Origin of the sequence: Streptomyces sp. NPDC087845, from assembly GCF_044742755.1 — a bacterium.
Taxonomy (GTDB): domain Bacteria; phylum Actinomycetota; class Actinomycetes; order Streptomycetales; family Streptomycetaceae; genus Streptomyces.
In genome coordinates, this window is record NZ_JBIUVC010000003.1 from 1 (window position 1) to 115,343 (window position 115,343).

Below are 115,343 nucleotides of genomic sequence, written 5' to 3' on the forward strand. Positions count from 1 at the left end.
GCTGAAGTTCTCGTTTTTGTCGATCATGTGGATGGTGCCGTCCGCAAGCCCACGCTGGAGTTGTTGACGCTGGCGCGTCGGATCGGTGAGCCGGTCGCGGTCGCGTTGGGTGCGGGTGCTGCCGCGACCGCGGCGGTGCTGGCGGAGCATGGTGCGGTGAGGGTTCTGGCGGCGGATGCGCCGGAGTTCGCGGATTACCTCGTCGTGCCGAAGGTGGATGCGTTGCAGGCTGCTGTCGGTGTGGTGTCGCCGGTGGCGGTGCTGGTGCCGTCGTCCGCGGAGGGCAAGGAGGTCGCGGCCCGGCTGGCGGTGCGGATCGGGTCGGGGATCATCACCGATGCGGTGGATCTGGAGGCCGGTGAGGAGGGTCCGGTGGCCACGCAGTCGGTGTTCGCGGCGTCGTTCACGACCAGGTCCCGGGTCTCGAAGGGGGTTGCGGTGATCACGGTCAAGCCGAACTCGGCGCCGGTGGAGGCTGTTTCAGCCGCGGGTGCGGTCGAGGTGCTGGAGGTGTCGTTCTCCGGGCAGGCCACGGGGACGAAGGTGCTGTCGCGGACGCCGCGTGAGTCGACGGGGCGTCCGGAGCTGACGGAGGCGGCGATCGTGGTCTCCGGTGGCCGGGGGGTGAACGGTGCGGAGAACTTCCGGGTGATCGAGGCCCTCGCGGACTCCCTGGGCGCGGCGGTCGGTGCGTCGCGTGCCGCGGTGGACGCGGGCTGGTATCCGCACTCCAGCCAGGTCGGCCAGACCGGCAAGTCGGTCTCGCCGCAGCTGTACATCGCCTCCGGTATCTCGGGCGCGATCCAGCACCGGGCGGGCATGCAGACGTCCAAGACGATCGTCGCGATCAACAAGGACGCCGAGGCCCCGATCTTCGACCTCGTCGACTACGGCGTCGTCGGCGACCTCTTCCAGGTCGTGCCCCAGCTCACCGAAGAGGTCACATCCCGCAAGGGCTGACCCACCCCTCCTTCCGGCACAGCCCCGACGGTCCGGGGCCGTGTGGTGCGTACCCACCACACGGCCCCGGACCGTCCTGTCGATGCCGACGTCCGCATGATGCGCGGTGTTCCCGGGAACTCCCGTCCCCTGCTCTGCGACTACCTCAGCGGAGTCGCGAACAGCGATTCGGTCAGCGGAGTCGCGAACAGCGATTCGGTCCGCACAGGTCGTCGAGGGTGGGGTTTCGTTGAGTGGTCGTCGGACAATTGGTGGTCTCCTCGCCGTGGGCCTGCTCGCCACCGGCTGCGGCGGGACCGGCTCGGCGGCGGGTTCCGGCAGCCGTCCGCCCGGCTCCGCAACCGGTTTCCCCCTGGCCGTCGAGGACTGCGCGGGAATCAGAACCACCTTCGAATCGCCTCCGCGGAAGATCGTGACCAGCAACGCCTCCGGCTTGGAGATCCTGCTTCGGCTCGGCGCGGCGGACCGGATCATCGGAACGGGATTCCCTCCGGCGAAGGGCGCGCTGCCGGACGGACTGGCCGCGCGGGCCGCAAAGGTACCGGTGCTCGGCAGAACGGTGATCCCCAAGGAGAAACTGCTGGGTTCGGGTGCGGACGCCTATCTGGAGACGTTCGGCTCGATGGACGCCATGGGCGGCGACGGTCTGGCCCCCGAGCGCGAGGAGTACAGGGCGGCCGGCATCAAGGTGGTGCAACTGCGGTCGACCGCCTGTGCCGCACTGCGCAAGGGCCCGCGCAACGACCTCTCCGACGTGACGGACGACATCCGGCGGCTCGGAGCGCTCACGGGCACTTCGGAGCGGGCCGGCGTACTCGTCGACGGTATGGAGGCCAGGATCTCCGCGGTCCGGCAGGCCCTGGGTGATCTGCCCGAGTCGCGGCGGCCGACGTACTTCGTCTTCGACTTCGACAGCGGTACCGGGCAGCCGATGGCGGTGTGCGGGAAGCAGGTGGCCAATGCGGTGATCACGCTGGCCGGTGCGCGCAACGTCTTCGGTGACTGCGACAGCGACTACAGGCAGGTCGGCTGGGAGGACGTCGTCGGGAAGAACCCCGACTGGATCCAACTGGCCGTACGCAGCCGGGGCAGCGCCGCGTCCGACGCCGAGGCGTTCCGCGAGGCGGAGAGGTTCCTCACGTCGTTCCCGGCGACGCGAGGGCTCGCCGCGGTGAAGGAGGGCAGGTTCGTGCGTCTGCGCTCCGAGCCGGTCACCATCGCCGGCGTCGGCAACGCGGACGCGGTCGAGCAGATCGCTCGTACGGTCCATGCCGACCGGTTCGAAGGCGGCCGGTAGATGGCGGTCGGACGGGCGAACGACGGGACGGGCGGGCGTCCCGGCCCCGCCGGGCACGGGGCGTTGGGCGCGAAGGAGCCCGGAGCGCGCGGGCGGCGGCCTCTTCCGGCCCCGTTGGTGGCCGCCGCGCTCATGGTGGTACTGCTGCTGGGGCTCACGGCGGCGGTCTCCTGGGGTTCCTCGCATGTGGCGGTGTCCGAGGTGTGGTCGACCGTGGGGCGCCGGCTGTCGGGGCGGGCCGCACGGCCGGGCACCCAGGATCTGATCGTGTGGCAACTGCGGGTCCCCCGGGCCCTGCTCGCGGCGCTCGTGGGTGCCGGGCTCGGCGTGGTCGGCACCGCCGTACAGGCTCTGGTGCGCAATCCGCTCGCCGATCCCTATCTGCTCGGCATCTCCAACGGCGCCTCCCTCGGCGCCGTCGCGGCGATCGTTCTCGGCGCGGGCACCGGGGGCCTGTTCGGGCTGGGAGTCTCCGGAGCGGCGTTCGCCGGTGCTCTGGTGTCGTTCGGTCTGGTCTGGACGATCGCCCGGCGCGGCGGCGGCTTCTCGCCCCTGCGCCTGGTGCTGGCGGGGGTGGCGATCGGACAGTTCCTGTCGGGGTTCACCAGCTTTCTGGTGCTGCAGGCCGGTGACGAGCAGCAGACCCGGGGAGTGCTGTTCTGGCTGATGGGCAGCCTCGGTGGGGCGCAGTGGCGCTCGCTCGCCGTACCCGCGGCGGTCGTTGTACTGGGGCTTGCCGTGCTTCAAGGACGGGCCAGGGCGCTGAACGCCTTGCTGATGGGTGATGAGACGGCGGCCGCGCTCGGAGTGGACGTGGTGCGGTTGCGGCGCGAGATGTTCGTGGTCACCAGTGTGCTGACCGGTGTGCTCGTGTCCGTCTCCGGGGCCATCGGATTCGTCGGGCTGCTGGTGCCGCACCTGTGCCGTCTCGTGGTCGGCGGGGACCATCGCAGGCTGCTGCCCGTGTCCGCGCTGACCGGTGCGGTGCTCCTGGTCGTCGTGGACACCGTATGCCGCACCGCGCTGCCGGACCAGGAGCTTCCCATCGGTGTGGTCACGGCACTGCTGGGTGCCCCCGCGCTGCTGTTCCTGCTGAACCGACGTCTGGAGAGCAGCGGATGAGAATCGACGTGCACGACCTCCGGGTCGCCTACGACGGCCGTACGGTGGTCTCGGGGCTGGATCTGATCGCGTCCTCGGGCGAGATCACCGGACTGGTCGGTCCCAACGGCAGCGGCAAGTCGACCGTGCTGCGTACCGTCTACCGGCATCTGCGCCCGGCCGCCGGCCGTGTGCTGCTCGACGGTACGGACATCGGGACGCTGCCGCCCGCCGAGGCGGCCCGGCACATCGCCGCGCTGCCGCAAGAGCGCGGCAGTGAATTCGAGTTGACCGTGCGCGAGATCGTGGCGATGGGCCGCACCCCGTACAAGCGGGCCTTCGCCGGTGAGAACGGAGCGGACCGCGACATCGCCGAGCGGGCCCTGCAACAGGTCGGTCTGGCGGGACACGGGGGCCGCCGGTTCTCCGCGCTGTCGGGCGGGGAACGCCAACGCGCGCTGCTGGCCAGGGCTTTCGCACAGGACACGGACGTCCTGGTGCTGGATGAACCGACCAATCACCTCGATGTGCGCCACCAGGTGGAGCTGCTGTCCCTGCTGCGGGCCCAGGGGCGCACGACGCTGATCTCGTTGCACGACCTGAACGCGGCGGCTTCGGTGTGCGATCGCCTGCATGTGCTGCACGACGGCGCGGTGGTCGCGTCCGGCACCCCGTCGGAGGTCCTCAAACCCGCGCTGCTGGCGGAGGTGTTCGGTGTGCGGGCGGCGGTGGTCGAGCACCCGCTGACCGGTGATCCGCTGATCGCCTTCGATCACCGGTCGGCGGCCTCGGCGGCGCCCGCTCCCCGGTGAGGCGCACGGCGCGCCCCGCACGGTGCACTCCCGCGACGGCCCGGAGCCGCCTCCGGGGTGCCGCTCGCCGCCGCCCGGTCGCCCGGCCCTCCGGCCGTACTGCCAGGATGAGTTCGCCATGACGAGCGATCCGGGGATGCGCGCGGTGCGGGCCGTGATGTTCGCGGTCGTCTGCGTGCTGCTCGCGGCCCTCGGTCACATCGTGATGTCGGGCTCGCCCGTGCCCTGGTGGGCCCTTTCCGCCGCGCTCGCGGTCGTCGCCGCGGCCGCGTGGACGGCCGCGTCCCGGGAGCGCGGGCTGCCGGCGGTCACCGGTGCCGCTGTCGTGGTCCAGGCAGGGCTGCATCTGCTCTTCGCCTTCTCCCAGAGCCGGTCCGGCCCCTCACCGTCGAAGACCACCTCGACCACCTCGTTCGCCCGGCTGTGGGCGGAGCATCTGACGTGCGGGACGATCCGGCCCCGGGGCATGTCGGTGGCGGAGGCGGAACGCCTGGTCACCGCGGCGGGGCTGGGCGGCCGGCTGCACAGTCCGCCCCCGGGCACACCGCTCGACGGGATGGAGGAGGCGGTCGGCCGGGCCGGGCAGATGATCTCCGGGGGCGGTGACGGGGCTGCCGCATCGCATCACCTCGGCGGCATGTCCCCCGCCGGAATGCTCCTGGCGCACCTGCTCGCGGCCGTGCTGTGCGGTCTGTGGCTGGCCTACGGAGAACGGTCCGCCTTCCGGATTCTCCGGGCCCTCGCCGGCCGGCTGCTGGCCCCGCTGCGCATGCTGCCGCGTCCCGCGATGTGCTGCGAGGGTCCGCGGGTCCGGCGGCGTGCTCTCGGTACGACCGGCCCGCTGCGCCGCCTGCTGCTCGCCCACTCGATCACCTCACGAGGGCCGCCCGCCGTCGCCGCTGTCGTCTGACAGCCGGAGCACCGGGCCGCCCGCAGTAGAGCCGCGCCCGGTCACCCCGGTCCCGCCGTGCGGCGGGACTGCCCGACGCACCGGCATGCCCCAAGGGCATGCCGGATTTCCGGATTCTCCGAGAGGGACACCAGGCAATGTCTCCTGCCCTGCACCCATCCTCCGGGCCCGACAGCGGTGCCCGTACCCGCGTTCCCCGAGCCGGGACGTCGCCCGGCGACACCGCGCGCCGTGATGCGACGGTCACCGGCTGGGCCCTCGCCGCCCGCGGTGGTGACCCTCTGGCCACCGAACGGTTCGTCCGTGCGCTGCACGTCGATGTCCGGCGCTTCGTCGCCCACCTGTCCTCCGATCCGCAGGCGGCCGACGACCTGACCCAGGACACCTTCCTGCGCGCCCTGGGCAGCCTGCACACCTTCCAGGGCCGTTCGTCCGCCCGCACCTGGCTGCTGACCATCGCCCGCAGAACGGTGATCGACAGCCTCAGACGCACCGCGGCCCGCCCGCGCCTCGCCGATGGCGAGGACTGGCAGACGGCGGTCGAACACGCCCAGCCCCGCCATCTGCCCGGCTTCGAGGAAGGCGTGGCGCTGACGGAGCTGCTGTCCTCGCTCGCACCCGAGCGCCGGGAGGCCTTCGTCCTCACTCAGGTCCTCGGCCTGGAGTATGCGGAAGCGGCCTCGCTCTGCCGTTGTCCGGTGGGCACGGTCCGTTCCCGGGTGGCGCGCGCCCGGATCGCACTGGCGGAACTGCTCCTCGCCGCCGAGCACGGGTCCGACGGCGAAGCCGGCTCAGCCGCCGTCGCCGGCGCGGGCCGTCCAGCGTTCCTCGACCTTCGCGATCCTCCAGTACGCCAACGCCACCGCCCACACCAGCACGAAGAGTCCGACGATCAGGTAGCCGACGTTGCCCAGGTCGAGGCCGGAGATCCAGCTCGTGACCGAGTCCCGGAGATCGAGCTTGTCGTGCAACACGGTGACCAGCTCGATCGTGCCGATGAGAAAGGCGACCGCGATCGACAGGCCCGTGATGGCGAGGTTGTAGAAGACCTTGCGCACGGGGTTGGAGAAGGCCCACTGGTAGGCGAAGTTCATGAACGTCCCGTCGAGCGTGTCGAACAGGCTCATCCCGGCGGCGAACAGCAGCGGCAGGCACAGGATCGCGTACCAGGGCAGACCGGCTGCGGCGCCGCTGCCCGCCATGACCATCAGGGTGACCTCCGTGGCGGTGTCGAAGCCGAGACCGAAGAGGAAGCCGAGCGGATACATCTGGCCGGGCCGGGTGACGGACCGGGTGAACCGGCCGAGGATCCGGTTCATGAACCCTCGCGAGTCCAGGTGCTGCTCCAGCTCGGCCTCGTCGAAGCGGCCGGCGCGCATCGCCCTGAACACGCGCAGAATGCCGGCGAGCGCGACCAGGTTCAATGCGGCGATCAGGTAGAGGAAGGACCCGGAGACGGTCGTGCCGACCACACCCAGCACCTGGTGCGCGCCCGAATCCTCGTTGATCAGTACCCCCGCGAGGCGCGCTCCCCCGGCGACCAGTGCCGCCATGGCGATGACCACGCTGGAGTGTCCGAGGGCGAACCAGAAACCGACCGACACGGGCCGCTTGCCGTCGGCCATCAGTTTGCGGGTCGTGTTGTCGATGGCGGCGATGTGGTCGGCGTCGAAGGCGTGCCGCATGCCGAGCGTGTAGGCGGTGATCCCCAGCCCGATGCCGAACGCCTTGGAACCGACCTGGTAGTGCTCCGGCACGACCAGCAGGAACAGCACTCCGAACGCCACCACGTGCAGAGCCGCAATCACCGCCAGCAGCCCCGCGGTACGGATGGTGTCCTCGCGCCGCCATGTGAACACGGCGGAGTCGGGCAGGGTCATGCGGTCACGCTCCAGCACCTCGTGGATGACTTCGTGAGATGCCGTGGCCGGTCTCCTGGCTGACGGGTTCGCTCGCGCTCGTGCCCGCCCCTGCCTTCCCGGCCGCGCTCTGCGGCCAGTGGCGTCAGTGGGACGGATACTCCCCGATCACAGTGGCGAGGGCCGCTCCGGCCTGAGACTCCTGGAGTCTTTCACCGGTCTTCCCGAACACCACGGCGCGCCCACTCTAGGTTCCCGCGAACGGCGCCTACAAGTCCCGCCTACAAGTCCGGTGGCGTGCGCGGCGGTTCCCCCCCGAGACGTGACCGCGGCCTCCGGGGAGGGAATGGCCCGGGGAACGCCCTCCATTCCCTCGGCGCGGAGGGCGCGGAGGGCGTGGAGGGCGCGGAGGGTCAAGTCCCCTTCCCGGCATACCGGAGCTCGTGACGCAGGACGCCGCCCTGGCGCACGGCCCCGTCGTGGCAGCGGATTAAATCGCACGCCACGGGCGTTGTTCCTGTTCAGCGCCGATTCGTAGAAGAGTGGAAGAATCGGGCAGATCTGGAGGCATGGCTGTGCACGGTGAGTACAAGGTCCCGGGCGGGAAGCTCGTCGTCGTCGATCTGGACGTCGAGGGCGGGGCGTTGCGCAACGTACGGGTGGCCGGGGACTTCTTCCTGGAACCGGACGAGGCGATTCTCGCGATCGACGCGGCGCTCGAAGGTGCCCCGGCCCACACCGACACCGCCGGGCTCGCCGCCCGGATCGACGCGGCCCTGCCCCCCTCGACCGTGATGCTGGGCCTCAGCTCCGAGGGCGTCGCCGTCGCCGTACGCCGGGCCCTCGCGCACGCCACCGAGTGGAGCGACTACGACTGGCAGCTCATCCACGAGGCGCCGCAGCCCCCCGCGCTCCACATGGCCCTCGACGAGGTCATCACCGCGGAGGTCGCCGCCGGCCGGCGCCCGCCGACGCTCCGGGTCTGGGAATGGGACTCCCCCGCCGTCATCATCGGAAGCTTCCAGTCCCTGCGCAACGAGGTCGACCCCGCCGGTACGGACCGCCACGGGGTCACCGTCGTCCGCCGCATCTCGGGAGGCGGAGCCATGTTCGCGGAGCCGAGCAGCACCATCACGTACTCCCTCGCCGTGCCCCAGTCCCTCGTCTCGGGCCTTTCCTTCGCCGACAGCTACGCCTACCTCGACGACTGGGTCCTCGAAGCTCTCGGCGACATGGGTATCAAGGCCTGGTACCAGCCGCTCAACGACATCGCGACCGAGATCGGGAAGATCGCCGGAGCCGCCCAGAAGCGCGTCGTGGGTCCCGACGGCGGGCCCGGCGCCGTGCTGCACCACGTGACGATGTCCTACGACATCGACGCCGACAAGATGCTCGACGTCCTGCGCATCGGCAAGGAGAAGATGTCCGACAAGGGCACCAAGAGCGCCAAGAAGCGTGTCGACCCGCTCCGCCGGCAGACGGGTCTGCCGCGCGCAACCGTCATCGACAACATGATCGACTCCTTCCGGAAGCGCCACGGCCTCACCCGCGGCCGGGTCACCCCCGAGGAGATGGCCCGGGCCGAGGAACTCGTACGCACCAAATTCGGTACGGCCGAGTGGACGGCGCGAGTGCCGTAGCCCCTGGGGCCGCGGCGCGGACAACCGCTCTCGGGGCGGTGGGCCCGGGACGCCCGCCATGCCGCGGCCACCCGGCGTTCATGTCGTCCGGAGACGATGCGCCGGATCGATCGGGCTCCACGGGACGGAGCGAAGAACGCATGAAACGCCTCGCCTCCACCGCCGCCCTGGCCCTCGTGGTCTCCGCGGTCCTGGGCGTCTCCCAGCCTGCTCAGGCCGGTCCCCGGCCGTCGGGTCCGCCGGGGCCGGGCTTCTATTCCACGAAGACCCCGTACGAACCACGGCAGGACGCCCGGACATACCGGTCGGCGCCCAAGGGCTTCGTTCCGGTGTTCACCGAGAGCGTCTCGCGCCACGGCTCGCGCACGTCGACCAGCAGCGAGGACGGGGACCTGATCCTCCAGCTGTGGGACAAGGCCGCGAGCGAGGGGGAACTCACCGGGCGCGGCAAGCACTTCGGCCCCGAGGTGCGGTCGCTCCTCGACGCGATGGAGAAGGCCGGGTACGGGAACCTCAGCGGCCGGGGCAAGCGGGAGATCCAGGCCACGGCGGTGCGGATGCATCAGCGCCTTCCCGGGCTGTTCCGGCAGATCGCCAAGGACTCGGAACCCATCGACGTGGTCAGCTCCGGCAAGGACCGCGCCGTCGACAGCGGCAGTCTCTTCGCCGCCGCGCTCGCCGGCGCCGACCCGGCCCTGAAGCCGCTCATCGGCCCGGCCAGGACCGACAAGGACCTGCTCTACTTCCACAAGGCCGACGGCGGTGCCGCGTACCGCGACTACCTCGCGAACGACCAGCGCCTCGCGGCCACCCTCAAGAAGATCACCGATCAGCCCGCCACCCACCGTGCGGCCCGCAACGTACTGGAGAGGATCTTCACCCCCGCCTTCGTGCAGCGGATCTCCGCCGGGGAGTTCTCCTCGATCGGCACCGGCATCGATGCGGCCGAAGCGGTCTACAACCTCTACAGCATCGCCCCGACCATGAGCGACGAGGGCACCTGGCGGATGCGGCGCTACATCGCCCCGCGCGACGCCGCCTGGTTCGCCTACCTCGACGACGCCGAGGACTTCTACGAGAAGGGGCCCGGCTTCGCGGACAGCGACATCACCTACCGGATGGCGGACGTTCTGCTCGACGACTTCTTCGAGCAGGCCGAGGCCACGCGGGCGGGGACCGGCGACGTGGGCGCGGAGCTGCGCTTCACCCACGCCGAGGAGATCATTCCGCTCGCCGCGCTGATGGGGCTGCCCGGCTCCACGGAACCGGCCGCCGCACGCCCCTACACCTACGCCGACAACCCGTGGCGGGGTGCTTCGGTGGCTCCGATGGCCGCGAACATCCAGTGGGACGTGTTCCGGAAGGACGACACCTACCTGGTCCGGATGCTCTACAACGAGAAGGAGACCGCGTTCAAGCGGGGCTGCGAGCCGGTTGCGAAGGGCAGCCCCTTCTACGACCTCGACGAGCTCAGGCGCTGCTTCGGTCGCACGGCCTCCTGACGAACGGGGCGCGTCGTACGTCCGGTCGGCGGGTGGCCGGGAACCCCTGACGGCGTGGCACGCCCCGTCCGTGCCCTGGGTCCGTGCCCCGTGTCCGTACCCCGTGTTCGTGCCCCGTGTCCGTACCCCGCGACCCCGGCAAGGGGCGTACCGAGGCTTCAGGCCCCCGTCGCCGGGAGTTCCTGTTCGGTCCAGATGATCTTGCCTTCGGGTGTGTAGCGGGTACCCCAGCGGCGGGTGAGCTGGGCGACGAGGAAGAGACCGCGCCCGCCCTCGTCGGTCGTCCTGGCGTGCCGCAGCCGGGGGGAGGTGCTGCTGCCGTCGGAGACCTCGCAGATCAGGACGGACTGGCGCAGCAGCCGCAGCCGGATCGGTCCGGTGGCGTAGCGCACCGCGTTGGTGACCAGTTCGCTGACGATCAGTTCGGTCGTCATCTCCATCTCCTCCAGGCCCCAGGCCCTCAGCAGGCGCGCGGTGCGGGCCCGGACGCCGGCGACGGCGGCCGGATCGGGGGGCACGTCCCAGGAGACGACGTGGTCGGCGCTCAGCTCGTGGGTGCGGGCGAGCAGCAGGGCGACGTCGTCGGGCTGCGGTACGGGGAGCAGTTGCTCGACGACCGTCGCGCACAGTGCGTCGAGGGGGAGGCCGCGCTGGGACAGGGCGGCGCCGAGGCGGGACATGCCGAGATCGATGTCCCGGTCCCTGCCTTCGATGAGGCCGTTGGTGTAGAGGCCGATGAGACTGCCTTCCGGCAGCACGATCTCCGCGGTCTCGAAGGGCATACCGCCCAGGCCGAGCGGGGGGCCTGCGGGCAGTTCGGGGAAGCTGACGCACCCGTCCGGCGCGACGACGACGGGGGGCGGGTGGCCGGCGCGTGCCATCGTGCAGAGCTGGGTGACCGGGTCGTAGACCGCGTACAGACAGGTGGCGCCGAGGACGGTCGTGCCGCTCTCCCCGCCGTCGGGTTCCTCGTCGCTCAGGCGGATCACGAGATCGTCGAGGTGGGCCAGCAGTTCGTCGGGGGGAAGGTCCATGTCGGCGAGGGTGTGCACCGCGGTGCGGAGCCTGCCCATGCTCGCGGCGGCGCTGATGCCGTGGCCGACGACATCGCCGACGACCAGGGCGACCCGGGCGCCGGAGAGCGGGATCACATCGAACCAGTCGCCCCCGACACCGTCCTTGGCGTCCGCCGGGAGGTACGAGGAGGCCACGTCCAGGGCCATCCCGCCGGGCAGTGTGTGCGGGAGCAGGCTGCGCTGGAGGGTCAGCGCCGCCGCGTGCTCGCGGGTGTAGCGGCGGGCGTTGTCCACGCACACCGCCGCCCGCGCCACCATTTCACGGGCCGGCAGCACGTCGTCGGGTTCGAAAGGGACCAGGTTCACCGTGCGCACGAAGGTGGTCAGGCCGAGCACCGTGTCCCGGGCCCGCATGGGTACGGCGATGAGGGAGTGGAGGCCGAAGTCGCGGATGGACGCCGCCCTGGCGGGCTGTTCGACCGCCCACAGCCGCCTGACGGACTCGAGGACCGGGATCAGAACGGGTTCGCCGTCCCTGAGGAACCGGACGCCGTGGGGCGGGGGTACGGAGTCCACGAGCTCCCCGACCCGGTAGACCGCCTCCGGACAGCCCTCTCGCACCGAGCTCATCCCCACGCGGCGCAGCTTCGGCCGGCCCGACGTGCTGTCGGTACCGGGGCGGGCGGCTCCCGTACCCGAGGGGCCCGAGGCGGCGAAGCCCGGACCCGCAAGGGCGGAAGCGGGAAGGCCCGTAGCGGAAGGACCCGTGCCGAGGGGCCACGGGCCGGGCTCCTCCGGGCTGGCGACCGGCTCCAGCAGGTCGACGACGACGAAGTCGGCGAACCGCGGCACCGCGAAGTCGGCCAGCTCCTGAGCCGTGCGCATCACGTCCAGGGTGGAGCCGATGCTGGCCCCGGCGTCGTTGACCAGGGCCAGGCGCTGCTGGGCCTTCCACCGGTCGGTGACGTCCAGGACCATGTAGCAGATGCCGGTGACGGTGTCGCCGCCGTTGGTCAGCGGAAAGAACGAGGTGGAATAGGCGCGCTCACGGTGCGGATCGGCCCAGCTCCAGCCTCGGTACTCGTAGTCGATGACGGGGACGCCGGTGTCCAGCACTCCGCGCATCAGGGTCTCTATGGCGTCGGCCTGCAGTCCCGGGAGCACTTCGGTCATCCGGCGGCCCACACGCTGTTCGCGCGGGATGCCGCCGATGCGCTCCAGGGTGTCGTTCACCCAGACGTAGCGCAGCTGCGGGTTCATCACCGCCATTCCGATCGGTGAGCTGGTCAGGAAGGCGTCGAGCACGGACTGCCCGACCGCCCACTCCGGTCTGCGTTCGCGCCCGGAGACCAGGAAGCACTCCCGGCCGTCCAGGTGGAACGCGGCCGAGACCCGCAGATCCACGGTGACCCGCTGCCCGTCGCGCCGCCGCACGTCGGCGACGCCGCTCCAGCCCACGCCCGCGCGGCACCGCTCGGCGATCCCCGCCACCCGCAGCGGGTCCTCGGGCATGGCGAGAAGGAAGCCGGCGGGCCGCCCGACCACCTCCGAGGCGTGGTACCCGAGCAGATCCTGTGCGCTGTGCGTCCAGCCGATGACCGTTCCGGTCCCGGCGACCACCGCGGTCGCGTCGTTCGCCGTGTCGAAGGAGTGCTGATCCGTACCGGGCTGCGACGGTTCGGCTCCGGGCTCCGGCTGCGGGCCTGCGGACGCCATACTGGTCACCACCCCTCCACTCCGTTCCGCTCCATGATCCCGCCTTCGGCGCCGCCGCGCGAATGTCGGCGACCGCGGATCGGGCGGGCCGGGGCCGCCGCGGTGCGGCGTCGGGAGCGGGGGTCCCGGGGTACGCCGAGGCCCGGCTCGTACGCGAACCCGTACGCGAAGACGACGAGCTGCGCCCGTCTCGCGGGCAGCCGGTTCGGTCAGGGCGCGGCTGATGCGGGTCTTCGCGGTGAACGGGCTGATCACCCGGTGCGCGGCGATCTCCTCGTCGGTGAGACCGCGGGCCGCCGGTGCGCCGGCGTCGCGTTCCCGGCGGGTGAGGTTCTCAAAACCGGGCGCGGTGGTCCGGTCGGGTGGTCCCGTGACGAATCCGCCGATCAGAGGGCGGGCGAGAGCAGTGCGTACGGAGCAGCCGCCGGCCGGGGCGCGGCTCAAAGGGTGCCGCCGAGCGTGCTGACGCGCTCGCGCATGCCGGTGGGGAAATGGGCCTTCGCGGCGACGCCCCGGGCGCGGTGTCCGCTGCGGGCGGCGTGCACGGCGGCCGGCGCGGGGAAGACCGCCCGGCTTCCCGGGTGCGCGTGAACCGCGTATCCGGACGGTGTGGCTGACGCGGGCGGGGGTACGGGCGGTCAGCTAGGGGGTGGGGGCGGGGGGCCGGTGCTCGTACCAGCGGCGGTCGGCCTCCAGCTGGGCGGCGAGGGAGATCAGCCGTTCCTCGCTGCGGGAGGGGCCGAGCAGCTGGGCGCCGACGGGCAGCCCGTCGGCGGTGAATCCGGCCGGTACGTTGATGCCGGGCCAGCCCAGTACGTTCCAGGGCCAGGCGTACGGGCACGCCTCGGCCATCGTCACATCGGTGCGCCAGGCGCTCAGCCCGTCGAACCTGCCGATCGGGGGCGGCGGCAGGGCAGTCGTCGGGGTGAGCAGTACGTCGTAGCCGGCGCCGTCCCGGGACGTGCGGAAGAACGCGCCGATCCTGCGGTGCTGGCGCACCTCGCGCCCCCTGGCCGCGCGCACCACCCGGCCGCCGAGCCGGGTGCCGGTGCGCAGGGCGCTGCGGGTGCGCGGGTCGAGGAGGGCGGGATCGGGGTGGCGGGCGGCGAGTTCGGCGATCCCGGCGGTGGCGCGGGGGACGAAGCCGAGGCCGATCAGCCCGTAGCGGGGTCTGGCCTCCTCGACGTCGTGGCCGAGGCGGGCGAGGGCCTCGGCCAGTGCGGTGACGGCCCGCCGCACGTCGGGGTGGGGAGCGGAGCCGGTGAGGGTGAGCGGGGGGCGCCAGGCGAGGGCGATGCGCAGTCTGCCCGGATCGCGGCGGGCGGCTGCCGACGCCTCGACGGGCGGCGGGCGGTGCGGGTCGTCGGGATGGGGTCCGGCGACCGCGTCGAGCAGCAGGGCGGCGTCGGCGACGGTCCTGGCCAGCGGGCCGTTGACGGTCAGGCCCTGGAAGGCGTCGCTCTGCGGGTGGACGGAGATCCGGCCGCGCTGCGGTTTGATGCCGACGAGATGGGTCCAGGCCGCGGGGATACGGACGGACCCGGCGCCGTCCGAACCGAGCGCGGCGGGTACGAGCCCGGCCGCGACGGCGGCTGCGGATCCGCCGGACGAGCCGCCGGGGGTGTGCCCGGTGTTCCACGGGTTGCGGGTGGCGCCGAAGGCGGGGCCCTCGGTGAACGGCCACTGGCCCAGCTCGCAGGAGTTGGTCTTCCCGACGATCACGGCCCCGGCGGCCCGCAGCCTGCGTACGGCCTCGCTGTCGGCGGTGGCGGCGGGCAGATCGCCGTCGCAGCCGAAGTAGGTCGGCATCCCCAGGACGTCGGTGTCGTCCTTGACCGCGACCGGCACCCCGAGCAGGGGCAGCCGCTCCCCCGCGGCGAGCCTGCGGTCGGCCTCGGCGGCCTCGGCCAGCGCGGCCTCGGCGCGCAGATGCCGGAAGGCGTTGAGGGTGCCCTGGCTCCCTTCGATTCGGGTCAGGGCAGCGGAGACCAGCTCGGTCGAGGTGGTACGGCCCTCGGCCAGCTCCCGTGCGCTGTCCGCCAGTCCGGCCGGGCCGACCGGTTCGGTGATTTCGACGGCTTCCGTTGAGGACATGGGCTGCCCGCCTTCCTCGCATCGGCAGGTGCGCGCGCCCGCACCTGTACGCCCGAACGAACTTACCGGAGGGTAACGAGTCGTGGGCGGTCCGCTCAACCGTTCGGAGGAGAGCGGCCGGAGGGTGCCGGTGCCCCGTGCCGGGTCCACCGGCGGAGGTGGAGGGCAAACGCACTGGTGGGGGCGCGTGGAAACGGATTTCGAGGGAGATTTCGAGACGTGTCCGGCGGTGCGGCTCGTTCCCCCGCCCCGGTACGGGCCCGCGGCAGGGGGACGGGGTTCCCGGCATGCCCGGAAGTATGTGCCTGGAGCGCTGCGCGAACCGCAACGGCCCGGTTCGCGCCCCGACGGTGCCGCCCGCCTACGGCTGGACGCCGATCTCGCCGATCCCGGTCCCGAGGCCGGCGCGGTGCGCGGTGGACTGGCCGGACTGCCCCGGGTCGAGGGTGACGTGCTCACCGTCCACGTCCGTCGGCGGCGAACCCGGTGCGTCGGCAACCGTCCCCGGCCGCCCATGACACAAAACGCGGCAGGACATCACCCTGTGTACGCGCTACGGCGGTGGTCCGCCGTAGCGCGACCCGCCGCTGCCCGGCGTACGCTCGAAAAGATCGGATCGCACACCTGAACAGGCCCGACGGGCTCTTCGAGGGAGGCACCGTGACCGGTCGACTCATCGGCACACGCCAGGCCGCCTGGGCGGCGGTCGTCGTGCTGGGACTCACGAGCGGGGGCGTCGTCGGCACCGGTGCGGCGCGGGCGGACAACGGCATCGACAAGCTCTCCGCCCAGCAGATCGCCGACCGCTCACGGGACGCGCTCCTGAGCGCCCATTCCCTGCGTCTCAGTACGCACGGCTACCTCGGCAGGGGCGGCAACCCGTCGACAGCCCTGGATCTCACCCTGGACCGGGACGGCAACTGCACCGGTTCGGTGGACCTGGGCAGGAGCCAGGGGTCGGTCCGGATCGTGAAGCGCGGCAACGACGTCTGGGTCAAGCCGGACGCGGACTTCTGGAAGAGCCAGGTGCCGGACGGCGGCCCGGCCTTCGCCGCGATCCTCAACGGGCGTTACATGAAGGGCTCGGCCGCCGACCCGAGGCTGCGCGACGTGGTGAACGGATGCGATCTGGACACCTTCCGCAAGCTGGTCGGTGACCACGCGGACAACGACCGCGGAACCTTGAACAAGGGCCGGAAGACCACGCTCGACGGGGCTCCGGTGGTGCCGGTGACCCGGCTCAGGGACGGCAGGACGGTGACGACGTACGTCGCGGCCACGGGCAAGCCGTATCCGCTGAGGATCACGGTGCGGGGCGGCGGGGCGAACGCGGTCGTGGGCTTCTCGGCCTTCGACAGGCCGGTGCCCAAGGCCACGCCACCGCCGGATCAGACGTACGACATCAACGCACTGCTGGCCCGTCAGTCCTCGCCGTTGTGACGGCGGCACGGGAGCGCCAGCTGAGCACGGTGTACAGCACCAGCGACGAGGCCAGCCCGACGGCCCAGCCGTAGTCCGCGAGCGGCTTGAGGAACGGGATCAGGCCGTCGGCCGGGAACGGGCCGGTGCCGGGGGCCGAGTGGGAGCCGCCGATCGCCAGGACGCCGCCGACGGCGAACGCGACGACCGCCCGCCAGTTCCAGCCGTGCGCGTACCAGTAGCGGCCGCCGGGACGGTAGAGGTCCGCCAGGTCGAGCACGGTCCGGCGGACGATCCAGTAGTCGGCGATCAGGATGCCCGCGACCGTACCGAGCATTCCGCCGACCAGCCCGAGCCAGGTGAAGATGTACAGCTCGGGGGTCTCGGTGAGCTTCCACGGCATGATGAGAACGCCGACGACACCGGTGATCAGGGCGCCCGTACGGAAGTTGATGAGCTTGGGGGCGAGGTTCGCCAGGTCGTACGCGGGTGACACGACGTTCGCCGCGATGTTCACGGAGACCGTCGCGACCAGCACGGTCACCAGGGCGTACAGCAGCCCGAAGACGTTGTCGGTCCTGGCGACGAGCTGGACCGGGTCCCAGATCGCCTCCCCGTACACGGCCTGGGACCCCGAGGTGACCAGGACCGAGAGCATCGCGAAGAGCGTCATCGTGGTCGGCAGGCCGAACGACTGGCCCCGGATCTGGGCGCGTTGGCCGGCCCCGAAGCGGGTGAAGTCGGGGATGTTCAGGGAGAGTGTGGCCCAGAAGGCGATCATGCCCATCAGGGAGGGGAAGAAGACCGGCCAGAACTCCCGGCCCCAGCCGAGCTTCGAGGGCTGGTCGAGCAGCGGGCCGAAGCCGCCCGCCTTGACGGCGACCCAGGCCAGCAGGACCACCGCGCCGACGATGACGAACGGCGCCGCCCAGTTCTCGAACCGGCGCAGGGCGTCCATCCCCCGGTGGATGATGGCGAGTTCGAGCGCCCAGAAGAGGATGAAGCAGAGCCAGAGCGTCCACGGCTGCCCACCGGTCTCGGACGCCTTCGCCCAGCCGCCGAAGATCTTCCCGAGCAGGGTGAAGACGCCGACACCGCCGATCCAGGTCTGGATGCCGAACCAGGCACAGGCCACCGCGGCCCGGATCAGCGCGGGCAGATTGGCGCCGCGCAGCCCGAAGGAGGCGCGGGCCAGAACGGGGAAGGGAATGCCGTACTTGGGTCCGGCGTGCCCGGTGAGCAGCATCGGGCCGAGCACGATCAGGTTGGCGAGCGCGATGGTGAGGACGGCCTGCTTCCAGTCCATGCCGAGGGCCACCAGACCGGAGGCGAGCAGCCAGGACGGGATGTTGTGGGCCATGCCGACCCAGAGAGCGGCGAAGTTGTACGTCGTCCAGCGGCGCCGTTCCAGCGGTACGGGCAGCAGGTCCTCGTTGACGAAGCGGTTGTCGGTGGGCACGGCGCCGGGGGCGAGTTCGACGCGGCCCGACGGATCGGGTATCCGGTCCTGTGACGGGACGGGTGGAAGGGGCGGTGTGGGTGGGACGGTCGATGTCAAGGCGGCTGGACCCTTCGCTCGGGAGCGGTGCCGTGCGGGACGGGGCAGGGCGCGGGGGTACGGACGACCGTGGGGCGGACCGACCGGGTGGCCGGCGGTCGAGTGGTCAGGGGGCCAGGGGATCAGGTGGTCAGGGCGTCAGGTGGTCAGGGCGGGGATGATCTGCGAACCGTAGGCGTCGATCGTCGCCTCGCGCGCGTCGTGCATGTTGTAGACGGCGAACTGGTCGACGCCCAGGTCGCGCAGGGTCCGGAGCTTCTCGATGTGTGCCTCGGCGGGTCCCAGCAGGCAGAACCGGTCGACGATGCCGTCCGGCACGAAGGTCGTGTCGGGGTTTCCGGCGCGGCCGTGGTGGCTGTAGTCGTAGCCGGACCGCCCGGCGATGTACGCGGTCAGGGCCTCGGGGACGAGTCCGGAGTGCTCGCCGTACCGGGAGACCAGGTCCGCCACGTGGTTGCCGACCATGCCACCGAACCAGCGGCACTGCTCGCGGGCGTGGTCGAGGTCGTCGCTCACATACGCGGGGGCGGCGACGCAGATGGTCACGGAATCCGGGTCGCGGCCCGCCTGCGCCGCCGCGTCCCGTACGGCCTTGACCATCCACTCGGTGAGGAACGGGTCGGCGAGCTGGAGGATGAAGCCGTCGGCCTTCTGTCCGGCGAGGGCGAGCGCCTTCGGGCCGTACGCACCCATCCAGACCGGCAGTCTGCCGTCCTTCACCCAGGGGATCCGGACCGGCTGCCCGTCGACGGTCGCCTCCCGTCCCTCGGCGAGGTCGCGGATGGCGTCGATGGCCTCGCCGAGGCGGGCGAGGGTGTTGGGTCTGCGTCCGGCGACCCGCATCGCCGAGTCGCCGCGCCCGATACCGCAGACGGTGCGGTTGCCGAACATGTCGTTGAGGGTGGCGAAGGTGGAGGCGGTCACCTCCCAGGTGCGGGTGGACGGGTTGGTGACCATGGGGCCGACGACGAGGTGCTCGGTGTGTTCGAGGATCTGGCTGTAGATGACGAAAGGTTCCTGCCAGAGCACCGTCGAGTCGAAGGTCCAGCCGTAGCGGAAGCCGTTGCGTTCGGCGCGGCGCATCAGGCCGACGACGGTCGAGGCGGGCGGATCGGTCTGGAGGACGAGTCCGAAGTCCATGACGGGTGCTCCTAGTCCAGGTACTGGCAGGTGGCTCGCGGGGTGTACATGCCGTGACCGGCCCGGCCGGTGAACTTCCGCCCGTCGATGACGACTTCACCGCGCGAGAGAACGGTTTCGACCCGGCCGGTGATCCGCTTTCCTTCGTAGGCCGAGTAGTCGACATCCATGTGGCGGGTCTCGGCGGAAAGGGTCTGTCCGGCCGCCGGGTCGTAGATGACGACATCGGCGTCGGCGCCCGGGGCGATGGTGCCCTTCTTCGGGTGGAGACCGAACATCCGGGCCGGCGAGGCGCAGGCGATCTCGATCCAGCGGCGGCGCGAGAGGTGGCCGTCCACGACCGCCTGGTGGAGCAGGTCCATCCGGTTCTCCACGCCGGGGATGCCGTTGGGGATCTTCGAGGAGTCGCCCCGGCCCATCTCCTTCTGGCCGGAGAAGCAGTGGGAGGCCCGTTGCATGGCGCGCAGGATCTGGCCGTCGTCGCTGCAGAAGACACCGGGGTAGGCCATGAACAGCTTGAAACGTGTTGTGGCGCGCCCTCCTGTGCAGAGGCGTCCACATCTGCAGCACGACGTTTGGCAGGCGCGCTCAGGCGTGGGTCGAAGGTGCCGGTGATGTGGAGATCGGGCAGTTCGTACAGGGGTGGAACCGAAGTGCCGTCGTAGTCGCCCAGTGCGCATACCGCCCTCTCCCAAACACCGTTCTTCAGGTACTCAAGCGCACGCTGGTAGAGGCTCTGGGGGCGGTGCCCTTGAGTGACGTGCTCCGGCAGATCCTTCCACATGAGGCCGCACCGAACCTTGTACAACGCCGCCTCGAACGCGAGTCGTGGAGGGATGATTCTGGACTGCTTTTTAGGCTTTGGGAAGAGGTTCTCTACAAGCGCCCACTGATCTTCGGTGAGCATTGGCGGCACCATGCGCTCCCGACTGGTAAACCAGGCTTCAAAACCGCAACCAGCACTGCGGAGCGCCCTGGGCACCATGTTGGTCACGACTACTTGGACGTCGAGGAGATCCAGGAGGTCACGTTTCTTCTCCACGGGCAGATTGCCCAGGATCGGTCGAGCCTGGAGTGCCAAATCGAGGATTTCCCTGGCCCGATCCTCATACCGTTGAGACTCCAATAGCCACTCCATAGTATCGTCACGCATCACCTGGAGCTGGTTTTCTTTATCTTTAAGACCCCCTTTCACCTCATCGATTATTGCGTCAATTTCCTCGTCCTCACTTTCACCATCTTCGTCAGCAGCCATAGCCGCCGCTACCGCAATCAGTTTATTCTTGCGCATTTTTCGATTGCGCTCTGTCTACTCATCGAGGACAGCTATTCGATCACGATACGATCGAGAGCGGTCAGGTATTTCACCGATCCATTCCTCAGCCAGGCGCTGGAGCCTGCCTTGATCACCCAGGATGTCATCCATTTCCTTCCGTACAATCTCTTCGATTGGCGTGGCGAGGATTTCCTGACAGTCGCACAGCTTTTAGAACCCCATAGCCCGCCCGAAGAAGATTCGGTACCAGCGGAGATCGACCTGCCTGAGCGCGACTTGGTGACCGCCGACGACCTCAGGATGCCTCTGGCCTTCAGCCGATACAGCACCCGCGGCGGACTTCGCTCCGAGCCTGTTGAGCATGCGGTGCATAGCGTGGATATCGAGTCCGAACATGGCGAGTTCAGGTCCGCCGTGAGTGTGCGCGAGGCCGATCGTGTAGGCGAATCCAGGACCGATCTCGTCCTCGGGAACCATCGGGACGTGCCATCCGTGCTGCTGCACATTCTCGATGATCGTCAGATCCGCGCGGTCCGCCTCGTCTCGGTCACCGTAGTCATGGCAGAGGACACAGCGGCACTGGAACGACTCATCAGTCATGTGCGGAGGCCACGAAGTGAGCGGCTGAATCGGGCAGCCGGGGTTCGTGATCACCCTTTCAATCGAACAACATCGTCACCCTCCGCGACCGCTCCCCAAGATCTGTGCCAGCACCCAGTAGCCGCCACGAGGGCGCGGCGCTGATCCGGCCGCTGCGGCGGTTTCCTCAAGGGGACCTCCTGTAGCTCGTCGTCTCGCTGCGGTCGGCTCATGACCAATGGCGGTGCAGTCGTGGATGAGGCGATGCGTGCAGCGTGGGACTCGTACCGGGCCTACCGACCGGGGTGGTTTCCGGCCGCGGGCCCGGCCAGCCGGGGCGGGTGAGCCCGGCCCGGCTCAGTTTTCCCCCGGGGGGGGGTGGTCCGGCCGGGACCTGCTGGGGGTCACGCGCTGTAGAGGGTGGCGATGTTGTCGTGCAGCTTCTTCGCCAGGGGCGGGGATTCGTACTCGCCGGTGACGATCTCGATGTAGACCCCGCTGTCGGCGTTCTGGGCCTGCTTGAGGGCCTCGTCGAGTTCGGCGAGGGTGGTGGCGCGGGCGGTGTACCAGTTGTCGCAGCCCAGCGCCCTGGGCAGGTCGGCGTAGCGCCATTGGGCGAGGTCGTTGTACTCGATGTCCGGGTCCTTGCACAGCAGGCGTTCGATGAGGAAGCCGTTGTTGTTGAGGAGGAAGACCACGGGCTTGAGGCCGTTGCGGCCCATCTGGCTGATCTCCTGCGCGGTGAGCTGGTGCGAGCCGTCCCCGGTGATCAGCACGACCCGCTTCCGCCCGCCGTTCGCCGCAGCGGCCAGTGCCGCGCCGAACGCGGCCGGAGTGGCCCAGCCGATGGATCCCCACAGCGTCTGGTTGTGGAACGTCGCCCCCTTGGGGAGCTTGGCGAAGGCCATGCCCATGGATGCGGTCCCGGTCTCCGCCACGACGATGTCGTCCGGTTTCAGGAACTCCTCCCACCGCGGGTAGAGATTCTCCGCAGTGATCTTGTCGTCCGTGTTCCCGTTCACGGCGGCGATGCGGGTGACCGGTCCGGACGGCTTGGGCCAGGACCGCTTCGGCAGCTCGCTTGCGAGCCGGTCCAGCAGGTCCTTCATCTCCACGCTCTGATAGGTGACCGGCCCGACGCGTACGTGGTGGTGGCGGATATCGATGACCCGGGCGGGGTCGAGGCGGGCGGTGAACGCGCCGGTGTTGAAGTCGTTCATCAGCGCGCCGACCAGCAGGACCCGGTCCGCACCCTCGACGAACCTGCGGACTTTCTCGTCCATCAGCTTGCCGTCGTACATACCGACGTACCCGTCCTGGTCCTCGTCCAGAACAGCCTTGTCCGCCATCATCGTGGCGAACGGCAGCCCAGAGGCGTCCAGCACCTTCTGGAGATCGGATTCAAGCCCGGCACGGGCCGTCAGCACCCCCGGGACGACGACCGCGCTGTCCGCGCCGCCGAGAGCCTCGCTGATTGCCTGCACAGCGGCTTCGAGCCGCTCCTTGTCGCTGACCGGCGTGGGGATCGGGGACGCCTTGCTGACCGCAGGCAGATTGGCGAGGTCGGAGGGGAAGGCCATGTAGACGGGACGGCGGTGGTAGAGCGCGGCGGCGATCAGCCGCTCCGTCTCGGCGGCCACATTCTGCGGCGTCATGATCGCACCGGCGCACACCACCGCCTCCGACAGCTTCTGGAAGAGGTCGAACTCCCCGTTGCCCAGCGTGTGGTGGACAACCGAGTGATGCGCCTGGACCGGCATGGTCGGCATCCCGACCAGATGGAACACGGGCAGGTGCTCGGTGTAGGCGCCGGCCACCCCGTTGATCGCGCTCAGCTCGCCGACCCCGTACGTCGTGGACAGGGCCCCCACACCGTGGACCCGGGCATAGCCGTCCGCCGCGTACGCCGCGTTCAGCTCATTGCAACAGCCAACCCACTTGATGTCCGGGTGGTGGCAGACGGCGTCGTTGACAGGGAACGCGTAGTCGCCGGGGACACCGAAGACGTGCCCGACACCGATCTCCTTGAGCCGGTTCAGCACATGCTGAATTACGGTCGTGGACATGGAACGGACTCCTGTTCCGGGCGGCAGCAGCGGCGTCGGCCGGAACGGCAGGCGCAGGTCCGCCCCAAAGCTGAGCCTCAGCGGCCAGGCACCCGGCCGCAACCCGGATACGGCCGGCCAGCCGTTCCTCGGCTGCCGGGGAACCCGCCTTCGCCCCCATCCGCTACGAACGCCGAGCCGGTCTCCACAAGGACCTGCTCGACCTCGCCTGCAGCATCATCGGGCTCCGCTGACTCCGAAAGGCATTGCGGGATCGTGGACACGGACTTGGCGAGCATCAGTTTCACGGCGGCGTCACCGGCAGGTCCATGGCCCGATTGCTGCCCACGCACCTTCCCCCGTCCCCCGATATGCGGCACATGTGCGACCGGCCTACGGTGGCCGCCACGCGAGCAGCGGTTGAATTGGGCGCCGCCGGACGGTCTGTACGGCTGTCCAACCCGGGCACGGTGTACTTCTCCGGGAAGGGATGCACCAAGAGGGATGTGGCCGAGTGCTTTCTTGCTGTGGGGCCTGGCATCATCCGCGCCCTGTGCGACCGGCTGTCCACGCTCCAGCGCTTCGACGGTGTCAAGCGGGGCTTCTTCCACCAGAGGCGCGCGTCGAAGTACTTCCCCGGCTGGATTCCGGCGGCCAGGATCGCCTTCTCCGGCGGGCGTCCTGCCGATGAGATCAGCTCCATCGGACTCGCCGTCGTGATCTGGGCGGCCCGTCTCGGCGCCCTCGCCTTCCATCCCTGGCCGGTACGGAGCGCCGGCACCGATCACTCCGGCGAACTGCGCATCGACCTCGGCCCGCAGCCCGGCACGGACTACGCCGCCGCCGTCACCGATGCCCATGAACTGTGCTCTGTCCTCGACAGCCATGGGTTGCGGGGCTGGCTCAAGGCCTCCGGGGGGCGCGGCATCTACGTGCTCCTTCCCATCGCACCGAATGGGGCCTTCACCGAGGTACGGCGAGCGGCCATCGTCACCGGAGGCGGACTGGAACGGCACATGCCGGCGCGCGTGGCGACAGCCTGGTGGAAGGAGCGGGACGGGAAGGAGCGGGAGCCCGGCGACATGCGGTACCCGCCGGAGTACCCGAAGATGCCCGGCGAGCCTCAACGTGTGCAGCCCGGCCGTGCCCGGTGCGTGGACGGCGAGGGCGGTGGTCGGAGCGGCGGCGGGGGAGCCGATGGTGACGGCGACGGGGCATGAGCGGGCGGACCACGGCGCGCAGTGCGCACGGACGGCCGCCGGCCGGCCGGGGGGCTCATGGTGGTGCTGGGCAACCCGTCCTCCGGCGGCGCGGTGTCCTGGCCGCTGCTGCCGTCGCTGCTCGGCCACATCGGCCGCTGGCTGCCGCCGGGTGCCTCGGTCAACGCCCAGCACACCGCGGTCTACTACCAGGCGCACGAGTTCCTCTTCCCTATCTGGTGCTCGGGGCCTGGGCACTGGTGTCCTGCACGGTGTTCTGGGTGTGGCGGGACCGGCCCCCGGAGGCCGCGGCCACATGCCGGAGCACAGGAAACGCCTGATGAGACGGTGTTCGCCGCGATCATCTACGTGCTGGTCAGCGGATGTGCCTGGCGGGAGTTGCCGCCGCGTTTCGGGATCTCGGAGTCCACCACGCACCGCCGGTTCGTGATCTGGTCCAGGGCCGGTTTGTGGGGCCGGCTGCACGAGGCCGTCCTCGACCGCATTCACGAGTGCGGACTGCTCGACCTCTCCCGCGTGGTCCTCGACTCCGCCCACGTACGGGCCGAAGAAGGGGCGAACTCACAGGTCCGAGCCCCGTGGACCGGGGTAGACCCGGTTCCAGGATGCACGTCCTGTCGAACGCGGCCGGACTGCCCCTGGTCGTCGGCGTCTCCGCCGCCAACACCCACGACAGCCAGGGCCAAGGGTGTGGCCGTAGCGGCTCCGACCGAGCTGAAGTGCGCCACCGCGCCCGGGCTGGTGGGCTACGCCGGCCCCGGGCCACTCGCTGATCACGTCGGTCTCGGAATCGAGGCTCGGCGGATTTCCGGTGATACGTACGTCAGCTCATGTTCCGGGCCGGCCCTTCATCCCGGGTCGGCGGCTCCGGGACCGCTGGGGTGGTGTGCTGGTGAACTCTGGGCTCGTAGGGCCGCGACTTCGTTTCGTAGTTCGGTCAGTTCCCGGTGCAGTGCCTGGATAGCGACGATGGCGACTCCGTTGGCATCGGTGCAGCAGATCGTTCGGTCGTTCTCACCGACCCCGAACGCTTTCCACCAGTCCTGCGCCATGGGGCCCAGGTGGCGTACGTGTGGCGGGTCCCAGTGGTACCGCCACGTGCTGACCGGCAGCTGCACCACCTGCTCCAGCACCTGGTAACCGTTGACCGGATCGCTACCGCGCACCGCACCCGACACGGCATCGGACGCCAGACCGGCCGCAGAAGCACCCTGCCGCAGGCGCATCCTGACCAGGGCCGGCATCCATGTCCTGGCCAAGGACCCTTTCAACCGCCGGTGGCTCATCGCTCCCAGACCACCGCGGCAACCTCAGTCTTCAGCCCACGATCCGAAAAGAGCAGGCTGCCCCCACCACCGCGGTTCTCAGGGCTGTTCACCGGCAGCTGGACCAGACCGCTGCCCACCCCGCTGCTGTAAGCCGTCACGCCAACCGCCGTGACCTCACGGTCCTTGTTGATCATCGTGGTGTCGTAGGCGGCATTGCCGGCCGCCAGAATGTTCGTGCTCGCGACGGCCGGAACGCTCAATGCACCTGTACCGGTAGCCGCCATGGCTGTCAGCACCAGCAGACGGCGGGCAACGCGCTTTGTGGACATTAGGCATCCTTCCGGCCGGGACGCCGAGTGCGTCCGCGACACCCCTAACGGCCTAATGCCCCAAAAGGCACGTAGGTTTCCGCGCCTCTTCCGGCCCCCATGCTCGTAGCAGCGATCTCGTCCGTAGGTTCCTACAAGCGGAGTTGGCGAGCGGTGCGGCATGTCACGCCATGCTGCCGTCGGACGCGGCCCGGAAGAGGTATCGAGGGCCGAGCGCCGCTGTACGCCGCACCGCGTCACCTTCATCGTGGGCTTGATCCGCTTTGACGGACATCCAAGATCAGGGGTTCAGCCCCAGGAGGATGTCCATCATGGAGAGCGTGGAAAGAAGAAACCTCGCCCTCGCCGCTCGTTCACGCCGGAGTCGTTCCATCTGGACACGGCCACACACGCATACCCACGTACGCAACAGGCGCATCACGTACCCCGAGGCTGCTATATCAAGTCAAGCTGCCTGAGGGAGATCCTCGGTGGCGATCTGCCCTGTGGGCTGATCACCTCGTTCGAGGAGCTTAAAGAGCTGTCGGCAGATTGCACGCTTGAGGCAGCGTTGTGCGTCCCTCGCGGTCTTTCCCTCACTGATTCGCCGGGCAACGCTCGATGTTCTGGCTCGGCCGGTCCCGCAGTTTCGCGCAGTGAGCAACCTGGCCCTTGCTCTTCATGCCTCGGAGTTCGACGCGGAGATCGTCGGGTGCCGAGATGACAAGGGCCTTCAGCAGGTTGATCGCAGCAGTGCAGGCCAGGACCGCGCTCTGGCCGGTGGCGAGAAGTACACGAAGCGCCTCGCGCTCACCGCGGCGTCGTGGGTGGATGAGGTGTTCGGTCGCCAGGGACTCCCTGGCCGCGCGGACGGCATCAAGCATGTCGGTCTTGCGGCCCGCCACCGCCAACGCTGGTTGCGAGTCCTCCAGGGCTGATGACGCCACTCAGCCCTGGAAGACTCTCTGCCGAGGTGCCACCCGGACGGGAGAACGAGGGATCTCGCCGCGAGACATCTCAGCTCGCGAACTGACAGATTCCTCGCGGCAGATACGCCCCGTGCCCCGCCTGACCCACATAAGTGCGCTTGTCGATCACCGGAACACCGCGTGACAGCACCGTCTCTACCCGCCCCGTCACCTGTTTGCCTTCGTAGGCCGAGTAGTCGACGTTCATGTGATGCGTCTCGGCGGACATGATCTGCTCAGCATGCGGGTCGTAGATGACGATATCGGCATCGGCCCCCGGAGCGATCGTGCCCTTCTTCGGATACAGGCCGAACATCCGGGCCGGCGCCGCGCAGGCGATCTCGATCCAACGACGGCGGCCGATATGCCCGTCCACCACGGCCTGGTGCAGCAGTTCCATGCGATTCTCGACACCCGGCATGCCATTCGGAATCTTCGAGAAGTCCCCACGGCCCATCTCCTTCTGCCCCTTGAAGCAGAACGGGCAATGGTCCGTGGAAACCACCTGCAGATCATTCGTCCGCAGCCCACGCCACAGCGCCGCCTGATGCTCCTTCGGACGCAGCGGGGTGGAACAGACATACTTCGCGCCTTCGAATTCAGGCTCTGCAAGGTTGTCGGTCGACAGGAAGAGGTACTGCGGGCAGGTCTCGCCGAAAACCGGGAGCCCCTCATCCCTAGCCCGTGCCAATTCGGAGACGGCCTCTTGCGCCGACACGTGCACCACGTAGAGAGGAGACCCCGCCACCTGGCTCAGCTTGATCACTCGATGCGTCGCCTCCGCCTCAAGGAGTGCCTTCCGGACTTCACCGTGATAGCGCGGGTCCCTCTCACCACGTGCCAGCGCCTGCTCCACCAACACGTCGATGGCGAGACCATTCTCCGCGTGCGTCATCACCAGCCCTCCATTCGAGCCGGCGCGCTGCATGGCCCGGAGAATCTGACCGTCGTCGGAGAGAAAGACCCCCGGATACGCGGTGAAGAGTTTGAACGAAGTGACGCCGGCCGAGACGAGCCTGTCCATTTCCTTGAGCGAGGACTCGTTCACGTCGGACATGATCATGTGGAACGCGTAGTCGATCGCACACTTTCCATCCGCTTTCTCATGCCACGCATCGAGCCCTTCACCAAGCGATCCGCCCTTGGACTGGATAGCGAAATCGATGATGGTCGTCGTGCCACCCCAGGCCGCAGCCCGAGTTCCGGTCTCGAAGGTGTCGGAAGCGAACGTGCCGCCGAACGGCATCTCCATATGCGTATGGGCGTCGACACCGCCTGGAATCACGTACTTCCCCGTGGCATCGATGACATGATCGGCCGTCCACTCATGGCTGTCATGGGTGGCCAAGGCCACGACGCGGCCACCGTCGACGAGCACGTCGACGTGCAACTCGTCGGAGGCCGTGATGACCAGGCCACCGGTGATCAGAGTGCGTGCCATAGTTTCTGCTCCATTTACGTCGGATACGGGGTACTCACTCGTGAGCCGTTCTGCATGCCCGATGCGCCCGATGGGGTGCCGTCGGCGGGACCGACGAGGCAATTCCGCCCTACCGACCAGCCGAGATAGGCGTGTTCCTACAGGTCAGACACCTACTCGGGCTGAACATCCCTGGTCACGCCAGCCAATGAAATCCTTGAAGGAGGCGACTCCCTCCGACACCAGCAGATCCATCTCCTTGAGCGAGGACTCGTTCACGTCGGAGAGGATCACGTGGAAGGCGTAGTCGATGGCGCAGTTGCCGTCGGCCTTGCCGTACCAGGCGTCGAGCCCTTCGCGCACCGCGTCGCCCACGGACTGGATGGCGAAGTCGACGATCGTGGTGGTGCCGCCCCGGGCGGCCGCCCGGGTGCCGGTCTCGAAGGTGTCGGCGGCGTAGGTGCCGCCGAAGGGCATCCCCATGTGCGTGTGCGCGTCGACACGGCCCGGGATGACGTATGTGCCGGTGGCGTCGATCCTCCGGTCGGCGCTCCAGCCCTCGGCCGTGTCGCTGTCAGGTGCTGCGAGGGCGGCGATGCGGCCGCCCTCGACGAGTACGTCGGCATGGATTTCGTCGGACGCGGTGATGACGGGACCACCGTGGATGACGGTGCGGCTCATGTACCCCTCCTCACTGTGGCGGAACGGGTCTACGCACGTAGACAAGGTGCGTGGTGAAGAACGTAGAAGTGGGTTACCCACTGTGGCAATACCGCTGCGGGCAACCGCTGAAGACGTTTCTGTTTCCCCCGCCCGGCACTCCACCGGCCCACAGCGCGACGCGGTGCGGCACCGTTCCCGGGTCGGGAGCGGTGCCGCACCGCGTCGTAGCGGTGTTGTTGGCCGGTGAAGGCATGCTGGACGGCGCGCCCCAGGTCGGCGCCGCCGAACACGAGGAAGGGATCGGAGCCGCCGAGTTCCAGCACGACCTTCTTCAGGTGCCGCTCGGCGACCGCGGCGCCCGCCCGCTCGGCTCACGCCGTAGTTGCCGCGCATCCATACGCCTCGGCACGCCTGGGCTCGTCTCGGCACGTCGGTACGGATCGGTACGTCTCGACACACGCACGCTGCCGCTGCCGCGATGCCGTCAGGACTGCGGGGGCGCCGGAGTGACGGCGTCCCCCTGTCCCACGAGAAAGTCCCGCAGCCGCACCGCCGTCGTGCGAATGGTGTCGGAGGCGAAGTGTCCCGGCAGCCAGGCCACGTGGAGCGGCACCCGAAGCATCTCGCGGGGCCCGGCGCCCGCCGCCGTGATCCACAGCGCGTGCGCCCCGTACCGCGGCAGATCCGTGCTGATCCCGATCCCGTGCCCCGCCAGCGCGAGCGCCTCCACGGTCGGGCCGTCGTCGCATTCGGTGAGCCGCTCGGGCGCGAGATGTGCCGCGCCGAGCGCGTTGTCGAGTACGGCGCGGCTGACGCTGGAGCGCGAGTGCGCGAACAGCCGGTCGCCGCAGATCTCGGCGAGGCCGGTCTCCGTGCGGCCCTCCTCGGCCCAGCGGTGATCGGGCGCGCCGTGCGCCTTCAGCGCGGTGCCGCCGAGGTCCACGGTCTCGAAGCCCTCGACCATCGGCGTCGGCGTCGGCGTCGGCGACACGATGAAGTCCGCCTCGTCCAGGAGTTCGTCGTTCAGCGCGAAGTGGCCCGCCTGACGGGTGATCAGCGGCGGATCGTCCGGGCCTGTCGTGGCGATGAACGGCGCCAGGAAGACCCGGACGGTGGCGGCCGTCGCCGCGGCCGCCAACTGTCCGACGCGCCCGGAGCGGAGCCCGTCGACCGCGGCCTCCGTCTGGCGCGTCTCCGCGATGCCGCGACGGGCCAGGAGGGGGCGAAGGCGCGCCCGGAGGGGGTCAGCACCAACCGGTTGCCGCGCGGTTCGAAGAGCGTCATCCGCACCTCGCGCTCCAGCGTCTTGAGCTGGCGGCTCAGTCCCGGCTGGGCGACATGGAGGGTGGCGGCGGCGGTGACGGTCCCGGCCTCGGTGACGGCGAGGAAGAGGAGGCGCCGGCAGTTCATCGGTCGATGATGGCGACGCCGAAGATAACGAAATGATGACGGGTCTGGTCCAAATGTTGGGTACGGTTCATGCGCTGGTCCCGTACGCGGCGTGGTCCGATCACCACCGACGGCGAACCTCGGACACATCACCGGACGCCCCCGATGTCCGGTGCCCACCGACCGATCCCGGAGGATCACGTGTCCCTGTCGCGCTCCGCGCGTACGGTGCTGGCCGCCGCCACCGTCGCCGCCGTCGCACTGCCGCTCGCCACCACGGCCGCCCACGCCCAGGATTCCAAGGCAGCGGCCGCCGCCCCGTATGCCGGTCTGCCGTCCGGTACCAAGCAGGTGAAGACCCTGGTCATCGGCATCGACGGCGCCACCTTCGACACTTTCTCGCGCGCCGACGTGCCGCACATCAAGCAGCTGATGGCCAAGGGCCTGACCGCACGGAGCAACCTGTACGCCAACCCGATGGCCCCGACCGTCTCCGGTGCCGGCTGGTCGTCCATCGCCACGGGTGTCTGGCCCGACAAGCACCAGGTGAAGGACAACGACTTCACGGCCCCGGACTACGGCCAGTACCCGGACTACGCGACCCGGCTGGAGACCGCCGACCCGGCCACGTCCACCCTGGTCGTCGGCACCTGGAGCCCGATCCCGCAGATCGTCTTCGGCGCGAAGACCGACCTGCGGATCGCGGGCGGCAACGACGAGGGCACCACCGCCAAGGCCGCGGACTACCTCGCGCACGGCAACCCCGACTCCACCTTCGTCCACCTCGACGAGGTCGACGGCGCCGGTCACAGCTCCGGCTCCGCGAGCGATGCCTACCTCAAGGCCCTGAACACCGCCGACACCCAGGTGGGCCGGCTGCTCGACGCCGTGACCTCGCGGCCGGCGTACGCCGACGAGGACTGGCTCGTCGTTGTCACCGCCGACCACGGCCACACCCCCACCGGCGGCCACGGCGGCAACACCCCACTGGAGCGCGGCACGTTCGTGATCGCCCAGGGCAAGGGCATCAAGCCCGGTTCGGTACGCGACGACGTCAAGATCACCGACATCGCGCCCACCGTCCTGCGCCACGAGGGCGTCGCCACCGACCCCGCCTGGAACCTCGACGGCACCTCGCTCGCCGAGCTGAAGCCGGACGCCTTCGACGCGCTGCGCGGCTCCCTCCGTCCCCCCGTCGACGAGACCGGGCTTCCGGCCGACGCCAAGGGGTGGACGAACACCGCGCCCGACGGCTGGTCCATCGACAACTCGAAGATGCCGGCCGGCGGGGTCACCGAGTGGCGCGGCTGGTCCTTCGCCACCGACGAGTTCTGGACCAACGCCGAGCGCGGCCAGGGCCGCGAGACGAACGTCCGCGCCCGCGATGTGTTCGCGGTCGCCGACTCCGACGAGTGGGACGACAAGGCACACGGCGCCGGACCGTTCGACTCCACCCTGGTCAGTCCCGCCTACCGGCTCAACGGTGCGGCGAGGGCGACCGTCTCGTACGCCACGAACTACCGCGTCGACGGTCCGCAGACCGGCGATGTGTACGTCGCGTACGACGGTGGCGCCCCGCAGCTCGTGAAGTCGTACCGGAGCAACGCCAACACCGTCGAGCACCTTGACCTCGCTGTTCCGGCGGGCGCGAAGTCGGCCCGGCTCAGCTTCCGCTACACCGGCACGAACAGCGCCTTCTGGACCGTCGACCAGGTCGCCTTCGGCCGGCCCAACCCGCCGTCGCAGCTCGCCGTCGCCTCGCTGGGCGCCGGCACCGAGCTGCTCGGCCGGCCGGGCTCCGACGCGGCCTGGAAGGTCACCGCACACGGCGTGGTGAGGACCGCGCAGGGCAAGCCGGTCAAGGGCGCGAAGGTCACGGCCGAGCTGACGGCCGGCGGCACGGTGCGGAAGCTGACGGGTACCACGAAGAAGGACGGCTCGGTGCGCTTCGGGACCACCGTCCCCAGGGGCGTCGCCGAGGCCACACTGACCGTCACCGACGTGCGCTACCAGCACCTCGCGTACTACGGCGAGCTCGACCCGGTCCACACCCTGGCCCTCACCCGCCCCACCGGCCACCGGGGCTGACGGCGGCACGGGGGGTGTGACGAGGGGACGGGGGTGTGACGGCAGCCGAGCCGCGCACCCCCCGAGCCGCTCCGCCGCCGCGCCCCCGTCGGCTCAGCCGCTTCTCATCGCACCGACCGCAGAGCCTCGGCCATGATCTCCGCGCCCTCCTCCGCCTCCGGGATGGTCAGCGAGAGCGGCGGCGCGATCCGTAGCACGCTGGTGTGGTGACCGCCGCCCTTTCCGATGAGCAGACCGCCTTCCCGGGCCGCTTCGAGTACGGCTGCCGCCGCTTGCGGGTCCGCCTCGTCGGTGCCGGGCTTCACCAGCTCGATGCCGATCATCAGACCCCGCCCGCGCACCTCCCGTACGCACTCCGCAGCCGCGCCGACCGCACGCAGCCGCTCGATCAGCAGTCCGCCGACGCGCCGGGCATTGCCCTGCAGATCGTGTTCGAGGAGGTACGACAGGTTGGCGAGGCCGGCCGCCATGGTGACCGGGGAGCCGCCGAAGGTCGAAATGGAGTTGGCGTCCAGGCAGTTCATGACGTCGGCGCGGGCCACGACACCGCCGATCGACATGCCGTTGCCGATGCCCTTGGCGAAGGTGAGGATGTCCGGCGGCCCGTTCTCGCCGTGTGCCTGCCAGCCCCAGAAGTGTTCGCCCGAGCGGCCCCAGCCGGTCTGCACCTCGTCGGAGATCCACAGGACGCCGTGGCGGTCGAGGACCCGGCGGAAGGCCGCGTACAGACCGTCGGGCGGCGAGGTGAACCCGCCGACGCCCTGGATGGGTTCGGCGATCAGGGCGGCGGGTTCGCGGGTGTGGCCGAGCAGGTCCTCCAGGTCGGCGACGCAGGCCGCGATGAAGTCGGCGTCGCCGAGGTGTGCGTAGGGCCCCCGGGTGCGGACGCCGCCGTGCACGTACAGCGTCTGCAGGGGCGACAGGTTCGTGGGCGACCAGGCGCTGTTGCCGGTGATGGAGACCGTGGAGAAGGACCTGCCGTGGTAGCTGTTGCGCATCGCGAGGATCTGGTTCGACCTGCGGTACGCGGTGGCGAGCAGCAGCGCCGTGTCATTGGCCTCGGTACCGGAGGTGGTGAAGAAGACCCGGGCGTCCGGAATGCCGGAGAGCGTGGCGATGCGTTCGGCAAGCTCGACCATCGGCCGGTTGAGGTAGAGCGTGGAGGAGTGGATGATCCGCCCCGCCTGCTCGCTGACCGCCTTGGTCACCTCGGGCAGGGCGTGGGCGGTCATGGTGGTCAGGATGCCGCCGAAGAAGTCGAGGTAGCGTCTGCCGTCGGCGTCCCAGACGTGGCGGCCCTCGCCGTGGGTGATCTCCAGCGGGTCCTTGTAGTAGAGCGCCAGCCAGTCGGGGCTGACGGCGAGATGGCGTCGGTGCAGGCTGCTCACGGCTCCACCAGTCCTTCGTATGCGTCGGGGCGGCGGTCCCGGTAGAACGCCCACTGCTGACGGACCTCTTCGATGAGGCCGAAGTCGAGGTCCCGGACGACGAGTTCCTCTTCCTTGTCGCTGGCCACCTCGCCGACGAACTGGCCGCGCGGGTCGACGAAATAGCTGGTTCCGTAGAAGTCGTTGTCGCCGTACTCCTCCTGGCCGACGCGGTTGATCGCGGCGACGAAGTACTCGTTGGCGACGGCGGACGCGGGCTGTTCCAGCTGCCAGAGATAACTGGACAGGCCGCGCGAGGTCGCCGACGGGTTGTACACCAACTGGGCTCCGTTGAGACCGAGTTGGCGCCATCCCTCCGGGAAGTGCCGGTCGTAGCAGATATAGACGCCGACCTTGCCGACGGCGGTGTCGAAGACCGGCCAGCCGACGTTTCCGGGCTTGAAGTAGTACTTCTCCCAGAATCCCTTGACCTGGGGGATGTGGTGCTTGCGGTACTTGCCGAGGTAGGAGCCGTCGGCGTCGATGACAGCGGCGGTGTTGTAGTAGAAGCCGGACTGCTCGATCTCGAAGACCGGCACGACGATCACCATGCCGGTCTCGCGGGCGAGTTCCTGCATCCGCCGGACGGTCGGCCCGTCCGGGACGGCCTCGGCCCAGCGGTAGTGCTCGGGTTCCTGCACCTGGCAGAAGTACGGGGCGTTGAACACCTCCTGGAAGCCGATGATCTTCGCGCCCCGGCGGGCGGCCTCGCGCGCGTGCTCCTCGTGCTTGGCGATCATGGATTCGGTGTCGCCGGTCCAGGTCGCCTGGACGAGTGCGGCGCGTACGACTTGGGACATGAGCTGCTCCTTCGACGCGGCGTCAGAGAGCCTCTACGCGTTTCTACGCCCGTAGACACGTGCGTAGAGGAGAACGTAAGCCCCGTCACACAGCGGGGCAAGACCATCGCCGTGAACCGGCGGAGTCGATCATGTTTCACACCCGTGCGGTCCACATGCGCACGCCGCTCCCCGGGTCGGGGCACCCCTCCCGTGACCGGCAGCGCCGCCCGGTCGTCGGCCGCGGTGCGGACGACCGGTGGGGGCCGCGCCCCGGCCGGCAGCGCCCCGTGGCCGCCCTGGCAGACTGTGCGCCGTGAGACCCGACATGACACAACTGCGAGACCTGGTCACGGAATCACCGGACTTGGGCCGCAGGCCGGCCGCGGCCGTGTCGGAGGCGATGATCCGTGAGGCCGAAGCGCGCGTGGGCCCGTTGCCGGTCTCGTACCGGTGGTGGCTGACCGAGTTCGGCCGCGGCCGGGCCGGGGGCGCGGACATCGCGACGGTCGTGTCCGCCGAGTTCGCCGACGACGCGGACGACGCCGTCACCGCCGACTGGCGGCTGAGCGGTGACAGGCTGTGCTTCTGCGCCGCGCCCGACTGCGGTGACAGCTACTGCTTCGCCCTCGATCTGCGCGGGGAGGCCGGGGACGGGGAGTATCCGGTGGTGTGCCGGGACGGTCTGGACGGCCGCGAGTACCCGGTGGCGGAGTCCTTCGCCGGGTTCCTGGCCGTTCATGCGGCGCGGGAGAGCGGGCTCGGGGACGGCCCCAATCCCACGGTCGCCCGTCTGTGGCGGTCGACGCCGGGCGTGCTGCTCGACAACGGCGTCCTGGTGTACGGCCCGCACTGCATCGCAGAACGCAACGAGACCTTCGAGGTGCCCCGGTACGCCCCCGAGTGGGTGCTGGTCGGGGACGACAGCGGTGGCAGCGGACTCTTCATGCGCCGCCACGGCCGCGACCGCACCCGTGTGTTCCGTCTCGGTCTGGGCGCGATCGACGCGGACATCGAAGGGGAGGGCGAGCCGGTGACGGACGACCTGCTCGGCTGGCTGCGCGCGGGCGCGGCCTGACCGGCCCGCCGGGCCGCCGCCGTCCGCCCCGGGATCCGGGCACACAGCTCCGGCAGTGGGCCGATCCGCTCCGCTCACGGTTGCGTGCCGCCGGCTCCCGGGCCGGTGGCCCGCCGCGGCGGTTTGTATCCTCGGCTGGTGCCACCCCATTCACGCGGCACCTGTGAGAGGAACCACCATGACCACCGAGCTGAGCCCCGACACCTTGGCCGGGCACCTTGAGCGGGCCCGTCAGGAGTACCGGGACCTCGTGGGACTCGGGCTCTCGCTCGACCTCACCCGGGGCAAGCCGTCACCGGAGCAGCTCGACCTCTCCGAGGAACTGCTGAGCCTGCCCGCCGGGCGCCACACCTCTGCCGACGGCACGGACATACGCAACTACGGCGGCCTGCAGGGGCTGCCGGAGCTCCGGGAGATCTTCGCCGAGGTGCTCCAGGTGCCGGTCGGGCAGCTGCTCGCGGGCGGGAACTCCAGCCTTGAACTGATGCACGACTGCCTGGTACACGCCTTGCTGAGTGTGATGCCGGGCGCCGAGTCGCGCTGGGTGGAGCAGGAGCGGATCGCGTTCCTGTGTCCGGTGCCCGGCTACGACCGGCACTTCGCGCTCTGCGAGCGGTTCGGGATCGACATGATCCCGGTGCCGATGACCGCCGAGGGCCCGGACATGGAGACCGTGGAACGGCTCGTCGCCGAGGACCCGGCGATCAAGGGCATCTGGTGCGTGCCGAAGTACAGCAACCCGGACGGCGTCTGCTACAGCGACGCGACCGTGGCGCGGCTCGCCTCCATGAGCACCGCGGCAGCCGACTTCCGGATCTTCTGGGACAACGCCTACGCCGCCCACCACCTCACCGACGAGCCCGTCGAGATCGCCGATCTGCTCGCCGCCTGCGCCGAGGCGGGGAACCCGGACCGGGTCTTCGTGTTCGGCTCCACCTCGAAGATCACCACGGCGGGCGCGGGCGTCGCCTTCTTCGGCTCGTCGCCCGCGAACGTGCGATGGCTGCTCGGCAACAACGCCCAGCGGTCGATCGGCCCCGACAAGGTCAACCAGCTGCGGCACGCGCTGTTCCTGCGGGACGCCGACGGGGTGCGGGCCCACATGGAGCGCCAACGCGCCCTGCTGCGACCCAAGTTCGACACGGTGGCCCGGATCCTGGACGCCGAGCTCAGCGGGACCGGGCTGGCGGCCTGGACCTCCCCCGAGGGCGGCTACTTCGTGACCCTCGAAGTACCGGACGGCTGCGCCGAGGAGGTCGTACGGTGTGCCGCCGGGGCGGGCATCGCACTGACCCCCGCCGGTGCCACCCACCCGTACGGCGACGACCCGCGCGACGCGGTGATCCGGATCGCGCCCAGCTACCCGTCCCTCGCGGAGCTGGAGCAGGCGATCAGGGGACTCACCGTCTGTGTCCGCCTCGTGGGGTACGAGCAGCAGGCCCGGTAGGCAGCAGTCGTTTATGCCGCAACCGGTGAACCGGCCGCCCGTGCCCCCACAGCACCGGCGGCCGGCCCGCCGGTGCCCCGGTTGCGGACACCGGCGCGCACGACGGTGCGCTCGGTCCAGGTCATGCGGGCCCCTCGGTCGGCTGGCGCGGTCGGTGCGGACTCGGCGATCTCCGCGGTCGCGTCATCCACCGTACGGCCCCGACGGGCCGACGACGCCGCCGCCGGCCGCAGGGGCAGCGGGACCACGGCCGTGGCCGGCAGACGGCGCCGCCCCGTCGACGGCCGCGCGCCGGCGGTCTCCGGACGCGGCACCGTCCGTCTTCGCACGCGCCGTCAAGGTCCGCCGGGTTCCTTCCCGTTCGGGTGATGTACCGCGTGCCGGGAGGATCTCGGAACGGTCTGGGCAGTCTCCAGGCGACCGATTCCGAGAGGGGATGCCGTGGGGCTGTCACGCGAGTACGAGCGCGCCATCAGCGAGGGACCGACGCCTGCCGATGCCGCGGGGGCGCCGGCCCTGCCCTATCCGAGCGGCTGGTCCGCGCTGGCCTTCTCCGACGAGCTCCGGCCCGGGACCGTCCTCACCCGGCCTCTCGCGGGCCAGGACGTGGTGCTGTACCGGCTCGGTACGGGGGCGGTCCGCGCCATCCGTCCGTACTGTCCGCACCTCGGCGCCCATCTCGGTCTGGCCAAGGTCGACGGAGACGATCTCGTATGCCCCTTCCACTTCTTCGCGTTCGGTCCCGACGGCACGTGCGTGCGGACGGGATACGACACCAAGCCGCCGAGGTCGCCGTTGACGCAGCTGCCGGTGCACGAGGTCAACGGTGCCGTCTTCGTCTGGCGGCACCACGACGGCCGGGCGCCGGACTGGTTCATTCCCGACTGGCACGAGATCGGTCACCGGCCCGCCCGTCACGCCGCCTGGGAGCTGGCCGGCAATGTCCAGGAGGTCATCGAGAACTCGGTGGACCTCGGGCACTTCGCGACCCTGCACGGCTGGGCCAGGGCCGAGATCGGCGGGCCCGTCGTCTACGACGACGCCGCCTTCCACGTGTCCATGCGGGCCCATGAGTCGGCGCCGCTCCTGGGGAACTTCGTCGTCGAGGTGGAGGTGGACGGCTACGGGCTGGGCTGCCTGCACGCCGACGTGCACACGCCCCGGCTCGGCCTGCGGATGTGCACGATGGTGTTGCCGACGGCGATCGCCCCCAACCGGATGCAGTTCCGGCAGCGGAACCGCGTCGCGTTCACGGAACCGGCCCGGCTGCCGGCGCCGCTCGCGCGGATGGTGAGCCGAACCGCGGCCCGGGTGCTGGACCGCGCCATCTTCCGGTCGAGTTGTGAATTCACCGCCGCTGATTTTCCGATCTGGAATCACAAGCAGTACCAGCAGCCGCCCCGACTCGCGCCCGGCGACGGTCCGATCGGCCCGTTCCGGCGCTGGGCCCGGCGGTTCTACCCGCCGCCCCAGCACGGGGACGACGCACGGTTCGACCGGATCGAGCGAAGCGACGGTGTCGAAGTGCCGTGAGCGTTGCGGACCGCCTTCGGACCACCGGCCCGAACCGGGCCCGACCAAGCGCCAGCACCGCGACCTCGATGTGCGAGTCGCGGGTCCGGGTTGGTTCAGGGAGCGTGCCTGATGCGCTTCTCCCCGCGGATGGCTGCTCCGTCCGCGGGGTCGAAAGCGGTCAGTGACTCACGTAGTAGACGGCGAGACCGAGGAAGACCGCGAGGGAGACGGCGGCCTGCAGTGTCCAGGGGCCGGTCGCTTCACCGTAGGGGACTTCGGGATCCGCCAGCATTTCGCGCAGCGCCTTGCGGTGCCCCAGGATTCCCACGGGAACGGAAATGACCAGTCCACAGTAGACGGGGAGCATCTCCGTGAGATTCTCGTCAGATTTCAGGCAGTACAGCGCTATTACTGCGAACACCGCCGGCGGCCCGATGGAAACGAAAATCTTGTGATTCCTGGTGGGCATGGCCGGGAGCATCACAACAAACCAGATCGCTGCGCCTGCCATCGAGAAGAGCCACCACAGCGGAGAATCCTGCAACGACATGCTCATTCCTTCTTGGACGGGGCGGCGAGGTGGTCCCCCGCCGCCCCTCTCTTGGCGTCCGATTAAGCTGTGAACCCGACTAAGCCGTGAACCAGCCCACGACCGCGGAAGTCGCGTCGTTGATGCCCTTGACAGCAGCCTTGCCCACGTTGCTGACCATGGAACCTGCGGCCAGGCTTCCCACACCCCCCAGGCCCACCGTGAGAGCTATGCCGGCCACGGCTGTCGCGAAGCTGGAACTCCCCCATCCATAGGCCTTGGCATTGTACAAGGCACTTACTCCGGCGAACACGAGGGATGCTCCGGCAAGTCCGCCTGCCAGCAACTGCCCGCCGGGAATGAATGCGGCCACCACTGCGGCCCCGGCCAGGACAGCGCTCACCTTGGCGGTGTACGTGGCCGCTTCCGCGGCGTTGTCCACATTCTCCTGCCGGATCTGATCGACATCGACCTTGTCGTTGTCTGCGGAGTTGGCGGGATTGACATGGTTGTCCGCGTTCTGTTTGGCCTGCTGTGCCGCCTTGGCCGCCTGCGCCGCTATCTCGTCCTGCCTCTTCTGGCGGGCTATTGTCTTGGCCTCGTCGGCGGCCGCCTTGGCGGCACTCGCGTCCTTGCCGGCCGCGCGCGCGTCCGCGTAGGCGCGGTCGGCCGCGGCCTGTGCGCTGGCTGCGGCAGCGACTGCGGTGTTGGCGGAGGCAATCGCCTGGTTGGCCGAGTAGTTGGCCTGGCGGCCGGCCGAGCGGGCCGCTGACGCGGCAGCGGATGCCTGCTTGGCGGAGGAAGCTGCGGCGACTGCGGATGCGTCTGCCTTGGCCGCGGAATCCGACGCGTCGTCAGCGTAGTTCTGTGCGTCGGTTGCGGACTTCGAAGCCTTGGTGGCCCAGTCCTTGGCTTCGGCTGCGGCACCACGGGCCTCGGCGGCTGCCTTGGCCGCTTCGGCGGCTTCCTTGAAGGCGCCGGAAGCGATACCCGCCGCTCTGGCGATCTGCGCCTGGATGGCTGCTACATGGGTGGCGGTGTCCTGATCGGCCTGCTGGGCCTTGTAGCGGGCGGAGCTGACGAAGCGCTCCAGCATCCACTGAGGCCCTTCGAGGGCGGCCTGGGCCGCGGCCTCGACGTTGGGGCCGGCGCCGTTGAGGGCCGTGACGGTCGCAACCCTGTCGTCCTCCGTCTTGGCTTTCACGTAGTCCGTCAGGAGGTAGGTGTGAAGGGCTTCGACACTGCCGTCGTCAAGAGCCGCGTTGGCGGCGGCGACCACGGCCTTCCCGGCGCCGTTGAGGGTCCTGAGGACCTCGGCCTGGTAGTCGTCGACCTGGGCGGTCAGGGCACCCTTGGTCAGAAAGTCCGTGACGGCCTGCTGTTCGGTACGGGCGAGCACCTTCTGAGCGGCATCGGCCAGCACCACGTTTCCGGCGTGGGCGAGCGTGAGGACCTTCTCCCGGTCGTCGAGCGCGGCGGCCCGGCCGTGCGCGTTCCTGACCCAGTCGACGACCGCCTGGTCATCTCCGGTCAGCGCCTCCTGGGCGGCCTGCCGGGTCCAGGTCCCGGCAGCATCCATCAGATTGACGGCGGCCTTGCGTCCGAGCACGGCGGCCCGAGCGGCATCGCTCTCCGCCCCTGCCTGCGCCAGCAGATCGAGGGTCTCCTGGTCGGTCAGCTGCTGCTGGGTCTGAATCCGCTCGATCTGAGTCTGATACAGGTCCTCTTCCTTCTTGAGCTCCCTGGCCACTTCGATGGCCAGGGCGCGGTCCTCCGCGACCTGCGCGGCCTCCGTATCGCGGGCGAGAGCCGCGATTCCCTGCGCCTGCGTGACCGCGGCGGCCGCGTCCATCGCAGCGGCAAGTGCCTTGTTGGCCTGGGTGGTTGCCTCATTGGCCCAGTCCTGGGACTCACCGGCGTGATCCGCTGCGTCCTCGGCGGCCTTCGCGGCGGCATCCGCGTGCGTGGCGGCGCTGCTGGCGGCCTTGTTTGCGTCTCGCGCGGCAGTGGCGGCGCGTTTCGCGAGGGTTCCGGCCCGATTGGCCGCCGCGGTCGCGGTGTTCGCCGCGCTCGTGGCCAGCGCTGCCGCGTCCCGGGCCCGCTTGGCCTCGGCCTGGGACACTCCGGCCGCCGTTGCCGCTTCCGCGGCCGCGTTGGCGGAGGCCGCCGCGTTCTGCCCGGCCCGCGCCGCGGCCGCACTCGACGATTCGGCCTGCGCACTCGCGTCCGCCGCGGCGGACGCCGCGGCGGCAGCCTTGCGGGCCTTCTTCGCGGTGTCACGGGCCACCTGGGCGGCTTGGCGTGCCGCTGCGGCCTGGCCCGCGTCCTTCGAAGCCGCGGAGGCGGCCCGGTAGGCGCGCACCGATGCCTGCGAGGCGGTGGCGGCCGCGGCGGCCGCGGCCTGCGCGGCGCCGGCTGCGGTGCGCGCGGCCGAGATCGCGATGCGTGACGCGGCCACCGCGGTACGTGCGGCCGCTGCCGCACCCTTGGCGGCGTCTGCCGCACGCCCGGCAGCCCGTGAGGCCTTGACGGCATCGTCCTTGGCGGCGGCGCTCTCCGCGGCTGCCGTCTGGGCCGCCTTCTTGGCTTCTTCCGAGGCGGCTTCGGCTCGCTCGGACGCCTCCTTGGCTTCGACCGTGGCGGTGTGGGCGCGCCGGCCTGCGGTCTCCGCCTGCACGACCAGTTGATCGATCGTCAGCTTCTCCTGATCACGGGCGCGCGCGAGGTGCTGCCCCTTCTGCAGGAACTCGGTGACGTCGGCCGCCGTGCCGTCCAGAGCCCGGTTGACGGCCTGGGTCAGGTTCGGCCCGGCGCCGGCGAGCATGGATATCGCCTCGACCCGCTCGTCCTCCTGACGCGCGGTGAACTGCCCCTCCTGCAGGAAGGCATCCAGAACGGCGGGTGTGCCGTCCGTCAGAGCCTTGTTCGCCGCGCTCACGACGGCACTGCCGCCGGTCCCCAGAACCGTCAGGACCGCGACCCGGCGGTCGTCCGCCAACGGCTTCTCGTAGCCCTGGATGACGAAGGCGTGCAAGTCGGCGTCGGACCCGCTCAGGGCGAGCTGGGCTCTTTCACGTACGCCGGGACCCGCGAAATTGAGCGTCTCCAGGACGGAGACCCGTTCGTCCTCGGTCCGGGCCCGGGCCAGCCCCGCCGTCAGAAAGGCCGTCAGCGCCGCATCGGTGTCGGTCAGTGCCTTCTGCGCCTCTTGACGTACCGCGCGGCCGCCGATGTTCCACGCGTCGACGGCCTGGGACCGGGGATTGTCCTCCGTTCCCCCGTCTCCCCCATCGGCCCGGGTGGATGCCGTGCTGCTTCTCGTCCCCACGACCGTAGCGGCCGTGGCAGCGACCGCCAGCGTCAGAAAACGCCTACGCGAAGGACCCATTTCGGACACACCGCGTCTCGAAGAGCTACGCCTCAGCATGCTTACCCCTTCCCCCCGCATTCATGTCACCAGACATAAAAAAATTGCGCAGCGCCCCCACTGGGCGCCTTACAACCTGACAGGCAAACAACCGGATCCGCAAGCATGCGGATCCGAAATACCCGATTCACCCCTCCAATGAGGAATGCACTCCGCAGACACAACGGACATTAAATGCCAAGCAAAATTTACTCGCGACTCAGGCAACCCTAAGTCCGCTCGTTCGGAAGGCGGCCGACCCGCACCTCAGCTGCGCAAAGAAGCTTGCAGAGGCCCATGCACCTGGTGATATGAAGGATCATCAAGGTTCAAGTTGCCAGCGGGGGGGTCCGTGCAGGCTCACTTCACCCCTCCCTGCGCCGTGCGAAAAAAACACTTCGCCAGGCAATGCCGCAGGAATTTCAACAGGGATGAGAAGTCAATGAGACATAAGTTCTTCACGGCCGGAATTGCCGCACTGGCCGGCACCTTCGTGGTCCTCGGCCTCACCGGGATCGGGAATTCGGCAGCGGCCGAGGCCGCCGACACGCCCCCCGTCGCGGTCGAGGACTTCGCGTACCCGAGCGCCGACAAAATTCTCGCCGAGCAAGGAATTCTCCTCAAGAGCGGCAACGGGCACATCACGCTCGCCGACTGCGCGAGTGAGACCGGCCTGCTGGAGGTCTTGTCCCGCGACAACGACAAGTTCTGCTTCAAGGTCACCGGGACCACCGGCTATCTCGCCCTCGAACTCGCAAAGGTCTACGGAGTCAAGGGCAACGACTACACGGTCCAGATCGACATGACCGTCGACAACTCCGAGGTGTCCTACGACATCGGGAAGAACACCTGGACACAGGTGGGCGAGGCCGCCGACCCCACAAAGCGGCCTCACACGCTCATGGAGATTCGCGCCACCAAGTAGCGCTTCCCCCGGCACAAGGCAGCTCGGACCGCGCAATGCGCGATGCGTCCGGCTCACCGAACCACCTGACCCATAAGGAAGAAATGTCACACAGACCTGCCCGAAGTGCGTGGGGCGCCGCACTGCTCACCCTCGTGGTTGCCACAGGAACCCTCATATCGTCACCGGCACAGGCGCTGGACGGCGCCACGGCTGCGGACGGCAGCTACAACTTCACCGCGAAAATCGACGTGGGTGGGGTGCGAGCCTGCTCGGGCACGCTCATCAACAACCAGTGGATGATCTCGGCCGCCAGCTGCTTCGCCGACGACCCCACCCAGGCGACCTCCCTTCCGGCCGGCGCACCCAAGCTCAAGTCCACCGCGGTCATCGGGCGCACCGACCTCACCAAGGCCACGGGCGAGGTACGCCAGATCACCCAGCTGATCCCTCGTCAGGACCGGGATCTCGTCCTCGCCAAGCTTGACGCCCCTGTCTACGGCCTCAGTTTCCTGCACCCCAGCCTCGCCGCACCCGTTCAGGGTGAAGCACTCAAGGGCGCCGGCTACGGACGGACGAAGGACACCTGGGTTCCCGACGTCCTGCACAGCGCCGCTTTCACCGCTGAAGCCGTCGAGGCGGCCTCGGTGAACATCGACGGCACCCCTGTCTGCAAGGGCGACACCGGTGCACCCGTCTTCCGGGAGGTGGACGGCCGCCCCGAGCTCGCCGCCATCGCCACCAACTCCTGGCAAGGCGGCTGCCTGGGCTCGGACGAGACCCGGACCGGGGCAGTCGCCAGCCGCGTGGACGACATCCGCGCCTGGATCAGCGAGAACACCGCCTCCACCCTGAACAACTGGAACCTGCAGATGCTCACCAGGACGAGCACCGGGCTCTACCATGCCATGCGCAACAGCAACGGTGACTGGACCGGTTTCGGCGATGTACAGAAGGTCGCCGGCACCGTCGAGGACCTCGCCTACGCCGCTGATGCCGCGATCAAGGGCAAGAACTACGTCTTCGCCGTCGGCGGCAACGGACGCCTCTACGAGGCCAACCGCCGCCCCACCGGAGGCTGGGAGGCATTCCGCGACATCACCGACGAAGTCGGCTCCAAGCCCGGACTGACCCGCGTCGCGGTCACCTCCACCGGGTCGGGGCTGGCGCTCATCGGGCTGGCATCCGGCCGCGTCTACCACGCCACGCAGGACGCGGACGAGAAGTGGTCCAAGTGGGGCGACGTGAGCGCCAAGCTCGGCCTGCTCGGCAACGCCACCCAGGTGACTACCGCCCAGACCTCCGGCGGGGATACGCAGGTCGGCGTCGTGGCGGACAAGAAGGCCTATCACGCCACGCGCCACTCCGACGGCACCTGGAGCGCCTGGGGGCACATCAGCAATCTGCCCACCGGCCTGGACTCCATCAACGGCATGGCCTTCGCGGGCACCGGCAGCAACCTCCAGATCATTGTCACCAGCCCCACCGGCGGCAAGAAGCACGCGATCCGCTCGGACGCCACCGGCAGTTGGAGCGCCTTCGGCGACCTCGGCAGCAGACTCGGCAACGAACCGACGGTCAGTGTCGACGCCACCGGTGTCACCCGCGAATTCCAGGCCGCCGTCGTCACCGCCGACGGGAAGGTCAAGCACATCCTGCGCCACGACAACGGCAAGTGGGACGCCACGGAACAGGTCGCGGGCTACCCCGGTACCCCCTCCGCTGTGGCCCTCACCGGCAGCGCCGACTGACCGCGCACACAGCTCTGTTCCCGTCCCACCGCAGAGCCCGCCGGAAACGTTCTTCGGCCTCGGCAACGAGGCCGAAGAACGGAGCGGGCCGCTCGCACCAGCCGTACTCCGCCGAAGGCATGCCGGCCCTCGTCCAGCAGACCCTGCGGACCGGCCCCTTCGGCACACCGCCCGAGCAAAGGAACGCTTCGTGCCCGTCAGACCTCCCCGCCGCGTTCAGGCCATGGCGCTGCTGGCCGCGACTGCCGCAGTCGGCGCGCTGACCATCGTTACGCCTGCGCAGGCCGTCGTCGGTGAAACCGTCGCTGACAACACCTATACGTTCACCGCGAAGATCGATGTCGGCGGCAAGCGAGCCTGCACCGGCTCGCTCGTCGACGCCCAATGGGTCCTGACCGCGAGCAGTTGCTTCGCGGCCGACCCGCAGCAGCCCTTCCCGATCCCCGCCGGTGCACCCGCGGAGAAGACCACGGCGATCATCGGCCGCACCGATCTGTCGAGCACGGCCGGCACCTCCGTCGAGGTGACGGAACTGGTGCCCCGTGCCGACCGCGATCTGGTGATGGCCAAGCTCGCCGAACCGGTCACCGACATCGCCCCTGTCGTCCTCGCCACCAGCGGGCCGGTGGACGGCGAGACCTTGCAGGCCGTGGGGTACGGCCGCACCGCGAACTCCTGGGTTCCCGACCGCCTGCACGCCGGGACCTTCGCCGTGACCCGGACCGACGCCACCACCGTCGCGGTCACCAGGGACGGCGGCAGTATCTGCAAGGGTGACGCCGGAGGTCCCGCGCTGCGCGAGAAGGACGGCAAGGCCGAGCTCGTCGCCGTTCACAGCATGTCCTGGCAGGCCGGCTGCCTGGGGTCCGACGAGACCCGCAACGGCGCCGTGGAGACCCGTCTGGACGACCTCGGTGAATGGATCCAGCAGATCCGCGCCCTGCCCCAGGAGAGCCAGGTCACTTCCGGGGACTTCAACGCCGACGGCAAGGAGGACATCGCTGCCTTCTACGACAACGGCACGTCGCCCGACGGCAAGAACAGGTCGTCGCTCTTCGCCTTCTACAGCACCGGGACCGGCTTCGCCGCACCCAAGAAGGTATGGAGCACTCCTGGCGGCTTCACCTACGCCTCCAGCAAGCTGGCCTCCGGCGACTTCAACGGAGACGGCAAGGACGACATCGCGGTCTTCTACGACGGAGGCGCCTCGGACACCGGCCGGGTTTCCTCGCTCTACATCTTCACCAGCACCGGCACCGGTTTCAGCAGCCCGCGCAAGACGTGGACAAGTACGGGCTCCTTCAACTGGGACGCCTCCAAGGTGACCTCCGGCGACTACAACGGAGACGGCAAGGACGACGTCGCCGTCCTCTACAACACCGGGAAGTCGGCCGACGGCAAGTTCATCACCTCTCTCTACACCTTCAACGGCAGCAGCACGGGCTTCGACAACCCGCGCAAGACGTGGACCAGCAGCGGATCCTTCAACTGGAACGCCTCCAAGGTGACCTCCGGCGACTACAACGGAGACGGCAAGGACGACGTCGCCGTCCTCTATGACGCCGGGACTTCTGCCGACGGCAAGTCCATCACCGCGCTCTACACCTTCGCGAGCAACGGCACCGACTTCAACGCGCCCCGCAAGACCTGGACCAGCAGCGGATCCTTCAACTGGAACGCCTCGAAGGTGACCTCCGGTGACTACAGCGGAGACGGCAAGGACGACGTCGCCGTCCTCTACGACCGGGGCACAGCAGCCGACGGCAAGTCCGCCACGTCGCTGTTCACCTTCACCAGCACCGGCGCCGACCTCGCCGCCCCTCGCGAAGTCTGGGCCGGCACCGGCTCATTCAACTGGAACGCCAGTGGGCTGACATCCGGTGACTACAACAAGGACGGCAAGTGCGACATCGGCGTCCTCTACCGCGCCGGAACCACTGCCGACGGCCGCCGGATCGACTCCCTGTTCACCTTCAGCAGTACCGGCACCGACATCAAGGCACCGGTCAAGCTCTGGACCGGTAGCGTGATCTGACCGTCTTTCAGGTGCGAGTCCGAGGCGGTACCCCCTGATCGGGGCTCGCTCGGCGGGGCCCGCTCCCGAACCGTGGACTGTTCGGGAGCGGGCACTCGTCCGCCGGTGCCGGCACGTCTCTCGCGACGTACGGCACGATCGCGGTCGGGGCAGGCCCCCGCTGCCCGTGCCCTGGCACATGGAGCAGGTGCTCGGGCCCCGGGTCCCGGCGCGTGGAGCATGCCGCGTCCGGCGCACGGCGCTGTCCACAGGTGACGCGTTCGGCCTCTCCGCCACCATCACCCGCAACGGCCGAGGCCCGAAGCCCACGGCGGCCGCAACCACGTGGGGACACGGCCCCACCTCAGCTGAACCACGCACCCACGCGCTCCCCCGCCGACAAAGCGGCTCACCCCGCGGAACCCCGTCCAGAGCACCCCCACGATGCCCGCCATCCGCAGTGCGTGGAGGACATCCCACTCCCTGGCCGGCACCTCCGCGCGGAGCCGGCCCTTCGGTACAGTCAGGGCGGCCAGTCGCCCGCGCAGCTCCGTACAGCGGGCGGTGGCGCGTTTGGTGGCCGTCCCGGGCCCAAGCCGTCGCCTCCGCGTCCGGGGGCGCCGTTGCGCCCACTCCGGCCGCCCGGCCCCGCGCGGAACCCCACGCCCCTACCCGGCCAGCGGCACCGCGTCCGGCTCCGGGGCGCAGCGGGTGAGCAGTTCGTCCATCGAGAGTCCGAGCGCGCCGGCCAGCGCCGCGACGGTGAAGAAGGCGGGGGTCGGGGCGCGGCCCGTCTCGATCTTGCGCAGCGTCTCGGCGGAGATTCCGGCGCGCGCCGCGACGTCGACCATGCTGCGCCCGCCGCGCGCCTCGCGGAGCAGCGCTCCGAGGCGTTCGCCGCGGCGGCGCTCTTCCGGGGTCAGGGGCGTTCGTACCATGCCGTCATTCTAATACCGCTGCGACCGGTATAGTAATTGGCATGGTGCAGCTCAAGACAGACACATCCATCGAAGCGATGCGCGAGACCGGCCGGGTCGTGGCGCAGCTGCTGACATCCGTACGGGAAGCGGCCGCGGTCGGCGTCTCGTTGCGCGAACTCGACGAGGTGGCCCGCGGCGTCCTGCGCGAGGCGGGTGCCGGGTCGCCGTTCCTGAACTACCGGCCGCATTTCGCCCCCACCCCGTTCCCCGCCGTGATCTGCGCGTCGGTCAACGACGCGATCGTGCACGGCATCCCGACCGATCAGCGACTGCGCGACGGCGATCTGGTGAGCATCGACGCGGGCGCGACGCTCGGCGGCTGGGCGGGCGATTCGGCGATCAGTTTCACCGTCGGGCGCGCGCGGCCGGCGGACACCCGGTTGATCGACACGGCGTTCGCGGCGCTGGAGGCGGGGATCGCGGCGGCGGTCGTCGGGAATCGGATCGGCGACATCGCGCATGCGATCGGCACGGTGTGCCGCCGGGCCGGCTACGGCATTCCGGAGGGGTTCGGCGGCCACGGGGTGGGCCGGTCGATGCACGAGGACCCGGCCGTCCCCAACGAGGGACGGCCGGGTCGCGGTATGCCGTTGCGGCACGGGATGGTGCTGGCGATCGAACCGATGCTGATCGGCAGCGGCTCGGACGCGTTCCACCCGGACCGGGACGGCTGGACGTTGCGCACGACCGACGGCAGCCGGGCGGCACACGCGGAGCACACGGTGGCGATCACCGACGACGGGCCGCGCATCCTGACCGCGTTGTGATCAACCCCTGTTCGCGCGTGCTCAGTTGTCCTGTATGAACTGCTGGGCGAGCGCTTCTCCGGCGGTGACGGCGGCGCTGTGGCTCTCGATCGGCGACGCCTTGGAGTTCTTGAACAGGATGTAGGTGACGCCGGATTCGGCGCCGCCCGTCTCCGGGTCGGGGTCGATGCCGAGCGCCTTGGCGGTGGCGTACGACGCCTCACCGATGATCTTGTTGGGGCCGGTGTCGCCGACGACGGCATACTCGACCTTGTTGTTGTAGATGACGGCGACGACGCCACCGCCCTTGATCCCCGCGCTGCTGTAGTTCCAGATGCTGCTGCTGCTCGGCACGACGACGTACGGCAGCTTCTCCGCGTTCAGCGGCTGGTCGCCGGAGGTGTGGAACGCCGTGTCGTCCTGGAACCACGGGTCGGTGTCCTCGTTGCAGGCGGTGGTGACCTGGCCGTCGCAGTCGACGTCCATGTCGGCCTTCCAGAACACGGCACCGTTCTTGCCGCAGACCGGCACGGTAGCCGAAGTCTCCTCGTCCGTACGGTACTTGCCGTTGGATATCTGCGAACACGAGGTGACCTTGGCCAACAGGTCGGCCGCGCTGACGGAGCCCTCCTGGATGCCCGCCGCAACACGTTCGGCGCTGCCGGACCCCGCCCGGGGCGCGGTGGCGGACACGGCGTCCGCGACGGGACGGGTCTCGGCCTCGGCCGCGGGCGTCAGCATGGCGGTGGCGAGCAGAGCGGCACCGGACGCGGCGGCGAGGGCGAGCGTTCGAGTACGCACAGTGGGGTGCCCTTCTATTAGGAAACCTTCCTTACCGACGCGGCCAAGATGGCCCCTAAGTCATGTCCCCGTCAAGACCACGGGGCTGGTTCCTCGCCGCACCCGAGCGAAGAACCAGCCCCGTACAGAGGGTTATTGATGGACCGTCACGGTCGGCCGACCGGCTTCACCACCATGGCCGAGCCCCCGCCCCTGCGCACCTTCTCGGCGGCCGCCAGCCACCGCCCGTCCGGCAGCCGCTGCACGCCCGTCGCCGCTCCGATCTCCGGGTTCAGCTTGAAGACATGCCCCAGCGACTCCAGTCGCGCCCGCACCGGGCTGTTCCACAGCCCCGGTTCGAGCTCCGTCGTCGCCGCGTTGCGCTGGCTGGCGCGCGGCGCCGCGATGGCGTCGACCAACGGCAGCCCGCGGTCGACCGTGCCGATGAGCGACTGGAGCACGGTCGTGATGATCGTGGCACCGCCCGGCGATCCGAGGGCCAGCACGGGCTCACCGTGCCTGAGCACGATCGTCGGCGAGATGGACGAGCGCGGGCGCTTGCCCGGACCCGGCAGATTCGGGTCGTGGACCGCCGGGTTGGCCGGCGCGAACGAGAAGTCCGTCAGCTCGTTGTTGAGCAGATAGCCGCGCCCCGGCACGGTGATGCCGCTGCCGCCCGTCTGCTCGATCGTGAGTGTGTAGGCGACGACGTTGCCCCACTTGTCGGCCGTTGTCAGATGCGTGGTGTTCTCCCCCTCGTACGTCGTCGGGGCGGCCGTACCACCTGCCCGGCAGTCGGCCGGGTGGCCGGGGTCCCCCGGCGCCAGCGGGCTGGTCAGCACCGCGTCGTCCTTGATCAGGCACTCCCGCGAGTCGGCGAACCGCTGGCTGAGCAGCCCGCGCGTCGGTACGTCCTCGAACGCCGGGTCGCCGACCCACCGTCCGCGGTCCGCGAACGCGATCCGGCTCGCCTCGATGTAGCGGTGCAGATACTGCGCTTCGCTCGCCTTCGAAAGGTCCGTGGACTCAAGGATGTTGAGCGCCTCGCCGACGCTCGTGCCGCCGGACGAGGAGGGTGCCATGCCGTACACGTCGAGACCGCGGTAGCCGACCTTCGTCGGTGCCTGCCGCAGCACCCGGTAGGACCGCAGGTCCTTGGCCGTGAGGTCGCCGGGGCGTACGACCCGGTCGGCCTTCGGGTCCACGGGCGGGTTGCGCACGGTCCGTACGACATCGTCGGCCAGCTCACCCCGGTACAGCGCGTCGATGCCCTTGCGGCCCACCTGTTCGTACGTACGCGCCAGATCGGCATTCTTGAAGACCGAGCCGACCACCGGCAGTTGGCCGCCCGGCAGGAAGAGCTTCCTGGACGCCGGGAAGTCGGCGAACCTGGCCCGGTTGTCCTCGGTCTGCGAGCGGAACGTGCTGTCGACGACGAAACCGTCCCGGGCGAGCCGCTCGGCCGGCTTCAGCACCTGCCGCAGCGACTTGCTGCCCCAGGTGTCGAGCGCGGTGGCCCAGGTGGCCGGGGTGCCGGGGGTGCCCACGCTCAGTCCGCTGGTGACGGCGTCGGCGAAGGCGAGCGGCTTGCCGTTCTCCAGGAACAGCGAGGAGTCCGCGCTGCGTGGCGCGGTCTCGCGGCCGTCGATGGTCTCCACGGTGCGCGTCCTGGCGTTGTAGTGGACGAAGTAGCCACCGCCGCCGAGACCTGACGAGTAGGGCTCGGTCACACCGAGTGCCGCCGCGGTCGCCACCGCGGCGTCCACCGCGTTGCCACCCTTGCGGAGCACCTCGATGCCGGCGGCCGACGCGTCCGCGTCGACGCTGGCCACCGCCCCTCCGTAACCCACTGCCACGGGCGACTTGGGGGGTGGCTCGGACGGTGGTGCGGACGAGGACGGGGCCGCCGCGCCCATCGTGACGACAGCGGCGACAACAACCGACAAGGACACGTTCCGCGCGACGGGACGTCGCATGCGCACCTCCAGTGAAGGATTGTCCGCCGCAGGGTAACGCCGCACCGCCCGCCTCGTCATGACCGCCCGTGGACCCGGCCCCGTCGCCCGCCGGCATGTCCGCCCATGACTGACGACGCACGCAACATCGTGCTGGGCGTGACAGCCGCCGCAATCAGCGTCGCGCTGGGCTGGATCGCCCGCGTCTTTCTCTGACGCCGCCAACTCCGCGACCGACACGCGGTGTTCCGGGCCGATCAGTCCCGGCCGCCGCCGTTCTTCAGCGTCACCACGCCAGTGCAGTCACCGCCGGGCCACGCTCTCCGGACCACGCCGAACCGCGCCCAGCTCCCCCTCGAACCCAGCCAACAGCCCGTCCGGCCGGACCGGCGCGCCACCGGTGGGTGGACTCGACCATGCTGTCCCCGGGCGGGGCCTGACGTCCTTGCCGTGACGGGGGTTGGGGCCGGTAGGCTCCCTGGGCGAGCGGAGGGGGCAGGCATGTCGAGGAAAAAGGATCAGCGGGACCGCAGCGCGGCGCGGCGTCGTCTGGCGAAGGAACGCCGGTGGACGTACACGGACTTGCATCCCGAACGCATGCAGTTGTGCGCGGGGCCGCTCGGCGTCGATGCCGAGAAGGCGATGGCCCTGGACGCCGTGAGCGGCACCCTGGACAGCCATTGGTTCAGCGTCTTCGACTGCGTCACCGACGACGACCCCTCGGCCGCCCGCACCGTGTACCTCGTCCAACTGCCGGCCGTGCTGCCTCTGGTCGCGGTGAGCCGGCACTCGCTGGCCGTGGACACGATGGTTCCGCTGCTGAAGCGGCTCGTCACCGAGCGCCCGGACCGCCACTTGTACGAGATCGGTGACCCGGCCTACGACGCCAACCATGTAGTGGAGAGTGTGGACCTGGAGACGGCGGCGCGGCTGCTCACCCCGGCCGTGCGCGAGTTCGCCGACGACCGCCGCTGGTTGCAGTGGCAGGTGGAGGGCGGCTACCTCTTCTACGCGGAGCCTCCGGGACCGCGCGGGGAGAGGGACGACGCCCACGCGATCCTGACCGAACTGCGCTCGCTGGTCGACCTGGTGGAGGTCATGGACCCGGGGTTGTGGGGCGAGGTGGCGGACGCCGTCCCTGGCGTCGGCGACGGCCGTGCGGAAGCGGAGAAGGACCCGGGCGGTGCCGAGCACGGGATGGCGAACGCGGTGCGCGGGACTGTGTCGGACGCCGTTCCCTCCGTCGGAGCACAGCCGGCGCCCGGTCCCGGCAGCGGACCGTCCGCCATGGCCCGCGGTGGCCCGGCCCACACCGGCGTCTATCCGAAGGGCACGCTGCCGTCCGGCTTCCAGGCGTGGAGCGTGCGGCTGCCGGACGCGGTCGTCGCCGAACCGGTCGTCTGCGCGGGCACTGTGTACGTCAACTGCTCCGACGGCCGCTGCTACGCGCTGGATGCGGTGACGGGCGCGGCGCGTTGGTCCTTCGACGCGATCGGTGCCCTGAAGGAGACGCCGGCGGTCGCCGACGGGACGGTGTACGTCGTCGGCGAGTCCGGTGTGCTGCACGCGGTCGGCGCCGCGGACGGGCAGGAGCACTGGCGGCAGCGGGTGGGCCACTCGGGCGCGCCGGTGGTCGCCGACGGCCTGCTCTACGTCGTCCACCACCCGGCCAACCTGCTGCGCGATGCCTCCCGGATCCGCGCGCTGGACACGGCGACCGGCGAGGAACGCTGGGAGCGACGGTTGCCCGACGGGTCGGCCGCCGCAGCGGCGGTCTCCGACGGCCGGGTCTATGTACAGGGCGCGCGAGCCCAGTTGACCGCCTTCGACGCGGTGAGCGGCGAGGAGCTGTGGCACCAGGGGGCCACCGACAGCCAGTTGAGCTGCTGCACCCCGAGCGTCGCGGGAGGTGTGGTCTGCGCGGGCACCGGCGCCGGCCGGCTCTACGCGTACGACGCCGTCACCGGTGAGCAGCGGTGGGGAGCACAGGTGGCCGGCGTCGTCGACAACACCCCGGCGCTGGCCGAGGGCCTGGTCTTCGTGGGCGACAGCCACGGTGGCGTGTACGCGGTGGACGGCAACGACGGCGGGCTCCTCTGGCACCTGCCGAACCGTTACGGCGCCTCTTCCCCGGCGATCTGCGGCTCGTCCGGCTGGATCGTCGGCACCAAGTACGGGCGCGGTCTGTTCAAGATCAGCCTGAGTGCCGGCGCGGTCCTGTGGCGGCACGCACTCGACGGCCGCGGCACCGGCCCCGTCTACGCCGACGGGGTCGTCTACGTGGGCACGCACGCCGGTACCGTGCTCGCGGTGGACGCCGAAACCGGTCGCAAGCCTCCCCGGGCGCGGCGCAAGATGCGGGTCTGAGCGGATGGCGGAGCGGCGGGTGGTGTGGACCGGCACGGTCCTCCTGGTCGGCGCCGATCCGGACGAGGTACGGCGTACGGCACCTCCGCCGGCCGGCGAGGACGAGCGGTGCGCGGCGCCGCGCGCCTCGCACCGGGCGACGGGCCGAGTCCCGCCGCCGGGGAGGCGTCCCACCGGGCGGCGGTCAGACGGAGCAGCGGGCGGGCCCGATGATCCCGTCGGTGCCGGTCACCGTCACCGCGGCGCTCCGCTCCGCGGTACGCGCCTGGGCGATCGTGCAGATCAACTGCTGCCGGGCGGTCTCGGAGAGTTCCGCGACGGGGGTGCTCACCCGGACCGTCACCCCGTCCGGCCCCAGGGACAGACTCGATACCGCCCGGATGTCCGGCAGTTCGGTACGCAGACCGGCCTCGGCCTCGGCCTCGGTGGGCCCGGCGAAGAGCATGGCGACGGCCTTGTCGGAACCGCGCCAGACAGGCACTGCTCCCCCGGTGCCGACGTCGCCCTGCGTCGTCAGGTCGATGTCCCGTACGACGGGCATCAGCCGGCCGGGGGACGACGAGGACACGAAGTAGAGCAGTGCGCCCTGCTGGCCGCCCGGGGCCACGTCCACGGTCGCCGGGGCGCCGACCTCGACGACGTCCGTCGCCCGTATCCCGCAGCCGGTCGCCGGCAGCCCGAGGCACAGCAGAGCGCCGAGGACCCGCACCCCTCTCACTGCTCCTCCATCGGTAGTTCCACCGTCAGGACCGCGCCGCCCTGCGGCCCGTTGGCGGCGTGCACGGTGCCGCCGTGCAGCCGTACGTTCTCCAGGGTGATCGCCAGGCCGAGGCCGCTGCCCGCCGACCGGGTACGGGCCGCGTCGGCCTTGTAGAACCGGTCGAAGATGTGCGGCAGCACGACGGGGTCGATGCCGGGCCCGCTGTCCGCGACCTCGACCACCAGCCGGCGGCCCGCACCCCGCTGCTCGGCCCGCAGCCGTACGGTGACGGGCCGCTCACCGTGGCGCAGGGCGTTGCCGACGAGGTTGGCGACGACGACGTCGAAGCGGCGCGGGTCGAGCATCGCCCGTACTCCGTCCGGGAGTTCGCCGTGCACCTGGTCCTCCCAGTGCCGGCCCTGCAGGGTCTTGCGGATCGTCTCGGCGACATCGACCTCGTCGAGGTGGAGGTCCGCGGCCTTCGCGTCGAAGCGGGAGATCTCCATCAGATCCTCCACGAGGGTGGCGAGCTTCCCGGTCTCGGCGCTGATCAGCCGGACGGCCGCCGCGGTGTCGGAGTTCAGCTGGGCGGCGTCCTCGTCGAGCACCTCGGTGACGGCGAGCATTCCGGTGAGCGGGGTACGCAGTTCGTGCGAGACGTCCGAGGCGAACCTCCTGGCCCGTACCTCCGCGCGCCGGAGCTCCTCCACGGATTCCTGGAGTTTTGTCGACGACTCGTTGAACGTCCGGGCCAGTTCGGCGAGTTCGTCGGATCCCCTGGCCTCGATACGGGTGTCGAGCTCGCCGCGGCCGATGCCCGCGGCGGCCCGTCGCAGATCGCGCACCGGACGCAGCACACTGCGGGCGGCGAGCAGCGCGGGCACCACCGCGATCAGGAGGGCGGGGAGGGCGCCGTCGCGGGCCGCCGTGACCATGGCATCGACATTGGCCTCCTCGGTGGTGAGCGGCATCACGGCGTAGAGGACGAGCCCGGTGGGCTGGCGTCCGTCGCCCCGGTCGAAGAGTGCCGGCATACCGACGGTCAGCCAGGGATGGCCGTCCTTGACGACCCGTTGGAAGGAGCCGTGCGCATTGCTGCGGGCGGCCTTGCGCAGCTCGGGTGTGATGACCTCGGACGTGGGCCGGTTCGAGGACGAGACCCGGATCTTCCCGTATTCGGCGAAGATGATCCAGGGGTGCGGCTTGCCCTCCCGGGCAAGGATCTGGCAGGCCTGCTGGAGGTGGGCCGGATGGACGGGCAGGGTCACGGCCTGCGCGGCGATCCGGTCGCGGAACTGGTCGACGGCCGTGTCCTGGGCCTGCTGGAGGATGGCCGAGCGGGCCTCGCGGTAGGTCAGGGTCGCGGTGGTGACGGCGCTGATCGCCGCGACCAGCAGGAAGGCTCCTATGAGACGGGTCCGCAGTCCGAACCGGGCGGCGAACAGCTTCATGCGAGCGGTCCGAAGCGGTAGCCGAAGCCGCGGACGGTCTGGATGTAGCGCGGGCGGCCCGCCACGTCCTCGATCTTCTGCCGCAGCCTCCGCACACAGGCGTCGACCAGGCGCGCGTCTCCGTGGTAGCTGTGTTCCCAGACGTATTCGAGGAGCTGCTGCCTGCTGAAGACCTGCTCGGGCGAGGCCGAGAGATGGAGCAGCAGCTTCAGTTCGGAGGGCGCGAGCAGGACGCGCTGCCCCGACTTGGCGACGGAGAGCCCGGCGCGGTCGACGGCCAGTTCGCCGTGGACCTCGGTGCCGCTGCGTCCTGCGGGCTCTGCGAGCCTGCGCAGGACGGCGCGGATCCTGGCCTCGATCACTTCGGTACGGGCGGGCTTGACGATGTAGTCGTCGGCACCGGCCTCCAGCCCGACGACCACGTCGAAGTCGTCGCCGCGCGCGGTGAGCATGATGATCGGCAGCTGGCTGGTCTCCCGTATCCGGCGGCAGACCTGGACCCCGTTCACTCCGGGGAGCATCAGATCGAGGAGCACCAGATCGGGCCGGAACTCTCCCAGCGCCGCCAGCCCGTCCTCGCCGGTCTCGACGGCCCGCAGCTCGTGGCCGCGCCGTCGCAGCCCCAGCTCGACCCCTTCCCGTACGGAGGGGTCGTCTTCGATCAGCAAAACGCGAGGCATGGCAGCAGTATCCCAGCGATCAAGGAGTGGATTCGAACCGGTGACCGGGCCGGGCGCCCGGCGGGTTCACGCCCGCCGCAGCCGCCGCCGGCCCGCCGCGATCACGGCGCTGATCTCCCGCAGGCGGAGCGGCCGGGCCAGCAGCGCCACCGTGAGCAGGAGTACGACGGTCCCCGCCCCCACCGCGGCGAAGTCCCCGTACCCGGCGCCGGCGCGAGCGGCCAGGTACCCCAGCAGCCCGGCGGGCACGCTCGCCACCACCAGGCGGACCTGCGCCCACAGCCCGGACGACCGCAGCAGTGAGGGCCGGGCGGCGCCGCTGCCGCAGACCCTGCGGTGCAGCACGTACGCCGTGGCACCGAAGCCCACGAACAGCGCCACGGAGTACGCCCCGGCCATTCCGGTCACGGCCCAGCGGACCGGCAGCAGCAGATACGCGGCGACGCAGAGCCCGGCGTTGAGCGCGGCGATCACCAGGTTGAGGAGGAACGGGGTGCGGGTGTCGCTCATCGCGTAGAACGCGCGGGAGAGCACGTACTGTCCGGAGTAGGCGATCAGCCCCGGCGCGAACGCCATCATCATCCCGGCCATCACCGTGATGTCCGCCCCGCCCGTACGCCCGTATCCGTACACCGCCCCGATCACCCACGGTGCCAGCGCGAACAGCACGGCCACCGCGGGCACCACGGCCGCGGCCGTGGTGCGCAGGGCGTACGAGACATCACGCCGCACGCCCGTCAGATCGCCGTCCGCGGCCGCCCGGCTCATCCGGGGCATCAGCGCGGTGACGAGCGAGACGGTCACGATGCCGTGCGGCACCACCCACAGCTGGTAGACGTAGCTGTACGCGGTGTAGCCCACGCCGCCCGCCACATGCTGTTCGACGGCGTGCTGACCGGTGGCGGTGGAGAGCCGGGTGACCACCCAGTAGGCGATCTGATTGGTCAGCACGAGCAGGACGAGCCAGCCGGCCGCGCGCAGCGGCCGGGTGAGGCCGCTGCCCCGCCAGTCGAACCGGGGGCGCCAACGGAACCTCGCCGCGCGCAGCGCGGGCACCAGGGCAACGGTCTGCACGGCGATCCCGGCGGTGGTCCCCCAGCCGAGCCACTGGGCCTGCGCCGCGGTCAACGTACCGTCGGAGCCCGCCGCGACGGCCAGGTAGATCCCGAACACCGCGATGATCACCACGTTGTTGAGGACCGGGGTCCACATCATCGCGCCGAACCGGTCGCGGGCGTTGAGTACTTGGCCGAGCAACGTGAACAGTCCGTAGAAGAGGATCTGCGGCAGGCAGTAGCGGGCCAGGGCGATGGTGAGTTCGGCCTGTTCGCCGTGGTAGTCGGGAGCGTAGACCGAGACGATCCACGGTGCGCCGACGACGGTGACCGCGGTGAGGACGAGGAGTCCGATCGTGCAGAGGGTGAGCAGCCGGTCGGTGTACGCGGCTCCGCCGTCGGCGTGGTTCTTGGCCGCCCGCACGAGCTCCGGGACGAAGACGGCGTTGAGCGCGCCGCCGATGAGCAGCGTGTAGAGGATGTTGGGCACGGTGTTGGCGACCGTGTACCCGTCCGCCTGGAGCCCGGTGCCGAGCGCGGCGACGACGACGGCCGAGCGCACGAAGCCGGTCGCCCGGGAGACGATGGAGCCCGACGCCATGACCGCGCCGCTGCGCAGTACCGAGCCGGACGCGCGCTTCGGGGTCTTCGCGGGGGTCGCCTCGGTGGCCGTCATCGGCGGGCCAGGTATGCCTGGAACGCCCGGTACAGGGTGTTGTTGGCGGCTCCGCCCACCGATGTCTCCCACTCTCCGAGGGTCTCGACGACCTGACCGCCGGTGCCGAGCTTCCAACGCAGCAGCCCGAAGGGCCGGTCGTCGGGGTCAAGGGTGGAGGGTACCCCGCGCATGTCGTGCACATCGGCACCGAGCCCGTGGGCGTCGAGCATCATCTTCCACTGCAGCGCGTTGCTGGGCCGGACCTCTCTGCGGTGGTCGGCGGAGGCGCCGGTCTGGTACCAGACCCGCCGACCGGTGCTGATCATCGTGTGGGCGGCCAGGATCTCGCCCTGGTGGACGGCGAGGTAGAGCTTCATCCGTCCGGGGTGTTCGGCGTTGAGTACGGCGTACTGCTGCTGGTAGTACGCGAGGGAGCGGCCGAGCCGGAAGCCGTCGCGCTCCTCGGTGATCCGCAGCAGGCGGTGGAATTCCGGGAGTTCGGCCGCGCCGCCGACGACGATCCGCACCCCGGCCTTCTGGGCCTTGCGGACGTTGCGGCGCCACTCCTGGTTGAGCCCCGCCCACAGCTCGTCGGGGGTCCGGCCGGCGAGCGGCACCCGGAAGACATGGCGCGGCTGCGCGTCGGCGTCCTCTCCCCCGTCGCCGCCGCAGCGGCGCCAGCCGCGGGCCCGGAGCCGTTCGGCGACGGCCGTGCCGAGCGGGTCCACCTCGGTGGCGAGTACGTCGCCGACCTTGCGGCCCGGTCCGGTGGCCGCCTTGAGCCGGGCGGTGTCCCAGCGGCGGTACGCCGGTGAGGGACCGATCCGTACGGCGAAGGCACCGGCCCTGCGCAGATGTGCCATGAGCGGCCGCAGCCACCGGTCGACATCGGGGTCGGCCCAGTCGGCCACCGGGCCTTCCGGCAAGTAGGCGAAGTATTTGCGGGTTCCCGGGAATTGCCGGTAGAGCACCAGCGCGGCTCCGGTCAATTCGCCGAAGGCGTCGTGCCAGCCGACCATTTCGGAGGCCCATTGGTCCTTCACCGAGGCCCAGGACGGATACTGCAGAAAGCTCGCGTCCGTGCGGGTGGACACGAAGGCCCGGTGCTCGACGGCGGTCAGGCCGCGTATCCGCAGCTCGTGGTCTTGGCCGCGGTCTCCGGTCGCGAGCAGCGCTGACATGTTCGTGGCCCTCCCTGGTCGGCCCCGCTGTCGGCTCCGCGGGGCTGCACAGGATGCTCACAGCGGTCCGTGACGGAGCCGAGCGGCGGATGTGACCGGACGATGACCGTTGTGCTGCGGTCCATGTCACACAGAGGATTTCCCGGTTTTCGGTCGATTTGCGGAACCTATCGTCGGGTGAATGCCTCTCCACCCGTGAGAAGCAAGGTCTTGGAGGTTGTTCCGTTGTTCTCTGCACGCCGGCGCATACGTCGTACCGCCCCGCTCGTCCGCCCGGTCCGGCTCACCCTGATCGCCGGTACCGCGGCGCTCGGCGCCACGCTCACCGCCTGCTCCGGCGCGTCGGCGTCGGACTCGGGCAAGGGGGCGGCGGGGGGCGCACCGGCGCACGAAACCAAGATCTCGGTGAACCTCCAGGGCTCCGGGGCCGCTCCCGGGCAGCCGGTGAAGGTGACCCTCGGCGCCGGAAAGCTGAAGGCGGTCACGGTGAGCCCGGCCGAGGGGGACGCGCTCACCGGCCGGATATCCGCCGACGGCAGGACCTGGACGTCGGACCGGCCGGCCGCGCCCGGCACCACGTACCGCGTCGAGGCGAAGGACACCGAGGGCGGCAGTGACAAGGCCGGGTTCACCACCGCCGGGGCCGACAAGGTCAACAAGCTGACGCTGGCCCCCGGCAAGAACACCACCGTCGGCGTCGCCCAGCCCCTGTCGATCGTCTTCGACAACCCGGTGAAGGACCGGGCGGCGGTCGAGAAGGCCCTGAAGGTCTCCACCTCGAACAACGCCGAGGGCTCCTGGGGCTGGCTGCAGGACTACTCCGGCAAGGACCGCGTCGACTGGCGGCCCAAGGAGTACTGGAAGTCCGGTACGAAGGTCACGCTCGACGCCGATCTCAACGGCATCGACTCGGGCCCGTCCGGCGGCTGGTTCGTCCGCGACTACCGGACCACCTTCACGATCGGAGCGAACCAGGTGGTCAAGGTCGACCTCGACCGCCACCGGCTGGCACTGAAGCGGGACGGGAAGACCGTCATGGACGTGCCCATGTCGGCCGGCACCCCGGGCGGCGAGAAGGCGTCCTGGCGCGGTACGGCCGTGCTGATGGCCAAGGAGGGCACGATCAACATGCGCTCCGAGACGGTCGGCCTGGGCGATGCCTACGACAAGATGGTCGACTCGTCGATGCGGCTGACCTGGTCGGGGATGTACGCCCACGCGGCGCCGTGGAACGCCGCCTACTTCGGGGTGGCCAACCACAGCTCGGGCTGTGTCGGAATGAGTGACGCCAACGCCGCTTCGCTGTACCAGCAGGTACGGGTCGGCGACCCGTTCGAGATCACCGGCGCCGACGCCAAGGGCACGGTCGCGGAGGGCAACGGATACGGGGCGTGGAATGTGGCGTGGTCCGACTGGCAGGCGAAGAGCGCGCTGAAGTGAGCCGCACGGCCGCGCCGCGCCGGGGACACCGATTCGCTTCGCCCCGAAACGCGTGAGGAGCGACCGCTGCCGCGCCCGTGCCCCGCTCCGCACGCCACCGTCTCCCGCGGAGCGGGCGTCGCCCTGTTCGCCGGGGCCACCCTCGCTGGAGCCCCGGGCGGCCGACGCCGCAGCCGGGGCGGTGTCCGCATCCGCCGACTCCTCCTCGCCGCAGGACGTGACATGCGGATCAAGGCTGCGGTCGCCCCGGGGAACCCGGTCCTGTGGCCGGCGAGGCCGTCGGACACGGGTCCCCCGCGACGTCGTTCGTCTCGATCAGCGGACGGTGGCGCCGAAGGCGACACCGCCGGCGGGAAGGCCGCCCTCGCCCGGTCTGAAGGTCTGACTGGGGGTACCGCCGTTGGCGGTGTTCCAGGAGAAGCCGTACACCGCGCGTCCCGCCTCCGGGCCGTAGGGCATGCCCACGTACAACAGGGCCGGGTTGCCGCCCAGACTCATGCCGGCGAACTGCCGTGGAGCGGGCTGCGAAGGAATTCCGGCGCCCGGCTCGATCCAGCTGTCGGCGGCTCCGGGAGCTCCGAGCATCGAGAACAGTGCCACGCCGCCCTGGTCCGCCTGCCCCGCCGCCGGCTCCTCGCCCGGAACTCCCACGGCCAACCTCATCGTGGCCGGGGTACTGACCACGTTCGTGGTTGTGTTGACAGCGGCGAGCCGCTGCCCGAAGAAGTCACGGGGCTCCGCCTCTCCCTCGACGTCGGGCACGTCCTGGTCGATCCACTGGGTCTCCGCGACCGTTCCGTCGGCCTTGATCTGGTACACCTGCACCGCCCCGGCGTCCACGATGCTCCCCAGGTCCTCGCCCGGGACGCCCACTGCGAGCATCGAGTCGGTGGTCGTCGCCGCCCCGCTCGGGCGGTACGGTGCCATCGCCAGCGAAGTCCCGTACTGGTCGCCTTCCTGAGCCGCGAGATCGGGCCCCGGCGTACGGCCTTGGCCCATGCCGAACAGCGGGTCCGGAATGCCGTCCGTGTTGATCGAGGGCCGGAATGCGACGACGGCACCTGCGAAGGGGACAGCCCCGATGCTCTCCCCCGGAGCGCCGACCACGAAGTGCCTGTCCGTCGCCGCGATCGAGGCGCCGAAGCGGTCGTGAGGCTCCGCGTCCTCCCAGACCCCGGTGGTGTCCTGGCTGACGGACGCCGCCTTGTAGTCCGTTCCGTACACGTAGTGGATGATGCCCATGTCCACTCCGCCGGCACCGTCCTCGCCGGGCACCCCTATGACCAGGAAGGGGTAACCGGATGCCGACTTGCCTGCTGCGACCGCGTAACCGAGCCAGTCGCCGGTCTCGGGCCCACCGCCCAACGGCTGATCGGCACCTTGGACGAAGCCCCTGCTGGGCTTTTCTTGGCCGACGGTCCCCGTGGAGCCGTAGATGATCTGCACGTAACCGGCGTCCTTGACAGTTCCGACGTCCTCGTAGGGGATCCCGACGGCGAGGTCGCTGCACCCATCGAGATCTGCGTCGTACACGGCCATCGAGAAGCCGAACTGGTCCCCCGGTTCCGCGCTGTCGGCCACGTTGGGAGTGTCCTGGGAGACCTCCACCACGCCTTTGCCGCCGCCCAGTACGATTCTGACGAGGCCGGCCCTCTCCTTGCCGGAGACCGTGGCCTGCGGGTCGGCGACAGCGACATCGCGCACCCCGTCGCCATTGAAGTCCGGGGCCACAGTGCCGGCACAGGGTGCCGCAGCGGCCGCCCGTGACCCGAAGGGCGGGGCCTGCCCGGCCGAGAACATCACCGCGGCCAGAAGAACGGCCGGCGCCCCACGCACCGCGGCGCGCCGCATCCGGCGGCGGCGCGGCACACTCTTCCCATCAGCAACGTACGACATGCATCCCTGTCCCTATTCCGTTCGAGCGACGGACCCGCACATGGACGGCCCGTTGGCGACCGGCAGGTCGTAAGACCCCACATCCGCACCAGAGGCAAGAGGGACGATCGATACGGAATTCACGCAGCGGACATTCGGCGCCAACACCCCTTGATCAGGTGTCTCGGCAACTCTTCCCCACCCCGGTCACCCGAGATCCCCACCCATGACAGCCCGAGAAGCAGAAGTCGATCTTGTCCTGGGATGTCGGCACCGACAAGGGAGCATGTCGGACATCAACGCATGCCGGTCGTCACAGATTCATCACAATGAGGCACAGGATTCCACCCCTTTCCTCACAGGCCGAAATCCGGAGCACGGCCGGACTCGACCGCACCGGCCGGCCGGCCGGCCGCAAAGGGAGCGGCCCTTCGTCGCGCATCTCCACGACGAAGGGCCGCCGGCCCGGGCAAGCTGGTCAGTAACGCCCCCTATACCTTCCACGGGCAGACGCCGGGCCGGCCGCTGCGCCGCGGGCCCGGAGCTCTCCTCCGCCACCTGCGGCGTCCCGGCCGGTCACCGGCTCGCCCTGACGGTCGACACGGTCGACCCGCTGTGCGCGGAGCACGACCCGACCGGCTCGCAGCTGACCTTCTCCTCGCTCTCGGCGGGCCCGGCATACGGGCCCGTTCCCTCGCGCGAGAAGTGATCACCGGCTGCTGCCGGACGGGCACTGCTCCTCGGAGACCGCTTCGCAGCGGGTCCCGGCTACTGCACACCCGGCAGCAGCGTTCCTGGTTCGGCCGGTGCGACTTCCACGGCCTTCGTCTTCGGATTGCGCCGCTCCCGCTTGGCCACCCACGTCGCGAACCAGGAGAGCAGCATGCACATCCCGATGTAGATCGGTGAGATCACCATCACCACGGGGATGAAGGGAAGATCGTAGTCGAGATTGGAGGCGATGAGCTTGCCCGCGTGGAGGAATTCCTCGTAGGTGATCAGGTAGCCGAGCGAGGTGTCCTTCAGCGCCACCACCAGCTGGCTGATGATCGTGGGCAGCATGGCGCGCACCGCCTGCGGGGCCAGCACGAAGGTGGTGACCTGGGTCTTGCGCATCCCGAGGGCGTACGCGGCCTCGCGCTGGCCGCGGTCCACCGAGTTGATCCCGGTGCGGAACACCTCGGCGAGCACGGAGCCGTTGTACAGCGTCAGGCCGGTGACCAGTGCGGGCAGGGGCTGCACCTTCAGGGCCACGAAGATGAAGAAGATCATCACCAGTACGGGCATGGCCCGGAAGAACTCGACCAGAAGCGTCGACAGCCGGCGCACGGCCCGGTGTTCGGAGAGTCGGCCGACGGCGAGCACCGCTCCGAGCACGAGGGAGAGCACCGCGGCGTACCCGAACGCCTTGAGGGTGTTGCCCAGTCCGCGCAGCAGCAGCTCCTGGATGCCCTTGTACGCGAAGGGCGTCCATTTGGCGGCGGTGAACTGTCCGGTGTCGACGAGCAGATAGACGATCCAGCCGACCAGGGCGAGGATCAGGGCCGTCGAGACGATCCCGTACAGACGGTGGCGTCTGCGGGCGACCGGGCCCGGGATGTCGTAGAGCGCGGTGGCGGGCGGCACGGTGCGGGTGGTCATCGGGCGACTCCCCAGCGCTTCTCCATCGCATTGAAGAGCGCACTGATGGACAGGGTGATGATCAGGTAGCCGACGGCGATCCAGACGAAGGTCCAGATGATGCTGTAGCCCAGCTCGTTGAGGGTCTTGTAGGTGCCGAGCAGCTCGGTGACGCTGAAGGCCCCGGCGATCGCCGAGTTCTTGGCGAGGGCGATCAGCGTCGAGCCGATCGGCGGGATCACCGAACGGAACGCCTGCGGCAGCACGATGGCGTGCAGCGTCTGGCCGAACGTCAGGCCGAGGCTGCGAGCCGCCTCGCCCTGCCCCCTCGGCACGGTGTTGATGCCGGAGCGCAGCACCTCGCAGATGAAGGCGGAGGTGTAGCAGCCGAGCGCGAGGACCGCGAAGACCTTGAAGGGAAGCACCAGTCCGAAGCGCGGGAGCCCGAGCAGGACGGCGAAGAAGAGCAGCGTCAGAGGCGTGTTGCGCAGCACCGTCACCCAGACCGCGCCGAGCACCCGGAGCGAGCCGACGGGAGCCACCCGGCAGGAGGCCATGAAGAAGCCGAGGAGCAGGGCCAGGATCGAGGAGTAGACGGTCAGTTCGACCGTGCCGAGGAAGCCCTTGCCGTAGAGCGAGAAGTTCTCTGTGAGTACGTCCATGGTCGATGCCCGCCCTCTCAGGTCGCCGGGTAGCGGTCGATGGGCGGCGGGGTCGGCGCGGGCGCTCCGGAGAGTCCGAGTGTGGCCTCGAACGCCTTCCTCCAGTTGCCGTTCCTCTCGTTGGCCTCCAGGGCGTCGTTGAGGGCGAACCGCAGCGCGTTGTCGCTGCGCGGGACGCCGATGCCGTACGGCTCCTCGGAGAACGGCTTGCCCACCACCTTCAGCTCCTTGGGCGCCTTGGCGGCGAAGCCCAGCAGGATCGCGTTGTCGGTGGTGACGGCGTCGACCTGGTAGGTCAGCAGGTTGTCGACGCAGATCGAGTACGTGTCGTAGGCGACCAGGATCGCCTTCGGGTAGTCGGCGGCGATGCGCTGGTACGGGGTCGATCCCGCTGCCGAGCAGACCGTCCTGCCGTCCAGGTCCTGCGGGCCGTGGATGTCGTGTTCGTCGGTGCGGACGAGCAGCGACTGCCCGGCCATGAAGTAGGGTCCCGCGAAGCCGACGAGCTTCTTGCGCATGGCGTTGATGGTGTAGGTGCCGACGTAGTAGTCGATCTGGCCGTTCTGCAGTGCCGTCTCGCGGTTGGCGGAGGCGATGGTCCTGAAGCGGATCGTCTTCGGGTCGAACCCGATCGAGGCCGCCATCATTCTGGCGATCTCGATGTCGAAGCCGGAGTAGACGCCGGTGGCCGGGTCCTTCTCGCCGAGGTAGGGCTGGTCCTCCTTGGCCCCGACCCGGAGGTATCCGCGCTTCTTCGCCTTGCTCCAGGTCGGCGATCCGGGCAGCCGGAACCCGGTGTCGACCTTGTACACCGGCAGCTGCCCGGCCTTCGGCCCCTTCACCGGCGGGCTGCCCTCCTTGCCGCATCCGGCGGCGAGCACGGCCAGCAGGAGACCGGCACAGGCGGCCAGTACTTTTCGCGTACGCAACACGGCGCCCCCCGTCAGTGCTTGAGGATCTTGGACAGGAAGTCCTTGGCACGGTCGCTCTCCGGAGCGGTGAAGAACGCCTCGGGAGTGCGGTCCTCGACGACGCGGCCGTCGGCCATGAAGACCACGCGGTTGGCGGCGGAGCGGGCGAAGCCCATCTCGTGCGTGACGACGACCATGGTCATCCCGTCCCGGGCGAGCTGCTGCATGACCTCCAGCACCTCGTTGATCATCTCCGGGTCGAGTGCCGAGGTGGGCTCGTCGAAGAGCAGCGCCTTGGGGTCCATGGCGAGGGCGCGGGCGATGGCCACCCGCTGCTGCTGGCCGCCGGAGAGCTGTGCGGGGAGCTTGGCGGCCTGCGCGGCGAGTCCGACCCGCTCCAGCAGCTCCCGGGAGCGCCGGTCGGCCTCGTCCTTCTTCCGTTTGCGGACCTTGAGCTGGGCGAGCGAGACATTGTCCAGCACGGTCTTGTGCGCGAACAGGTTGAACGACTGGAAGACCATGCCCACTTCGGCCCGCAGCTGGGCCAGCCCCTTCCCCTCCTCGGGGAGGGGTCTGCCGTCGATCGCGATGTGGCCCGACTCGATCGTCTCGAGCCGGTTGATGGTCCGGCAGAGCGTCGACTTGCCGGAGCCCGAGGGGCCGATGACCACCACCACCTCCCCGCGGCCCACGGTGAGATTGATGTCCCGCAGTACGTGCAACTGCCCGTAGAACTTGTTGACGTCCCGCAGTTCGATCAACGGATCGACGGCCATACCCTGCCCCACCCACTTGTCGCTATGTCGAGGTCAGCGCAAACTATCCAGCGCGAAAAGGGGCTTCGCCTTCGACACGCATAAAGGGGGCATAAGGCGTCTTATCTGGTTTTGATGAAAGCTCTACCCCTCGGCCGACTCCGAGTACACCTGCGAAAGCTCGGGGCTGCCCGTCATAGCCCAGCCCAGTCCGGCCTCGACCACATCGATCTCCCGCCCCGAAGCGAGCCGCACCACGGGCTGCCCGCTCGGCCAGATGCTCCACGCCGCGCCGGAGACATTGCGCACCAGTACCGTGCCGAGGTAGAGCCCCGCGTCATTGCCCAGCCAGGGCAGTTCCTCCGGATCGTCGCGCCAGCGCGGCGGCAACTGGTCCAGAGCCGCCAACGAGGCCGGGCTGTCGTCGAGTTCGAGCCCCCGCTGAGCCGCCCGGACGCGCAACAGCTCGCACTCGGCGAGCAGTTCGGCCACCCCTTCGGGATCGACCGCCACGGCGGCGGCGAGCCCCGTTCCGCGCGTACCGCCGTGACGCTTGCGCCAGTTGTCCAAGAACGGGATGTTCATGATCGGATTCCCTGCGGCACAACACTGCTGGATACGGCCACCCCACGGTCGGCCTCGCACCGGAACACCGACCCGTCGGCCCCGACCGGCGTCCATTCACTCACGTTCACCATGACCATCTCCCACTCGACTCCCACCGGACTCCCGTCACGTCGGCGCCACGAAATGCGAACATCAGCTCACCATGACACAAAACCGGCCCCGGTTCGCCACACCTCGGGGTGTGAGCCGCGACCGGACCGGCACGGTGGCCGCCGATGAAATCCCGCCTCCCGTCGGCCACCCGACCGAGTGGGCGCCCGTTCGCCCCCGTGCGGTCGGGATCACTCGGCGCCCACCGACCACACCGTTACCGCGCGACGGCGCCGGGTCCCCCATCGCCCCGCCGTGCGGTCACCGTTTTCTTCGTCACTCCCGGGCGCGGACGGAGCAGGCCCGCCCCTCGGAGCCGGAGGCCGGCGGAGGGTGGTCGTCAGTACGGCGGCGGCCGCCCCGTCGGCGGTCACCCCGAAGCCGCTCCGGTTGCCTCAGCCGCTCCGGTGGAAAGGGGTGGAGGCGAGGGGATCCGGGCTGGTAGCTTCATGACCATGTCCAGCCCCGAGTCCGACAGAGGCTAGCCACCGGTCCGCCGGTGGCCGAACCGCTGTCGAGTCGACCCCGCACGGCCGAGTTCCGGTGATGGGGCCGTTCCGCCCGGCTGCCGCCGCAGGACCACCCCGGTGTGGGCTGCGCTTTCCCCGTCGGCGCCCGTGACGCGCCTGTGCGTGCACGCGTGCGCGGATTCTCCGGCACCTGCGCCTGCCGCGCGTTGCCGAGTCCCGTCCATGAACACTGCGGACGTTCTTCCGCGTTGCCGCCCGTCATGACGGGCGGGCGCGGCCCACTCCCCCTGCCTGGTCCATCCATCAGCCGTCCATGGGGTTCCTTCATGCCTTTTGCCGTGTACGCGCTCGGGCTCGCCGTCTTCGCCCAGGGCACATCCGAATTCATGCTGTCCGGTCTGGTCTCGGACATCGCCGCCGACCTCCACGTATCCATTCCGGCCGCCGGGCTGCTGACCTCGGCCTTCGCGATCGGAATGGTCGTCGGAGCGCCGTTGATGGCGCTCTTCAGCCGCAACTGGCCGCGCCGCCGCGCCCTGCTGTTCTTCCTGTGTGTCTTCAGCGCCGTCCATGTCGTCGGCGCGCTCACCCCCGGCTACGGGGTGCTCCTCGCGACGCGCGTCGTCGGGGCGCTGGCCAATGCCGGGTTCTGGGCCGTGGCCCTGGTGACCGCGGTCTCCATGGTCGGGCCGGAGGCCCGGGCACGCGCCACGTCCGTGGTGGTCGGGGGCGTCACCATCGCCTGTGTGGCCGGGGTGCCCGCCGGTGCGGCGCTGGGCGGGCAATGGGGGTGGCGGTCGGCCTTCTGGGCCGTGGCGCTCGTCTCCGTACCGGCCGTCGTCGTGATCGCCAGGACGATTCCGGGGACGCGGCCGGAGGCCGTCCCCGCGCGCGCCCGCGTCGAGCTGCGGGCCCTGGCCCGCCCGCGGCTGCTGCTGACGCTGCTGACGAGCGCCCTCGTGCAAGGGGCGACGTTCTGTGCGTTCTCCTACTTCGAACCGCTCGCCACCCGGGTCACCGGACTCGGTGCCGGCTGGGTGCCCGTGCTGCTCGCGCTGTTCGGCCTGGGCTCGTTCGTCGGGGTCACGGTCGCCGGCCGGGTCGTCGACGCGCGGCCCCTCGCCCTCACCGCGGCCGGGCTGGTCGCGCTCGCCGTCGGCTGGGCCGGGTTGGCTTTGACCGCGGGAAGCCCGCTCGCGACGGTCGCGCTCGTCTTCGTCCAGGGAATGCTCGCGTTCGGTACGGGGACGGCGCTGATCTCGTGGGTGTTCCGGCTGGCGGCCGACGCACCGACTCTGTCCGGCTCCTTCGCCACGTCCGCGTTCAATGTGGGCGGCGCGCTCGGCCCCTGGTTCGGCGGGCTCGCGATCGGTGCGGGACTCGGTTTCCGCTCGCCGGTGTGGGTGAGCGCGCTGCTGATGGTCCTGGCGCTGGGCACCGCCTGGGCGTCGCTGGGAACGCTCCGCGCGGCCGACCGGAGCGGCGACCGGTCTCCCGCGGTCCGACAGGGGGTGGATGAGGCCCCGCCCGGCGCTGAACGGGCGGGGCTGTCCTGGTCACAGCAAGCAGCCAGCAAGCGGGATAAGGACATCAACCACCGTATCGGCGACCACTGACAACGACGGGCTCGGCGGCCGGGATGCGCGGCGCCCGGCCGCCCCCGGCGCACCGGGTTCTGCCCGCAGCACGCCAAGCCGTGGCTGCGGCTGCGGCTGCGGCTGCGGCTGCGGCTGCGGCTGCGGCTGCGGCTCAGTGTCGTCAGATGTCGAGGTCCACGACCACCGGGGCGTGGTCGGACGCGCCCTTGCCCTTGCGTTCCTCCCGGTCCACGTAGCTGTCCTTGACCGCCGCGACGAAGGGGGCGTTGCCGTAGACGAGGTCGATCCGCATGCCCTTGTTCTTCGGGAAGCGCAGCTCCCGGTAGTCCCAGAAGGTGTACGGGCGGTCGTACTTGAGCGGGCGGGGCATGACGTCGGACAGCCCTTCCCGGCGCAGTGCGGCGAGGGCGGCACGCTCGGCGGGAGTGACGTGGGTGGCGCCCACGAACAGCGCCGGATCCCAGACGTCCTCATCGGTCGGGGCCACGTTGAAGTCGCCGAGGACCGCGAACGGCTGCGGGCCCGCGGCGTCCGTGGCGACGGCCTTCTGCAGGGCCTCGAACCAGCGCAGCTTGTACGCGTAGTGCGCGTGCTCGATCTCGCGGCCGTTGGGTACGTAGACCGACCAGACCCGGACCGGGCCGCAGGTCGCGGAGATCGCCCGGGGCTCCTGCACCCCGTCGTACCCGGGGCCTTCGGGCAGTCCCTGGACTACGTCGGACAGGCCGGCCCGGGAGACCAGCGCGACCCCGTTCCACCGGCCCGTGGCGTTGACCGCGGACTCGTAGCCGAGCTCGCGGAGCGCGTCCGCCGGGAACTGCTCGGCGGTGCACTTGGTCTCCTGGATGCACAGCACATCCGTGCCGGTGCTCTCCAGCCAGGCCAGCAGCCTCGGGAGCCGGGCGGTGATCGAATTGACGTTCCAGGTTGCGATGCGCATGTACGTAAACCTAGCGGCTCCCACTGACAGTCGCCGGACCGGCGGAGGTCACAGGCCGGTCGAGTCCCCCGGGGTCAGCCGGCCGTGGTCGGTGCCGCCGAGGCTGCCGATCTGGTTGTCGTAGATCGGGCGGGCGAGGTCGGTGAGCAGGGCGTCGTGGATGTCGATGGCGCGGCGCGGCTTGACCTCGCGTACGTAGTCGATGACCTCGGAGATCTTGTTCCAGGGGGCCATCACCGGGAGCATCAGGGTGTCGACCGGCCGCTCGGGGACGGTGAGCGCGTCGCCCGGATGGAAGACCGAACCGTCCACCAGGAAGCCGATGTTGGTGATCCGGGGAATGTCCGGGTGGATCACCGCGTGCAGCTCGCCGTGGACCGTTACGTCGAAGCCCGCGGCGGAGAAGGTGTCGCCGTGGCCGACGGTGTGGACGCGGCCGGGGAAAGCCGCGGACAGCCGGTCGGCGACGCTGCGCAGGGTCCAGATCTCGGCGGCCGGGTTGGCTTCCATCCCGGCGCGCAGCCGCCCCTCGTCGAAGTGGTCGGGGTGCTCGTGCGTCACCAGCAGCGCTTCGGCGCCGACGGTGGCGTCCTGCTCCGAGAAACCGCCCGGGTCGATGACGAGCGTCCGCCCGTCCTTCTCCAGACGGATGCAGGAGTGCGTCTTCTTGGTCAGTGTCAGGTGCACGGGGTTCGCGGCGTTCATGGGTCCCATCCTGCTACGGGCGGGGCGTTGTTTCTTCCTGAATCACGGTCTGGGCGATCGAGAACGCGGCACTCGCGGCCGGCACGCCGCAGTACACGGCTGTCTGCATCAGCACCTCTTTGATCTCGGCCGGGGTGAGGCCGTTGCGCAGCGCGGCCGTGACGTGCGCGGCCAGGCTCTCCAGGCGGCCGGAGGCGACCAGCGCGGTGAGCGTGACACAGTTGCGGGTACGGCGGTCCAGGCCCTCCCGGGTCCACACCTCGCCCCAGGCGTAACGCGTGACGAGTTCCTGGAAGTCACCGGTGAAGTCGTCGGAGGCGGCCAGGGCCCCGTCCACGTGGGCGTCGCCCAGCACCTCGCGGCGCACCTTCATGCCGGGCTCGTACGGGTCGGCGCGTCCGGTGGTGGCGGCCTCCGGCGGTGCGGCGGCGGTGATCTCCGCGACGGGCAGCACGGGGGTGGAGAGCTGCGGAGTGGAGGGCGGGACGGGGATGGCCGCGAGGGTGTCCTGCCAGGCCGCGGAGAAGTGGGTGAGCAGCAGGTCGGTGACGGCTCCGGGCTGCTCGACCGGGGCGAGGTGGGAGGCGCCGGGGACGAGGGCGAGCCGGGCGTCGGGTATGCCCGCGACCAGGGTGCGGGCGTCGCCGGGCCCGGTGACCCGGTCCTCGGCGCCGACCAGGACGAGCGTCGGGACGGTGATGCGGCCGAGTTCGCTGCGGATGTCGAAGGCGGCGAGGGCTTCGCAGGCGGCGATGTAGCAGCCGGGGTCGGTGGTGCGGACCATCTGGACGGCCCACTCGACGATGGCCGGCTGGGCGGCGGCGAAACCGGGGGTGAACCAGCGCTCCGGCGCGGTGCGGGCCATCGGCTCCAGGCCGTTGGTGCGGACGACCACACCGCGCTGGCGGAACTCGTCGGCGCTGCCGAACCGGGGCGAGGCAGCGACCAGGGCGAGCGAGGCGACCCGGTGCGGGTGGCGCAGCGCGAGGTCGGCGCCGATCGCGCCGCCGAGGGAGCAGCCCGCGTACCCGAAGCGCTGGACGCCGAGCCCTTCGAGGGTGGCCAGCAGCCGGTCGGCGAGTTCGGTGACGGCGGAGGCCGGGTGGGCGGGGGCGCCGCCGTGGCCGGGAAGGTCGAAGCGGAAGACCCGCCAGTGCTGGATGAGCTCCGGTATCTGCCGGTCCCACATGTGCCATGAAGTACCGAGGGAGGGCCCCAGGATCAGGATCGGTGCGTCTTCCGGCCCGTCAAAGCGGTATTGCAGGGTGTTCGGTGGTGTCTCGCTCACCCGTCTGACCCTCTCACGTATCACGAAATCTCACATCGCCGGGGCGAACCTAAGGGCTGTCCCGTAATCCCTGGCGGGCGTGCGACGTCGGCTACGGCGCCTCGCCGCGTTGTCGGAACGCCCGAATACATCCAGTATCCGGGCGTCCCTCCGCCTTGCGGTGCACCGCATCCGACGCCGCACGCCGATCCACCAGGGACTACGGGACAGCCCTCAGCGATTCGCCTCGGCGGACATCACGACCGGGGCCCCGGACCCCACAGAGGCGCTCGCTGAGCATCAAAGAGCCGCCCGCCCCCTCTATCCGATCCAGAGGGGATGGGCGGCTCATCGAGGCCCTGTTCCTGCTGGCCGGCATCGACCGCGGCCTGGCCGAGAGACACGCCCTCGACCCCAGAGACCCGGTGCGGCAGGCCATCGCTCAGCTCGGGCCGCTCACCGCCGCACATGACGTCACCATCCGCCTGGAAACCGGGCCCGTGGAAGTCACCGGGGACCCCGTCCTGCTGCGCCACCTCGTCACCAACCTGGTGCGCAACGCCATCCAGTACAACCACCCCGGCGGCCAGGTCCAGGTCACGGTTCAGGGCAACCGGCTCGCTGTCACCAACTCCGGGAAGCACATCGCTCCCGACCGGATGCCCGCTCTCTTCGAGCCGTTCCGTCGACTGCGCGCCGACCGCACCAGCACCTCCGGCCAGGGGCTGAGCCTTTCCATCGTCCGCTCCATCGCCCATGCGCAGGGCGCGAACATCTCAGCAGCGCCCGGTCCCGGCGGCGGCCTGACCATCACGGCCGAGTTCGCCGACGTCCCGGACCGCAGCAGTGCCACCGACCACGCTTCGAGGTGACATCGCGCAGACGGTCTCAGCCGTACGCGACCTCGCTGTACACACCCTGGCCAAGACGGTCGTCCGCTCCCAGGACCGGGCAGCGTTCGTCGTCAACGCCCCTTCACACACGGCTCCCCGGGCAGATTCCGTGTCACATGTCACGTTCCGGGATGTGAACAGCGGCGCCCCAGGGGCAGCCCACCCTCTAGTCTGGCCGGTGCAGCTGGTTCGCCCTGTCCGCCAGACAGGCGCGTCGCAAGAGGGAACCCGGTGGGAATCCGGGACTGCCCCGCAGCGGTGAGTGGGAACAACCGCCGTCATACGCACTGGATCCGGTCGGATCTGGGAAGCGACGGCCAGTAGGTGTCCGCCTCGGCGGACGTGCCCGCGAGTCCGAAGACCTGCCCGTTGCCCGCACCCGAACCCTCGTGTGCGGATATCCCGGTGACCTCGTGGGCGGGTCGGCGTAGATACCAGACGGACGAGCGCCCCGGGGGCGCAATCGATCCGTCCGGTCCGTCATCCCTTCGCGTCCGTGTCCCGTCTCCGGGATCTCAAGGAGTCATCTCGCGAAGGAGATTTCCGTGACACCGAAGTCCGCAGCCGCGGCAGCACAAGCCACCGTGTACGGCTACCCCCGCCAGGGCCCGAACCGGGAACTGAAGAAGGCCATCGAGGGTTACTGGAAGGGCCGCGTCACCGCCGACGCCCTCCGCGAAACGGCAGCCGGCCTGCGCCGGTCCAACTGGAAGCAACTGGCGGATGCCGGCGTCCACGAGGTGCCCACCGGCGACTTCTCCTACTACGACCACGTCCTGGACACCAGCGTCATGGTCGGCGCCGTCCCGCAGCGGCACCGCGAGGCCGTCACCGCCGACACACTCGACGGCTACTTCGCAATGGCCCGCGGCACCCAGGACGTGGCGCCGCTGGAGATGACCAAGTGGTTCGACACCAACTACCACTACCTCGTCCCCGAACTCGGCCCGGACACCGTCTTCACCGCAGACTCCACCAAGCAGGTCACCGAGCTCAAAGAGGCCATCGCGCTCGGACACACCGCCCGGCCCGTACTCGTCGGCCCGGTCACCTACCTTCTACTGGCCAAGCCCGCCCCAGGGGTGGCGGCCGACTTCGAACCGCTCACCCTGCTGGACCGGCTGCTGCCGGTCTACACAGAGGTACTCGCCGATCTGCGTGCCGCCGGCGCGGAGTGGGTCCAGCTGGATGAGCCCGCCCTGGTCCAGGACCGCTCCCCGGCCGAACTGAACGCCGCCGCCCGCACCTACCGTGAACTCGGCGACCCGACCGACCGGCCCAAGCTGCTCGTCGCCTCCTACTTCGACCGGCTCGGCGCAGCCCTCCCCGTACTGGCGAAAGCCCCGGTCGAGGGCCTCGCGCTGGACTTCACCGACGCCGCCGCCGCCAACCTCCACGACCTCGCCGCCGCCGGCGGACTGCCCGGCAAACGACTCGTCGCGGGCATCGTCAACGGCCGCAACATCTGGATCAACAACTACGAGAAGTCCCTGTCCACCCTCGCCACCCTCCTCGGCCTCGCCGACCGGGTCGACGTGGCCGCCTCCTGCTCCCTGCTGCACGTCCCCCTCGACACGGCGCCCGAACGGGACATCGACCCTCAGATCCTTCGCTGGCTCGCCTTCGCCACGCAGAAGACCGCCGAGATCGTCACCCTCGCAAAGGGACTGACCCAGGGCACCGGCGCGATCACCGCCGAGATCGCCGCCAACCGCGCCGACCTCGCCTCCCGTACCAACTCCCCGATCACCCACGACCCCGCCGTACGGGCCAGGACCGCAGCCATCACCGACGCCGACGGCCGCCGCTCCCAGCCGTACACCGAGCGCACCACCGCCCAGCGAGCCCACCTCAAACTGCCACTGCTGCCGACAACCACCATCGGCTCGTTCCCGCAGACAAATGAGCTGCGCGCGGCCCGCGCCGACCTGCGCGCAGGACGGATCGACACGGCCGGTTACGAGGAGCGGATCAAGGCCGAAATCGCCGAGGTCATCACCTTCCAGGAAAAGACCGGCATCGACGTCCTGGTCCACGGCGAGCCCGAACGCAACGACATGGTGCAGTACTTCGCCGAACAGCTCACCGGCTACCTCGCCACCCAGCACGGCTGGGTCCAGTCCTACGGCACCCGCTACGTCCGCCCACCGGTCCTCGCCGGCGACATCTCCCGCCCCGAACCGATGACAGTGCGGTGGACCTCATACGCCCAGTCGCTCACCGAACGCCCCGTCAAGGGCATGCTGACCGGGCCCGTCACCATGCTGGCCTGGTCCTTCGTCCGCGACGACCAACCACTCGGCGACACCGCCCGGCAAGTCGCCCTCGCCCTGCGCGACGAGGTCGACGACCTCGAAACCGGCGGCACATCGGTCATCCAGGTCGACGAACCCGCCCTGCGCGAAACCCTGCCACTGCGCACGGCGGACCACGCCACGTACCTGGACTGGGCCACCGAGTCCTTCCGCCTCACCACCAGCGGCGTACGACCGGACACCCAGATCCACACCCACATGTGCTACGCCGAATTCGGCGACATCGTCCAGGCCATCGACGACCTCGACGCCGACGTCATCAGCCTGGAGGCCGCCCGCTCCCACATGCAAGTCGCCCGCGAACTCGCCACACACGGCTACCCGCGCGAAGCAGGCCCCGGCGTGTACGACATCCACTCCCCCCGCGTACCCGACACGGACGAGGCCGCCAGCCTCCTCCGCAAGGGACTGAAGGCCATCCCCGCCGAACGCCTGTGGGTCAACCCCGACTGCGGCCTCAAGACCCGCGGCTGGCCCGAGACCAAGGCATCCCTGGAGAACCTGGTCACCGCCGCCCGCACGGTCCGCAGCGAGCTGCCCGCGTCCTGACCCGTAGGCGCCCCAAGGGCCGGGGCACCCACCAGTGCCCCGGCCCCGGCGCCGGCGCCGCGAGCAGTGCGCCGCAGCGGAGACGGAGAGGGGGCCCGCCGGTGTCCGGGGCCCGGTCCTCGGCCTGGAGCCCCGGACGCCCGCCGACGTGCTGGACCGCCTCGTGGCGGCAGGTGAGCTGCTCGGGGTCCGGGAGCGGAAACCGAGCGGTGCCGGACCGGCCTGCGCCGCCGCCCGGATCGTCCTCCCGGTCGGCAAACCCCCTGCGCGAGCCCACCGCTGACCTCCGCTCAAACTCCGGGAGGCAGGCCGGTCCAGACCAGAATGATCACAATTTAGGTTAGGCTAAGCTAAGAGAATCTTGGCAGTTCGGGCCCAACGGTGCGCACGTCATCAGGAGAGGGAGGTCACCCGTGGACTCACCCGGCGTCGACTCCTGCGCGGCCGTCTCGGCAGACTGCCGCGTTCGCAGGGCCGCGGCCGGCGGACCATCGGCGGGGCCGGTAATGAACCTCGGGCCGTCGCACGGGGCGGCCGGGGTGTTCACCCCGAACCCTGTGCAGGCCGCGCCCGTCCGCCGGTCCCGGCACGCGGTGTCCCATGGCGCGCAGTCCGTGGTCGTCCTCGACTCGGACGGGGCCGACGCCTGTACCGGCCCCGGGGGCGAGGGCGACCCCCGGGCGGTGGTCGAGCGCACGGCGCGGGCCGTCGGCGCCGAGGCCGGTCGGGTCGCGGTGTGCTCCACCGGGCTCATCGGCGTCGGGACGGCCACGGACCGGGGGGCGGCGGGCATATCCACGAAGGCCGTACACGACGTACGCCTCGATCCGGCACGCCGGCAGGCAGCGGGCACGGCGGGCACCCCGAGGGAGTTCGAAGTGCGGTTCACCGACGGGGAGTTCCGGAGAAGCGGCGACCTGTCGGAATGTCAGGCGACGGCCGCAGCCGGTCTGCACGCCGGCAGGGCATCGGCGGCGATCCCGACGAACGGCCTCACCGCTGCGTACGTCCACGGAAACAGCGGGTACGGCTCGTGAACAAGACGGGGGCGGACATGGGACCGGTTGTCACAGAGCGCGCGGACGCGGATCCGTCCACCGGGTCACTTCTCCGGCCGGAGGAACTGCGGGGCAGCGCGGTCGTCGTCAAGTTCGGCGGCAACGCCATGGTGGACGCGAGCCTGCAGCAGACGTTCGCCCGGGACGTCGTGGAGCTGTGGCACACGGGCCTGCGCCCGGTCGTCGTGCACGGGGGCGGGCCGCAGATCAGCGCGATGCTCGACCGCCTCGGCCTGGAATCCCACTTCGAGGCGGGCCTGCGGGTGACCACGCCGGAGACCATGGAGGTGGTGCGCATGGTGCTGAGCGGCCGGGTCCAGCGGGAGTTGGTCAGCCGCATCAACGCCCACGGCCCCTTCGCCGTGGGCATGACGGGCGAGGACGCGCACACGATGACGGCGGTGCGGCGCCCGGCCTGGGTGGACGGCCGACCGGTGGACATCGGTCTCGTCGGCGACATCGTGGACGTCAACCCGGGCATGGTGCGCACGCTCCTGGAGCAGGGGCACATCCCGGTGGTCTCCCCCGTGGCACGCGGTGAGGACGGACAGGTCTACAACGTCAACGCCGATCTCGCGGCCGCGGCCCTGGCCGTGGCCCTCGACGCCGAGCGGCTGGTGATGCTCACCGACGTGGAGGGGCTGTACGCGAACTGGCCGCACAGCACCGAGGTGATCGAGCGCCTGACAGCCGATGCGCTGGACGGGCTGCTGCCGGGACTGGCAAGCGGGATGCTGCCGAAGATGGAAGGCTGCCTGCGGGCCGTCCGCGGCGGCGTGCGCAGGGCGCACGTGCTCGACGGCCGCGTGCCGCACGCGGTGCTGCGAGGCGTCCTCGACGAGACCAGCCCCGGCACCACCGTGGTTCCCGGCAACAGGCGGGACCACACCGGGGGAAGTGCATGAGCGCCGCGGACGACACGCCGCCCACGCACGGCCGGCGGCCACCTGCGGCGCCCCGCCCCTGACTCCGGTCCGGGGCGAGAGCCCCACCATGCGTCCGGTCGGCACACCGATGCCGGACCTGTCCGCTGCGACGCCGTCCGCCGGGCAGCGGACCTCTCCCGAGCCTGCCCTTCGGGCGGAAGCCCGAGGGCGCTGCATCGGCATCAGGGACGTCGGCGCGAACCGGCGGGCCCGCTCGGGCCGATGGTCACAGGATCCTGGCGAGGATCCGCGCGTTGCGCCGGGGATCCAGGGACTCGGCCCAGGACAGGGGCGCCAGACGCGCGGTCGTGGGCGCGAACCCGTACCGGAGGAACAGGCCGCCGTCGCCGGTCGTCGCCGTGAACAGGGCATCGAGTGACTGGGCGTGCGCCCTGGCCAGTACGGCGCGCAGGAGCCCGGCTCCCACCCCGCGCCCCTGCCTGTGCCCGGCCACGCAGAAGTTGTACAGAACGCCTGCGGGCCCGCGGCCCTCCCCCGGGCCTGCCGGGTGCACGCGCAGGCCGACACAGCCTTCGAGGGGGCCTCCGGGGGCCTGCGTCACGAGGAAGTCGGCCGCGTGGGCGGCGTAGAGGGAGGCGGACCGCTCCCGCAGCGCCCCCGAGTGCACAAAAGGCTGGGACAGTTCGGCGAGTGCGGCGGCGTCGTCCGCACGGGCGGAGCGCACGGAGAGTGCCGACGCGGGGTGCGCATGCGGCAGCGGGGCGGGGCGCGGCGTAGCCGTGATCAAGGCTTTCCTTCCTCGGTTCCACGATCGGAGTGCGGCTCGTCGCCGTGCCACTCCGATGAAGCAAACGAGATGAGGTTAGCCTTACCTAACTTGCGAGTCCAGTGAGGGATCACCGCTGCGGAACGCTGTCGTTTCGAGCGGCATCAGCCCTCCACACGCCTGGTCAACTCCGCGACGCGCAGGGCCCCTCGGGCTTCCCGGCCGGGGGCCGCCGGGCCCTGCGGGGGATCCGGCCCCGCCGGATGCCCAGGTCATGGGCGACGGGGCGGTCCGGATCCATGGCCAGGAAGCGCGCGTTCGTCAGCCTGGTGGAGAGCATCAGCGGTGCCCCTCCGAAGTGCCGGCCGGCCCGAGGGCGAGTCGGCTCCGTTCTCGGGCGCGGGGCGGTGAGGGGCGGGCACCGTCCGTGGCGCACCGGCCTCCGGGGCGTCTTGAGCGGAGCCGCTCCCTTGGCGCGCGGTCCGCTGTGCGGGGTCAGTCGGTGGATGCCGCGAGGGACCGGGGGCGCAGGTCGGTCCAGTGGGTCTCGATGAAGTCCAGGCATGCCTCTCGGGTGTTCTCGTCGAGGGCGGTCGTCCATCCCCCGGGAACCTCGGCGAAGGACGGCCAGAGCGAGTGCTGCCCCTCATCGTTCACCAGGACCAGGAAGCGGCCTTCGGGGTCGTCGAAGGGGTTGGTGCTCATGTGTCAGCGTCTCCTCGGGTCCGACGGGCCGGTGACGGCCGTGTCGTGAGTGTGCGTCAGTTCGTGGGGCCCGGTCAGGGCTCGTTCAGGTGATGGATCGGAGAGGGAGGAAGAAATCATATTAGGTTAGGCTCACCTAATGCATGATGAGCCTAACCTCTCCCCCTCCCTCTCACAAGGAGATGCTCATGCGCCCGGTGAGCGAACGGGTCCGCACCGAGGACACCACGAACGTGCCCCCGGACATGTGCTCCCGGACGGCGGACGGCCGCCTCATCGGCCGGTCGTGACCGATCCCGGCTCCGGCTCAGCGGCCGCCGAGGAGAACGCCTTCGCCGGGTTCGGACTGCCCGGCAGACCCGGCAGCGACGAGTTCTGGGCGGCGGCGCGGACGCCTGTGTCGGTCCCTGCCGACGGCGGCGGCTGGCTGACCCTGTTCCTGTGGCGCGGCTCTCCGGCCGACATCGACTTCGAGAGCTGGTCGCCCCCGATTCCCCTGCGCCGATGGGCCGACACGGACTGCTGGTACGCCGAAGTGCGCATGCCCGCGCGGCTGCGGGTCACCTACCGGTTCCTCGCGGGCGACGCGGCCTGCGCCGACCCGTTCAACCCGGCCGGTGCCGGCGCCGACCGGTCCATCGCCGCCACGCCGGACGCCCCGGCCCAGCCGCACTGGCCCGTCATCGGCCCCGACGACGTCCTGCCCCTCCCCCGTACCCGGCTCCGCTGGGCCGGCGGACGGCTCGGCGGACGCCGCACCGTGCGCGTGCACCCGGTCGGCGGGGGCGGACCGGTGGTCCTGCTGCTCGACGGGGACGACTGGCTGCACCTGCACCCGGCCATGACCGCGTTCGACTCGGCCGTCGCCGCCGGTGAGTTGGCCCCCGTCACCCTCGTCTTCCTCCCGGCCAAGGACCGGCAGGCCGAGTTCGGGTGCAGGCCCGAGCTGTGGGAGGCGGTCCGGGACGAACTGCTGCCGCTGGTGGCGCAGTCCGGCGTACCGGCCGACCTGGACCGGCTGGTGGTCGCCGGGCAGAGCCTGGGCGGGCTGAGCGCGATGTACGCGGCGCTGGAGTTCCCGGACCTGGTCTCGCGGATCGCGTGCCAGTCGGCGTCCTTCTGGTGGACGCCCGGCGCCATGGACCTGGCGGACCCGTTGGGCGGCCCGGTCGGCGGCGCCATCGCCGCGCGGCTGCGCCGGGGCCCCGACCTGTCCTCTCTGCGGTGCGCGTTCGACGTGGGGGAACACGAGACACGGATGCTGCCCCACTGCGAGCTGGCCGAGGCCCTGACCGAGCAGGCCGGCGCGACGGTGCGGGTTTCGCGGTCGGCTTCGGACCACGATCGGGCAGGCTGGCGTCACGCCCTGCTCAGGGACGTCGCCTGGGCCCTCGCCTGAGCGGTTCCGGGGACGTGTCCGGGCGCGTCCCCGGAACCGCCCGGCGCTTCACCGGGCCACGGCCAGGCAGTAGTCCGCGTTGCCGGCGAGGAGGTTGCGGTGGGTGTCCTCGGCGGTGATGACACCGTCGTCCAGGACGAGAACACGGTCGGCGGCGTCCAGGAGGGCCGGGCTGCTGGTGATCACGACCGTGGTGCGGCCGCGGCGCAACTTCGCGACATTGCGCGCGACGAGCTGCTCGGTGACCGCGTCGACGGCTGTCGTCGGGTCGTGCAGGACCAGCACTTCGGTGTCGGCGGCCAGAGCGCGAGCCAGGGACAGCCGCTGCCGCTGCCCCCCGGACAGATTCGCCCCCCGGTCGCGGACCGCGTAGTCGAGCCCGTCGCGGTGGAGGGCGACGACATCGGTCAGCATGGACGCCTCGACGGCCTCGGGGACCGTCCGGCTGGTGCCCGACGGGTCGATGTTCGTGCGGAGGGTGCCCGCGAAGATCTCCCCGTCGTACGGATTCACCAGCATGTGCTCGCGGACCGCCTCGATCGACAGGTCCGCGATCGCCTGCCCGCTGACCCGCACCACTCCCTCGTACGCATCGGGCGCGACGTTCACCGCGAGGACCGACGCGAGGTCGGCCGCCGCGCGCGGCTGATAGACGGCGATCGCCACGAACTCCCCGGCATGCACCTTGAACTTCAGTTCGCGCAGGGACCCGTACCGGACGCAGTCGACGTCGAGGTCTCCGCCCGCGGCCGGACGCTGCGGCCCCGGGGTCGTCACCGGCGGCGCGGAGAGCACCAGCGCCATCCGCTCGGCCGACGCGCGCGCCATCATCACGTACTTGGGCATCTCCGAGAACATCTTGAGCGGTTCGATGATGAACTGCGCGAGGCCCACGGCCATGACCAGTTCACCGATGGTGATCCGGTCGCCGAACGCCAGCCAGCCCGCCGTCAGGGACACGGCGGCGGCGAGGACCGCGTTGAGGGCCAGTGCGGTGCCCGCGTAGGTGCCGTTCACCCTGGCGACGGTGATCGCCTGGCGCTTCGCGTCCGTGCTGACCTTGCGGTAGGACCCGAACGCCGCGTGGTTGCCACCGAAGCCGTGCAGCGGGCGCAGACCGATGATCAGGTCGGCGACCTTTGCGCCCGCCCGCGCCACCCGGGCCTGCTGTTCGCGGGTACTGGCGCCGATCCGCTTGGACATCACGGCCAGGATCGACAGGATCGCGACGGTCCCCGCGATCACCAGCAGGCCGAGCCGGATGTCGGCCAGGGCCAGCGCGACGGCCGCGACCACCACCGCGACCAGGGAGCTGATCAGCAGCGGCACCACCTCGATGATGTCGGCGGTCTGGTCGGCGTCCTCGGTGGCGATGGTCAGCACCTCGCCTGATTTCAGGCCGCCGTCCCTGGCCACCGGCTGGAGCCCGCAGGCGGCCACCCGCACCCGCCAGCGGTGCGCCTCGGTCGTGTTGGCCTTCTGCAGGACGCGCATCCCGAACCGCCACGACAGCGACACCGTCGTGATGATCACGGCCAGCGCGCCGATCGACAGGCCGAGCGCGCCCGGGCTCCGGTCCTGCATCGTGTGTTCGACGATCAGGCCGAGCGCGATGGGGAAGGCCGTCTCCCCTGCCTGGTACAGGCCCATGAGGACGGTGCCCCAGAACATGGCGCCGACGTTGCGGCGCAGTGCGGTCCGCAGGATGTCCGACCCCGGGCGGGGCCGCTGCGTGTCAGGAGTCTTCATCAAGGTGGCGGGCAATCGCTTCCGGGGTTCGCAGGGTGAACAGATCACGGATCGTGATCACAGGACCGTACTCCCGGCGGAGCAGCCCGATCAGCCGCACCGCCAGCATGGAGTGCCCTCCGAGGGACACGAAGTCGCTCACCGCGCTCACCTCGTCGTCGTCCAGGTCCAGTGCCTCGGCGAAGAACTCGCACACCGCGGTCTCGGTCTCGGTCTCCGGGCCGCGTTCGCCCGCCGTGGTCAGCGCGCCGAGCGGCCTGGCCTCCGGCAGCGCCCTGGTGTCGGCCTTCCCGTTCACGGTCAGCGGGATGCTGTCGACCTGGGCGAAGTGCGTCGGGCGCAGGAAGTCCGGCAGCCCGGCGCCCACCTCCTCGGCGACCTGCGCCAAGTCGGAGCCCTCCAGCACGAGATAGGCGGCCAGCCGGTACGCGCCGTCGACCTGCGGGTCGGGCTGGGCGACCGCGGCGGCGAACCGCACCGCCGGGTGTGCCGCGAACACCGCCTCGACCTCGCCCGGTTCGACCCGGTGCCCGCGGATCTTGACCTGCTGGTCGGTGCGGCCCAGGTACGCCAGGTTCCCGTCGGGCCGGCGGACCACGAGGTCGCCGGTGCGGTACATGCGCTCGCCGGGTCCGCCGAACGGGCACGCGACGAAGCGGTGCGCGGTCTGGGCGCTCTGCCCGAGATAGCCGCGGGCGATGCCGATGCCCGAGACGTACAGCTCACCGGGAACTCCGTCGGGCAGGGGCCGCAGCCACGGATCCAGCACGTACACCTCGGTGTTGTCGATCGCCACGCCCACCACCGGATCCTGGCATTCGAAGGTGCCGACGCCGAGGGTGTTGATGGTGTACTCGGTGGGCCCGTACAGGTTGTAGCCGACCGTCCCCTCGGTCTCGGCGAGCCGCCGCCACAGCGTCGGGGTGACGGCCTCGCCGCCCAGCAGCACCAGCGCCGGCCGCCGTGCGGGGTTGTCGAGCAGTCCCTCGGCCACCAGCTGCTGCGCGTAGGTCGGGGTCACGTTGATGACGTCGATCCCGTGTTCACCGCAGTACTCGACCAGACGGGGGGCGTCGCGGCGCAGTTCCTCGTCGCAGATGTGGACCTCGTGGCCGTCGGCGAGCCACAGCAGCTCCTCCCACGACATGTCGAACGCGAACGACACCGTGTGCGCGATCTTGAAGACCCGGTGGCCGTGCTCGGCGAGGACCGGCTCGAAGATCCGCCGCTGATGGTTGATCAGCATGTTGGTGAGCCCGGCGTACTCGGTCACCACACCCTTCGGCTTCCCGGTCGACCCGGAGGTGTAGATCGTGTACGCGGGGTGCCGCAGGCGGTCCGGGTCGTCCGGTGCGAACGTCACGTAGGGATCGGCCTCGGGCAGGGGTCGGTCCAGCTCGATCAGGTCGCCGCCGAGCCGGGGCGACACGGCGCTCACGGTGAGGATCACCTCGGGTCGGGCGTCCGCGACGATGGTCGCGATCCGCTCGTCCGGGTGGTCCAGTTCCAGTGGTACGTACGCGGCGCCGACGCGCAGCACCGCGAACAGCGCCACGATCGAGTCGAGGGAGCGCGGGATCGCCAGACCCACCGTCGTCTCGGGGCCGATGCCCCGCCGGGCGAGCACACCCGCCACCGCGCGGCTGCGGTCCCGGAGTTGGGCGAAGGTCATGGCCGAGCCGTGGGCGACGAGCGCGACCCGCTGCGGATCACGGTCCGCCGCCCGGTCGAAGCGGTCGACGACGGTGTCCGTGCCGACGTCGGTGCGCTCGGCCGGTCCGGGGTCCGGGGCGAGCCCCGGCAGCGCGCCCAGCTGCCCGGTGGACCGGGCCAGGTCCTCCAGCACGCGGAGGTAGTCGTCGAGGAGACGGCGGGCGCCCTCGGGGTCGCCGTCGCGGTGCTCCAGCTTGACCGTGAGCCGGTCGCCGGGCGTGACGACCCAGGTGAACGGGTAGTGCGTGGAGTCGTCGGCCTGCACCGAGGTGATGCCGTGCCTGGCGTTCATCTCGGCGAACGCGTCCAGGTCCAGGAAGTTCTGGAGCACGAACAGGTTGTCGAACAGGGTGCCGTGTCCGCCGGCCCGCTGGATCTCGCCGAGGCCCAGGTGCTCGTGCTCCATCGCCTCGACCCGGGCCGCCTGGACGGCCGACAGGTACGCGCCGACCGTGTCGTCGGGCCGTGCCCGGGTCCACATGGGCACCGTGTTGAGCAGCACGCCGACGATGCCGGAGTGGCCCTCGCCCTCCCGGCCCGAGACGGTCACGCCGAACACGGCGTCACCGCGGCCCGTGTGGGCACCGAGAAGGAGGCCGAACGCGCCGGTCAGCACCGTGTTCAGGGTGACGCCGTGCACCCTGGCCGCGTCCCGCAGCAGCTGTGACAGTTCGGCGGAGAGCGTGTGCACGAGCGCGCGCGGCAGGTCGTCCCCCGAGAGGGCCGGGGCCGGTCCGGCGAGCAGCGTCGGACCTGACAGGCCGGCCAGGTGCTCCGCCCAGAAGCGGTTCGACACCGCGGGGTCCCTGGCGTCGAGCATCCGGGCGTAGTCCTCGAAGCCCGGCACGGCCGGAACCGCGACCGGCGGCTCGCCCGCCACGACGGCCTCGTACGCCTCGAACAGGTCCCGCAGCACGATCTCGCGGGACCAGCCGTCCCAGAGCAGCAGGTGGTAGCTGAGCAGCAGGCCGTCCCGGCCGTCGGGCAGCCGCACCACGGTCAGCCGGATCAGCGGCGGTTCGCCCGGGTCGAATCCCGAATCCCGGTCCCGGGTGCGCAGCTCCTCGACCTCCGCGTCGGTCGTCGCGGCGACCGTACGGACGTCGACCCGCCGGCCCGCCTTGAGGACCTGTACGGGGTTTCCGTCGTCGTCGGTGGTGAAGCCGGCGCCCACGACCGGGTGGCGCGCGATCACGTAGGCCATCGCCTCGGCCAGCGCGTCGGTGTCCAGGCGGCGGTCGAAGGTGAACCAGCTCTGCGCGACGTAGTGTCCGGCCGCGCCCGCCATCTGGGCCTGGAAGAACAGGCCCCGCTGGAGAGGGGTGACCGGTGCCGTGCGCTCGGCCGTGGTGGAGGCGTCCGCGATGTGCTCCAGCGCGGTGCGCCAGTGCTCGGTGATCTCGTCGGGTATGCCCTCGGCGAGGGTGAAGGCCGCGTGCAGGCTTCCGGTGGCGTCGTCGGTCCACGCGTTGACCTCGACGGCGTACGGGCTGCCCTGATCGCCGCCGGTGAGGTGCAGCGCCTGGGACTCGCTGCCCCGCCCGAGGTAGTTGAACAGCACCTGCGGGCGGGCGTTCAGCAGCGGGGCCGTCTGCGGGTTGAGGTACCTGAGCCGGCCGTAGGCGACGTGCCCGCACTCGTCCGGCTGGCGTTCGGCGACCTCGCGCGCCGCCGCGACGGGGTCGGTGTGCGCCGTGAGCCGCACCGGTGCGATGGCGGTGAACCAGCCGACGGTACGGGAGTAGTCGTGGTGTTCGAGGGCCGGGACCCGGCCGTGCCGCTCCAGTTCGATCGCGAGATCGGTGGGCGTGGGCTGGATGTGGGTCAGCGCGGCGCGCAGCGCGCCGCACAGCAGCTCGGTGAGACCCACGCCGAGTGCGGCGGGTGCCCTGCGCGTCACGCGGTCGCTCGCCTCGGGCGCGAGCACGACCGTGGTCTCGCGCAGAGCCTGGACCGCGGGCAGCAGCACGGGGGCTCGGAGCGTGGTGACCCAGGGTCCGGGGTCGTCGGTCCCCCGGGCGGACCGGGCCGCCAGTGCTTCGGCGTACTCGGCGTAGGACGTGGTCGGCGGGGCCAGGGCCGCCCCGCTCATGGCGGTGGCCAGGTCGTCGAGGAGGACCAGCCAGGACACCGAGTCGACGGCGAGGTGGTGCACGGTGACCACCAGGGTGCGGCTCGCCTCCAGCCAGGAGAACGCGATGACGTCCCCGGATTCCGGATCGAGCCGTCCGGCGGCCTCGTTCGCCGCGGCCGTCGCATCGGAGGCGTCCGTCGGCACGACGGTGACCTCGCGGACGGGTTCGGTGCGCAGGGCCCACACGCCGTGCTCGACACGCAGCCGCAACCGGAGGGCCGGGTGCGCGGCCACGACGGCGTTCGCGGCGCGCCGGGCGTCGGCAAGGCCGGTGCCCTCGGCCGCCACCAGCGTCCTGGCCTGGGCGAACCGGGCGAGCGACCCGCCCAGTTCACGCTGGCGCAGGATGATCGGTGTCGCCGGGAGCGGACCGTCCTCGCGGCGGGACGGTGCGGACGCCACGGACTGCGGGGTGTGCGTGGCCAGGTGGTCGGCGAGCGCGCGCGGTGTCTTCCACAGGAACACGTCCCGGGGGGCGATCGGCAGGCCGAGCGCCCTGGCCCGGTTGATCACGGTGATGGCGACGATGCTGTCGCCTCCGGCGCTGAAGAAATCGGTGTCGGCATCCACCGCGGCGCCGGGCAGCGTCCGGGCGAAGATGTCGACCAGTGCGGTGAGCGCGGAGTCGTGCGCGGCCACCGGGGTCTCGTCCTGTGCGGCTCGCTCGGTCAGTGCCGTGCGGTCCAGCTTGCCGTTGACCGTCAGCGGCAGGGCGTCGACCGGCAGCACCCGGCCCGGCACCATGTGCACGGGCAGCTTGGTGGACAGCAGGACGGTGAAGTCACCGGGCACCCGGCCCACGACGTGCGCGACGAGGTGGTCGCCGCTGTCCGCCACGGTGACGGCCGCATCGACGACGCCGTCGAGTTCCCTGACCGCGGACTCCACTTCGCCGAGCTCGATACGGAAGCCCTTGAGCTGCACCTGGTCGTCGGCACGGCCGGCGAACTCCAGCTCGCCGTCGAGCGTGCGGCGGGCGAGGTCGCCCGTGTGGTACATGCGGGAGCCGTCGGCCGCGAACGGGTTCGCCACGAACCGGCCCGCGGTCAGCCCCGGCCGGCCCAGGTAGCCGAGCGACACCTGGTCGCCGGCGACGTAGATGGCGCCCACCCGGCCCGGCGGCACCGGCCGGAGCCGGTCGTCGAGCAGGTGGGTCACCAGGCCGGGAAGGGGACCGCCGATCGGGCTGACGTCGTCGCCGGGTCCGAAGTCCTCGTCGGTCAGCACGCGGTGGGTGACGTGGACGGTGGTCTCGGTGATGCCGTACATGTTGACCAGTTCGGGCGCAGCGGTGCCGTGCCGCTCGACCCAGCCGCGCAGCCGCCCGAGGTCCAGCTCCTCGCCTCCGAAGACGATCCGGCGCAGCGTCGTGACCGGTTCACCGGCGTGCCGGTCGGCCTCGATGAACTGGTAGAACGCGGACGGGGTCTGGTTGAGCACGGTGACCGCGCGCTCGCGGACCAGCCGGTGGAAGTCGACCGGGGAGCGGGTCAGCGCGTACTCCGGCACCAGCAGTTCGCCGCCGTGCGCCAGCGCGCCCCACAGCTCCCAGACCGCGAAGTCGAAGGAGAAGGAGTGGAACTGGACCCATACGTCGCGCGGGCCGAAGTCCATGCCGGGCCGGGTGTTCGCGAGGAGCGTCACCACGCTGGAATGCGGGACGACGACGCCCTTGGGCCGGCCGGTCGAGCCGGACGTGTAGATGACGTACGCGGGATCGTCCCGGCCGACATCGGGCTCGGTGGTGTCCAGCGGCAGCTCGTCCCCCTGGACGAGCACGCGAGCCTGCACGCCTGCCCGGACCAGCAGCCGGGTGAAGCGGTCCTGCTGCTCACGGTCCACGAGTACGACCTGCGGGGCGGCGTCGGCGAGGATGTACTCCAGCCGTTCGTCCGGGTACGCCAGGTCCAGCGGCACGTACGCACCGCCCGCCGTGACGGTCGCGACCAGGGCGACGACCTGCTCGACGGAGCGCGGGACGGCGACGGCGACCCTCTTGCCCGGCCCGGCGCCGGCCGCGCGCAGGGCCGAGGCCAGTTCGTTCTTGGCGTCCGCCAGTTCACCGTAGGTCAGTGACCGGGTGGTGCCGTCGAGGGCGCACTGGGTGACGGCGGTGGCTGCCGGGTCGCGGTCCGCGGCGGCGTCGAACAGGTCGCCCAGGGTCGCCGGGGACGTCTCCGCCGGGCTCCGGCCGGCCTCGGGGGCCGGCTCGTCGACCGGGGCGTCCGGCCGGTCGAGCAGGCCGGTGAGGGTACGGGTGAATGTGCGCAGGATCGCCTCGGCGCTCTCCCGGCGCAGCAGTTCCCCGTCGTAGATCAGGTCGAAGCGCGGACGGCCGTCGCGTGCGCGCTCCACCACCAGCGTCAACGGGTAGTGCGGGGCACCCTCGTTGACGATGTCGGTGATGACCAGCGCGTCGCCGGGCCCGCGCAGTGCGTCCACATCGGTCGCGACGTCGAACACCACCAGGGTGTCGAACAGGGAGCCGGCGCCGGCCTGACGGCCGATCCGCGCCAGCGAGACGTGCTGGTGCGCCAGCACCGTGCTCTGGTGTTCCCTCACCGAGGCGAGCAGGTCGCGCGCCGTGGTGGCGGCGGTCCACCGGGCGCGCACGGGGATCGTGTTGATGAACAGGCCCACCATGTCTTCGATGCCGGGCACCTCGGCATCGCGCCCGGACACCGTGGAGCCGAACACGACGTCCCTGCTGCGCAGGATGCCGCCCAGTGTCACCGCCCACGCGCTGTGCACGGCCACGCTCAGGGGCACACCGGCCGACCGGGCGGCCGCGTCGATGTCGTCGGCGGGCTCGACGGCGGTGTCGGCGAACCGTTCGGAGGGGGTGTGCCCCTCGGCCACCAGCGAGGGGCCGGGCAGTCCGGCGAGTTCCTCGCGCCACACCCGGTCGCTCTCGTCGTGGTCGCGTCCGGCGAGCCAGCTCACGTAGTCACGGTAGCCGCCGAGCGGGTACGCGGTCCCCGGCGCGTGGTACTCGGCCAGCAGCGCCCGGAGCATCGGCGGCACCGACCAGCCGTCGGCGATGATGTGGTGCACGGTCTGCACCAGGACGTTGCGGCCGGAGCCGGCGCGGATGAGCGTGTACCGCATCAACGGCCCGGTGGCCAGGTCGAAACCGGCGCGGCGGTCCCGCTCGGCGTGGGCGCGGATCTCGTCGTCGGTGAGGCCGGGACGGTCCAGCGTGGCGAAGGGCGCTGCCACGCCGCTCTCGACGACAGAGACGACACGGCCGTCGGCGAGGGCTGTGAACCGGGCGGCCAGGTTGGGGTACAGCGTGAGCAGCCGGGTGGCCGCCGCGGCGAGCCGGTCGGCGTCCACCTCGCCGTCCAGCGTCAGGAGTTGCTGCTCAACGTAGCTGCCCGTCGCGTCGTCGTCGAAGACCGAGTGGAAGTACAGGCCCTCCTGCAAGGGGGTCAGCGGCAGGATGTCACGCAGCGCCGGGCCGTCCAGGCTGTCGACATCGGCCTGGGTGAGCGGCACCAGGGGGAAGTCGCTGGGAGAGTGGCCGCCTTCTTCGAGCACGGCCAGGGCGGCCAGGGCGGTACGGAAGTACTGGCCGAGGGTTGTGATGTCCTCGTCGGTGAACATCCCCTCGGGCCAGGAGATGGTGGTGACCAGCTCGTACGCGCCGCTCGCGTCGGGTTCGGCGATCGCGTTGAACTCCAGGGCGCGGGGCATGCGCATCCGCGGGTCGCGCTTCTCGCCCAACTGCCCCGTGGTGCCCGCGAGCTGCCAGTCTCCGGTGGCGCCCGCGTCGAAGCGGCCCAGGTAGTTGAACAGCACCTGCGGTGCGGGCGCGGTCAGCCCGGTGTCGGTCAGATACCGCAGGGCACCGTAGGAGACGCCGTTGCCCGGCACCCCGGCGAGGTCCTCCTTGACCGCCTTGAGGGCGGCGGCGAGGTACGCGGGGGCGGTGAAGTCGGCTGCCGCGCCGGGATCCACGGTCACCGGGAACAGGGTGGTGAACCAGCCCACGGTCCGCGACAGTTCCGGCTCGAAGCCGGCGGCGTCCGCCACGAAGCGCCCCTCGCGGCCGTGTCCTTCGAGTTCGATGTGGGCGAACGTCTGATCCTGTCCGCGGTCGCGGCGCCACCGGGCAAGGGTGACGGCGAGCGCGGTCAGCAGCACGTCGTTGACGCCCGCGTGGAACTTCGCGGGAATCCCGCCCAGCAGTGCGGCGGTGTCCCCGGGCCCGAGGGAGACGGTCTGCGTCCGCTCCCGGGCGACGGTGTCGGCCTCGGTCGGCGCACGCCTGCCCAGCGGTGCGTCCGCTCCCGGCAGGGGGCGCCGGAAGTAGGTGCGGTCCGCGTCGAATGCCGCGCGTTGCAGCAACTGCGTCCAGCGCCTGAACGACGTTCCCACGGGGGGCAGTTCGATCGGCGCGCCGGAGGCGAACCGGCGCCATGCCGTGGCCAGGTCGTCCATCAGGATCCGCCAGGACACGCCGTCGATCACGACGTGGTGGGCGACCAGGACCAGTTGCCGCGCCTCGCGGCGCCACACGGCGCGCAGCATCACACCGCGCGCCGGGTCGAGCCCGTCGGTGGCGAGCGCGACACACTCCGCCGGCGGGCGGTCGCTCTCCTGCCACCCCACGACGGCCTGGCCCGACTCCGGGATGTCGAAGCCCCAGCGGTCGCCGCGCACCAGCCTGGCGCGCAGCATGTCGTGCCGTCCGAGCACGGCGGCGAGGATCTCGTCGAGGGCCTCGGCGGTCAGCTCCGCCGGCGTGTTGAGTACGACCGACTGCACGAAGCCGTCGATCGCGTCCGTGGTCTCACCGAGCCACTGCACGATGGGCGATCCCACGACGGAACCGGTCGCGACGTCGCCGTGGTCCGCCGTGGAGACGTCCTCGCGGCTCGCCACCGCGGCCAGTGCCCCGAGAACGCTGTGGGTGAAGATCTGCCGTGCGGTGACGTAGAGGCCCGCGTCCCGCAGTGCGCTCAGCAGTGAGATCGCCAGAATGCTGTCTCCGCCGAGCTGGAAGAAGTCCTGGTCGACACCGGCCTTCTCCAGCCGCAGCACCGCCGCGACGGCCGCGCACACCGCCCGCTCGTCGTCGGTGGCGGGCGCCACGGCGGAGCCGGCGGCGACCACGGGCTCCGGCAGGGCGCCCCGGTCGAGCTTGCCGTTCGCGGTGAGCGGGAACTCCTCCATGACGACGAGGTGGGCGGGCACCATGTACTCCACCATGTGCAGGGCGGCCCATGCCTTGACCTCGTCCGCCTGCAGTTCTTCGTGGCCGGCGGCCGGGATCACGTACCCCACCAGGTAGGTGCCGCCCGCCGTGTTCTTCTTCGCGACGACGCAGGTGTGCCGCACCCCGGGGTGCTCCGCGAGGCCGGCCTCGACATCCTCGATCTCCAGCCGCATGCCGCGGATCTTGATCTGGTTGTCGGCGCGGCCGAGGAAGTCCAGCGACCCGTCCGGGGCGAAACGCGCCAGGTCGCCGGTCCGGTACAGCCGGGACCCGTCTCCGGCGAAAGGATTCGCCACGAATCGGGACGCCGTCAGGCCGGGCGCGTTGACGTACCCGCGCCCCAGGAGGAGTCCTCCCGCGTACAGCTCGCCGCCGACCCCGACCGGGACCGGGCGCAGTTCGTCGTCCAGCACGTACAGCTGGGTGTTGGGGTTGGCCTTGCCGATCGACGTCGACAGGCGTTCGGCCGCACCCCGGTAGATGACGTGGGAGACGCCGATGGTCGTCTCGGCCGGGCCGTAGCCGTGGTACAGGGGGATGTCGAGCCGGGTGCGGAACCGCTCGTACAGCTCCGGGGTCAGCACCTCGCCGCCGCACCACACGTGCCGCAGGCTGTCGAGGCGGCCGGAGTCGCCCGCGATCTCCAGCAGTACGTCCAGCATGGACGACACCAGGTAGGTGAAGGTGACGCGCTGCTCGGCGATCACGCTCAGCAGGTGGTGCGGGTCGCGTTCGCCGCCGGGCCGCAGGATCACCAGTCTGCCGCCGGACACCAGCGGCAGGAAGATCTCGTTGATGGAGATGTCGAAGGACAACGGCGCCTTGAACAGCGACGCGTCGTCGTGGCCGAAGCCCAGGATCTCACCGGCCTGCCACAGCAGGCGCTCGCTGATCGCCTCGTGCCGGATCATGGCGCCCTTGGGCCGTCCGGTCGAACCGGACGTGAAGATCACGTATGCCAGGGCCGTGCCGGGGACGGGGGCCTCGGGCGCCTCGGCGGGGTGGGCACCGAACCTCCAGTCGCCGAGGTCGACGGCCACGGCGTCCGGTTCGCCCGCTCCGTGCTCACCCGATTCGTTGAGCTGCAGCACGACCCGGGCGTCCTCGATGACGACGGCCCGTCGCGCGGCGGGCCACTGCGGATCGAGCGGCACGAACGCGCACTTCGCCTGGAGCACGGCGAGGAGCCCGATGACCATCTCGGCGGAGCGGCCCAGCGAGATGCCGACGACCTGTTCGGAGGTGAGACCGCGTCCGATCAGGTGATGGGCCAACTGGCTGGCGCGTTCAGCTGCCTCACGGTAGGTCAGCGACCGGTGCTCGTCGACGATGGCGACGGCGTCCGGTCTGGTGCGCGCCTGTTCACGGAACATCTCCATGACGGTCGGGCGGGCCCGGTCGGCCCGGGTGTCGTTCCACTCGGCCAGGGTTTCGATCCTGGCCGCCGTGCTGGACGGGCCGATGGTGCCGATGGGCCGGTCCGGGAAGTCGGCCAGGTCGTCCAGCGCGAGTTGCGCGTCGGCCGGGCCGACGCCGTCGGGGACGGCGATGCTGCGGCCGTCCGCGCCGACCTCCCAACCTCCGCTCCCGGCACCGCCGTTGTCGACCCATCCGAGGACGTCGGCGAACAGGGTGCCGGGGGTGAGGTCCAGGCCGTCGGGGCTGTGGCCGCCCGCCCAGTACGAGAGCCCGATGGCGCACGCTTCGGCGATGGTCCGGTCACCGTAGTCGCCGGTGCGCCTGCGTACGCCGGCCAGGCGGGTGGGAGAAAGCAGTACGCGAGGAGCGCTCGGTTCCATCATCGAAGACTCAGCATCCTTCCAAGGTATGCAGGTCAGCCTAACTTAACCAAGGCTTACCTAACTACCCTCTCGCCAAGCGCGCCACAGACGCGCGTACTGGCCGCCCAGGGCCACCAACTCCCCGTGCGTTCCCTCCTCCACCACGCGTCCCGCGTCCAGCACGGCGATCCGGTCCGCCGCCATCGCCTGGGTCAGCCGGTGCGCCACGAACAGCGTGGTCCGGCCCGAGCACGCGGCCAGCACGGCCCGCTCCAGCTCGGCGGCGCCCTCGCTGCCCGCCTCCGCGGTCGACTCGTCGAGCACCACCACCGGTGAGCGGCCCAACACCAGCCGGGCCAGGGCGATCTGGGCGACCTTGGTGACGTCCAGGCGTTCACCGCCCTCGCCGACCATGGTGTTCAGCCCGTCGGGCAGCAGCTCGAACCACCCGTCGGCGCCGACCGTGCGCAACGCGTCCATCAGCCGGGCATCGCTCGCCTCGGGCGCGGCGAGCCGCAGGTCGTCGGCGAGCGAACCCGAGAACACGTGCGTCTCCTGCGTCAGGATGCTCACCAGGGCCCGCGCCCCGGCCTCGTCCAGACCGGCGAGCTCGTGCGACCCGATGCGCACCGACCCGGCCTGCGGGGTCCCGATGCCGGCGATCAGCGCGGCCAGGGTCGACTTGCCCGCCCCCGTCGCCCCCACCAGAGCGAGCGAGCCGCCGGCCGGGATGGACAGGTTCACCTCCCGCAGCACCGGTTCCTCGCTGTCGGGATAGCTGAAGGTCAGCCCCTCCACCGTCACCGGGTGCGGCCCGGCGTCCGCCGGCGCGACGGACACGTCGCCCACCAACCGGTCCTCCGCGGGCTCCCCCAGCACCCCGACCAGGCGGGTGAGGCTCGCGCCCGACTTCTGCGCCTCGTCGAAGGTGAACATGATGGCGCCCAGCGGGGTGAACAGCCGGTGGAACATCAGCGGGGCCGCCGACACCTCCCCCAGAGTGGCGGCGTCGGCCTCCAACAGGGCGTACCCGACCACAAGGATCAGGACCAGCCCGATGAACTCGGCGCGGTTCTCCCTGCCGACGAACCGGCCGAAGAACCGGAACACCTCGACGCCGAGCTCGCGCACCCGCCACGACTCGTGGGTGACCTTCTCGCGGACGGCGTCCTCAAGGCGGTACGCGCGGACCGTGTCGATCCCGTTCAGACCGCTGATCAACGCCTGCGCACGGTCGGCCTGGGCCGCCCGCTGCCTCTGGTAGAGCGGTGCGGACCGGGGCAGATACCAGCGCAGGGCCAGCGCGTACGCGGGCAGCGCGCCGGCGCCGGCCAGGCCGAGCCGCCAGTCCAGTCCGAACATGCCGGCCGTGGCGATGACGACCAGCACGCCGGCCGAGAACACCGTGGGGACGGCCGTCCGGATGCCCTTGGACAGCACGGCCACGTCGTCACCGACCCGGGACAGCACGTCGCCCCGGCCGACCTGCTCGATGCGTGCGCTCGGCATCCCCAGCACCGCGCGGACGGCACCTTCCCGCAGCCGTGCAAGCAGATCCGCTCCCAGCCGTCCGATCAGGTACGTGGACACCGCGGTGGCCGCCGCGCCGAGCAGCGCGGCGGCCCCCATCAACACTCCGACCGTGACCAGCACCGAGCGCGATTGATCCTTGACCACCCCGTCGACCACCCGGCCCAGCAGGAGCACCGGGAGCACCTGGAGCGCCGCCCCGGCCACCGTGGTGAGCACGGTGGAGGCCGTCAGCCACGGGGCCCGGCGGCAGTGCGCCGCGACCCACCCGGTGGCCTCACCTCCGGTCGCCGTGCGCAGGGCCGCCGGGGCGACGCGGGTGCCGGTGGCGCTCACGCCGGGGCCAAGTCGCGCCGGGGACGGGACAGTTCGATCGCCATGTCTAGCCGACCGACTTGACGAGCTCGTCGATCGCGTACGGCAGGGACAGCAGGGTGCCCTGGGACATGGCCGCGCCGACCGCCGGGCCCTCGCTGTCCAGCAGGTACGACACCTTGCCGTTCTTGACGGCGGACAGGTTCTCGAACAGCTTGAACTTCTTCAGCGCTTCCGTGTCCGCCTTGTCGTTGATGACGAAGATGCGGTCGACGTCGACCAGGTCGACGCGCTCGGGGGACAGCACGGTGAAGAACTTGCCGTCCGCGATCTCGTCGATCTTCGTCGCACCCTTGTAGCCGATGCCCGTCACCAGCCGTCCGCGCACGTCGGTGGTGGTGAACGGCGCGAGCGAATCCTTGTACCAGGACAGCGCGACGGCGGTCTGGTTCGCGAACTCCGGGTGCGCCTTGCTCGCCGCGTCGAGCTTGTCCTGGATGCCCTTCACCAGCTTGGTGCCCTCGTCCTCCTTACCGAGCGCCTTGGCGATGTGCACCGCGTTGTCCTGCCACGGCGCGCTGAAGGGCTCCTTCTCGCCCTTGGTGCGACCCACCGTCGGGGCGATCTTGGAGAGCTTCTCGTAGGCGGCCTGGTCGATCTCGGAGTAGACCGCGATGATCAGGTCCGGCCGCAGGGAGGCGATCTTCTCGTAGTTGGGGCCCGAGTCACCGTTCTTCATGATGACCTCGGGGCGGGTGTCGCCCCACTTGTCCTTCACCCAGGGCCACTGGGTGTTGATGTCGGGGGACTTGCCCGCCGGATTCGGGTACTGGTCGACCATGCCGACCGGCTTGATGCCGAGCGCCAGGATGGCCTGGTCGTCCGTGTAGCCCACGGAGACGACCCGCCGGGGAGCCTTGGTGATCTTCGTGGATCCGAATGCGTGCTCCACGGTGACCGGGAACGCGCCGGCGGCGGCCGGGGCGTCGTCGCCCTTCTTGTCCGCCGAGCCGGAACCGCATCCCGCGAGGAGGCCGGCGCCAAGAGCCGCGGCGGACAGTACCGCCGCCAGCCGCCGCCACGGCTTCACAAGCGTCGTTCGATGGAGAAGCATCCGGAATCCCTTGCTTTCGCGCTGTCCACTGCGCCCCTGTGTAAGGGCAGCCAACCTTATCCCGTGTAAGTAAGGTCAGCCTAGCCTAACCATCAAACTTTCCCTCGCCGGCCACGAGTTGGCCCCTCACCCGCGCCCGACCGGCGCCGGCCCGGTGGCCGGGCGCACGTACGCGGGCACGGAACCCGACGAGTGCCGTGGCCGGTCGGCGGAGTGCGCGGAACACCGAGGGCATCGCCCACGAGCGCCGCGGCCGAAGAGCGCCTGCGCCTCGATCACTTCGAGGGCCGCCCGATCGGCGGACTGCGTCGCCTCGTCCCCCCGGCCGCCAGGGCCTAAGGGCTGTCCCGTAGCCCATGCCCGCCAGGGACTACGGGACAGCCCTTAGGAGTCGAGCCGGACGTGCGTACGGCCTATCGGCACGATGAGCGGCCGATCGCCCACCGGATCGTCGATCACCGCGGCGTGCAGCCCGAACGCCTCGTGCAGCAACTCGGCGGTGATCACGTCCCGCGGATGCCCCTGCGCCAGGATCGATCCCGCCCGCATCACGACGAGGTTGTCGCTGTAGCGCGTGGCCAGATTGAGGTCGTGCAGCACCATGACCACGGTGCACCCCGACTCGTGCAGGTCGTCCACCAGGTCCAGCACGTCGATCGCGTGCGCCAGGTCCAGATAGGTGGTCGGCTCGTCCAGCAGCAGCAGGTCGGTGCCTTGGGCCAGGGTCATCGAGATCCAGACACGCTGGCGCTGCCCACCGGAGAGCGAGTCGACCGGGCGGTCGGCCAACTCGGACACTCCGGTCATGGCCAGCGCACGCTCCACGACGCCGGCGTCGTCCGACGACCACTGCCGCAGCCAACTCTGGTGCGGATGGCGCCCCCTGGCGACCAGGTCGGCCACCGTCAGCCCCTCCGGCGCGACCGGCGCCTGCGGCAGCAGACCGAGCTTCTTCGCCACGTCCCTGGTCTTCAGTTTGACGATGTCCTCGCCATCCAGCACGACCGTCCCCCTGGCCGGCTTGAGCAGCCGAGTCAGGGTGCGCAACAGGGTGGACTTCCCACAGCCGTTGGGGCCGATGATCGTGGTGATCACCCCCGGGGGAATCGCCACGTCGAGATCGTCGATGACCGTCTGGCCGCCGTACCCGACCGTGACTCCCCTGGCTGCCAGCCGTGAGACGTCCTCGCCCCCGGATTCGCCCCCGGATTCGACCTCGGATTCGACCTCGGTGATGAACTGAGCGGCCACAAGCCCCCCTTGTTTAGGTTCGCCTTACTTTTCTACCATCTACCTGAGGTTCGCCCGCACCAGCAGATAGACGAGGAACGGGCCGCCGATCGCGGCCGTGACCACACCGACCGGGAGAGTGATCGGCAGCGCCGTACGCGCGACCAGGTCCGAGCCGATCAGCAGCAGCGCTCCGACCAGGCCCGAAGCCACCATCGGCGGCGTCGGGTACTTCGCCAGACGCATCGCCACCTGCGGCGCCACCAGAGCGACGAACGGAACCGGGCCCGCCGCGCTCACCGCCACAGCAGCCAGCAGGACCGCGCACAGCAGCAGGATCGCCCGTACCCTCGTGTACCGGACGCCCAGGCCGGCGGCGACCTCGTCGCCGAGGTGCATCGGCTTGAACTGGAACGCGGCAGCGGCCACGACGACGACGAGGGCGAGCGTGCACCAGAACGCCACCCGGACCGCGTCCCACGACCGGTCCTCCAACGAGCCGACCAGCCACGCCTGGGCCCTGGCCACGTCCCTGATGTCGGCCGAGACCAGCAGCCAGGTCGTGATCGCCTCCGTCACGGCGCTCACCGAGATACCGATGAGGATGAGCCGGAAGCCGTCGATCCCGCGCCGCCATGCCAGGAAGTACACCAGCAGCCCCGTGCCGAGACCGCCCGCGAGCGCCGCCGCGGACAGGCCCACCGAGCTGACGACCGCCGCGGCGGCCCCGCCCGACACCGTCACCAGGAACACCGCGACCACGCCGGCTCCCCCGGTGATGCCCAGGATGTCCGGGCTGGCGAGCGGATTGCGCGCGACGGACTGCGTGATCGCCCCGGACATCCCCAGCGCGATCCCCACGACGAGACCGGCCAGGGCACGCGGCATCCGCAGATCCATGACCACGAACTCGTCGACCTGTTCGCCCCGGCCGAGGATCGTGGCGATCACCCGGGACAGGCCGATGGGGAAGTCCCCGACGCTGATGGAGAGGCAGAACACCAGGAAGGTCGCCGCCATCAGCAGCAGCGTGACCAGGACGAGCCAGGGCCGCCATACGAACGACACGTGGCCGAGCCGCACGCCCGGCGCCACCGAAGGATTCACGTCTGCCCCGTTCATGCGCTCTTGAACTTTCCTCGCCACACCAGAACCGCGAAGAACGGGGCGCCGAGGAGGGCGACCACGACACCCGCGTCCAACTCGCCCGGCCGCACCACCAAGCGCCCCACGATGTCGCAGACCAGCAGGACGACGGATCCGAGCAGACCCGCGTACGGCACCAGCCAGCGGTAGTCCGGCCCGGTCAGGTACCGGGCCACGTGGGCCACCATGAGCCCGAGAAACGCGATGGGACCGCACGCCGCCGTGGCCGCACCCGCCAGCAGGGTGATGGCGACGATGCCTGTCGTCCGGCTCAGCGCGATGTTCACTCCCAGCCCCCGCGCCACGTCGTCGCCCAGGTTGAGCAGGTTGAGGGCGGGCAGGGTGGTCAGTGCCAGCACCAGTCCGACCGCTATGAACGCGGTCACCGGCCAGATGACGTCGAATCCGACACCGGCCACGGAGCCCGCGTTCCAGAACCGGAGCGCGTTCAGCGATTTCTGGTCGGACAGCGCGACCGCCGTGGTCATCGCCGCGAGGAACACCGTGATCCCTTGCCCGGCCAGGGCGAGCGTCAACGGGTTGCCCGCCCCCCGGCCGACACTCGCAAGGCCGAAGACGACGACACCGGCGACCGCCGCCCCCGCGAAGGCGAACCAGACGTACTGGAACGGGTCGGCGAACCCGAACACCGCGATCACCGACACCACGGCGAAGGAGGCACCGGAGTTCACCCCCAACAGGCCCGTGTCGGCTATGGGGTTGCGCGTGTACCCCTGGATCAGCGCACCGCCGACCCCCAGAGCGGTGCCCGCCACGATCGCGAGGACCGTCCGGGGCACCCGCACCGTCTGCACGATGAGCCTGATCTCGGTGAGCCGCTGGTCGGATTCGGGCACCGCGAACAGGCCGTGCCAGACCTCGGCGGGACTCAACGCCCGTGCGCCGACCGCCAACGAGACCGCCGCGGCGACCACGAGGATCACCGCAAGCATGCCCAACCCCACCACCCGCCTCCGACGGGCCCCTGTCGTGCCCCCGGGCGCGGGGCGCTCAACTGTAGTCGTGCACATGTCGACGTGCGCCATCCCTTTGATCCACCGGGGACGCTTGGCCGGTTGGACCCCCACCCTCGGACGGGGTGTGCCCACACCGCCGCGTGCGCCCCGGTCCCCTTGCAGAGCGTTGCGGAGCGGGTCCGCGCTCAGCTCGACCGGTGACGGAACCAGGTCGTGCCGGGCGCTGAACCCGTGGGCAAACTAGCGGACGGTGCTGCCGGTGCCGTCGGCGACCGGGCGGGCCTCGTCGGAGGAGGACTTGACGCCCCGGTCGAGCAGCGAGTCCAGGATCTCGCCGACCCGTATCGCGGTGTTGGACAGCAGGGACGTCGTGATGCCGTGCGTGTGCTCCGTACCGCCCTGCAGGTAGATTCCGCAGCGCAGGCCGGGGTCCGTCGCGACGCGGTAGTCGCGCTCGACGCGGACGCGGCCCTCGTCGTCGCGCAGGCAGCGGTCGGCGACCTCACCGAGGAGGCCGAGAGGGTCGGCGGGGCTGTAGCCGGTGGCGAACACCACGACGTCGGCGTCCACGTGCGTCTCCTCGCCCGTGACGAGGGACTTCACGGTGGCACGGACGCTGTCGGGCTTCTCCTCGACGCCGGTGACCCGGGACACGTTGAGGAAGCGCAGCCGTTCGGTGCCGAGGACCTTCTCCTGGTACATCTGCCGGTACAGGTCGTCGATCAAGTCGATGTCCACCACGGAGTAGTTGGTGTTGCCGTGGTAGTCCATCAACCGGTTCTTGACGCTCTCGGGCGCGGCGAAGTAGTCGTCGACCGCCCCGGGGTCGAAGATCCGGTTGGCGAAGCTGCTGTCGTCGGCGGGGCTGTAGCCGTAGCGGGAGAAGACCGCGCAGACCTCGGCCCGGGGGAAGCGGCGGTGCAGGTAGGCGACGTTCTCCGCGGCGCTCTGCCCGGCACCCACGACGACGAACCGCGAGGGCGAGGTGCCCTCCAATCCGCCGACCTTGCGCAGCAGATCGGAGTTGTGCCAGACACGGTCGCCGCGCTCCACGCCCTCCGGCACGACGGGGCGCAGCCCGGTGCCTATGACGAGGTTGCGGGCCCGGTGGACCTCAAGGCCCTCCCCCGACCTGACGGTCACGTCCAGGTACTCCACCGCACCGTCGTGGACGAAGGGCGTGACGGAGACGACCTCGTGGCCGTAGGAGACCATGTCGTCGACCTTGGCCGCGGCCCACTCGAAGTAGTCGTGGAACTCCACCCGCAGCGGGAAGAGGTTCTTGTGGTTGATGAAGTCGATCAGCCGGCCCTTGCTCTGCAGGTAGCAGAGGAAGCTGAACTCGCTGGCCGGGTTCCGGAGCGTCACCAAGTCCTTGAGGAAGGACACCTGCATGGTGGCGTCGTCGATCAGCATGCCCCGGTGCCAGCCGAAGCTCGGCTGCTGCTCGAAGAAGTGAGCGGTGACCGGCTCCTGCCTGCCGACGTGTGTGTTGTGCTCGCTGAGCGCGATCGCCATGGCCACATTGGAGGGGCCGAAGCCGATGCCAATGAGGTCGTGGACCAGTGGTGCGTCGCCAGGAAGAACCTGTGACATGTCACTCCCATCGTGCGGGAAAGCCGCCTGTCAGGCGTGGGGAAGGTACGAAGAGCGGGCACGCCGACGGAGCGGCCCAGCTAAACTTAGGTGAGCCTAAGCTAATCATTCAATGCTGTCGACAGGGCAAATCGGGCGACCGGGCATTGACGCCCCGTCAATCGAGCTTCGACGTCACCCCATTGCAAACTAAGGTAAGCCTTGCTTTACTTGCCGTCGGTCTGTCCCTGCCCTGAGGAGGAACCCCATGCGGGTCGTCATGTTCGGTTACCAGACCTGGGGGCACCGAACCCTGCAAGCCCTTCTGGACTCCGAGCACGACGTGGTACTGGTCGTGACGCACCCCAAGAGCGAGCACGCGTACGAGAAGATCTGGAGTGATTCCGTCGCCGACCTCGCCGAAGAGCACGGCGTACCGGTCCTGATCCGCAACCGCCCCGACGACGACGAGCTGTTCGAGCGCCTCAAGGAGGCGGACCCGGACATCATCGTGGCCAACAACTGGCGGACGTGGATCCCCCCGCGAATCTTCGGCCTCCCGCGCCACGGCACGCTGAACGTCCACGACTCGCTGCTGCCGAAGTACGCCGGCTTCTCCCCGCTGATCTGGGCCCTGATCAACGGGGAGCCCGAAGTGGGCGTCACCGCGCACATGATGGACGACGAACTCGACGCCGGCGACATCGTCCGGCAGGAGGCGGTCCCGGTCGGACCGGCGGACACCGCCACCGACCTCTTCCACAAGACCGTCGACCTCATCGCCCCGGTCACCATCGGCGCACTCGGCCTCATCGCCGCCGGGCAGACGGAGTTCACCAAGCAGGACCGCTCCCGGGCCAGCTTCTTCCACAAGCGGTCCACCGAGGACATCCGCGTCGACTGGACCTGGCCGGCGGAAGACCTCGAACGCCTGGTCCGCGCCCAGTCCGAGCCGTACCCCAGCGCCTTCACCTTCCACAAGGGCAGGCGACTCGAGGTCCTCGCCGCAGTCGTGTCCCGGAGCCGCTACGGCGGTACGCCCGGCCGCATCTTCTACCGCGAGGGCGACGGCGTGGTGATCGTCGCCGGAGCCGACGCCCGCACCGGCCGCAACCACGGCCTGGCCATCACGCGCATACGCACCGAGGACGGCCGGGAGATGCCCGCGACGGAGTACTTCACCTCCATGGGCGGCTATCTGGCCAACCGCCCCTGACGCACCGGCACCACCGCGGTCCCGTGGCCGGCCGGCGGCTTGCAGCCCGACCGTCGCCGCGGCATGGATACCCCGTACGGGCCCGGCGCCGGGCCCGTACGGGGTATCCATGTCACCGGCGCCGCTTCACTCGCTCCGGTCGGTGAGCGGCCCGCAGGCTTCCGGTCAGGGGGTCGCCGCGGAGACGACATAGACGACAGGGTTCATCGGATCGGTCATGTTCACGGTGATGTCCTGGGTGGGCCGCGGGCCCTTGTTGGTGTGCGTGGTGCCCGCCCACGCGACGCCGGGGTTGAAGCTCCAGCCCGAGACCTCCTGGTCGCGGGCGCCGATGCTGACCTTGCCCGTCTCCAGTTCGGCGCGGCCGCTGCCCAGCCGGCTCAGGAACCGGTCCAGCCCGGCGGAGGTGGTGCGGAACTCCACGTACAGGCGGCTGGCCTTCCAGTTGTTGGTCTCGTAGTACTGCACGTCCAGCGCGTTGCCGGGCATCGGCAGCTCGAAGATCCGGCGCTGCAGCCGGGACGGCCAGCCCTCCTGGAGCCCCTGCGCGGACGCCTTGGACTCCTTGTTCTGGCCGGAGCGGCGGCTCTGGCCCGCGGAGATCAGCAGGTATCCGGCCGGAATGCCGATGAGCAGCACGATGATGGTCGCCGTGATCAGACGGCGGCGGATCATCCGGCGCCGGTCCTGTGGCGGCCTGTCGTCGTCGGGCGGCGAGGACTGGCGCGGCAGGACGGGGTGCTCGGCTGCGGTCATGTCTGTGGGGATCCCTAGGAGGTGCGAGTGTTGCGCGTGTTACGGATGGTGCTCGCGGCCTGGTCGTAGATCTGCGCGTACCGCTCGTACCGCTCGACGCGGCGGCGGTTGGTACGGCGGAATCTGCGGGCCACCAGCCTGGCCAGGTCGGCGGCGCCGACCATACCTGCCTCCGGGCCGAGCTGCGCCTTCGCGATCCGGGCCTCGGGGCGGTAGCCGCGGCCGGTGAGGTGGCGCTTGAAGGCGTCCCTGGCGGGGCCGATCAGCAGGTCGTCGGCGGCGCTGACACCGCCTCCGATGACGAAGCAGGAGGGGTCGAGGGCGGCGGCCAGATTGGCGATGCCGACGCCGAGCCACTGGCCGATGTCCTGGAGGAGCTCGACGCACATCGCGTCGCCCTCGCGGGCCAGTTCGGTGATGAGCGGCCCGGTGATGTCGGGGATGTTCCCCTTGACGCGCTCGATGATGCCGTGGGCCACCGGGGAGTCGGCCGCGGCCAGTTCCTTGGCCTCGCGGACGAGGGCGTTTCCGGAGCTGTACTGCTCCCAGCAGCCGCGGTTCCCACACGGGCAGCGGTGCCCGCCGGGCACCACCTGCATGTGGCCGAACTCACCGGCGACCCCGTACTTGCCGCGCTTGACCTGTCCGTCCTCCAGGATCGCGCCGCCGATGCCGGTACCGAGCGTGATCATGACGAGGTGGTCCTCGCCGCGGCCCGCTCCGAAGCGCCACTCCGCCCAGGCGGCGGTGTTGGCGTCGTTGTCGACCATGACGGGGACGACGAGGCGGGAGGCGAGGGCGTCGCGCAGCGGTTCGTCGCGCCAGGCGAGGTGCGGGGCGAACAGCACCTTGGAGCGGTCCGCGTCGACCCAGCCGGCCGCCCCGATGCCCACGGCGTGCACGTCGTGCCGGTCGGAGAGGTCCAGGACCAGCTCGACGATGGTGTCCTCGACGACCTTGGGGCTCTTGGACTTGTCCGGCGTCTCGGTGCGCAGCTGCTCCAGGATGTTGCCGTCGGCGTCGACGACACCCGCCATCACCTTCGTACCCCCGATGTCGATGCCGACGGTGGGTACCCGCGGCGCCGTGAGGTGCGAGCGCCGTTCCCGGGTGCCCACCGTCCGCAGGACGGTGGCGCGGGCGGAGCCGCGGTGTGTGAAGTCGCGGTACGTGCTCATCGTCCCTGCGGGGTCTGGGGGAACCGGGGCGGTGCTCCCGGCGGCGGACGGCGCCCGTCGAGCTCGATTCTGCCACTGCCGGGACACCGCGGTCGGCGGACCCGTTGGCAGGGGCCCGCACGGGCCCGTGGTCAGCTCGGGTCGTCGGTGACCGGGCGGCCGCCCAGGTGGGTCGGTCCCGGGGCCCGCTCCAGCTCGTGGCCGAGCTCCTCCAGCTCGCTGCCGCCCGCCATCTGGCGGGTCAGCTCGTCCAGGGTGATGCTCGCCCGGGTGTGGCTGCCGGACATGGCGCCCCGCTTGAGCAGGACGAACCGGTCACCCACGAGATACGCGTGGTGCGGGTTGTGCGTGATGAGGACCACGCCGAGGCCGGCGTCACGGGCGGCCGCGACGTACTTGAGGACGACGCCGGACTGCTTGACACCCAGCGCGGCGGTCGGCTCGTCCAGGACGAGGACCTTGGCGCCGAAGTAGACGGCCCGCGCGATGGCGACGCACTGGCGCTCGCCGCCGGAGAGCGTACCGATCGGCTGGTCGACGTCGCGCAGGTCGATGCCCATGCGCAGCAGCTCGGAGCGGGTCGTCTCGCGCATCAGCCGTACGTCGAGGCGCTTGAAGGGGCCCGCGCCGGTGGTCGGCTCGGAGCCGAGGAAGAAGTTCCGCCAGACCGGCATGAGGGGGACGACGGCAAGGTCCTGGTAGACCGTGGCGATACCCCGGTCGAGGGCATTGCGCGGATTGGCGAGGGCGGTCTCCTCGCCGTCGATGAGGAAGCTTCCCGCGTCGTGCCGGTGCAGCCCCGCGATGATCTTGATCAGGGTGGACTTGCCGGCACCGTTGTCGCCGAGGACACAGGAGATCTCCCCCGCGTGGACCTCCAGCGAGACGTCCTGGAGTGCCTTGATGTTGCCGTAGAACTTGCTGACGTGGTCGAGCTCGACGAGCGCCCGGGGGGACGTCTCCCGGCCGGCCGGTGCCTGGGGGGCCGTCATTTCGTCGCCTCCGCGCGCTTGCGTACCCATGCGTTGAGCAGGGTGGCCAGGAGCAGCATGGCTCCGAGGAAGAACTTGAACCAGTCCGGGTTCCACTCCGCGTACACGATGCCCTTGCTGGTCATGCCGAAGATGAAGGCACCGACCGCCGAGCCGATCGCGGAGCCGTAGCCGCCGGTGATCAGGCAGCCGCCGATGACGGCCGCGATGATGTAGATCAGCTCGTTGCCGACGCCCTCGCCGGACTGCACCACGTCGTACGAGAACAGCAGGTGCTGCCCGGAGACCCACGCGGCGAAGGCGACCCCGAGGTAGAGCCCGATCTTGGTGCGGATCACCGGGACGCCGACCGCACGGGCCGCGCCGGCCTCGCCGCCGACCGCGAAGATCCAGTTGCCGAAGCGGGTGCGCAGCAGGATCCAGGTGGCGATCGCGACGAGCACGGCCCACCACAGGATGGTGACCTTGAACTCGACGCCGCCGATGGTCCACTGCGAGGCGAAGACCCGACGGGCCGAGTCGAAGCCCTCCATGTCGCCGATGGACTTCGTCGACACCGTCCCGCTGATCAGCTTGGTGAAGCCCAGATTGAGGCCGGTCAGCATCAGGAACGTGCCGAGCGTGGTGATGAAGCTCGGCAGTTTCGTCCGGGTCAGCATGAAGCCGTTGAACGCCCCGATGGCCAGCGTGACCAGCAGCGACACGAAGACGCCGACCCAGACGTTGGCCGTCATCTGGTAGCTGAACATCGACGAGATCAGCGCGGAGCTGGTGACGAGCACACCGGCGGAGAGGTCGAACTCGCCGCCGATCATCAGCAGCGCCACCGGCGCGGCCATGATCCCGATGGTGGAGGCCGCGTAGAGCACCGTACCGAGGCTGGAGGCGCGCAGGAAGCTGTCGGCGACGATCGAGAAGAAGATGAAGACGGCCGCGGCGCCGACCACCGAACCGAGCTCGGGGCGGCCGAGCAGTCTGCGCAGCGGTGAGGTGCGCAGCAGCCGCTCGTCGGCCGCGGCCGGGGCGGGTGGGCCCGTGACGGTGCTCATCGGGTCCCCCGCTTCGTGTACTCCGCCAGCTCGGCGGCGTCCTTCGAGGTGATGATCTGCGGGCCGGTGAGGACCGGGCGCCCGCCGCCGAGGACATTGCGGTTGTACCGGTAGAGCCAGAGCAGGTCGACGGCCTCGTATCCCTGGAGGTAGGGCTGCTGGTCGACGGCGAAGCCGAGGCTCTTGTCCTGGAGGGCGGTGGCGACCTTGGCGTTCAGGTCGAAGGTGTCGATCTCGGCCTTGCTGCCCGCGGTCTTCTTCGCCTTGACGGCGGCGTCCGCGAACGGCGCCCCGAGGGTGACGACCGCGTCGATGCTCTTGTCGGCCTGGAGCTTGGCCTCGATCGACGCCTGGACGTCGGGCATGTTGGTGCCCTCGACGTACAGGTTCTGCATCTGCCCGTCGAATGCCTTCTTCGCTCCGGCGCAGCGCTGCTCGTGGCCGACGTTGCCCTGCTCGTGCAGGATGCACAGGGCCTTCTTGCGGCCGCGTGCGTTGAGCTCGTCGCCGACCGCCTCGCCCGCGATGGACTCGTCCTGGCCGATGTGGGTGAGCGCGCCGAACTGCTTGGACTCCGCGGAGCCCGAGTTCACCGTGATCACCGGGATGCCGGCCTTGGTGGCCTTGGCGACGACGTCCTTCATCGCGTCGGGCTTGGCGAGCGTGACGATCAGCCCGTCGACCTTCTGGTCGATGGCGGCCTGGACGAGCTGGGCCTGCTGCTGCGCCTCGTCGTTGTGCGAGTACAGGAACTTGATGTTGTCCTTGACGGCCGCCTGCTCGGCGCCCCGCTGGACGATGTCCCAGAAGGTGTCGCCGTCGCCCGAGTGGGTGACCATGGCGAAGGTCCACCGGGGTGTGTCCACCGCGGCCCGGCCCTCGGCGGCAGCCCGGGCCGCGCGCTCCTCCGCCCGCTTGCCGCCGGTGCTGCTGCATCCCACGAGGGAGACCCCCAGCACCGCCGCAAGCACGGCGCCCATCGCACGTACCCCTGTCCGAACCCTTGCCACGACGCCGTGCCCTTCTTGTGCTGCTCGCTGTGCTCTTTGGTGGGGCCGGGGACGATTCGTCCCCTGCCCGGCTGGCCAAGTATCCCCGAGTCGCCGACGGCGCCGCCCGGCAGGGGCGGCACACCGCCGCGGGCGCCGGGTGCCCGCGGCGGTGCGCGCGACGGTCCCCGGGTGCCGCGCGCGGCGTATTCCTCCGGCCGCGGTGCGCCGGCGGCGGCGATGGTCGCCGGGCCCGTGGGCACCGGCTCTCCGCCGCCGATGGCGGCCGTGGCGATCCGGGGCGCTGCCGTGCGCGGGGTACGCATCCGTGGGTCCGCCTTCCCTCCCGGCCGCCCGAGTGCGACTGGAGGAGTTGTAGCGGCGGGCGCACGAGACGTCAACGGGGCCGGACGGCCGTCGTCACCGCACGAGCAGCTGGAAATCGAAGGAGTAGCGCGAGGCCCGGTAGATGTGGGAGCCGAACTCGACCGCGCGCCCGGTGTCGTCGAAGGCGGTGCGCTCCATCGTCAGCAGGGCGGCCCCTTCCGTCTCGGCGAGTACGGCCGCCTCCTCGGCGGTGGCGAGCCGCGCTCCGACGGTCTGGCGGGCGCTGTGCAGGGTGATGCCGCAGCCGCGCATCATCCGGTACAGGCCGGTGGTCTCCAGCCGGCCGGTGTCCGGGTCGACGGTCCCGAGGGGCAGCTGGTTGCGCAGCAGTGCCAGCGGCTCGTCGTACGCGTACCGCAGCCGCTCGACGAGATGGACGTCGGTGCCCTCCGCGATGCCGAGGGCGCCGGCGGCCTCGGCACCGGCGGGCTCGACGGTGTTGCGCAGCACGCGGGTCGTGGGGTGCCCGCCCGCCGCCTCCAGGTCGTCGTACAGGCTGCTCAGTTCGAGCGGGCGCCGGACCCGGCTGTGCACGATCTGGGTGCCGACGCCGCGGCGTCGGACCATCAGGCCCTTGTCGACCAGTGACTGGATGGCCTGGCGGACGGTGGGCCGGGAGAGGCCGAGCCGGGCCGCGAGTTCGATCTCGTTGCCGAGGAGGCTGCCGGGGGCGAGTCGGCCCTGCTCGATGGCCGCTTCCAGTTGCTGGGCCAGCTGGTAGTACAGGGGAACCGGGCTGGTGCGGTCCACACCGAGTTCGAGTGCGACGGGGTCGGTGGTGGGTTTGGGCACGCGTGGAGGGTATCCCTCGGGTCAGAAACTCCGGTAGTCAGGTCGTTCTGTTGTCCGGACAGCATGAACACCGAACAAGCCGCACCTTGTCAGGACATATGGTTGACAGCGCAGCCGGGGGGCGGCACGTTGGGTCCATGCGCATCGGACTCATCGGCACCGGCCGGATCGGTTCCTTCCACGCGGCCGTACTGGCCCGCCATCCCGAGGTGGACGTGCTGGTGGTGGCGGACACCGACCGGGCGCGGGCGGCCGGGGTCGCCGGCCGCATCGGCGCGACGGCCGCGGACAGCGCCGCCGAGGTGTTCGGCTCGGGGGTGGACGCCGTGGTGATCGCCTCGGCCACGTCGGCGCACGCGGAGCTGATCGGGCAGGCCGCGCGGGCGGGACTGCCCGCGTTCTGCGAGAAGCCGATCGCCCTGGACCTGCCGGGGACGCTGAGCGCGCTGCGCGAGGTCGAGGAGGCCGGAAGCGTCCTCCAGCTGGGCTTCATGCGCAGGTTCGACGCCGGGTACGGGGCGGCGCGCGCCGCCGTGCGGGCGGGGGCGCTGGGCCGGCTGCACACCGTGCGGGCGATGACGATGGACCCGGCGCCGCCGCCCGCCGCGTATCTGCCGCTCTCCGGGGGGCTGTACCGGGACTGTCTGGTCCATGACTTCGACATGCTGCGATGGGTGACGGGCCGTGAGGTGACCGAGGTGTACGCCACCGGATCGGACGCCGGGCCCGAGATGTTCCGGGCGGCCGGCGACGTCGACACGGCGGCGGCTCTGCTGACCCTCGACGACGGCACCCTGGCCACGGCGACGGCCACCCGCTGCAACGGCGCCGGTTACGACGTACGGATGGAACTGGCGGGCGAGCTCGGCCAGATCACGGTCGGCCTGGACGACCGTACGCCGGTCACCTCGGCCGAGCCGCGGGGCCCCGCCGCGCCGCGCAGCCCCTGGCCGGGCTTCCTGGAACGGTTCGCCCCGGCGTACGAGGCGGAACTGGACGCGTTCGTACGGGTGGTGCGGGGCGAGCTGCCCAATCCGTGCGACGGCCGGGAGGCCTGGTACGCGCTGCTGGTCGCGGAGGCGTGCGAGGTGTCCCGCCGGGAGCGGCGCCCCGTGGAGATCGCGGAGGTCGCCGCGGGCGCCGCCCGTCCGGTGGAACCGGCCCGCCCCGCCTCGTGACCGGCGGCGAGCCGGACGGCTCAGGAGGACGACGTGGCGGACAGTACGGTGCCCTGCGCGACCGCGCAGAGCGTCTCGGCCCCGTCGTCGCCCGCGGCGAACAGCTCGCAGCGGACCACGGCCTGGCGGCGGCCGGTGTGCACCACCTCGGCGCGGGCGACGAGTGTGCGGCCGGTGGCGGGCCGCACGTACTGGATGGAGAAGCCGCCGGTCAGCACGGCGGGGCCGAGCGTCGTCCCGGCGGCGAAGGTGATCGAGTTGTCGGCGGCGTAGGCCAGGACTCCACCGTGCAGAAAACCGTTCTGCTGCTGGAGTTCCTGCCGGATGTCCACTTCGAGGGTGGCCGCGCCGCCCCCGAAGGCGGTGATCCGCGCCCCGACGAGGCCGCTGAACGGCTGGCTGTCGAGAACCTTCTGTGCCATCTGCAAGTCAAGTCCGGTCATGACAGAGGTTCTTACCTCACCAGCGGACGGGCAGTCGGCGCACCCCCCGGATCAGCAGCCCGGGGATCCAGTCGAACTCGCCCTCGTCCGCGTCCAGTACGAGGCCGGGGCACCGCTCCAGCAGCGTACGGATCGCGATCCGGCCCTCCATCCGGGCCAGCGGGGCACCCATGCAGAAGTGGCTGCCGTGCCCGAAGGCCAGGTGCCCCTGGGTGTCGCGGCGGATGTCGAAGGTGTCCGGCCGAGGGTAGCGGCCGTGGTCGTGGTCGGCACCCGCCAGGGAGACCAGGACCGGCTCGCCCGCCGGGATGACCCGGCCCCCGATCTCGATCTGCTCGCGGGGGAAGCGGAACGTGGCGGTCTCCACCGGGCCCTCGTAGCGCAGCATCTCCTCGACGGCGCCGTCCATCAGGCCGGGGTCGGCGCGGAGTGCGGCCAGTTGGTCCGGGTGTCCGAGCAGTGCGCGTACCCCGTTGGAGATCAGGTTGACCGTGGTCTCGTGGCCCGCGACGAGCAGCAGGAACGCCATGCCCACGAGTTCGTCGGGCGACAGGCCGTCCCCCTCCTCGTCCCGCGCCCTGACCAGCGCGCTCATCAGGTCCTCACCCGGTGAGCGCCGTTTGTCCTCGATGAGCTCGCCGAGGTACCGCCCCATGGCGGCCACCGTCTCGGCCTCCTCCTGCGGCGTGGCCGGATGGATGACGCCGTTCGACAGCCGGCGGAACAGCTCACGGTCCAGGTCCGGCACACCGATCAGTTCGCAGATGACGGTCATGGGCAGGGGGAAGGCCAGCGCGTCGACGAGATCGGCACGCCCCGACGGCACCATCGCGTCGAGGAGTTCGTCGGTGATCTGCTGGACGCGCGGACGCAGGGCCTCGACCCGGCGGGCGGTGAACTCCCGGGCGACGAGTTTGCGCAGCCGGGTGTGGTGCGGCGCGTCGAGCTCCAGCATGTTGGCGAAGATCGGGGAGCTCTCGACGGGCGCGCCGGGCAGCCCGCGCCAGTCCTTGCCGAGCCGCTGATCGGCGAGGGCCGCGCGGGCCTCGTCGTACCCCACCACGAGCCAGGCCCGCTCGATGTCGTCGGTGCGGACGGTGTGCACGGGGCCCGCGGCCCGCAGCTTCGCGTAGTACGGATAGGGATCCGCGGTGAAGTCCTCGACCCCGCGCAGATCGACATCGACACAGCCACTGGCATCGGACATGGGATCGCCCCTCCCGGTCTGAACGGCTCGATCGTCTCGGATCGACCGGCTCAGCCTATGCCGCCGGTTTCCGGACCGTCGTCGTCGAGCAGGCCCGCGTCGTGCACCAACAGCGCGATCTGGACACGGTTGTTGAAATCGAACTTGGCCAGGATCCGGGACACGTGCGTCTTCACGGTCGCCACGCTGAGATGGAGCGCCGCGGCGATCTCGGCGTTGGAACAGCCATGGGCGACGGCGACGGCGACCTCGCGTTCCCGCTCGGCCAGTGCGGCGATCCGCCGCCGTGCCCGGCCGGCCCGGTCGTCGTGGCCGCTCCCCGGCCGGGTCCCGGCGGCGCGGGCCATGAGCCGGCGGGTCACCGCCGGCGAGAGCACCGGATCGCCGGCCGCCACCCGCCGCACCGAGTCGACGATCTGCGCCGGAGGGGTGTCCTTCAGGACAAATCCGGCCGCTCCGGCGCGGATGGCCCGGAGCACCTGCTCGTCGGCGTGGAAGGTCGTCAGGACGATGACCTCCGGAGCGTGGGGGCGGGTACGCAGGGCCTCGGTCGCGGTCAGCCCGTCCATGGCCGGCATCCGGATGTCCATCAGCACCACATCGGGGCGGAGCCGGTCGACGAGATCCGCCACCTCGGTGCCGTCGGCCCCCTCCCCCACGATGTCGATGTCGTCTGCGCCGCCGAGCATGAGCGCGAGCCCGGCCCGTACGAGCGGGTCGTCGTCGACGATGAGCAGCCGGACGGGCTGCGCCACGGGGTCCATGGCGGTCGAGTTGGTCATGACGACAACCGTAGCCAGGGCCGGAGACCCGGCGCGCCGGAGACCGTCGCGCCCGCCCGTGAACGCCCGTCGGCCCCGGCCTCGGCCGACACGGCGGCCACGGCAGGACGGGCCGCAGGTCCGTGGCGGACCGAACGTCCGTGGCGGGCCTCGCGGCCACGGCCGTCCATGGCGGTCAGAGCGGCCACGGCAGCCAGGCCCGGATGCCGAATCCTCCGCCCGGTTCCGACCCGTGGTCGAGGCGGCCGCCCGCCAGAGTGGCGCGCTCGGTGAGGCCGATGAGCCCCTGGCCCGAGCCGGGGACCCGCTCGAACGGTGCGGTCGGCGCCGGATTGAGCACCTCGATGGTGAGGCCGTCGCCCGGTCCGCCGGCGACCGTGACCGAGACCTCGGCACCGGGTGCGTGTTTGCGGGCGTTGGTCAGGCCCTCCTGCGCGATGCGGTAGACCGTGCGGCCGGTGGCCGCGGGGGCCGTGGCGGGGTCGGCGATGCGGTTGTCGAGAGCGACGTCCATACCGGCCAGCCGGGACTCGGCGATCAACGAGTCCAGGGTGGCCAGAGTGGGCTGCGGCCGGTTGCCGTCGCTCTCGCTCGGGCTGCGCAGGACTCCGATGATCTCCCGGAGGTCCTGAAGCGCCTCGTGCGCGCTGTCCCGGATGACCCCGGCGGCGCGCGCCACCTCGGCCGGGGGTGCGTCGGGACGGAATTCGAGGGCGCCCGCGTGGACGCTGAGAAGGGTCAGCCGGTGGGCCAGCACGTCGTGCATCTCCCGGGCGATGGCCTCGCGGGCCAGCCGCTGGGCCTGCTCGGCCCGGAGCTCCGCCTCGGTCTCGGCCCGGCGGGCCCGCTCGCGCAGGGTGACGACGAGCTGGCGCCTGGACCGTACGACCATGCCCCAGCTGAGCACCAGCAGGGACAGCAGCACGCCGATGATCGTCGACCCGACGAACGAGGTGTTCGGATCGGGGCGCAGATACGGCTGCACCGGCGCGACGAGCAGGGCGAGTACCCCGATGGCCGCCACCGGCCGGAACGGGCGGTGCACGGCCACGCTGAACAGGGCCACGAGCACGGCTCCGGCGGCGACCGGTTCGACGGTGGAGAGCAGGGTCAGGCCCACCGCGACACCGACCGGCCAGCGCCGCCGCACCCACAGGGCGCAGCAGGCCGCGGCGCCCACCAGGCAGTCGATGAAGACGACGCCTTCGGGCGTGGTGTGGCCCGCGTCGATCGCCGCCGCGGTGAGCAGGCCGATTCCGGCCGCGCAGAGGAAGGCGGTGAGGTCGACGACCCAGTCCCGCACGGTGCGTCGCGCGCGGCCGCCCTGGTCGCCGGGCAGCTCGGGGTCGGCCATCGCCGAGGGCAGCAGCCAGCGGTACTCCGTACGCGTCATACGACAAAACTACCCAGGTCAGGCAGGTGACCCGACCGTCCGGGCGCGGCGAGCGACCAAAGTCGCGCGACGCGAGACTTTCGGCCGAGCCCCGCAGTGCCGGTGGCCGACGCGGTGGTGGGGCGGCGCCCGCGAGGCTCTCGCCATGAAGAAACTCTGCGAGTCGGCCGGTTTCCTCGTCTTCGCCCAGGGGGTCGCCGGACTCCTCAACGAATGGACAGGGTGGTTCCGGTTCTGGACGGTGGTGCGGCGGCTGGACTTCATCGGCCCGCACGCGACCTTCGTCGACATCGTGCTGGTCGTGACGGGGGTGGCGGTGATGGTCGCCGCCGACCGGCTCAAGGAGTAGCCGGAGCCACCGCCCGCCGGCCCCAGCCGGTACCGGCGAGCACCAGCAGGGCACCCACCGCGCCGAGGACGCCGAGTCGCTCACCGCCGATGGCGATGCCCACGGCGGCGGCCCACAGCGGTTCCGTACCGAGCAGCAGGCTGACCCGGGACGGCGAGGTGCGGCGCACCGACCACATCTGTACGAAGAAGGCGAAGAGCGTGCAGAAGACGGAGAGGAAGAGCAGCCCGCCCCATTCCGGGAGTCCGAACCCGGCGGCCACCGTCCACGGCGCGTCCCCGGTGCCGGGTACGGCGGCGAGCACCGCGAAGACGGCGACCGCGCTGCCGAGCTGAATCGTCGTCAGCGACAGCGAGTCCGCTCCCTGGACCGACTTGATGCGGGACATCAGCATCACGTGTGCGGTGCGGGCGAGCGCGGCCACCAGCATCAGCAGGTCGCCCGCCGACGGACTGGTGAACCCGCCGCCCTGGGTCAGCAGCACCACACCGGCCACCGAGAGCCCGGCGGCGGCGAGGAAGGCACCGGGCGGCCGGACCCGGGTCACCGCCGCCTCGACGAGCGGGGTGAAGATCATGGTGAGGCTGATGATGAGCCCGGCGTTGGTCGCCGATGTGTGCACGACGCCGTACGTCTCCACCAGGAAGATCCCGCTGAGGACCAGCCCCAGCAGACCGGCCCCCCGCCACTGCGCCGCGCGAAGCGCCCGCAGCCTGCGCCGGCCGGCCACGACCAGCACGGGCAGCACCACGGCGAAGCGCAGCACGAGGACGGCGACGACGGTCTGCGCGGTGGTGCTGCCCTTGGCCGCGAGGTAGCTGGAACCCCAGACGACGGCCACGAGCAGCACGGGCAGATCGGTGAGCCAGGCCCGGCGGGGCGGGGCGAGGGCGGGCACGGCGATCGAGGACACCTGGCGGGTTCTCCTGGTTCTCCACGGCGGGTTCCCCCCGGCAGGCGGGGG

83 protein-coding genes, 7 pseudogenes and 2 riboswitches are annotated in these 115,343 nt (G+C 70.7%); of the genes and pseudogenes, 32 read left to right on the forward strand and 58 right to left on the reverse strand.

Annotation, left to right across the window (positions count from 1 at the left end):
• The 6 genes and pseudogenes from ACIOMQ_RS09255 to ACIOMQ_RS09280 all read left to right on the forward strand — a co-directional run.
• On the forward strand, window positions 1-960 hold a 960-nt coding region (locus ACIOMQ_RS09255), incomplete at its 5' end, for an electron transfer flavoprotein subunit alpha/FixB family protein (RefSeq protein WP_402188429.1).
• 229 nt (window positions 961-1,189) lie between these two features.
• A complete protein-coding gene (locus ACIOMQ_RS09260; RefSeq protein WP_362212662.1) occupies window positions 1,190-2,257 on the forward strand; it encodes an ABC transporter substrate-binding protein in 1,068 nt (355 codons plus the stop codon).
• Window positions 2,258-2,389: 132 nt separating this feature from the next.
• The gene (locus ACIOMQ_RS09265) at window positions 2,390-3,379 is read left to right on the forward strand and encodes an iron ABC transporter permease (protein ID WP_362212668.1); all 990 of its coding nucleotides are present in this window, start codon (window positions 2,390-2,392) and stop codon (window positions 3,377-3,379) included.
• On the forward strand, window positions 3,376-4,170 hold the full coding sequence (locus ACIOMQ_RS09270; RefSeq protein ID WP_401944872.1) for an ABC transporter ATP-binding protein: 795 nt from the start codon (window positions 3,376-3,378) through the stop codon (window positions 4,168-4,170). Before ACIOMQ_RS09265 ends, ACIOMQ_RS09270 begins: the two co-directional genes overlap by 4 nt.
• A gap of 118 nt (window positions 4,171-4,288) precedes the next feature.
• Entirely contained in the window at window positions 4,289-5,080 is a 792-nt protein-coding gene (locus ACIOMQ_RS09275; RefSeq protein WP_402188431.1) for a hypothetical protein, read from the forward strand.
• A 137-nt stretch (window positions 5,081-5,217) separates the two neighbouring features.
• A pseudogene (locus ACIOMQ_RS09280) lies at window positions 5,218-5,847 on the forward strand (sigma-70 family RNA polymerase sigma factor); the annotation flags it as partial.
• 24 nt (window positions 5,848-5,871) lie between these two features.
• Here the strand turns inward: ACIOMQ_RS09280 and ACIOMQ_RS09285 are convergent.
• Complete coding sequence (locus tag ACIOMQ_RS09285; protein WP_401269622.1) at window positions 5,872-6,960, reverse strand: HoxN/HupN/NixA family nickel/cobalt transporter; 1,089 nt, start codon at window positions 6,958-6,960, stop codon at window positions 5,872-5,874.
• Window positions 6,961-6,987: 27 nt separating this feature from the next.
• A riboswitch (cobalamin riboswitch) is annotated at window positions 6,988-7,190 on the reverse strand.
• Window positions 7,191-7,514: 324 nt separating this feature from the next.
• On the opposite strand from ACIOMQ_RS09285, the gene ACIOMQ_RS09290 reads away from it, so the two are divergent.
• Together ACIOMQ_RS09290 and ACIOMQ_RS09295 are read left to right on the forward strand one after the other, a co-directional pair.
• A complete protein-coding gene (locus ACIOMQ_RS09290) occupies window positions 7,515-8,579 on the forward strand; it encodes a biotin/lipoate A/B protein ligase family protein (RefSeq protein WP_362212665.1) in 1,065 nt (354 codons plus the stop codon).
• A 140-nt stretch (window positions 8,580-8,719) separates the two neighbouring features.
• Complete coding sequence (locus tag ACIOMQ_RS09295) at window positions 8,720-10,081, forward strand: histidine-type phosphatase (RefSeq protein WP_362212653.1); 1,362 nt, start codon at window positions 8,720-8,722, stop codon at window positions 10,079-10,081.
• Between the two features lie 158 nt (window positions 10,082-10,239).
• Here the strand turns inward: ACIOMQ_RS09295 and ACIOMQ_RS09300 are convergent, their stop codons facing one another.
• Both ACIOMQ_RS09300 and ACIOMQ_RS09305 read right to left on the reverse strand, forming a co-directional pair.
• On the reverse strand, window positions 10,240-12,813 hold the full coding sequence (locus ACIOMQ_RS09300; protein WP_401269635.1) for a SpoIIE family protein phosphatase: 2,574 nt from the start codon (window positions 12,811-12,813) through the stop codon (window positions 10,240-10,242).
• A gap of 642 nt (window positions 12,814-13,455) precedes the next feature.
• On the reverse strand, window positions 13,456-14,907 hold the full coding sequence (locus ACIOMQ_RS09305) for an amidase (RefSeq protein WP_362197158.1): 1,452 nt from the start codon (window positions 14,905-14,907) through the stop codon (window positions 13,456-13,458).
• Window positions 14,908-15,567: 660 nt separating this feature from the next.
• On the opposite strand from ACIOMQ_RS09305, the gene ACIOMQ_RS09310 reads away from it, so the two are divergent.
• Entirely contained in the window at window positions 15,568-16,347 is a 780-nt protein-coding gene (locus tag ACIOMQ_RS09310) for a hypothetical protein (protein WP_401944878.1), read from the forward strand.
• Here ACIOMQ_RS09310 and ACIOMQ_RS09315 read toward each other — a convergent pair.
• From ACIOMQ_RS09315 to ACIOMQ_RS09340, 6 genes and pseudogenes are all read right to left on the reverse strand, one after another.
• Entirely contained in the window at window positions 16,310-17,884 is a 1,575-nt protein-coding gene (locus ACIOMQ_RS09315; protein ID WP_401944880.1) for an NCS1 family nucleobase:cation symporter-1, read from the reverse strand. The two genes, ACIOMQ_RS09310 and ACIOMQ_RS09315, sit on opposite strands and share 38 nt — an antisense overlap.
• Before the next feature lie 138 nt (window positions 17,885-18,022).
• Window positions 18,023-19,024, reverse strand: coding sequence for a TIGR03842 family LLM class F420-dependent oxidoreductase (locus ACIOMQ_RS09320; protein WP_362197166.1), 1,002 nt, complete (start codon window positions 19,022-19,024; stop codon window positions 18,023-18,025).
• 11 nt (window positions 19,025-19,035) lie between these two features.
• Window positions 19,036-19,464, reverse strand: a pseudogene (locus ACIOMQ_RS09325) (amidohydrolase family protein); the annotation flags it as partial.
• Between the two features lie 302 nt (window positions 19,465-19,766).
• Window positions 19,767-20,315: pseudogene (locus ACIOMQ_RS09330) on the reverse strand (transposase); the annotation flags it as partial.
• A 195-nt stretch (window positions 20,316-20,510) separates the two neighbouring features.
• Window positions 20,511-20,900, reverse strand: a complete 390-nt coding sequence (locus tag ACIOMQ_RS09335; protein ID WP_402188433.1) for a DUF4262 domain-containing protein — start codon at window positions 20,898-20,900, stop codon at window positions 20,511-20,513.
• A gap of 383 nt (window positions 20,901-21,283) precedes the next feature.
• Entirely contained in the window at window positions 21,284-22,945 is a 1,662-nt protein-coding gene (locus tag ACIOMQ_RS09340; protein ID WP_402188435.1) for an alpha-keto acid decarboxylase family protein, read from the reverse strand.
• 359 nt (window positions 22,946-23,304) lie between these two features.
• Between ACIOMQ_RS09340 and ACIOMQ_RS09345 the strand changes: the two genes are divergently transcribed.
• The 3 genes and pseudogenes from ACIOMQ_RS09345 to ACIOMQ_RS09355 all read left to right on the forward strand — a co-directional run.
• Entirely contained in the window at window positions 23,305-24,144 is an 840-nt protein-coding gene (locus ACIOMQ_RS09345) for a hypothetical protein (RefSeq protein WP_402188437.1), read from the forward strand.
• Window positions 24,145-24,186: 42 nt separating this feature from the next.
• Window positions 24,187-24,451 (forward strand): annotated as a pseudogene (locus tag ACIOMQ_RS09350) (ABC transporter permease); the annotation flags it as partial.
• Window positions 24,421-24,881: pseudogene (locus ACIOMQ_RS09355) on the forward strand (transposase); the annotation flags it as partial. The pseudogenes ACIOMQ_RS09350 and ACIOMQ_RS09355, both read left to right, overlap by 31 nt.
• Window positions 24,882-24,992: 111 nt before the next feature.
• On the opposite strand, the gene ACIOMQ_RS09360 reads toward ACIOMQ_RS09355, so the two are convergent.
• Window positions 24,993-25,388, reverse strand: coding sequence for a tail fiber domain-containing protein (locus tag ACIOMQ_RS09360; protein WP_362197172.1), 396 nt, complete (start codon window positions 25,386-25,388; stop codon window positions 24,993-24,995).
• A gap of 38 nt (window positions 25,389-25,426) precedes the next feature.
• The gene (locus ACIOMQ_RS09365) at window positions 25,427-25,741 is read right to left on the reverse strand and encodes a hypothetical protein (RefSeq protein ID WP_362197175.1); all 315 of its coding nucleotides are present in this window, start codon (window positions 25,739-25,741) and stop codon (window positions 25,427-25,429) included.
• A 635-nt stretch (window positions 25,742-26,376) separates the two neighbouring features.
• Here ACIOMQ_RS09365 and ACIOMQ_RS09370 point away from each other — a divergent pair.
• Window positions 26,377-26,658, forward strand: coding sequence for a hypothetical protein (locus ACIOMQ_RS09370; protein WP_401269596.1), 282 nt, complete (start codon window positions 26,377-26,379; stop codon window positions 26,656-26,658).
• A gap of 79 nt (window positions 26,659-26,737) precedes the next feature.
• Here the strand turns inward: ACIOMQ_RS09370 and hydA are convergent, their stop codons facing one another.
• From hydA to ACIOMQ_RS09395, 5 genes and pseudogenes are all read right to left on the reverse strand, one after another.
• Window positions 26,738-28,129: a dihydropyrimidinase gene (gene hydA / locus ACIOMQ_RS09375; RefSeq protein WP_362197181.1), complete on the reverse strand. Its 1,392-nt coding sequence runs from the start codon at window positions 28,127-28,129 to the stop codon at window positions 26,738-26,740.
• 180 nt (window positions 28,130-28,309) lie between these two features.
• A pseudogene (locus ACIOMQ_RS09380) lies at window positions 28,310-28,789 on the reverse strand (amidohydrolase family protein); the annotation flags it as partial.
• A 218-nt stretch (window positions 28,790-29,007) separates the two neighbouring features.
• A pseudogene (locus tag ACIOMQ_RS09385) lies at window positions 29,008-29,142 on the reverse strand (aldehyde dehydrogenase family protein); the annotation flags it as partial.
• Window positions 29,143-29,255: 113 nt separating this feature from the next.
• The gene (locus ACIOMQ_RS09390) at window positions 29,256-29,909 is read right to left on the reverse strand and encodes a LysR family transcriptional regulator substrate-binding protein (protein ID WP_402188439.1); all 654 of its coding nucleotides are present in this window, start codon (window positions 29,907-29,909) and stop codon (window positions 29,256-29,258) included.
• Entirely contained in the window at window positions 29,825-30,310 is a 486-nt protein-coding gene (locus ACIOMQ_RS09395) for a LysR family transcriptional regulator (RefSeq protein WP_402188819.1), read from the reverse strand. The genes ACIOMQ_RS09390 and ACIOMQ_RS09395 overlap by 85 nt, the downstream gene beginning before the upstream one ends.
• A gap of 51 nt (window positions 30,311-30,361) precedes the next feature.
• Here ACIOMQ_RS09395 and ACIOMQ_RS09400 point away from each other — a divergent pair, with 51 nt between their 5' ends.
• Entirely contained in the window at window positions 30,362-32,248 is a 1,887-nt protein-coding gene (locus ACIOMQ_RS09400; protein WP_402188441.1) for an alkaline phosphatase family protein, read from the forward strand.
• A gap of 104 nt (window positions 32,249-32,352) precedes the next feature.
• On the opposite strand, the gene ACIOMQ_RS09405 is transcribed toward ACIOMQ_RS09400, so the two are convergent.
• Window positions 32,353-33,636 carry an aspartate aminotransferase family protein gene (locus ACIOMQ_RS09405; protein WP_362197190.1) on the reverse strand — a complete coding sequence of 428 codons (1,284 nt, stop codon included), beginning with the start codon at window positions 33,634-33,636 and terminating at the stop codon, window positions 32,353-32,355.
• Window positions 33,633-34,475 carry a nitrilase-related carbon-nitrogen hydrolase gene (locus ACIOMQ_RS09410; RefSeq protein ID WP_362197193.1) on the reverse strand — a complete coding sequence of 281 codons (843 nt, stop codon included), beginning with the start codon at window positions 34,473-34,475 and terminating at the stop codon, window positions 33,633-33,635. The genes ACIOMQ_RS09405 and ACIOMQ_RS09410 overlap by 4 nt, the downstream gene beginning before the upstream one ends.
• Before the next feature lie 295 nt (window positions 34,476-34,770).
• Here ACIOMQ_RS09410 and ACIOMQ_RS09415 point away from each other — a divergent pair, with 295 nt between their 5' ends.
• The 3 genes from ACIOMQ_RS09415 to ACIOMQ_RS09425 all read left to right on the forward strand — a co-directional run bounded on the left by ACIOMQ_RS09415 (window position 34,771) and on the right by ACIOMQ_RS09425 (window position 38,512).
• On the forward strand, window positions 34,771-35,532 hold the full coding sequence (locus ACIOMQ_RS09415) for an SMI1/KNR4 family protein (protein ID WP_402188443.1): 762 nt from the start codon (window positions 34,771-34,773) through the stop codon (window positions 35,530-35,532).
• 178 nt (window positions 35,533-35,710) lie between these two features.
• Window positions 35,711-36,979, forward strand: a complete 1,269-nt coding sequence (locus ACIOMQ_RS09420; RefSeq protein ID WP_362197199.1) for an aminotransferase class I/II-fold pyridoxal phosphate-dependent enzyme — start codon at window positions 35,711-35,713, stop codon at window positions 36,977-36,979.
• 441 nt (window positions 36,980-37,420) lie between these two features.
• Window positions 37,421-38,512 carry a Rieske 2Fe-2S domain-containing protein gene (locus tag ACIOMQ_RS09425; protein ID WP_362197202.1) on the forward strand — a complete coding sequence of 364 codons (1,092 nt, stop codon included), beginning with the start codon at window positions 37,421-37,423 and terminating at the stop codon, window positions 38,510-38,512.
• Between the two features lie 160 nt (window positions 38,513-38,672).
• Here ACIOMQ_RS09425 and ACIOMQ_RS09430 read toward each other — a convergent pair whose 3' ends face one another.
• The gene (locus ACIOMQ_RS09430) at window positions 38,673-39,044 is read right to left on the reverse strand and encodes a hypothetical protein (protein WP_362197205.1); all 372 of its coding nucleotides are present in this window, start codon (window positions 39,042-39,044) and stop codon (window positions 38,673-38,675) included.
• A 79-nt stretch (window positions 39,045-39,123) separates the two neighbouring features.
• Window positions 39,124-42,351: an ALF repeat-containing protein gene (locus tag ACIOMQ_RS09435; protein WP_362197208.1), complete on the reverse strand. Its 3,228-nt coding sequence runs from the start codon at window positions 42,349-42,351 to the stop codon at window positions 39,124-39,126.
• Between the two features lie 520 nt (window positions 42,352-42,871).
• Here ACIOMQ_RS09435 and ACIOMQ_RS09440 point away from each other — a divergent pair.
• The 3 genes from ACIOMQ_RS09440 to ACIOMQ_RS09450 all read left to right on the forward strand — a co-directional run bounded on the left by ACIOMQ_RS09440 (window position 42,872) and on the right by ACIOMQ_RS09450 (window position 47,119).
• Window positions 42,872-43,354, forward strand: a complete 483-nt coding sequence (locus ACIOMQ_RS09440) for a hypothetical protein (RefSeq protein WP_402188445.1) — start codon at window positions 42,872-42,874, stop codon at window positions 43,352-43,354.
• Between the two features lie 83 nt (window positions 43,355-43,437).
• Window positions 43,438-45,084 (forward strand): trypsin-like serine protease, encoded by a 1,647-nt coding sequence (locus tag ACIOMQ_RS09445; protein ID WP_362197214.1) that lies wholly within the window; start codon window positions 43,438-43,440, stop codon window positions 45,082-45,084.
• Between the two features lie 190 nt (window positions 45,085-45,274).
• A complete protein-coding gene (locus ACIOMQ_RS09450) occupies window positions 45,275-47,119 on the forward strand; it encodes an FG-GAP-like repeat-containing protein (protein WP_402188447.1) in 1,845 nt (614 codons plus the stop codon).
• A 647-nt stretch (window positions 47,120-47,766) separates the two neighbouring features.
• On the opposite strand, the gene ACIOMQ_RS09455 is transcribed toward ACIOMQ_RS09450, so the two are convergent.
• The gene (locus ACIOMQ_RS09455) at window positions 47,767-48,036 is read right to left on the reverse strand and encodes a helix-turn-helix transcriptional regulator (RefSeq protein ID WP_362197220.1); all 270 of its coding nucleotides are present in this window, start codon (window positions 48,034-48,036) and stop codon (window positions 47,767-47,769) included.
• A 41-nt stretch (window positions 48,037-48,077) separates the two neighbouring features.
• Here ACIOMQ_RS09455 and map point away from each other — a divergent pair, with 41 nt between their 5' ends.
• Window positions 48,078-48,845: a type I methionyl aminopeptidase gene (map, locus tag ACIOMQ_RS09460; RefSeq protein ID WP_401269571.1), complete on the forward strand. Its 768-nt coding sequence runs from the start codon at window positions 48,078-48,080 to the stop codon at window positions 48,843-48,845.
• A 21-nt stretch (window positions 48,846-48,866) separates the two neighbouring features.
• Here map and ACIOMQ_RS09465 read toward each other — a convergent pair whose 3' ends face one another.
• Entirely contained in the window at window positions 48,867-49,625 is a 759-nt protein-coding gene (locus tag ACIOMQ_RS09465) for a glycoside hydrolase family 75 protein (RefSeq protein WP_402188450.1), read from the reverse strand.
• A 146-nt stretch (window positions 49,626-49,771) separates the two neighbouring features.
• A complete protein-coding gene (gene ggt / locus ACIOMQ_RS09470) occupies window positions 49,772-51,580 on the reverse strand; it encodes a gamma-glutamyltransferase (protein ID WP_401936634.1) in 1,809 nt (602 codons plus the stop codon).
• A gap of 480 nt (window positions 51,581-52,060) precedes the next feature.
• On the opposite strand from ggt, the gene ACIOMQ_RS09475 reads away from it, so the two are divergent.
• On the forward strand, window positions 52,061-53,926 hold the full coding sequence (locus ACIOMQ_RS09475) for a PQQ-binding-like beta-propeller repeat protein (protein WP_402188452.1): 1,866 nt from the start codon (window positions 52,061-52,063) through the stop codon (window positions 53,924-53,926).
• Between the two features lie 184 nt (window positions 53,927-54,110).
• On the opposite strand, the gene ACIOMQ_RS09480 is transcribed toward ACIOMQ_RS09475, so the two are convergent.
• The 5 genes from ACIOMQ_RS09480 to ACIOMQ_RS09500 form a co-directional block, all read right to left on the reverse strand.
• Window positions 54,111-54,644, reverse strand: coding sequence for a hypothetical protein (locus ACIOMQ_RS09480; protein WP_401755947.1), 534 nt, complete (start codon window positions 54,642-54,644; stop codon window positions 54,111-54,113).
• The gene (locus tag ACIOMQ_RS09485) at window positions 54,641-56,077 is read right to left on the reverse strand and encodes an ATP-binding protein (protein WP_402188454.1); all 1,437 of its coding nucleotides are present in this window, start codon (window positions 56,075-56,077) and stop codon (window positions 54,641-54,643) included. Before ACIOMQ_RS09485 ends, ACIOMQ_RS09480 begins: the two co-directional genes overlap by 4 nt.
• Window positions 56,074-56,757 carry a response regulator gene (locus ACIOMQ_RS09490; RefSeq protein ID WP_402188456.1) on the reverse strand — a complete coding sequence of 228 codons (684 nt, stop codon included), beginning with the start codon at window positions 56,755-56,757 and terminating at the stop codon, window positions 56,074-56,076. The genes ACIOMQ_RS09485 and ACIOMQ_RS09490 overlap by 4 nt, the downstream gene beginning before the upstream one ends.
• A 66-nt stretch (window positions 56,758-56,823) precedes the next feature.
• Window positions 56,824-58,488 (reverse strand): murein biosynthesis integral membrane protein MurJ, encoded by a 1,665-nt coding sequence (gene murJ, locus ACIOMQ_RS09495; protein WP_362197244.1) that lies wholly within the window; start codon window positions 58,486-58,488, stop codon window positions 56,824-56,826.
• Window positions 58,485-59,651 (reverse strand): peptidoglycan bridge formation glycyltransferase FemA/FemB family protein, encoded by a 1,167-nt coding sequence (locus ACIOMQ_RS09500; protein WP_362197247.1) that lies wholly within the window; start codon window positions 59,649-59,651, stop codon window positions 58,485-58,487. The genes murJ and ACIOMQ_RS09500 overlap by 4 nt, the downstream gene beginning before the upstream one ends.
• Window positions 59,652-59,876: 225 nt before the next feature.
• Between ACIOMQ_RS09500 and ACIOMQ_RS09505 the strand changes: the two genes are divergently transcribed.
• Window positions 59,877-61,091, forward strand: a complete 1,215-nt coding sequence (locus tag ACIOMQ_RS09505) for an Ig-like domain-containing protein (protein ID WP_402188458.1) — start codon at window positions 59,877-59,879, stop codon at window positions 61,089-61,091.
• Window positions 61,092-61,406: 315 nt separating this feature from the next.
• On the opposite strand, the gene ACIOMQ_RS09510 is transcribed toward ACIOMQ_RS09505, so the two are convergent.
• The 6 genes from ACIOMQ_RS09510 to ACIOMQ_RS09535 all read right to left on the reverse strand — a co-directional run bounded on the left by ACIOMQ_RS09510 (window position 61,407) and on the right by ACIOMQ_RS09535 (window position 67,499).
• The gene (locus ACIOMQ_RS09510; protein ID WP_402188460.1) at window positions 61,407-62,987 is read right to left on the reverse strand and encodes an FG-GAP repeat domain-containing protein; all 1,581 of its coding nucleotides are present in this window, start codon (window positions 62,985-62,987) and stop codon (window positions 61,407-61,409) included.
• Window positions 62,988-63,734: 747 nt separating this feature from the next.
• Window positions 63,735-64,607, reverse strand: coding sequence for an amino acid ABC transporter permease (locus ACIOMQ_RS09515; RefSeq protein WP_362197257.1), 873 nt, complete (start codon window positions 64,605-64,607; stop codon window positions 63,735-63,737).
• On the reverse strand, window positions 64,604-65,248 hold the full coding sequence (locus ACIOMQ_RS09520) for an amino acid ABC transporter permease (RefSeq protein WP_362197260.1): 645 nt from the start codon (window positions 65,246-65,248) through the stop codon (window positions 64,604-64,606). Before ACIOMQ_RS09520 ends, ACIOMQ_RS09515 begins: the two co-directional genes overlap by 4 nt.
• Before the next feature lie 17 nt (window positions 65,249-65,265).
• Window positions 65,266-66,177, reverse strand: coding sequence for a glutamate ABC transporter substrate-binding protein (locus ACIOMQ_RS09525; protein WP_401936685.1), 912 nt, complete (start codon window positions 66,175-66,177; stop codon window positions 65,266-65,268).
• A gap of 14 nt (window positions 66,178-66,191) precedes the next feature.
• Window positions 66,192-66,935, reverse strand: a complete 744-nt coding sequence (locus tag ACIOMQ_RS09530) for an amino acid ABC transporter ATP-binding protein (RefSeq protein WP_362198030.1) — start codon at window positions 66,933-66,935, stop codon at window positions 66,192-66,194.
• A gap of 123 nt (window positions 66,936-67,058) precedes the next feature.
• A complete protein-coding gene (locus tag ACIOMQ_RS09535; RefSeq protein ID WP_389802947.1) occupies window positions 67,059-67,499 on the reverse strand; it encodes a DUF6278 family protein in 441 nt (146 codons plus the stop codon).
• Window positions 67,500-68,427: 928 nt separating this feature from the next.
• Between ACIOMQ_RS09535 and ACIOMQ_RS09540 the strand changes: the two genes are divergently transcribed.
• A complete protein-coding gene (locus ACIOMQ_RS09540) occupies window positions 68,428-69,717 on the forward strand; it encodes a Cmx/CmrA family chloramphenicol efflux MFS transporter (protein ID WP_402188464.1) in 1,290 nt (429 codons plus the stop codon).
• 142 nt (window positions 69,718-69,859) lie between these two features.
• Here ACIOMQ_RS09540 and ACIOMQ_RS09545 read toward each other — a convergent pair whose 3' ends face one another.
• Genes ACIOMQ_RS09545 through pcaC form a run of 3 tightly spaced genes read right to left on the reverse strand, consistent with a single transcriptional unit; the run spans window position 69,860 to window position 72,632 of the window.
• On the reverse strand, window positions 69,860-70,639 hold the full coding sequence (locus tag ACIOMQ_RS09545) for an exodeoxyribonuclease III (RefSeq protein WP_362197269.1): 780 nt from the start codon (window positions 70,637-70,639) through the stop codon (window positions 69,860-69,862).
• Between the two features lie 48 nt (window positions 70,640-70,687).
• Window positions 70,688-71,344 carry an MBL fold metallo-hydrolase gene (locus ACIOMQ_RS09550; RefSeq protein WP_401269543.1) on the reverse strand — a complete coding sequence of 219 codons (657 nt, stop codon included), beginning with the start codon at window positions 71,342-71,344 and terminating at the stop codon, window positions 70,688-70,690.
• A gap of 13 nt (window positions 71,345-71,357) precedes the next feature.
• Complete coding sequence (gene pcaC, locus ACIOMQ_RS09555) at window positions 71,358-72,632, reverse strand: 4-carboxymuconolactone decarboxylase (RefSeq protein WP_402188466.1); 1,275 nt, start codon at window positions 72,630-72,632, stop codon at window positions 71,358-71,360.
• Window positions 72,633-73,036: 404 nt separating this feature from the next.
• Between pcaC and ACIOMQ_RS09560 the strand changes: the two genes are divergently transcribed.
• From ACIOMQ_RS09560 to argB, 4 genes are all read left to right on the forward strand, one after another.
• Window positions 73,037-73,483: a sensor histidine kinase gene (locus ACIOMQ_RS09560; protein ID WP_402188468.1), complete on the forward strand. Its 447-nt coding sequence runs from the start codon at window positions 73,037-73,039 to the stop codon at window positions 73,481-73,483.
• Between the two features lie 189 nt (window positions 73,484-73,672).
• Window positions 73,673-73,889: riboswitch (cobalamin riboswitch) on the forward strand.
• A 160-nt stretch (window positions 73,890-74,049) separates the two neighbouring features.
• Window positions 74,050-76,368 (forward strand): 5-methyltetrahydropteroyltriglutamate--homocysteine S-methyltransferase, encoded by a 2,319-nt coding sequence (gene metE, locus ACIOMQ_RS09565; RefSeq protein WP_402128021.1) that lies wholly within the window; start codon window positions 74,050-74,052, stop codon window positions 76,366-76,368.
• 506 nt (window positions 76,369-76,874) lie between these two features.
• Window positions 76,875-77,405 (forward strand): bifunctional ornithine acetyltransferase/N-acetylglutamate synthase, encoded by a 531-nt coding sequence (locus tag ACIOMQ_RS09570; protein ID WP_362197285.1) that lies wholly within the window; start codon window positions 76,875-76,877, stop codon window positions 77,403-77,405.
• A 17-nt stretch (window positions 77,406-77,422) separates the two neighbouring features.
• On the forward strand, window positions 77,423-78,331 hold the full coding sequence (gene argB / locus ACIOMQ_RS09575; RefSeq protein WP_401755928.1) for an acetylglutamate kinase: 909 nt from the start codon (window positions 77,423-77,425) through the stop codon (window positions 78,329-78,331).
• A 247-nt stretch (window positions 78,332-78,578) separates the two neighbouring features.
• Here argB and ACIOMQ_RS09580 read toward each other — a convergent pair whose 3' ends face one another.
• Together ACIOMQ_RS09580 and ACIOMQ_RS09585 are read right to left on the reverse strand one after the other, a co-directional pair.
• Window positions 78,579-79,100: a GNAT family N-acetyltransferase gene (locus tag ACIOMQ_RS09580; RefSeq protein WP_401269531.1), complete on the reverse strand. Its 522-nt coding sequence runs from the start codon at window positions 79,098-79,100 to the stop codon at window positions 78,579-78,581.
• Between the two features lie 474 nt (window positions 79,101-79,574).
• Window positions 79,575-79,784, reverse strand: a complete 210-nt coding sequence (locus ACIOMQ_RS09585; protein ID WP_362197291.1) for an MbtH family protein — start codon at window positions 79,782-79,784, stop codon at window positions 79,575-79,577.
• A gap of 286 nt (window positions 79,785-80,070) precedes the next feature.
• On the opposite strand from ACIOMQ_RS09585, the gene ACIOMQ_RS09590 reads away from it, so the two are divergent.
• Entirely contained in the window at window positions 80,071-81,183 is a 1,113-nt protein-coding gene (locus tag ACIOMQ_RS09590; protein WP_401755924.1) for an alpha/beta hydrolase-fold protein, read from the forward strand.
• A gap of 48 nt (window positions 81,184-81,231) precedes the next feature.
• Here the strand turns inward: ACIOMQ_RS09590 and ACIOMQ_RS09595 are convergent, their stop codons facing one another.
• The 8 genes from ACIOMQ_RS09595 to ACIOMQ_RS09630 all read right to left on the reverse strand — a co-directional run bounded on the left by ACIOMQ_RS09595 (window position 81,232) and on the right by ACIOMQ_RS09630 (window position 101,689).
• Window positions 81,232-82,932, reverse strand: a complete 1,701-nt coding sequence (locus tag ACIOMQ_RS09595) for an ABC transporter ATP-binding protein (protein ID WP_402188471.1) — start codon at window positions 82,930-82,932, stop codon at window positions 81,232-81,234.
• Window positions 82,919-93,802 carry an amino acid adenylation domain-containing protein gene (locus tag ACIOMQ_RS09600; RefSeq protein ID WP_402188473.1) on the reverse strand — a complete coding sequence of 3,628 codons (10,884 nt, stop codon included), beginning with the start codon at window positions 93,800-93,802 and terminating at the stop codon, window positions 82,919-82,921. The genes ACIOMQ_RS09595 and ACIOMQ_RS09600 overlap by 14 nt, the downstream gene beginning before the upstream one ends.
• 57 nt (window positions 93,803-93,859) lie before the next feature.
• Window positions 93,860-95,647 (reverse strand): ABC transporter ATP-binding protein, encoded by a 1,788-nt coding sequence (locus ACIOMQ_RS09605; protein ID WP_362197303.1) that lies wholly within the window; start codon window positions 95,645-95,647, stop codon window positions 93,860-93,862.
• A 46-nt stretch (window positions 95,648-95,693) separates the two neighbouring features.
• Entirely contained in the window at window positions 95,694-96,740 is a 1,047-nt protein-coding gene (locus ACIOMQ_RS09610) for an iron-siderophore ABC transporter substrate-binding protein (protein WP_401269517.1), read from the reverse strand.
• A 384-nt stretch (window positions 96,741-97,124) separates the two neighbouring features.
• On the reverse strand, window positions 97,125-97,991 hold the full coding sequence (locus ACIOMQ_RS09615; RefSeq protein WP_401755915.1) for an ABC transporter ATP-binding protein: 867 nt from the start codon (window positions 97,989-97,991) through the stop codon (window positions 97,125-97,127).
• Window positions 97,992-98,030: 39 nt separating this feature from the next.
• Window positions 98,031-99,092 carry a FecCD family ABC transporter permease gene (locus tag ACIOMQ_RS09620; RefSeq protein ID WP_401263763.1) on the reverse strand — a complete coding sequence of 354 codons (1,062 nt, stop codon included), beginning with the start codon at window positions 99,090-99,092 and terminating at the stop codon, window positions 98,031-98,033.
• Window positions 99,089-100,147 carry a FecCD family ABC transporter permease gene (locus tag ACIOMQ_RS09625; protein ID WP_401936682.1) on the reverse strand — a complete coding sequence of 353 codons (1,059 nt, stop codon included), beginning with the start codon at window positions 100,145-100,147 and terminating at the stop codon, window positions 99,089-99,091. Before ACIOMQ_RS09625 ends, ACIOMQ_RS09620 begins: the two co-directional genes overlap by 4 nt.
• Window positions 100,148-100,333: 186 nt before the next feature.
• Window positions 100,334-101,689: a lysine N(6)-hydroxylase/L-ornithine N(5)-oxygenase family protein gene (locus tag ACIOMQ_RS09630; RefSeq protein ID WP_401263762.1), complete on the reverse strand. Its 1,356-nt coding sequence runs from the start codon at window positions 101,687-101,689 to the stop codon at window positions 100,334-100,336.
• Between the two features lie 247 nt (window positions 101,690-101,936).
• Here ACIOMQ_RS09630 and ACIOMQ_RS09635 point away from each other — a divergent pair, with 247 nt between their 5' ends.
• Window positions 101,937-102,884: a methionyl-tRNA formyltransferase gene (locus tag ACIOMQ_RS09635; RefSeq protein WP_402188476.1), complete on the forward strand. Its 948-nt coding sequence runs from the start codon at window positions 101,937-101,939 to the stop codon at window positions 102,882-102,884.
• Window positions 102,885-103,049: 165 nt separating this feature from the next.
• Here the strand turns inward: ACIOMQ_RS09635 and ACIOMQ_RS09640 are convergent, their stop codons facing one another.
• The 6 genes from ACIOMQ_RS09640 to ACIOMQ_RS09665 form a co-directional block, all read right to left on the reverse strand.
• Window positions 103,050-103,640: a hypothetical protein gene (locus ACIOMQ_RS09640; protein WP_362197318.1), complete on the reverse strand. Its 591-nt coding sequence runs from the start codon at window positions 103,638-103,640 to the stop codon at window positions 103,050-103,052.
• Window positions 103,641-103,654: 14 nt separating this feature from the next.
• Window positions 103,655-104,818: an ROK family glucokinase gene (locus ACIOMQ_RS09645; RefSeq protein WP_072486134.1), complete on the reverse strand. Its 1,164-nt coding sequence runs from the start codon at window positions 104,816-104,818 to the stop codon at window positions 103,655-103,657.
• A 131-nt stretch (window positions 104,819-104,949) separates the two neighbouring features.
• Window positions 104,950-105,810, reverse strand: a complete 861-nt coding sequence (locus ACIOMQ_RS09650; RefSeq protein WP_402188478.1) for an ATP-binding cassette domain-containing protein — start codon at window positions 105,808-105,810, stop codon at window positions 104,950-104,952.
• Window positions 105,807-106,859 carry an ABC transporter permease gene (locus ACIOMQ_RS09655; protein WP_402188480.1) on the reverse strand — a complete coding sequence of 351 codons (1,053 nt, stop codon included), beginning with the start codon at window positions 106,857-106,859 and terminating at the stop codon, window positions 105,807-105,809. The genes ACIOMQ_RS09650 and ACIOMQ_RS09655 overlap by 4 nt, the downstream gene beginning before the upstream one ends.
• Window positions 106,856-107,839 (reverse strand): sugar ABC transporter substrate-binding protein, encoded by a 984-nt coding sequence (locus ACIOMQ_RS09660; protein ID WP_362197330.1) that lies wholly within the window; start codon window positions 107,837-107,839, stop codon window positions 106,856-106,858. The genes ACIOMQ_RS09655 and ACIOMQ_RS09660 overlap by 4 nt, the downstream gene beginning before the upstream one ends.
• Window positions 107,840-108,268: 429 nt before the next feature.
• Window positions 108,269-109,027, reverse strand: coding sequence for a GntR family transcriptional regulator (locus ACIOMQ_RS09665; RefSeq protein WP_362197333.1), 759 nt, complete (start codon window positions 109,025-109,027; stop codon window positions 108,269-108,271).
• A gap of 137 nt (window positions 109,028-109,164) precedes the next feature.
• On the opposite strand from ACIOMQ_RS09665, the gene ACIOMQ_RS09670 reads away from it, so the two are divergent.
• Window positions 109,165-110,205 (forward strand): Gfo/Idh/MocA family oxidoreductase, encoded by a 1,041-nt coding sequence (locus ACIOMQ_RS09670; protein ID WP_401263759.1) that lies wholly within the window; start codon window positions 109,165-109,167, stop codon window positions 110,203-110,205.
• Window positions 110,206-110,225: 20 nt separating this feature from the next.
• Here ACIOMQ_RS09670 and ACIOMQ_RS09675 read toward each other — a convergent pair whose 3' ends face one another.
• The 4 genes from ACIOMQ_RS09675 to ACIOMQ_RS09690 all read right to left on the reverse strand — a co-directional run bounded on the left by ACIOMQ_RS09675 (window position 110,226) and on the right by ACIOMQ_RS09690 (window position 114,030).
• Window positions 110,226-110,648 carry a PaaI family thioesterase gene (locus ACIOMQ_RS09675; protein ID WP_402188482.1) on the reverse strand — a complete coding sequence of 141 codons (423 nt, stop codon included), beginning with the start codon at window positions 110,646-110,648 and terminating at the stop codon, window positions 110,226-110,228.
• A gap of 16 nt (window positions 110,649-110,664) precedes the next feature.
• Window positions 110,665-111,855: a cytochrome P450 gene (locus ACIOMQ_RS09680; RefSeq protein WP_401263758.1), complete on the reverse strand. Its 1,191-nt coding sequence runs from the start codon at window positions 111,853-111,855 to the stop codon at window positions 110,665-110,667.
• Window positions 111,856-111,905: 50 nt separating this feature from the next.
• Complete coding sequence (locus tag ACIOMQ_RS09685) at window positions 111,906-112,637, reverse strand: response regulator (RefSeq protein ID WP_402188484.1); 732 nt, start codon at window positions 112,635-112,637, stop codon at window positions 111,906-111,908.
• A gap of 175 nt (window positions 112,638-112,812) precedes the next feature.
• On the reverse strand, window positions 112,813-114,030 hold the full coding sequence (locus ACIOMQ_RS09690; RefSeq protein ID WP_401986621.1) for a histidine kinase: 1,218 nt from the start codon (window positions 114,028-114,030) through the stop codon (window positions 112,813-112,815).
• Between the two features lie 145 nt (window positions 114,031-114,175).
• Here ACIOMQ_RS09690 and ACIOMQ_RS09695 point away from each other — a divergent pair, with 145 nt between their 5' ends.
• Entirely contained in the window at window positions 114,176-114,379 is a 204-nt protein-coding gene (locus ACIOMQ_RS09695) for a hypothetical protein (protein WP_362197348.1), read from the forward strand.
• Here ACIOMQ_RS09695 and ACIOMQ_RS09700 read toward each other — a convergent pair.
• A complete protein-coding gene (locus ACIOMQ_RS09700) occupies window positions 114,369-115,292 on the reverse strand; it encodes a DMT family transporter (RefSeq protein WP_402188486.1) in 924 nt (307 codons plus the stop codon). The two genes, ACIOMQ_RS09695 and ACIOMQ_RS09700, sit on opposite strands and share 11 nt — an antisense overlap.
• Between the last annotated feature and the right edge of the window lie 51 nt (window positions 115,293-115,343).

Excerpts from the sequence above, each read along its gene's own strand:
- ACIOMQ_RS09625 (WP_401936682.1), bottom strand. The coding sequence starts at position 100,147 with ATGTGCACGACTACAGTTGAGCGCCCCGCGCCCGGGGGCACGACAGGG.
- ACIOMQ_RS09645 (WP_072486134.1), bottom strand. The coding sequence starts at position 104,818 with ATGAGCACGTACCGCGACTTCACACACCGCGGCTCCGCCCGCGCCACC.
- ACIOMQ_RS09530 (WP_362198030.1), bottom strand. The coding sequence starts at position 66,935 with ATGGCCGTCGATCCGTTGATCGAACTGCGGGACGTCAACAAGTTCTAC.
- ACIOMQ_RS09500 (WP_362197247.1), bottom strand. The coding sequence starts at position 59,651 with ATGTCAGCGCTGCTCGCGACCGGAGACCGCGGCCAAGACCACGAGCTG.
- ACIOMQ_RS09600 (WP_402188473.1), bottom strand. The coding sequence starts at position 93,802 with ATGATGGAACCGAGCGCTCCTCGCGTACTGCTTTCTCCCACCCGCCTG.
- ACIOMQ_RS09520 (WP_362197260.1), bottom strand. The coding sequence starts at position 65,248 with ATGGACGTACTCACAGAGAACTTCTCGCTCTACGGCAAGGGCTTCCTC.
- ACIOMQ_RS09680 (WP_401263758.1), bottom strand. The coding sequence starts at position 111,855 with ATGTCCGATGCCAGTGGCTGTGTCGATGTCGATCTGCGCGGGGTCGAG.
- ACIOMQ_RS09650 (WP_402188478.1), bottom strand. The coding sequence starts at position 105,810 with ATGACGGCCCCCCAGGCACCGGCCGGCCGGGAGACGTCCCCCCGGGCG.
- ACIOMQ_RS09305 (WP_362197158.1), bottom strand. The coding sequence starts at position 14,907 with ATGTCCTCAACGGAAGCCGTCGAAATCACCGAACCGGTCGGCCCGGCC.
- ACIOMQ_RS09320 (WP_362197166.1), bottom strand. The coding sequence starts at position 19,024 with ATGGACTTCGGACTCGTCCTCCAGACCGATCCGCCCGCCTCGACCGTC.
- hydA (WP_362197181.1), bottom strand. The coding sequence starts at position 28,129 with ATGGCACGCACTCTGATCACCGGTGGCCTGGTCATCACGGCCTCCGAC.
- ACIOMQ_RS09610 (WP_401269517.1), bottom strand. The coding sequence starts at position 96,740 with ATGCTTCTCCATCGAACGACGCTTGTGAAGCCGTGGCGGCGGCTGGCG.
- ACIOMQ_RS09570 (WP_362197285.1), top strand. The coding sequence starts at position 76,875 with ATGAACCTCGGGCCGTCGCACGGGGCGGCCGGGGTGTTCACCCCGAAC.
- ACIOMQ_RS09300 (WP_401269635.1), bottom strand. The coding sequence starts at position 12,813 with ATGGCGTCCGCAGGCCCGCAGCCGGAGCCCGGAGCCGAACCGTCGCAG.
- ACIOMQ_RS09535 (WP_389802947.1), bottom strand. The coding sequence starts at position 67,499 with ATGAACATCCCGTTCTTGGACAACTGGCGCAAGCGTCACGGCGGTACG.
- ACIOMQ_RS09475 (WP_402188452.1), top strand. The coding sequence starts at position 52,061 with ATGTCGAGGAAAAAGGATCAGCGGGACCGCAGCGCGGCGCGGCGTCGT.
- ACIOMQ_RS09340 (WP_402188435.1), bottom strand. The coding sequence starts at position 22,945 with ATGTCCACGACCGTAATTCAGCATGTGCTGAACCGGCTCAAGGAGATC.
- ACIOMQ_RS09445 (WP_362197214.1), top strand. The coding sequence starts at position 43,438 with ATGTCACACAGACCTGCCCGAAGTGCGTGGGGCGCCGCACTGCTCACC.
- ACIOMQ_RS09515 (WP_362197257.1), bottom strand. The coding sequence starts at position 64,607 with ATGACCACCCGCACCGTGCCGCCCGCCACCGCGCTCTACGACATCCCG.
- ACIOMQ_RS09655 (WP_402188480.1), bottom strand. The coding sequence starts at position 106,859 with ATGAGCACCGTCACGGGCCCACCCGCCCCGGCCGCGGCCGACGAGCGG.
- map (WP_401269571.1), top strand. The coding sequence starts at position 48,078 with ATGGTGCAGCTCAAGACAGACACATCCATCGAAGCGATGCGCGAGACC.
- ACIOMQ_RS09265 (WP_362212668.1), top strand. The coding sequence starts at position 2,390 with ATGGTGGTACTGCTGCTGGGGCTCACGGCGGCGGTCTCCTGGGGTTCC.
- ACIOMQ_RS09635 (WP_402188476.1), top strand. The coding sequence starts at position 101,937 with ATGCGGGTCGTCATGTTCGGTTACCAGACCTGGGGGCACCGAACCCTG.
- ACIOMQ_RS09275 (WP_402188431.1), top strand. The coding sequence starts at position 4,289 with ATGACGAGCGATCCGGGGATGCGCGCGGTGCGGGCCGTGATGTTCGCG.
- ACIOMQ_RS09660 (WP_362197330.1), bottom strand. The coding sequence starts at position 107,839 with ATGGGCGCCGTGCTTGCGGCGGTGCTGGGGGTCTCCCTCGTGGGATGC.
- ACIOMQ_RS09685 (WP_402188484.1), bottom strand. The coding sequence starts at position 112,637 with ATGACCAACTCGACCGCCATGGACCCCGTGGCGCAGCCCGTCCGGCTG.
- ACIOMQ_RS09420 (WP_362197199.1), top strand. The coding sequence starts at position 35,711 with ATGACCACCGAGCTGAGCCCCGACACCTTGGCCGGGCACCTTGAGCGG.
- ggt (WP_401936634.1), bottom strand. The coding sequence starts at position 51,580 with ATGCGACGTCCCGTCGCGCGGAACGTGTCCTTGTCGGTTGTTGTCGCC.
- ACIOMQ_RS09550 (WP_401269543.1), bottom strand. The coding sequence starts at position 71,344 with ATGAACGCCGCGAACCCCGTGCACCTGACACTGACCAAGAAGACGCAC.
- ACIOMQ_RS09675 (WP_402188482.1), bottom strand. The coding sequence starts at position 110,648 with ATGACCGGACTTGACTTGCAGATGGCACAGAAGGTTCTCGACAGCCAG.
- ACIOMQ_RS09295 (WP_362212653.1), top strand. The coding sequence starts at position 8,720 with ATGAAACGCCTCGCCTCCACCGCCGCCCTGGCCCTCGTGGTCTCCGCG.
- ACIOMQ_RS09540 (WP_402188464.1), top strand. The coding sequence starts at position 68,428 with ATGCCTTTTGCCGTGTACGCGCTCGGGCTCGCCGTCTTCGCCCAGGGC.
- argB (WP_401755928.1), top strand. The coding sequence starts at position 77,423 with ATGGGACCGGTTGTCACAGAGCGCGCGGACGCGGATCCGTCCACCGGG.
- ACIOMQ_RS09585 (WP_362197291.1), bottom strand. The coding sequence starts at position 79,784 with ATGAGCACCAACCCCTTCGACGACCCCGAAGGCCGCTTCCTGGTCCTG.
- ACIOMQ_RS09485 (WP_402188454.1), bottom strand. The coding sequence starts at position 56,077 with ATGAAGCTGTTCGCCGCCCGGTTCGGACTGCGGACCCGTCTCATAGGA.
- ACIOMQ_RS09670 (WP_401263759.1), top strand. The coding sequence starts at position 109,165 with ATGCGCATCGGACTCATCGGCACCGGCCGGATCGGTTCCTTCCACGCG.
- murJ (WP_362197244.1), bottom strand. The coding sequence starts at position 58,488 with ATGACGGCCACCGAGGCGACCCCCGCGAAGACCCCGAAGCGCGCGTCC.
- ACIOMQ_RS09690 (WP_401986621.1), bottom strand. The coding sequence starts at position 114,030 with ATGACGCGTACGGAGTACCGCTGGCTGCTGCCCTCGGCGATGGCCGAC.
- ACIOMQ_RS09365 (WP_362197175.1), bottom strand. The coding sequence starts at position 25,741 with ATGTCCACAAAGCGCGTTGCCCGCCGTCTGCTGGTGCTGACAGCCATG.
- ACIOMQ_RS09490 (WP_402188456.1), bottom strand. The coding sequence starts at position 56,757 with ATGCCTCGCGTTTTGCTGATCGAAGACGACCCCTCCGTACGGGAAGGG.
- ACIOMQ_RS09345 (WP_402188437.1), top strand. The coding sequence starts at position 23,305 with ATGTGCGACCGGCCTACGGTGGCCGCCACGCGAGCAGCGGTTGAATTG.
- ACIOMQ_RS09360 (WP_362197172.1), bottom strand. The coding sequence starts at position 25,388 with ATGCCGGCCCTGGTCAGGATGCGCCTGCGGCAGGGTGCTTCTGCGGCC.
- ACIOMQ_RS09440 (WP_402188445.1), top strand. The coding sequence starts at position 42,872 with ATGAGACATAAGTTCTTCACGGCCGGAATTGCCGCACTGGCCGGCACC.
- ACIOMQ_RS09285 (WP_401269622.1), bottom strand. The coding sequence starts at position 6,960 with ATGACCCTGCCCGACTCCGCCGTGTTCACATGGCGGCGCGAGGACACC.
- ACIOMQ_RS09455 (WP_362197220.1), bottom strand. The coding sequence starts at position 48,036 with ATGGTACGAACGCCCCTGACCCCGGAAGAGCGCCGCCGCGGCGAACGC.
- ACIOMQ_RS09545 (WP_362197269.1), bottom strand. The coding sequence starts at position 70,639 with ATGCGCATCGCAACCTGGAACGTCAATTCGATCACCGCCCGGCTCCCG.
- ACIOMQ_RS09620 (WP_401263763.1), bottom strand. The coding sequence starts at position 99,092 with ATGAACGGGGCAGACGTGAATCCTTCGGTGGCGCCGGGCGTGCGGCTC.
- ACIOMQ_RS09695 (WP_362197348.1), top strand. The coding sequence starts at position 114,176 with ATGAAGAAACTCTGCGAGTCGGCCGGTTTCCTCGTCTTCGCCCAGGGG.
- ACIOMQ_RS09395 (WP_402188819.1), bottom strand. The coding sequence starts at position 30,310 with ATGTGTCCGAGGTTCGCCGTCGGTGGTGATCGGACCACGCCGCGTACG.
- ACIOMQ_RS09630 (WP_401263762.1), bottom strand. The coding sequence starts at position 101,689 with ATGTCACAGGTTCTTCCTGGCGACGCACCACTGGTCCACGACCTCATT.
- ACIOMQ_RS09270 (WP_401944872.1), top strand. The coding sequence starts at position 3,376 with ATGAGAATCGACGTGCACGACCTCCGGGTCGCCTACGACGGCCGTACG.
- ACIOMQ_RS09595 (WP_402188471.1), bottom strand. The coding sequence starts at position 82,932 with ATGAAGACTCCTGACACGCAGCGGCCCCGCCCGGGGTCGGACATCCTG.
- ACIOMQ_RS09335 (WP_402188433.1), bottom strand. The coding sequence starts at position 20,900 with ATGACTGATGAGTCGTTCCAGTGCCGCTGTGTCCTCTGCCATGACTAC.
- ACIOMQ_RS09430 (WP_362197205.1), bottom strand. The coding sequence starts at position 39,044 with ATGTCGTTGCAGGATTCTCCGCTGTGGTGGCTCTTCTCGATGGCAGGC.
- ACIOMQ_RS09410 (WP_362197193.1), bottom strand. The coding sequence starts at position 34,475 with ATGTCCCAAGTCGTACGCGCCGCACTCGTCCAGGCGACCTGGACCGGC.
- ACIOMQ_RS09510 (WP_402188460.1), bottom strand. The coding sequence starts at position 62,987 with ATGTCGTACGTTGCTGATGGGAAGAGTGTGCCGCGCCGCCGCCGGATG.
- ACIOMQ_RS09640 (WP_362197318.1), bottom strand. The coding sequence starts at position 103,640 with ATGACCGCAGCCGAGCACCCCGTCCTGCCGCGCCAGTCCTCGCCGCCC.